Below are 115,343 nucleotides of genomic sequence, written 5' to 3' on the forward strand. Positions count from 1 at the left end.
CTCCCTATCGAGACTTTGTCGGACCGCTTAGGCCCAGGTGTTGCCACACTGAACCCGATCCCTCACTACGGGGCTGACAAGCAGTTACCCCGACCGGCTCCTCTCAGCCGGCTAGAACAGCGCGCCCTTTGCTGGGCACTCGCCGCAGCAGCACCATCTTGCGCGTGGCCACGAAGTCGCCGGCTCTTATGATCGTTCCCCTTGCTCCACAACGGGGGCAAGGGTCAGCGCCGGAGTTTACTCCATTAGCCGACCGAGAAGATCATCGAGCATCTTAGAATACTTGCCAGCGAGATCGTTCTCTCTACAGCGCGTGGCGTGGTACTCAATCATTGCAGGATAGCCCGAGACATTGTGCCCGTCATCGCCACTGAAACCCGTTTGGAGTGCCTGAAGCTTTTCCGAACGAAGACCAACAAGATCTATTCTCTTGTAATCCAAGCAGAGAAGTCTGACAAGTTGTGCATTAATATCAGGATTAGCAGGGTCCGATTTATACGCGCTCCTGAGTAGACTTATCGATTCCCGACAGAGAGGTCTCAGTCTACCGTTTAGATCAAGTTTCTCGCCAGCCGTAAGGGAACTCGATTCGGCTAAGCGCTTCACATAGTGGCCGAAAGTCGCTCCTGAAATGATCTGCATCGCCCTATCAAAGGATTCATTTCTCACTTTGTGATCCAACCTCTAGATGATATTGTACCCTGCCGTCGGAAAGAACCATTGCTCAACGCCGACCGCCAGGACTCTGGGACGAAAAGGGGTACCGGCTGCAATTCCAGCAATCTCTATGATCTGAGGCAGCGCAGGCTTGAGATCAAGCTTGACCTTGGTGAAGTGGAGCAATTCCTGGACTGTCGATATCGAAAGCACCTGCGCTTTCCTCTCACCAGTGTCAATATCGATTTCACCCATGGGGAGTATTTGGCGGAATGGGGTTCGAAGTCGAGCCTCGATTTCCAGAATCAGTGTTCGGTAGAGTGGATCTGTTGCGAAGGTCGAGCCAATTGGGACATTGTACAGTTCCTTGATGAGACGATCTCCGTTGACTATGACCTGATGAGCGTTCTGAAGCGATTGGACAAGAGCGCTGATGTCTTTGAAAATCAAAGGGACATCTCCGACGATTTGACCAGTATCTATGTCAAGGGAAATTCCAAACTTGGACGTTGGCGTCTCCAACTGTGATAAGATGTTATCGACGATCTTCTTATCTACCCAAGTCCCGTCATAGTCCAACTGGCGATCGTACAGGGCTGTTAAAAGACTCATGCTTCCATCGGATACCCTTGCTTGCAGAAGCTGTCTGACGAGCGCGCCCGGATCTGCAAACTTCGATGGAGAGCCGCCAATTGCCAAAAGCAGCTGTCTAAACGCTGTTTCGTAGCTGACAAAAAAGTCTGCATACGATTTGTCCGAAATCCAGATTGGTATTGCACAATCGTCAATTCTCCCCGGCAAGAGAAGTCTGCGACCTACCCTCTTCTCAACCGTCTTGGCAGTTTCGACTTCACGTCGAACCCATTCGGACTGAATTGAATCACGAGAAAGAAGCACAAGAACGAAGTTTGAGTCACTAATTGCGTTGACGATCTTGGGCTCGAAGAACTCTCCAATAGGTACTTCCCATTGGTCAATCCAGACTTCTGCACCGTTGCTTATGATATCTGTTGCCAGCTTGAGCGCAAACTGCTGATCAAGTCTGGCGTAACTGATGAAAAGAAATGGTTTCATACCAGCGATTCCTTAATCGTGAACTAAAACGGACCCTGGGATGGTGTGTGCATAATAATTAGCTCTAGTGCGAGAGATCAATGTCGGCACAAAGTATAAGGTTTTGTTTTTGATCATGAATATAGATTAGTCCTTTTTGAAAATCTACGGCAGCCCCCACAATCCGCAGGGTCCGACCTGCTTTGTCGCCGTTGCCACGATCTAATAGAATATTTGCGGGGAAGACAGAAACTTCCTTCCCGCTAATCGCCGACAGTCCAACGACTCTAAATCGATCTTCAGGTCCTTGATCCGGGAAAAACAGGCGCTGCCCGGCAGGATCAACAAGTAAAGGTCCAAGCTGATAGAGATGCCCTAACCTGTAAACCCAGGTCTGCTTCATGACGCCATCTTCCATGATTTGAACCCCAGCTACAGATCGTTCCTTCGAATAGTCATCATCACCTAACTTGAGACAGCCTACCACCACGAATCCCCCAGGAGAAAGTTCGATTTGATCCGGCTGATAAGTCAGGGTGTCTGAATGTTCATCTGTTACCACGATGTCTTGAGATTTCATTCGCTCTGCTTTCTCAGCTTCTGTCAAGGCAAGCTCATCCGGGAAGAGGGCAGCGAAATTCTTCGGTAGATCCCACCTTGGAGGGGCATCGGGATTTCGGAGATCTAGCGAGAAGTACAGGGTGTTCCCCTCTTCATTCTCAAGCGAGAAGATCAAGGTCTTTTGATCGCCCACGAGGAAAAACTTGCCCAACGAATAGATATATTGATGAAGCGGGACGTCTTGCCGGTCCTCAAAGAAATCGGGAAGAAAATACAGAGGTCCGTTCTCAATTATCTCGGATTTTCCTGCTTTTAGTAGCGACCCAAGGGGGCGCAAGTCGGCAGGAGTCAGGCCAACAAATGACCGTACCTCAAGGGTAGTCAAATCGAGCAGGTGAAAGTCATACCTACAGTCTACAACGTAGGGAACACTATATTCATGGTCAGCTGAGTTCCAGGAATGACGCCCAATCTTGATGCTATTGTGATAGAATATGAGCACATTTCCTTTTTGCCTCCAGTGACCGAATGAGACTGAATTACCTGCCCCATAGCTTGTCGAAAGATCAGAATATTTCAATTCTTTCGAAAAGAAGGGTTTTAGTGTTGAGGGGTCAAGCAATGCCACAAACGCGTGGTTGTCCTTCTCTGCTTCAACCAATAATTGGCCGGATGCAAGATGATGAAGTTGTTCCCCCTCACTCAACTTTGTATATATCGTCTTTTCGGGCGCACCCTTTGCATTCAATGCAATTCTAACTACATGAAAGTCTTTGCCAGACTCATAAACCAAGAGCTCGGCAGGCTGAGACAAGTCTATAGTCACATTCTTCCCGCTTCTGTAAGGCAAGCGAACTCCCCAGCGTGTGTGCTTGAGGACTTTCTGTTGCTGTTCGGCCTCGGCAAAAGACTGATATTTTGGACGGGGGAATATTAATAGACACAGCATAACCGCCAAAGCACCTCCGATGAGAATCGGAGGAACCCAATTTTCATCGAAGAACGAAACTACTCGAAGTTTCATAATCGTCGGCCCCTCCCTCCACCAACAATCAATTCAGTGAACGGTTACCGTCAGCTGCATTCGCCTGATGCGGCTCGCATTATATCAGACTTTATGGATCTGGCTGGACTCCTCAACTAACCGTGCGTTAGTGCGCCGCTAATGGAGCAGCACCATCTTCCGCGTGGCCACGAAGCCGCCGGACTTGAGGCGGTTAAGCCGGATCTGGAAGCTCAGTCATCCCAGTCCAGCCAGCACTGGTAGGAGCACACGATGTCTCTGAAGAAACCAACGGTCTTCTCATAAGCACACTCCGGATGGACCCAGTGGTCGCCGTGTCCGGAGAATCCGGATGCCGCGCACTTCACAAGTTCACCGCCCCCCTCATCACAGATACAACAGCAATGATCGTCCTGCTCCGCATTCATTCGATTCATGCTTATCGTCTTCCTAAGATCCTGTCCAAGTTGCCGCTCGCAGACGACGGTTCCACGCTAGGTCTTATGTTCAAAATCGTACCATCCAGAAGAGGCACCGTCGTCAGGTAACGCAGTGCCACGCATATGAGTCACCTTATCTGACTTTATGGATCTGCCTGGACTCCTTCACTAATCATGCGTGAATGCGCCTACCGCAACACCACCTTCCGCGTGGTCACGAAGTTGCCTGCTGCACAACCACGGGCTAAGGTCTCCCTCTATCCACTGACAGAGGGAGACCTCCTCAACGTCAAGCGCCGCTGGCCAGCGTAGTTCCGCAGGTGTATCGTACTAACGTGAGCATCCTCATCTACAAGGAAAACGACAAGGTTGAGCGCCTTCATCGCATCCCGAGGTATCTTGCCGAGGGCGCGCCGCTTCCAAGCAGTGGGGATGGCCAGGCCAGAGAAGTAGTTCTTGTGGCATCGGAACTTCGTGACGACTTGTCCCAAACCACGGATCAATTTCGCCTCCATCTGGCTCTTCGCTCTCGACTCGCCCTTGGCCTCAACGAAATAGAATCTCCCGCCGCGCCGATGCCGAAATATCAAATCGCAACCCGTCTCATGTTTCTCGCGCGAGTCAACCTTCTTGTATCCCCTACTGTCCATGTATTTCTCGATGGCTCGCTTGACTTTCTCCTCAGTCATCATTGGAGTCTCCCGCTGTGCCTAATGCAGAGTGCCTCACTTGCGGATGCCCAAGAGTGCCCCCTGCAACCCGGGTTGGGCGCAGGCTCATAGGATCATGCGTCTGAGTACCACAAACACGGTTCTGACGAGTATTCCTAGATCAAGGCGTAACGACCGCTCTTCAACATACTTCAGATCGAGATCAATCATTTGGCGGGGATCGGGTACTGGCAAGTACGAGACCTGCCATAAGCCCGTCAAGCCAGGTTTGACAGACAGAATTCGTTTCTCTGCATCCAGCGTATCTTTCATATCGGCAGGCTGCCGCGGCCGTGGACCGACTAGGCTCAGTTCACCCTCGAGGACATTGTAAAATATCGGCAATGTGTCAAGGGAAGATTGCCTTAGGAATCTACCGAAATGTGTTAAGGGAAGATTAGACTCGGTAACCGACCTGGTCCGAAACTCGTACATATCAAACAAACGACCATATTGACCAACACGTTTGGAGCGGTTGAAAGCTGGGCCAGGCGATGCCAGCTTCATGCATAATGCGATCAGTATCATTACTGGGCCTAGAAAGAACAGACCTAAGGATGATATTGTGACATCGAAGAATCGTTTAAGTATTTGGCCTAATTTGTAGCTGATAGTCTTGTTAGTGGCCTTAGTGGTAAACGTACTGTACAGCAATAGCCAGATTGCAGGTGGAAGGAGAAAAACCAATTGTTCTGTTCTAGTTGCTTGCTGATTGCCGACAATCACTGCCAGAATCATTAGCAGGGAGATACTCGTGAGAACAATTGCAGAATAGGCCCCCAGACCAACTACAAGTCGGCTCAACACTCTTCTAAACAGCCAGCCCCCAGTCCTGGTTCTTATATCGAGATCAGTCTGATTCATGAACCTCACCTACTTCTATCTCCCGTCGGATGCTTCGTTGCGTGCGTAAGAGCATTATTCGAATGTCGCGGTATATCGTGATTATGACGGGGGCCAAAGTGGAAATGGCAAAGAGAACCTGGAACATGGATAGGACTAGACTGGGAATGCCGGTCGGTCTCAGGGGCGTGATGACTCTGCTGCTCACTAGCCACTGAACTGAGATCCAAAGGGCTAGAAATAAAGAGTTAATGATGCTAACCACGGCCCATATCGCAAAGAGACCGAGGGTATTCTTGAGTCCTACCCAGTCATTTGTTTCGCTCATTAGCCAATGTCCAACAAGCAATACCTGTTGCGTCTAAGTACGGCTCATGCCCTTTCCACATAAGTGCCTTCTTGCAGTATATCACGAGAGTACCCACTGCTGAGGGGAAAAGCGCTTGACGCGCCCCGAAATCCTGTAGTCCGCGCATACCGCTCGAACCTAGCCGCTGGATGGATAGCCACTTTTTCGCACTGCTTTCGGTTTTGCCAGGGCTTCTGCTATTCCAAGCGGGTTAGGCGGCGCTTCCCAGAGGCTAGGCGTCAATGCCCACCTCCCAAGAGATAAGGCCGCACAGCGCCTGTGTTGCGGCCGCGTGGCGAACTGTGGGACAACAGCGCCCTGCAATTGCCCTCATCTCCCAGATTCTTCGCATAATCCCGTTGACTGTCTCAGGGCACAGAGCGTTCATGGTCACAGCTTGAGAATCCACTGGAAGGGAGGTGAGCCCATGAAGCTTTCGACAGCTATCATGCGCTTCGACACTCAGCTTCGGGCAGACGGCAAGAGCGAGCGTACGCGGCAGGCGTACCTCAGGGATCTGGGCAAGCTCCAGGACTGGCTCGGCACCGATGGTGCGGTCACGGCCATCAATCCCAACACGCTCGCACGTTTCCTTGCCGATGGGAACGGCAAGCCAAAGTCCGCGCTCACCGTCAACAGAACCAAGACGGCCTTGCGTGTCTTTTTCCGCTTCCTCAGCGACGCAGGGTATCTGAGCGAAAACCCGGCAAGGCTCATTCGCTCGACCCCAACTGACAGGAGAGTGCCGAGCTACTTGTCTATCGACGAAGCGAGGGGATTGCTCGATGCAATCACCAACTCTGACAGCGCCCTTGCCACACGAGACCACGCGATGTTCTCGCTCCTCCTCGGCACTGGCATTAGGCTTGGCTCGCTTGTTGCCTTGAACGTATGCGATGTGAACCTCGCTGAGGGAACCGTGACAATCAAGGTCAAAGGTGGACGCGAAGAAACCGTCTTTCTCAACAAGCAACTCTGCCGGCTGCTCGGTGGGTACGTCAGACCTCTGAACGCGACTGATGGAACGCCGCTCTTCTCCTCTCGCCACGGCGGTAGACTTGGCCCGCGCCAGGTTCAACTGAGGCTTAAGCACTGGCTCGCGAACGCTGGCATCGCCCGGCCACTCTCGATCCACTCGCTGAGGCACACCTTCGCCACCCGGCTCTACAGCAAGACCGGTGATTTGCGGTTGGTGCAACGAGCCTTGGGCCACAAGCACATCACAACTACCGAGATCTATGCCAGGGTGGAGGACAGCGCACTCAGGAAGGCGCTGGAAAATCTCTCTTTGTGATGGTTCGTCGAATCGGCACTATACGAAGTTGGGCTTGACGGGGCGGCTCCCTCCAGGTGACTGAGAGGTATTTGTCTCTTGAGATGTAGTAGCTATGTGATAGAGGTTTTCGCTTGTGTTAGCGATACTCTGGTGATATAGTACGACCGTGAGTCAATTGAAAGTGACTCAGCACATCGGATCTCTGACTCTGATAATGGCGGATGCACCAATGTTTCGTGGCCCTGCACAATTCGTGCGTCTGCAGAGGAGATTGAGCCCTGCAGGGTTTGCGGTGGGGCTTTTCTGTCTGGTTGGAGGTGGACAGGCTCAGCTCGACTTGCTCCCGAGTGTCTCGGCCGAGGTTTGCTTCGGGTCAGGAGCCTTGGGTTTCCCTTGGTAGTAGGAGGTGCGCCGATGAGACAAAAGTTAGCGGGTCTTCTCATCCTGCTCGTCGGGATTACGATGACAGCGGCTGTTGCCGGAGCCAAGGAGATCGAGAGACGAGTACCCATCGTTGATGATGGAACCAGTATGCTTCCGATGGGTCGCGTGTACGGCGTGAACGCGGCCATGCAGGGCACTGACACGTTCTACTATGGTGGAACGGTCATATCCGGTGGCGACACTCTCGCTGCCACGCCTGCTGCTGCCGGCTGGGCAAACGCGAAGATGTGGACTTGGAGTCCTGCCGGTTACAACGGCACTCCCCATAGCGGCCTCAACATGGATGGCTGGCGCGGCCTGGACCGAACAGATCAAGTGGAAGACTACATGCACGTTGCGAGCAGCACGAGCACCGATCCCTATTACAACATTGGGGATTGCGTGATTGCCGGCTACAAGTCTCTGTTCTGCGGTATGACAAACCAGCAGTGTACAGATCTCTGTGTCAGTGACGTGAATGGCACTGGCTATGGCAACAACATGCGCCAGACCGTTGCCACGCCGACCTATAGGTACTATGGCGGCGACGCAGTCACTCTCGGTTACAAGTATCACGATGAGAGTGAGCCGGGTTTGGACTACGGTCACTGCATACTGCAGATTTATGATGCGGACGCTTGGGAGTGGGTCAACCTTGACACGCTGGCGACGTACACTGACGTGATGGACGGGACGGAGAGCATAGACGTCGGTTCATACCTGGCGATCTATACCGATTCGGTTGATTTCCGCATCGCGTTCAAGTTTGACTCGGACGGTGGGTACTCGGACGAGGACGGCTACTATACAACCGAGTGCGGTGGTCTGGAAATCGACAACTATGTGCTCACCATCAACTCGACGCCCGTGGAAAGCGAGGACTTTGAGTCCGTCGCTGACGGTAGTTTGCCGACCGGGTGGGAGCATTACTATGGCGGCGCTTGCGGCGACTACGCTCACGTGGCGCACGTCAACGATCTGCCCCTGATGTTGAGCCAGGATGTTTGCTGGACCGTTGTTGGTTCGTCGTGGTGCGCGATGGCGGACAGCGTGTTGGTGTTCTACGATGAGAGCAACCTTGCCTATCCGCATCCGTTGTGTCAGGACAACGTTGCGTATTCGCCGGTGATAGATTTCTCGGGGCATCCTGGGTTGCCTGGCAAGCTGTTCAGCTGTGAGAGGTTTGGGTATTCGCCGCTCGTCATGTACATCTTCTTCTACTACGAATGCAGGTATGCGCCTGCGTGCGCGTCAGGTGGATGGAGTGGATGGTTGAGCGACGGTTACGTTTACTACACGGGTGAGACAGCGTCATGTCGTCCGTTGACCTACGACATATCGACGTCGCTACCGCCGACAGCTACTAAGGCACAGATAGCGTACGGCGTTATCAACTATTGCGATGAGGATCCGTGGGGATACCACGACTGTTCTTACACATGTAACGCTACACCGTACTTTGACAACGTGTCGTTTGGTTTGTACGGGTCTGACTTGGCTCCGTACATCAGCATGAGAGAGCTGGATTATTTCCAGGATCAATTTGCTGAAGACGGAACTCTGAGCCCGACATCCACGGCAGACACGAGAATAGCAGGCTATTTGAGTGACCTCGATCCTCCGATCTTTGGAGACACGATGGTGTGCCGTGGTGGTGCGGATGACATGGAAGTGTGGTTGACCTTCCGTATGGCGAAGGTGGGGCCGCAGCAGCCTGTTTCGAACGCGTTCTTCACGACGTGGTTCCCGACAGTTACTACGGGTGCGTGGCAAGAGGCCAGGATGGACACTGGTCGTGCCACCGCTTCTGGTGGAGCTACGACGATCGACGTTCCCGGGACCTGGATGACCTGCTTCCACGAAGCTGATCCTGTCAGGGTAGCGAACGCGTTGCCGGAATTGACCGAGATACTTCCGAACAACTTGTTTGTACCCGGAACTAGGATTGAGTACTTCCTGAAGGCACGTTACACGGGATCGAGCTACTGGTTCTTGCTACCTGACACGACTGGTGGAGTTTCGGAGGAGTTTGAGATTCTGCCGATGATGAGGAGCGACGATTACGGTGGCGTGGAGTGGCCATGCTTGATAGTTGCAGATCATTTTGGTCAAAGAGGTAACTGGGGTCTGAGGAACTCTGATAGGATTGCTCAGCATCTAGCGGCTAACAACTACGCCTACGACATGTTCAACAAGCTGGGACCGACGAGCGCGTTGAAGAACGGTATTGCTCGTTGGGCGGCCAACACCGGCCAGATTGGTGGACCCGGGACCGACAAGTACAATTGGGGTCCTGGCGCGACAGTTGTACAGATGTTGGCCTACAGCTATTGCATGTTAAACGCAGGTACGCAGCTCAACTACAGCATGTATGAGCAGGACGTTGACCTGATCAACAGTTGGTTGGTCAGGTACTCATACTATGATTCTCCCAGATTCTTCTGGTTGAGTGGCAATGGGGCTGCGAGATGGTTGTACAACCAATCTATGGCTAGCAGGGCGTTTCTGAACAACATTCTGGGCACTTCGTACGTGACCAAGGACTACGCGGCGTTCACGGGCGACTACACCTACTGCTTGCCTGTGAGAGGCGTAGCAGGTGGTGCGTTGCCCGACACGACGTTGTTTGTGATTCGCTCGAACGGGTGTTTGAATACGTACAACGTGCTAGGAGTGTCCGGTTCTGCAGCTGGCGCGAAGGCTGAGAGGCAGTATGACTCGAGGCCGACGGCCAGGTACGCGGCAGTCAGCAACAACGTTGCGGTTAATGATGTTACACACTACAAGTCGTTGGTAGAGGGGTACGACAACTGCTTCGTCAGGACTGACGGTTCCCTCGGGTATCCTGCCTGCGGCAACGACAACATCCTGACTCAGTGGTTCGCCTGGGTACTGGGTTGGGCTGGCTACTCCGAGTACTGGGCGCCGTGGTGCCAGTGCCCGGGGGAAGTCTGTTGCTGTCTTCCCCCCGGCGTCGATCCTATCAGTGCGCCGCCTGCAGTGAGTACGTCGTTGACGCAAGCGTATCCGAACCCGATGAATCCGACAGCCGCTATGAAGTACACCGTGGGTGCGCCTGGTAAGGTAAGCCTGAAGGTGTTCGATGTTAGTGGCAGGGTCGTCAGGACGTTGGTAGACGAGACGAAGGCTACGGGTCGGTACACCGTGATTTGGGACGGTAGAACGGATCGTGGTGATAAGGTCGCTAGTGGTGTGTTCTTCTATCAACTTGACGCTCCCGGATACAAGAGTGCGAAGAAATTGGTGATTGCCCAGTAGCCTCGCCTTGAAGCCGGCGACTTCGTGGCCACGCGGAACGTGGTGATAGTCAAGTAATTGCACCTAGGAGCCAAACACAATCGAGGGGCTGGCTCAGCGCTGGCCCCTCTTGCTGTCATCGCGCAAAGACTCTATGTGGCCGGACAACGTGGTCACGAAATTGCATACTGTCCATGGCTCGATACCACTCTATTTATCATCAAGCGGTATCGGCGCAAGCCCACGTTCAAGCCTGTACTTGTTGACGATCTGACGGAAATCGAGCGTTGACTGTTTCTGCTCCGCGTTCACCGTCTGCGTCACCACAAAACCCTTGCGAGAGATGAAGCCAGAAAGCTCGGCCAACCTCTCCAGTATCTCCACGGCCCTCTGCAACAAGATAGCCTGCGCATACGGATCAGGGATCCTCGTCCCTTCCTTCGTTTGTCTCTGCGCATCCTTGTACGCCATCAACGCAAGCGAGAAGAGTCCCTCAAGCTTCGTCACAATCTCACTCTTCCGCTCGACCGAGTTCAGGGCCTTCGCGTTCTCCTGCATGCAAAGCTGGTAGTCTCTCCAGGCACGCTCCCCCGTCATGGGCTCAAACCCATACGCACAGATCCGCTCCCCTATTTGGTCAAACGTGAGGTTACCGATGGTCCGAAGCTCTGCAACTCTCTTGCGCCGTTCCCCATAGTAGACCCGGCCTCTGATGGGGCGATGTCTTCTGACTGCCTTCACGTCTCCATCCCCGGGGGCAACCTGGTCAGGCAACTGCTTCTCTGACGCGCTCATAGCCCCCTCCTATCAGATTGCCGTCCCTGAGCAAGAGAGCCTTCTGCCCTGTGAAGCGCTCCCATCTCACCACTGCCATGTCCACGTAAGTCGGGTCGAGCTCCACCGCATAGCAGACCCTCGTTGTCATCTCGGCAGCTATGATGGCCGTCCCGAAGCCCGCAAACAAATCAAGGCATGGCTCGAGTGATAGAGCGTTGTTCCTCATCGCCCTTGCGAAAAGCTCCACAGGTTTCTGCGTGGGATGTTTGTGATCGGTCTCTCGCGTGACTTCCCACACCGTCGACTGATTCCTCATGCCCACGAACCTGTGCTTCGCTCCCCAACCGTAGAGGCAAGGTTCATGACGCCAGTGGTAGTCTGCTCGGCCAAACTGGAAGTTTTCCTTCACCCACACTATTTCCTGATGGACTTCGACTCCGACTGACCTCAAAGCCTCGATGAATATGTCTCTCGTCACGCTCGCATGCCACACGTACCAGGAGGCATCCGGCGTTGAGACTTGAGCAGCAGCCTTGAATGCCGCAGTCAGGAACTCCAGCAGCTTCTCTCCCTCAAGGTCGTCGTTAGCAATGGGGCGATACACGATGCCGCCTCCGTGCTTCGTCGGGCTTACCTTCCTCCGGTGCTGGTTACCGTCGTAGGCAACGCCGTAGGGCGGGTCAGTGGCAACGAGCACAGCCTTCGCTCCGTCCATGAGCCGCTTCAGCGTCTCCGGCTTTGTTGAGTCGCCGCATAGAAGGCGGTGTCGGCCAAGTTGCCAGAGGTCACCTGGTTTGCTTACGGCCTTCTCAGGCTCCTCCGGAATGGCGTCCGGATCGACCAACCCCGCGTACCCTTCTGGCGGAAAGAGCTTCTGAAAGTCAGTCTCCAGGATATCCAATCTCAGCGCTGCTGTAAGTTCAGGCAGCTCTATCTTGAGTTCCTGAAGAATCACTCCCAAGCCAGCACTCCAGTCGCCCTGGATGTGACGGCTGTTGAGAGCGATGTTCAGCGCCTTCTCACGCTCGGGGTCAAGGTCCACTACCACGACATTCGTGCTCTTGACCCCGGTCTGCTCCAGCACCTTGAGCCGTTGGTGGCCTCCCACAACGTGGCCGGTTCTCTCGTTCCAGACGATTGGTTCCACAAGACCGAACTCGCCGATGCTGTGGGCAAGCCCGTCGAGAGCATCGTGTGAGATCTCGCGCGGGTTGTAAGGCGCAGGCTCAAGCTTCTCGATGTCCACTTCTCGAATGTCCATTTCCATCTTATCTCCCATTCTTCCCCAGCAACGACGGAAGCGCGGGTCGGTTGGTGCTCCTAATGTCGGGCGAGTCTAGCTGCCACGAAATCGCAGAGCGCCCGCGCCTCCGCATCTAAAGCAAAAAGCCCGGTTGGCTGTGAGACCAACCGAGCCCACTCATATACATCAATAGCGCAGAACTCGCGTGCTGTCAATCCCGCGACCAAAAAGCTCCGAACTTATCTCACGAAATTGGATGCGCGTTCTGGCAGCTGCGGTTGAAGGTCAATACCCGTGTCCTCAAAGGGTCAGTTGACGCCAGCTAGGTATTCAGCAAAATGCCTACGTACCTGCCGATTACCAACAAACTGCCAAAGTAGTCGGTAGTTGCTCTGTTCTTTCCGAATGCGTCCAGCCACAATGGCTGGGTCAATTCCCAGTCTCTTGGCGTATTCCCTAAGTGCGCCCGGGGTGTAACTCCGACGTACCGATGTGCCTGCCCAACTTCTTGGCGGAATCAGCGACTTCTCAGCGAACGAGTCTGCTTCTTTTTCCTCTGAGTCCCCCTGGGCGTCAAGGTCATCGAAATACTGTTTCTTCTCCGATTTTTCAATGTGCAGAGCCAGATGGCCCAATTCATGGCACAGACAAAACCAGAAATTATCCAGCCGATCGTACCTCAGTGTTACCGCTACCACCGGCGTCTTATTATCAATCAGCATTGCTGCACCATCAAGGTGGGTCCGGGGCAGGTGTGATAGAACCACAAAATGGATTCCACTTTTCCCCAGAAATTCCTTTGCGAGCAAGGGGCCCTCACTGAAACTGCTCAGTCTCACTAGCTTATGCATAAACTCATCATCTATGGTGCCCGGTTTATATGCTGCAGACAGAGTTTGGCCGCGCGCCAGCTCTACTACGCGAGCCGCCCATCCTGCGAGGGAATAGTCGTCCATTTGCGAGCCGCGTCGGACGTGCTGCCGCAAGAATACTGACCCTACCCCCGCTATTCTTGCTCGTTTGAACAGCCCAGTCACAAGCTCCTCCGCACAGTCAAGGGCATCTGATGGCCTGCCGCGGAATTCAGGAAACATATGGCGTATAGCCATCTCTTTAATCGGGAATCTGTTCCACTCGGTTGACGATTGGGTTTCGGTCGTCGCCGAATCCTGCCGTTGCAGGAGAGCCTCTGCTGGAATGCCAAGTCCCGCGTGAAGAGCCCGGATCATTCTGAGGGTAAGCGGCCGCTTACCACTAAGTACTTCTGAGACTCGGCTACGGCTACCGAAATACGGCACCAGATCACGTTTCGTCAACCCTTGCTGTTCCATCCGAAACTCGATCGCCTCTATTGGAGTCGGCGCTGCGACCGGGAAATGTTCTTCTTCGTATGTTGAAACGAGGAGGGCGAGAAGCTCAAGGCGGTCTCTTTCCTCAGTGCGCGCCGCAGGGTGATGCTGCATAAGCTTCTCCACTTCACGGACAGCCATCTTGTGCTGGCTTTCCGTCTTTATTACCTTAACCATCAGATACCTCCTAGTCTCTCCTTGAATATTCAGCGTGTGTGCCAACCCATCGGATCACTACAATGCTGAGTTCATAATCAATGCGGACCTCTAAGCGATATTTGTTCCCGCCTATGTTGAAGATAACGATGTCGTCGGCAAGGAAGCTACTGGCTTGATACCTTGCCTTGACTTCTTGCGGATTCGCCCATTGGGCGCCCTCGACTTCTTTAAGCCAGGCGCGGAGGCGGCCAGCCGCGTCCGCGTGCTTAAGAATCGCTCTCCTGAGAACGTCCCTGCCAATGACCTTCACTAGAACAGCGTAGTACAAAGTGCGATAGCTGTCAAGGACAAATGTTCCCAAAACGGGAACATTCTTAGTCTCTAATGGAATCTGTTGCGGCCAAGTCAATTAGCAAGAGTATCCGTACGAGAAACTCCCCTGCGTCTTAGAACACCAAGCTCCTTTTCCACACCCTCCTCAGTGTCGGTACGTTGACAATACGGACCTCCGGCAAATTTAAGATCTTGTGACCACATCCCACCGCGAGACACAGCTGGGCTCTCACCGTCTCTTGGTCCGCGAGCGCTCACAAATGCGTACAGCAAAGCAAGAGGGGCCGGCGCTCAGCCAGCCCCTCATCGTGTTTTATTGCTAACCGCAAATCGCGAGACTTGCCCAGTCGACCCTACCTGATCAAGACCATCTTCTTTGTCTCACTGTACCCGGGCGCATCTAGCACGTACACGTAAACCCCCGAAGCAACTCCACGATCGCTGTCGTCCCGACCATTCCATGTCACGTCATACCTGCTCGCCTCTCTCATGCCATCGACCAGAGTCCGAACAGGTCGACCCGCTACATCATACACAATCAGCGTCACCAAGCCGGGTTCGGCAATCGCAAAGCGTATCACGGTCATCGGATTGAATGGATTCGGAGCGTTCTGCTCAAGAAGAGAAACGGCAGGAACCGCAGGCGGACCTGAAGCTCCTGTTATGTCCTCCGGCCTCAACAGCGCATACTCGCTTTCATTCTCATGAATATCCCACGCACTCACCTTGTAGTAACTACGAGTTGGATCAAACGACGTGTCCACGAACGACGTGTCCGAAGGCGTTCCTATCCGATTACTCTCGCTTGGAACAAAACCCTCGCCCTCCCCCTTGTACACGGCATAGTGGGACAGATCGCCCTCCTTGTTCGGCTGCCATGTTATGACGACTTGAGCTGGCTGATAGTTGAGCCCACCGGCCAACCCGCTCGGCGGAACAGGGGAGAGATTGTCTACACTGTAACCGCTATCAGGAGCTGAAACCCAGAACTGAGAAGGGTCGGCACCATGAGCTATCACCTGGAAGTAATGATGTTCATTACATACGGACGTTGAATCAAACAGCGTGGAAACTACCTTGGAGTAGCCATCCAGGTAGTAAGCCTTAACCTCTGACATCAGCTCCCAATAGAAGGTTTCCCCCTGCACTTCCTCGACACGAAGTGCCTCACCTCCAGTCAATGCCAGCGCTTCAGATGCCGACGTCAAGACATGGGCTCCCTGTTCCAGCAAGCCTGCCATTCGCTCAGGAGTTATCGCTCTCCACACCGTGTACTTGGAGATAACCTCCTCAGGCCATGGGTCAAGTCTGCTCGCGTCCCAGGCAACATTCACATTGCCGCCCTGGTCTCCAGGTACATCTCTCACAGCTTTGATACTAGCTGCCGGGTAGCCCCAGTAACCATTTCTCTCCACCCGCTGCGCATAGATGTCATAGTTGAGCGCGTAGTTGCTCGCGCTACGGGAGTCTAACCATGTCACGATCGCCTCGCCTACAGCGCCAGTTGTGATTGCGGGACCGAACTGGTTGCCACTCGCCGTGCACAGTGCCACTCCGTCTGGTGCCCACTGAACAACACCCGAAGCGTTTACCTTCTGCACGTAAACGTCAAAGCTAGCGCTACGGTAATCATCCCACGCCACAATCGCCCCGCCTGCACCATCTGACGTCATTTCGGGATACAACTCGCCAGCTGCAGTGCACAGTGCCACCCCATCCGGTGCCCACTGAACAACACCCGAACCGTTCACCCTCTGCACATAAATGTGAGAGCTAGTGCCACCGCCACGGGCGTCCTGCCACGCCACAATCGCCCCGCCCGCGCCATCTGACACGATTCTGGCACCCTCCTGACGGCCAGCTGCAGTGCACAGTGCCACCCCATCCGGTGCCCACTCAACTCCACCCCAACCATTCACCCTCTGCACATAAATGTCATAGGAACCCCCGCGTGTGTCACTCCACGCCACAATCGCCCCGCCTGCATCATCTGACGTGATTGTCTGACTCCACAGGTCGCCAGTCACCGAGTACAGTGCAACCCCGTCAGGAGTCCACTCAACACCACCCCAAGCGTTCACCCTCTGCACATAAATGTCATGGTTGCTCAAGTTACCGCCGGATCCATGCCACGCCACAATCGCCCCGCCGGCACCATCTGACGTGATTCTGGGATAGCTCTGCTCGTAAGTTGCCGTGCACAGTGCCACTCCGTCTGGTGCCCACTGAACCACACCCGAAGCGTTTACTCTCTGCACATAAATGTGAGAGCTAGAGCCACCGCCACGGTCGTCCTGCCACGCCACAATCGCCCCACCCGCACCATCTGACGTCATTACGGGCCGGAACTGCTTGCCAGCTGCAGTGCACAGTGCCACCCCGTCCGGTGCCCACTGAACAACACCAGAACCGTTCACCCTCTGCACATAAATGTCATAGTCGTTCCCTCGTGTGTCCTCCCACGCCACAATCGCCCCGCCCGCACCATCTGACGTCATTACGGGCCGGAACTGTTTGTCAGTTGCCGTGCACAGTGCCACCCCGTCCGGTGCCCACTGGACAACACCCGAAACGTCTATCCTCTGCACATAGATGTCGTAGTTACCGCTCCGGGTGTCGGTCCACGCCACAATCGCCCCACCCGCGTCATCAGACGTGATTGTGGAACCTTGCAGATCGGCGGTTGCCGTGCACAGTGGATTACCATTCTCGACCCACAAGCCGAAAGAACACGCAGGAAACACCTGAACCAGCGTCAACACTAACAATACCCATAGCAACATTCTCCAGGTCTTTCCCATCTCAACCACTCCTTTCTTCTGGCGCCCGCATATGATGTCGCGGTTGATGCCGGCAGGGTGGCTCCATGCTGCATTGGAGAACAGGGCGGAGAACAAGGCGAGCACAATGAGGAACGGTTTCTTCATGGCGACCTCCTCCTTGAGATGGAACACCCAGCGGTGGCTGGCACCTCTGAGTGAACTCTGGTCAGCCTTGTCCCGGCGGAGCAATGTTAAGACCAAGGAGTTGGACAGCCATCATGGGTAGACTTACCTGCCCAACGGCAATTATGTCACAACGGTACCGCTAATGCAAGAAAGAAATACTTGCCACAATCTCGGGCCGCCAGTACCGCTCCAAGCTCTGAAGCTCGTCTAACTGATCGTGTGCACCCCAAGCCTCGACCGCAGCGTGAGATTTCTCACATACACCCCCTTCGTTTGCCCTAAGTTCGGACCGGACCTCCGGCATGGCAACGTAGGGTACACGAGAGTCCGCGTCCCTCGGAAAAGGTACTTCATAGAAAGCGACTTCGACCTGCCTCTCCTTTGGATTTGCCTTTGCGCCTGCCACGAAGCAGCGGAGAATGGCTTTCTGCTTGGACAGTGGTGCAGCCAGAAAGGCAAGAGGCGTGAGCGACGGGCAAATCACTCGAATCTATCTCGGCAATCAACTGGCGTGTGGGCTCCGTTTCCACAACTGCTCACTGCGGTCACAGCTGCGAAGCGAGTGCTCACCTAGGAGCCTAGCGAGGTCTCAGTCAATCGCCGGCTATTCGACCATCGTCAAAGCGTAACTCTATCTCTTGATAGCGGGAGGCCTCATAGGGGTCAGACCGCAGAAGTAGCTAGCGTTGTCACGCATTCATGCGCTTGAACATCCCAACGGGGTCTGACCTGAGATTGTTAGCCATGCCAATGACAATCTCGACTTCATCGCTTGCTAGACCAGCCAACGTCGCTGTTGCCACTACTTCGGGTTTGATGCCTCGGTCCTGCTGTTCGCGGCCTCCTCTCGCTCCCTTGTCCAGTTTTGTGTCCACAATGGGTGGCGCGACTTCATAAACGCGCACGGAGGTTTCGAAGAGCTGATGGCGTAAGGATAGGCTGAAGGAATGCAGAGCGGCTTTAGTGGCGCAGTAGACAGGCATCAGTGCCAAGGGCGCGAATGCCAAGCCCGAAGTGATGTTAATGATCGCCGCCTCCGACTGCTCAAGCGATGCCTCAAAATAGTCAGCCTCGAGAATTGGCGTGTGGTCGCTTTCACCCATTATCCCTCACTACTGTGAAGTCACCCCAGAAGTCTAACGCAATCGGCATCGGCTGCGACGGAGCAGGGTTGTGTGACTGATGCCCCGCTGCCGGCAATTCGCTGGCAGCTGCATGTCGCGGTTAGGCAGAATCACAAGATCAGAGGCAGACGTTTCTCACGGATCACCTTTCCCAAACGGAAATCTCGTGGACTTATACTCTTTGCCAGTAGTGTCCCGGGCCCACAGGGTCCGAACAACCTTTGACTGATATTTCTTCTCAAGAGCATAGGAACTGTGCTTTTGCCCTTCCTCCAATTTGAGGGGAAACTGGGTGTCGTGGGTACAAAGGGAGACAGTCTGACCATTAGTGAGCTCGAGACCGAAATCTTCCAGGTGAAGCGGTCGTCTCCCAACATTCACGACTTCCACGATACGCGAGGTGGCGGAACCAAACCACATTTGAATGTGGATTGTCTGAGGATTCAGCGCGAACCTGCCTCTGTCGCGGCTCCACTGTACAATAGCGATCAGCGTTGAGAGCACAGCGGCATAAGCGCTGAGGGTTAGAATACCCCAGCTGTGAAGTAGGTCTGGTATGCTCATGGTGAGGGACACCCCTTTGTCAGCAGATCCGGCAAGCCGAGGTAGCTGTTCCCGAGTGCCGGGTCCGAACCCCATGTAACCGCCCATCCGGTGACGAGAAAACCAAACAAGAACCAGCGCAGAGGTGTGAACGGCATTCTCACCGCTGTCCATGCGTGCGCCGCTCTTAAACTCGTGCATTCCGGGCTGGAGACCAGCTTCTGCGATGGCTTTGTTCACGACCGGCGTCAGATCGCTCTGCGAATAAACCCACGCGCCGAGGATAAACCCGGCGCGATCATGTATGCTCTCGTCAAAATAGAAGAATCCTATTCCTCAACCACCGATTACAAGCCTAACGAGATGCGCGCCGCCTGCGGGTATGGTTGGCCTCTCTGTCGTTCTGCAGTTCCGTGAACAGTCATCGGATTTCGTCAGGAATTGGGGCCTTCGCGCGCTCGAATCCTGATTCCTCTCACGGAGAGCTCTTCTGTTGCTTATCCTGCTTCCTTTTTGCCTCTTGATCCTGTTTGCTTACCTTCTGTTTCTGACTCTTGTTCTTGTCCTTTTTCCCGCCTTTGTCTCCCATTGTGTGACTCCTTTCCGTTTGCTACTTACCGTTTCGCCGTGAGGGGTGTAGCCGCACGGCCGATTCTGGCACTGGCTATCTTCATGGTGCTGAACGGCCAACCATGTATTATACAGAACTGTGAAAAATATTACACTGACCGACCCTCGCAGTATATCACAGTTTCATTCCCAAAACGCCTCGTCTCAACTCCCTCATTCGCTTGAGATATACAGCAGTCTTTGCTTGCTGTATATCTATATATGCTACGGGGCTCCGTTAATCAGATAAACGTAGCGGGCGCGAGACTTCGGCTTCCCTCCGGCGTCTCGAGTGTGTACCGCGTTCCCACGACTGCGCACAGAACAAGAAAGAGCAAGGCCGGCTATCATAGACGGCCCTCACTCAGCTTGATGTTACTTCTTCTCTCCTGGCACACCTATTCCCTAACGTTCCACCTTTGTTTCCCACGCGCTCTCGCGGACCGACGTGCTTCTCGGTGTAGGCATAGGCAGGCTTGTTGACCTAGTTTTCCAGCTGAGGGCATTCCAGCAAGCAGCAAGGGGCCGCGCCTTGGTTCACCCATTCTCTGCGGGCCGCAAGAGCCTGATCGGGAACGCGTGGAGGCAGTGAGATGTGATACCGACTGAAGTGTGCCTTGCCGTCATCCGAGTACTCTTGCGGAGAGAGGGTCTTCGGCAATAGAAGCAGTTTGGCGACAAACTAATCGGGGGGGGATCTACATTCTCCCCCCCCAATTAGTTGTCATCTGAAATGGCCAGCTGTCAATACTGACGCGATGTTACTTACCGGAGATCTTAGTATCTCCGATAACCCCCGCTGTCTCTATCTCCTCTGTCTCTCTGCGGCTTCGCCTCGTCAACTTTCAGGTTGCGGCCTTTGAAATCCGTGGAATCCAAACCTTCCTTCGCCTTCTCGGCCTCGGCAACGCTTGACATCTCCACAAATGCAAATCCCTTACCTTCGATTACGTTGACTTGCTTCACCACACCGTAGGTGGAAAATAACTGTTCCAGTTCGCTGCTGGTTACAGAGTAACCAAGATTTCCTACATAAAGCTTGCTAACTTGCATTCTAGTCTCCTGTTCTTGAGTGTCTCTTCAGTTCAATAATGTATGTCTCGGAGGGAGAAGCAAAATAGCAATTTGAACCGACCAAATGGCAACATTACTACTCTCCAGAGAATTGCATTGAGAACTGTGTTCAGAAACGTGTTTCAGATGAATCGATCGATTTTCCTTGCCACCTCCAATAGTTACTAGCCATTTCGTGTGAAAGAATCTCGTGAGATACACTTTGTCTTTAGGTTTTGAATCAGAGGGGGCTGAATGAGTGAACCACGAAGGCGGATGACAGATGGGCACTTGCTGCAGGCTATCGTCCTTCTTATGGAGGCTGACTCAACCTATCTCTTACGTCGCTTTGCCAGCTCGGAAAAGCTCTCAGAGCTGCCAGCAACCCTCGATTAGGGGTTGAAGTCATACTGCCTCAGGCTAACATGATTGTCAACTGCCAATTCCCCTTAGGTTTTTGATCTCAAAATGGTCCGTCTCTTCCCGTGTTCAGACCTTGTGAACGGAGTTTCAACGGAGCTAGCCAACATACTACAGAGAGATGCAGCACAATCAAGGTGAAAGCTTGACGATACCCCACAGCCCTCGTCTCCATGCATGGTTGGTCAGCATCCTTGGCGTTGCGGCTACCATTCTGACTATACATCTAATCCATAGTCGGAGGGTTCGTTATCTGCGCCGCAAAGCCACTCAAGAATGACGCGAATACTGCCAGTGGCGAGGGCAATGCTCGAGTCCGCCGCGCCGTAATACAGGTTGAGGGTGTCGCCATCAGCGGCGATAGTGTAGCCACAAGGAAAGACAACATTGTCCACATCACCGTGTCGCTCGTACGGTTCTTCAGGGCCGAAGACCCACTCGTCGCCGCGCTTCAGGCAACGTTCAGGTGTTTCCAAATCAAACAGAGCGAGCCCAAGTCGGTAAACACCACCAGCACTTGTCTGCCGCACACCATGGTAAATCACCAGCCAACCCTGCTGGGTTTCGATGGGTGGTGCCGAGAGACCGATTTTGTTCGCATCCCACCATCCACCACGCCGGGCTTCCAGCATAATCTTGTGGCTGCCCCAGTGCCGCAGGTCGGGCGAATAGGACATCCACATGTGTGCCCTTGGAGAACTGACCGGACGATGGATCAAGGCCCAGTTGCCACCAATACGATGAGGCAACATGGCTGCGTTTTTGTCTTCCGGTGGCATGATCACCCCATACCGCTCAAAGTGGCGGAAATCTTCCGTGAACGCCAATGCCACACCGGGCCCGTCGCGCGTGTAGACGATATAGACAACGGCATACTTCCCTAATTCGGGGATGTGGGTGATGCGCGGGTCTTCAATGCCCCACAATTCTTCCGGGAAGTGCTCGGGGTCAGGCAACAAAGTGGGTTGTGGGTCAATCTGCCAGCTATCCACACCATTGGCGGAGCGGGCAACGCAGAAGTGGGAATGGCCGCGCCGATCTTCCACGCGGCACAACAGCAGGGTGGTTCCATCCGGTGTCAACGTAGCGCCGGGGTTAAACACGCTAGTGGCCGGATAGGGCCAATCGGCGGCAGTCAAGATAGGATTGGACTTATGCCGACGAAAAAGCTCGGAGCAACGATGGCTCATCTTGAGATCGTGCCTCCATAGATAGAACTGTATTCTCAGCCAGACGCAATTCCAGCAGGGCCTGAAGAAAAGCTAGTGTAGATTCCGCGCCCTGATTCTCGTTCGGACGGTCGGGATGGAGACCGTCACGGCAACCACCCGTTGTCGGATCGTAGACAGGCAGGTTCAGGTCGTTACGCCCAAGGAACCACTCAAAGGCGCATCGGGCTTCCTTGCGCCAACTCCTGTCACCTGTGACCTGGTAGGCTTCGAGACAGGCGGAGACCGTAGCTTGCGCCTCCACCGGCTGTTGATCGAACCGGGCACGCTCACCGCTCCGCCGATAAAAGCCGTTGGATCCGATGGGGACGAAATGCCCCCCTTCCTTGTCAGCGCGCTGTAAGTTGGCCAGCCAACGGAGCGATTCCAGTCCGGCTTCGGTCATGGCGTCATTCGCCATTGATTGGCCGCACATCAGCAATGCATGGGGCAGCGCGGCGTTACAATAGGTCAGCCCTTCTTCGTACCAGCACCATTCATCCGAGCGGTGGCTTTGATACAACCTCAATAGCCGCCCTGCCAATTCCTCCCTCACCTGGCTGGCCCGGCGGTCACCTGCAAACCGCCGGAGATACTCATGGATACCGATGAGCGAGAAAGCCCAGGCCCGCACGCCAGTCGTGTCGAGGATGGCGGGCAAGGCCTGCTCAAACAGTCGGCCTGCCATGCTATGCAAGCTTGTCGTGTTAGAGCGACCCAAAACGGTGCCCAAAGCCCACAACGCGCGGCCGTGACTGTCATCTGAACCGCCATCCTCCAGCCAGTAGCGCTGGTAATCCATAAGATTGCGAAAGCGTCTGGTCTCAGTATGGAAGGCATACCAGATGAAGGCCAGATAACGGGAACCTAGTTCCAAAGCCTCGCTGTTACCCAATTCCTCTAGAAGCGCGCTCACCATCACTGCGCGTGCATTATCGCCAGTAGTGTACCCCTCGCGATAGTTAGGCACCGTGAAAAGGGCACGTTGCAGCACACCGGTCTCGTCCGTCATATGATGTAAGTGATCGAGTTTGAGGGGAGGCAATTCGCCCGGGCGTTTGTCGAGGGGTTTGACCGCGAAGCCCGTGGGAGTGAAATGCCGGCGTTCTGCTTTCGCACGTTCAAAGCTCTCCATGTAGCGGCGCGCCACCTGCGGCCAGATCATGCCTCGTCCAAACAGATAGGCCCGCTTGCGCATGGCATGGCGCTTGGCCTCATTATCCAACAGATAAATCACTTGCTCGGCCAACGACATAGGATCACGAAACGGCACCAGTACTCCCCGTTCTTCGGCCAGCATTTCTTCCGCATACCAATATGGTGTCGAAATCACGGCCCTGCCCGCCCCTATGGTGTAGGCCAGTGTGCCCGAAGTGATCTGCGCCGCGTTGAGATAAGGCGTGATGTAGATGTCCGCTGTGCTGATGAACTCGACAAGTTCCTCCAAACTGACAAATCTGTTGTAGAAGATCACCTGACCTTCCACGCCTTTCTCCTGCGCCAGCCACTGCAGGGACAGCCGGTACGTTTCGCCGTCCTGTCGCATAACTTGCGGATGGGTCGCACCGAGGATGATGTACACTACATTTGGATGCTTGGCCAAAATGGTTGGCAGGGCGGCGATAACATTCTCGATCCCCTTATTCGGTGAGAGCAAACCGAAGCTGAGCAAAACGATCTTGCCCTCGGCTCCAAACAGGTCTTTGTGAAAACTCGGATCCACAAATGGCACATCGGGGATGCCGTGCGGGATCAGATCAGTCTTCTGCGGCAGCACACCATAGACCTCCTGCAGGAATTCTGCGCCGCGCTTACTCATGACGACCAACCGATCGGACAGGGCCGCAACTTCTTCCAGCACGCGGCGTTGATCCGGGTCAGGGTCGCGCAGAATGGTGTGTAAGGTCGTGACGATGGGCATACGCAATTCACGCAAAAGGGCCAGGATGTGACTGCCCGCCCGTCCACCGAAGATGCCATATTCGTGTTGTAGGCATACGAGGGATACGTTGTTGATATTCAGGAAGTCGGCGGCACGACGGTACGAATCGACGTCCTTCTCCGTCAGTTCAAATCTAACGCGGGGCGGGTAGACGTAGCCAGCCTCGAGATCGTTGACGGGCAGGGCAATGCACGTTGTTCCGCCATATTCGCCGGCGATGGCTTCACACAAGTCCGTGGTGAATGTGGCGATGCCGCACTGGCGCGGCAGGTAGTTGCCGATGAACGCAATGCGGTTGATGGTTGAATTGGTTGCGCTTTGTTCCATGCCGAACATCTCCTTCCACGACTCCCCCCTGAATTACCTCTTGCCCATGAACGCAGAGAGGCGGCTACCCTAGTGACCGCCTCCGGCATGTCCGGACGAGAATGGGGCCGGGTGTTCTCGATATGGATGTCAAGTCGCCAGTAATCACATCGTCAATCAATATGCCAGACGGTTAGGATTGGGCCTGGCTGCGTTTCTCGCTTAACTTGCAAGGCGATTGCGAGGTTGGGGGTCGCCATGAATTGTGGCGAGCAGGCTAACTTGAATTATCCTCAACTAGATGATCTGACGCGGTGACTGAATCCAGCAGCATAGGTAAAGCCACCTATCAGCTGCATTCGCCTGATGCACCGCGCATCATATCACCAAAGTATCGCCAACGCAAGCGAAAACGCCCGTGAAGCGCTCTAGGATCAAATGGCAAGGGTCCGACCTATGTCAGACCCCTCAAAGCGAGTAATTGTTAACTGCGCGACACCGTTACAGGCTTAGCACCGTAGTGCGGTCTCGGCCTTCTCAGCTCTACCCGCTTAGCATACACCCCCATCGTTTGCCCCAAGTTCGGACCGGACCTCCGGCAAGCTTGGACTTTTCCACTGCGTGGGTTTAATCTCCCGTGCACAGTGTGCCTCGGCAGACCATCCTCCATACAGAACCCTCGGGCAAAATAGCAAGAGGGACCGGAGTGTGACCGGCCCCTCGCTACAGCAACCTTGGCCCCCCTCGTCTGCAGCCTGCATGGCAAGAGGGGCGTGCGCTTGGCTACGACACTGACGCTGAATCATTCTCCATAGGATTCAATGGCTTCCTCGAGCGCACGGCGAATCGGTGCGTATCGAATTCCCAGTTCCCTCTCGGCCTTACTACCGTCGACTAGGGGAGCTTCTTTCATTGTCCTAATCTGATCGAGGGACATTCCCCAGGCGGGCGGCTTCTTGGTCAACCTAGACAACGTTGTCAGAAGACCCGCCATTGCAACAGCGAGCGCGTCCGGAAGGCTCAGTTTTGGCAGCGGCACGCCGGAGATCTCGCTAATCATCGCGTTGATCTCACCAAAGGTCAGGTTCTCACTGACCAGCAGGTACCTCTCTCCCATGTTATCCCGCTTCTCCGCAGCTCTTGTGATTGCTTCTGCAACATCGGCCACGTGAACAAAGGGGAACGACGCACTACGCAGAACCGTCGCGGGCATTCGGCGATGAATCAAGTCCTGAACGTACTGACCAGAGGGCTTCTGATCTCCAGGCCCTAGAACCGCACCAGGATAGACCACCACGAGCGGAAGTCCTTTCTTTTCGCGAAGATGCCAAGCAACGATGTCGCCATCGAACTTGGTCCGGGCATACTCGCTAGACCGAACAGGCCCAACTGCCGTGTCTTCGGTCACAGGGCTCTTCGCCGGCTTCCCGTAAACAGCAACGGAGCTTACGTGAACCACCTTGGAAACGCCGGCTTCGAGTGCGCTCTCCATGACATTCCGGGTACCGCCAACGTTGACATTTCTGTAGTCTCGAGGGTTGGCCGTCCAGAAAGAGTAAGCGGCCGCTGCATTGATTACGCAATCACAGCCCGTCATGCCTTTGAATAGAGATGCCCTGTCGGTGATGTCCCCGCGGACGATCCGAACGCCAAGTTCCTCTAGAACGCTCGTGTTGCTCGATGGCCGCGCTAGGCAGCGCAACTCGTGTCCCTTCCCTACGCAGTGCCTGACCACGTGGGTTCCCATGAAGCCCGTTCCGCCCGTCACAAATATCTTCGTGTGTCACCTCCTGCGGAATCTCGCAGTATGCAAGCTCTCGACGCAGAGAGAACATAGCTCTCACTTCACCTCACAACACTAATTCCAACGCTTCTGTTTTGGCAGACGTTGCAACTAGGCTGACAGTGCGGCATTATATCACACCGGTGCGGTACCACCAAACCTGAGCTTGGCAATCCTCGACCTTCTCAGCTGCAACCTCCTCACATGAAACCCCATCGTTTGCCCCAAGTTCGGACCGGACCTCCGGCAAACTCGCAATCAGGACTGCCAGATCGGCACGACACGCGTCACTCAAAGTGCTTGACGCGCGTACCCAAAACGGGTACGTTCGTACCCGAAATGGGTACAACAACGGCAATCGACAGTCTCTCTGCAGTCCTCTTCGGAAAAGCCCGACGAGCGCTCTTGTCTTTGCTTTTCACTCATGTTGACCAACTCTACTACATCCGACAGATTGTGCGCATTGCCGGAGTCGGCCAGGGAGCAGTCCAGCGAGAGCTTACGCAGCTCACTCGCGGCGGCATCGTGACGCGAATTGCTCGTGGAAGGCAGGTTTACTACCAAGCGAATCGGCAATGTCCCATTTTTCAGGAATTGCGTTCCATCGTGGTGAAGACGGCGGGCCTAGGGGATTTCCTGAGATGCGCTCTTGAGCCTCTGGTTTCCAAGATCAAGATTGCTTTTGTGTATGGTTCGATGGCGTCAGCGAAGGAGCGCAACAGTAGTGACGTGGACATCCTTATCGTGGGTAATGTGTCGTTCGGCGACATCGTGTCTCTGCTGGGTCCTTTGCAGGAGACCTTGGGGCGAGAGATCAATCCTTCCGTCTACTCTCGCGCCGAATTCCGACGAAAGCTCTCTCAGCACAACCACTTCTTGCGTAGTGTCACCAATGGGGAGAAGCTCTTTATTATAGGAGATGAACGTGACCTTGCGAGAGTGGCTAGATAACGGCTGGCTTGTTGAACACAAGACGAGCCCCGAGGAGATAGCCAATCTACTCGGCCTAGCTGATCGCGACCTGGCAAACTGCCGAGCGCTCGGCCTGAGTCGGACTGGCTGCTGACCATTGCATACAACGCCGCGTTGCAGGTCGCCACTGCCGCACTGGCCGCTGCAGGCTACAGAGCCGCACGAGATTCACATCACTATCGCGTCATTCAGTCATTGGTTTACACGATCGGTGCTGATCCGAGTTTGGTCCTCCAGCTGGATCAGTTCCGGAAGAAGAGAAACGTATCTGCCTACGACCGAGCAGGTGCGGTGTCCGAGCGAGAAGCCAAGGAGATGATTACTCTTGCTAACCGAATGCGGCAAGATGTCCGGGACTGGCTTCAGGCAAAACACCCGGAATTGATGAAAGGCAAGTAAAAGGACGCTGCCGGATCGCTCCTGCCTCCCACGCTCCCGGGGGCCTCAAAAACGCACGCTCCTAACCCACACTCTCCTCAGTGTCGGTACGTTGACGATACGGACCTCCGGCATGGCAACGTAGGGCCCAGACCCACCTCAAAATCGAGGCCTCAACTGGACCAGTTTTCGGGGGGGACGTCACCTAAGGCCTGTGTGGTCTGCTAGCGCCCAACATGTAGTATCCGGAACTGTGTAACATATTGCACCAACTTATCCTTGCAGTACATCACAGTTTCATTCCCAAAACGCCTCGTCCCAACTGCCTCACTTGCTGTCTATCTAGAATTGCAGTGGCGCGAGACTGCGGCCCTCCAGCGTCGTGAGCGTGAACACCGTTCCCACCACTGTGCACCGCGTTCACAGCACACAGAGTCATAGTGCTATAGTCATGCGTCCGGCACTTACTTCTTCTTCAGAAGGGTCAAGCCTTCATCTATTATTGTCTGCAAGGGATATGAAAGATCGTCAACTGTCATCGACATAGTGGTCTGGCTGACATAGCCGCTACGCGCAAACGCTCCTTGGTTCGTTCCGCTATGGTAGAAGCCTATGGTAAAACCGCCCTTAGTGCAGTACATAACTTCTGTGTAAGGATCCCTAGAAGTTCCTTCCCATTCGCTCGCTAAGTTTGTCATATATGTAATGGCAGCGGAGAGCCTTTCAAGCTCATCCAAGTCCAAGAAGGAAACATCTGAGTGTTCATAACTCCCAGCTTCTGTGATTTCAACATGCAGGCCTCTCAAGCTCTGAGCTTCCACACCGGGTTGATCCACAATCAATGCATCGAATGCAATCTTGCCCAATCCGCTGACCTCTCCGAGAGAATAAGAGTCCTTGACAATCAGATTGCCTTTCTTGGCGAGGAAGGCTTCCATCCTCGTTGCAGGCTCTCTTGGGGCGACTTCCCTCTTAGCCTGTCCAAAAACTGCCGTACGTGGAAAGAGGAGCGAACACAGAACCCCTGCTATTAAGAACCATCTGAACATCACAGCCTCCTTTTGATTCTCGTGGATGCCATTCCCACCACTGTGCACCGCATTCACAGCTGCGAAGCCAGCGTTTAACGCAAAAAGCGCCATCTTCCGCGTGGCCACGAAGTCGCCTGCGTCGAGGCGGTAACTGGTGCGAATCTAGCTTACTCGCCCGCTAGTATTCAAACACCGCTTATTGCCGCGAGTTGCTGACGAACAGCCTGTTTGATGAAGATTCTGATACAGCCCTCCCTTGTGCATCCGTAACAACAAAGTTGCTTTCACAAGGGTTGGACAATAGAAACTCGAGGACCATTTTCATCTGCGGTCCACGTTGACCTTCTAAGGGGCCGTGCATCCTCAGTGTGCCGTGTGGACTACTGATCCTCAGTGGCCAAGAACCAAAGCGACAATAGGAAGTAATGTCGATTGCCTGAGTGCAAGGGGCGTTGGCACATTCACCTTGAAACGTCTGTTTGAATTCACGCACGCAAGTGTCGCCAAAATTGAAATTCACTGGACGATCGTACGGGGCAAAACTATATCGTGCATTGACCCTCCACCGTGCTTCACGAACTCGACACTCCGGAATATTCAAAGTGTAGGAGAGGGCGAACTCATTGATAACGATCCTCTTGTAGATATTGCTTCTGGCATCAAACACTACAGAATTTGAGTCCCAGCATCCTTCTTCGTCGCACGGCGGGAAAGTACCACCGCTTCCTCCTTTGATGTCTGCGTACACTGTGGAATAGGATGAGTAGAAAGCATCTATGTCAGCTATTCTCCCGATTGGAGCAAAGGCATAGATTCTCAATGCTCCTGCCAGATTGACGATCGCGCTATCCCCCCTAGCTCCAACCGATGGCCATATCAGACAGGAATCCTGAAGGAGCACATTCTTGTTTTTGTCTCGAGCCCACCCCTGGATCTGTCTCATTGTGTAGTAGCTAATGGCTCCGACTTTTACCGCCACAGCTGCCATCGACTGCCTTGGCCGATAGCCTTCCACAGGATGACTGGCTGAGGAAGCGGTAGGCACTTGAGCAAGTGCCTGACTCTTCGCCTCGGTGGAGCATGAAAGCACTAGCATGATGCCCAGCATGAAGAAGTACACGAATCTCCCGGTCATTGTTGGTCTCCTTCCTTGTTCTACTGAACGACATAACTCTTTCCCGGACCCGAGATCGCCGGCCGCTACGTTCAAAATAAGTCTGTCGGTTCTTCTGTATATGGCAAAACCGCATCGCCGAGAATCAACCACCTCCTTACAGTATGCAACCTTCACTCAGGCAGACAGGATGCGATCCTGCCAACAGAGAACAGTATACCAACCGTCCTCGGTTGAAGAATTGTGACATGGGTTGCAGTGTCCTCAATTGACTTGCGTATCAACGCTCACTTTCAGTTAGCCGCAGCTACGATTTGAATCAGGCTACTAATTGTGAGCAAAGCCACTGACTCTGAAGGTTGCTGCGAAGAATGCTTCACACAAAGGTGAATGGCAACGAGTGGAACACACGGTCAATTACTGTTCTCAAATCATGTACCGCGCACTATATCACCAAAGTATCGCTAAGGTAAGCGAAAACGCCTGCTGGCTTAGAACCTCGGAAACGGCGAGTACCTGTAGGCCCTCACTGTGGCACATCTGGTCGCTCTACCTTACCCCATGCCCTATCGGCGGCCCTCGAACACAAACTACACCCAGCACCACCCGTCGCCAGCAGCAAGATGGCGTGATCGCGCACGACATGGAGCACGCTATTCGCGTAGCTTGGGGCCAATCGAGTCCCCGAGGTCGTAGTACTCCTTCATGACCGTCGTATCTTCACGAAACGTCAAAGCCAGTCTGTACATGACGTCCGCAGACTCTGAGAGATTCCCGTATTTCATCGCCCTCTCGTAGGAGGCCACCGCGGAATCCAGCTCACCGAACGCGAAGTACCGATCCCCCGCCCGTTCGTATCGCAGGCGCGATTGACGGGGTTGATACCAGAACGCGCAGACAGAAACGACGATCAGCAGCAGCACCCCCGCCAAAACGGCTCGACGCCTCCGGTTCGCGAGTATCGTTCGGCATTTCGATAACGTCTTTTCGAGCATACCAAGCACTCCTCTTCCAAATCTTGTGCAAAAACCTAGGTCGTCTGTCGATAGAAACAGCGTCCCCTTTTCCGCCCGGCTGGGACAACGATCGTCTACCGCGACGCTCATCTTGAAGAACCCCCACGGATATCCGCCGGCCGGTTGAGCGGCTTCTCCGTGGCCGGTCTTAAGTGACCGCTGACACAGCCGCCGATTACTTCATCACGTGCCGAAGGTCAAGAGAGTTCGCAGGAATCCCGAGCACTCCAAGCCCATTATCAGTTCGCGGGTTGCAGATCACCGACAGTCCGCAGTCCTCCTCGGCGGCAGTGCCTTACCCGTATAACAGACGAACTCATAGGAAGCGAGTAGTCTGGTTTAGGCTCTCCACGCGGAGCTGTAACACGGCCACACCGTTAGACGCTCACTTCGCTTTCCAAGATGCATCCACCTGCTGCGCATTTTGGACTTCGTTATTGATCAATGCCAATTTGCCAAAGACGCTTCGGCGATATTCCGCGACCATATTATTTTGCAGTTCGCAGCGCCAACGCCGCCAAGATCTATATTGCCTTTCCCTCGCGTGATGAACTCAAGCCTGAAGTATTGCCCTGGGCAGGCTGCCCATTCAAGGCTATGTTGTCCGGCAGCCAAGTCCAATGAAACGCTCCCGCCGGGTTTGCGGAGATATGGATATTCGTAATTAACTCCACGCACCAACACCCTAGAACCTACACAGCCCGGACCATTAATGTATGCGACCCTTGCGTTCTCTACTCTCGTGTTAATAGGTATTTGAAGGATAACGCCTTGCCCTCTCGACGTAAGAATAACAGACTGATATCTGAAATCGCCGGTGTAGTATTCTGCATTTTCATAAAGCGTCTTCGCAAAGGCAAGAGACGGATATGTCCTCCCTGGTTCTGTTGTAGGAAAATCTGGACGAATATCCGATATCAGTTGCAGCACTCGCTCCAGTTTTGTCTCAAGCACATCTTTGTCACCAAGAGTCGCTATTTGCGAGCGGCATACAACAAGGACGTTTCCCGTATCTTCGACAATGGCTTGGTACTCGCGATCCAAAGCAAATCGCAGAGCGTGTGGTGAGCTACGAATTATCGCGTATTGCCTTTCCTGCGCATGATGCTGCAACACCCGAAGATCGATAGTAGCTGCGGTAGTGGCAGAGGACCCAACCATGACACGAGTAGACACAGCCGACTGAAAGGTTATAGTTGTATCGGGTTCTCTTTCGGGTCGCATCCCCTCGTTGATTTGCGCCTGTGGATGAGCACATCCAAGCACCGAAGCGAATGAAACCAGGAGGAGCAAGAAGAAGGCGATCCTTATCGCAGGAAAGCCTGAAGGTCCAAATGAGTTGCTCCAAGTTTTGCCTGACATTCCAAACCCCCTTTATATCTGCACAAGCATGCCTGCATCTCGGAAGGATGACGTAGAGAACAGATTCGAGGGCTCTCCCACGGGGGTGAATGACAGCGCTGAGTCTTTCTATGGCAGGTTGAATGAATCCTGTCCATTGTAATCCCCTGATCTACATTTGGCTGTCCAACGACGGCTTATGCCGTTTCTGGATGACTACCTCAGGACAACATATCACCAAAGTATCGCTAACGCAAGCGAAGACGACGTCGCGCGCTATAGCCACGCAATCGGCGAGTACCGTTCGGTCCTCACTGTCAACCGGACCAAGACAGCCTTGCGAGTCTTCTTCCGCTTCCTCAATGATGCTGGTTATCTCAGCGACAATCCGGCAAGGCTCATCCGTTCGACGCCGACTGACAGGAGAATACCAAGCTACTTGTCTATCGACGAAGCGAAGAGATTGCTCGGCACAATTGCCAACTCTGACAGCGCCATTGCCAAAAGAGACCACGCGACGTTCTCGCTCCTTCTCGGCACCGGCATCAGGCTCGGCTCGCTCGTCGGCCTGAACGCCAGTGACGTCAACATCGCTCAAGGGACCATCACAATCAGAGCAAAAGGCGGACGGGAGGAAACCGTGTTCCTTAACCAGCAACTCTGCCGACTGCTCAGGCAGCACATCGATGCTTCGGCTACAGGCGATGGACGTCCGCTCTTCCGTTCCCGCAACGGCGGCAGGCTTGGGCCACGCCAGGTCCAGCTGAGGCTTCGCCACTGGCTTGAAGTGACTGGCATCACAAAGCCACTCTCAGTTCACTCGCTGCGTCGCACCTTTGCCGCAAGACTGTACTCTAAGACTGGCGACCTGCATTTGGTACAGCGTGCCCTCGGACACAGGCACATCACAACCACCGAAATTTACGTCAAGGTCGAGGACAACGCACTCAGAAAGGCGCTTGCAAACATGTGACACTCAGAGGGGCTGTTTTCTTTGCCAGTTCCAGCATCCCATAATCGGCACTATACGAAGCTGGGCTTAACGGGGCTGGTCGCGCCAGGTGACTGAGAGATATTCGCCTCTTGAGATGGAGTAGATATGTGATAGTGATTTTCGCTTGTGTTAGCGATACTCTGGTGATATAGTACGGCCGTGAGTCAATTGAAAGTGACTCAGCACATCGGATCTCTGACTTTGATAATGGCGGATGCACCAATGTTTCGTGGCCCTGCACGATTCGTGCGTCTGCAGAGGAGGTTGAGCCCTGCCGGGTTTGCGGTGGGGCTTTTCTGTCTGGTTGGAGGTGGACGAGCTCATCTCGACTGATTCCCGAGTGTCTCGGTCGAGGTTTGCTTCGGGTCGGGAGCCATGGATTTCCCTTGGTAGTAGGAGGTGTGCCGATGAGACAAAAGCTAGTGGGTCTTCTCATCCTGCTCGTCGGGATTACGATGACAGCGGCTGTTGCTGGAGCCAAGGAGATCGAGAGACGGGTGCCCATCATCGACGATGGAACCAGTATGCTTCCGGTAGGTCGCGTGTACGGCGTGAACGCGGCCATGCAGGGTACGGACACGTTCTACTATGGTGGAACGGTCATATCCGGTGGTGATACTCTCGCTGCCGCGCCTAGTGCTGCTGGCTGGGCGAACCGGAAGATGTGGTCGTGGAGCCCCAGCGGTTTTAACGGCACTCCGCACAGCGGCCTCAATATGGACGGCTGGCGCGGCGTGGACCGAACGGATCAGGTGGAAGACTACATGCACGTTGCGAGCAGCACGAGCACCGATCCCTATTACAACATTGGGGATTGCGTGATTGCCGGCTACAAGTCTCTGTTCTGCGGTATGACAAACCAACAATGTGTCGATCTCTATTTCAGTGATGTCTCTGGCACTGGCTACGCCAACGACATGTACCAGATCGTTGTCACACCGACTTACGCCTACAATGCTGACGATACGATCACTCTTGCTTATGCATACCATAACGAGACTGAGGCTGGTCATGACTACAGCTATGTAATATTACAGAGTTATGACAGCGACGCCGCTACGTGGACCGACTACTACACCTTGGGCACGTACGACGACGTGGTGAACGGTACGGACAGCATAGACGTTGCTTCGTACATGGCGGGGTTGTCTCCACCGGTCAATTTCCGCATCGCGTTCAAGTTTGACTCGGACGATGGGTACTCGGACGAGGATGGCCACTATCCAACCGAGTGTGGTGGTCTGGAGATCGACAACTATGTGCTCACCATCAACTCGACGCCTGTGGAAAGCGAGGACTTTGAGTCCGTCGCTGACGGTAGTTTGCCGACTGGGTGGGAGCATTACTATGCCGGTTGCGGCGACTATGCTCACGTGACGCACGTCAACGATCTGCCCGTTCTATTGAGCCAGGATGTTTGCTACACCTGGATTGGCCCATCGTGGTGCGAGATGGCGGACAGTGTGTTGGTGTTTTACGATGAGAACAACCTTTCGTACGCGCATCCGCTCCGTCAGGACAACTATGCGTATTCGCCGGTGATTGATTTTTCGGCGCATCCTGGTCTGCCTGGCAAGCTGTTCAGCTGTGAGAGGTTTGGGTATTCGCCGCTCGTCATGTACATCTTCTTCTACTACGAGTGCAGGTATGCGCCTGCGTCCGAGTCAGGTGGATGGAGTGGCTGGTTGAGCGACGGTTACGTTTACTACACGAGTGAGACAGCAGCGTGTCGTCCGTTGACCTACGACGTATCGACGTTGATACCGCCGACAGCGGAGAAGGCACAGATTGCATACGGCGTTATCAACCTTTGCGATGAGGATCCGTGGGGATACGGAGACTGTTCGTACACTTGTAACGCGACGCCGTACTTTGACAATATGTCGTTTGGTTTGTACGGGTCCGACGTTGCTCCGTACATCAGCATGAGAGAGCTGGATTATTTCCAGGATCAATTCTCAGAAGATGGAACGCTTAACCCGGCGAGCACTGCTGACACGAGAATAGCGAGTTATTTGGGTGACCTCAATCCGCCGGTCTTTGGCGACACGATGGTGTGCCGTGGTGGTGCGGATGACATGCAGGTGTGGTTGACCTTCCGTATGGCGAAGGTAAGCCCGCTGCAGCCTACCACCAACGCGTTCTTCACCACGTGGTTCCCGACAGCGACTACTGGTGCATGGCAAGAGGCCAGGATGGATACGGCTGCGATTACCGCTCTCTCCGGCACGGAGACCCGTAGTGTTCCCGGCATCTGGATGACCTGCTTCCACGAGAGCGATCCTATCAGGCTTGCGAACGGTTTGGCGGAAGGTACGGAGATACTTCCGAACAACTTGTTTGTGCCTGGTACGAGGGTTGAATATTTCCTCAAGGCTCGTTACACGGGATCGAGCTACTGGTTCTTGCTACCTGACACGACTGGTGGAGTTTCGGAGGAGTTTGAGATTCTGCCGATGATGAGGGACGTCGGTGAGGGTGGCGTGGAGTGGCCGTGCTTGATAGTTGCAGATCATTTTGGTCAGAGAGGCAACTGGGGTCTGAGGAACTCTGACAGAATTGCTCAGCACCTGGCAGCCAACGATTACGAGTACGACATGTTCAACAAGCTGGGTCCTACGAGTGACTTGAGGAATGGTATTGCTCGTTGGGCGGCTAACACCGGCCAGATTGGTGGGCCTGGGACTTACAAGTACAACTGGGGTCCTGGCGCGACGCCAGAGCAGCTCCGGGGCTACACTCACTGCATGTTGAACGCGGGTTCGCAGTACTACCACAGCATGTATGAGCAGGACGTTGACCTGATCAACAGCTGGTTGGTCAGTTACTCATGCTATGACTTTCCTAGGTTCTTCTGGTTGAGTGGTAATGCGGCTGCGAGATGGTTGCACAACCAATCTACTGCCAGTAGGACGTTCCTGAACAGCGTTCTGGGCACTCAGTACGTGACCAGCAACTATGCGTCGAACACGAATGACTACACTTACTGTCTGCCCATCAGAGGGTTGGCAGGTTCGTTGCCCGACACGACGTTGTTTGTGGCTCGTTCGAACGGGTGTTTGAACACGTTCAACTGCATCACGAGCATCAACACTGGTATTAAGGAGAGAAAGTTCGACTCGTCTGCGACGGCCAGGTACGCGGCAGTCAGCAACAACGTTGCGACTAATGATGGTACACACTACAAGTCGTTGGTAGAGGGTTACGACAACTGCTTCGTCAGGACTGACGGTTCCCTCGGCTATCCTGCTTGCGGAAACGACAACGTGCTGACTGGCTGGTTTGCCAGCGTGTTGGGTTGGGGCAACTACGCCCCCAATCTGCTTTGCAATGAATGTGACCCGTACATTCCGTATCCCCCCTATTGCACCGTGCAATGGGAGAATCTTGTGAACGACGATAAGGCGTTTGTCTGCCCAACGGCTTCTTCGGAAACAAGCTCCATTCATGTGGTCGTCCGAAATCGGTTTGGCCGGCCTTTGTCTTTACCCGTCACCGCGACCTTCAACTCCAGTTGTGACATGAAGCTCTGTCGAGAGGTCTATGCTTGGTCCGACCATTCGGGTGAGGCAACCCTAGTTATCCCTGCCGGTTTGGACAGAAGTGATCAAACTGAGTGCTGTTCCATCAGGACGAGGGTAACATGTTTCCAAATGCCACTCTTCGACGACACGAGACTGTGGTTGTCGCCGGACCTAAACGCCGATGGCACTGTAGACGCTCTTGACGCGGCTATTCTCTCTTCTGACATATCGACAAGCGCTTGCAGATCTGACTTCAACTGTGATGGTCTGGTTGATAGTCTGGATTCGGCCATCTTTGGGTGCCACGTGGGACACACGTGTACGGGAGTGGTCGGCATAGACAAGGGGCTCACGGGCGTACCGCTTGTAACCGCGATGGCGCAGAACTACCCCAATCCGTTCAATCCTGTGACCGAGATCAAGTTCTCGCTCGCGAAGCCGGGGAGAGTGGTCGTGCGGATATACGATATCGTGGGTCGCCCGGTTCGCACCCTCATCGATTCTTGGCGAGAGTCCGGCGTGTACAGCGTGCTCTGGGATGGGCGGGCGGATGACGGCGTGGCACTGCCTTCCGGCGTCTATTTCTGCTCGATCAAAGCAGGCGACTTCGCGGCCAGCCGGAAGATGGTGATGCTGAGGTAACTGGACCTACGAACCAGACACAATCGAGGGGCTGGTCGAGTGCCGGTCCCTCTTGCATCATCAAGCAAAGACTGTATCTGGTCGAAGAGAATGGTCACAACATTGTGGATTGCCAGAGACCCGGCCCCTTACGCGGCGCAGTCTTCCGGCTGGCTTGGCGCCGCCGCCTTCCCGTTGCTCTTCTTCGCCTTCTTTGCAATGTCTCTCACCTCCCCTCTAACAGCTTTTTGTGCAAGCAGTTACAATGACTGCCCAAGTCCATGAACGCTCTGGGGACGAGAAATGGCAAGCTAATTGTGAGGCTCAGGCAAAGATTCTTTCAGCGGGAAAGCTGGGCAGAAAGCGCAGGGGAAGGGGCGCTTTGCGGCTTGAACGCAGGCGACCCTGCTCAGATGTACGTCGGGCTGGAGTTCTTCAAAGAAACCACGCAAGAGCCGAGGATTCGAGGTGACGGAATCGATTGGAGAGGATGTACAGGTATGAACAGAGTTATCGCTGGTGGAAGCCACGTTTCAGTTGGCACGCACCGGTTACACAAGGTGAGTACTCATCCTTTTGGAAAGCAAGACTGGCCTGGTAGTGGCTACCCGGTGATCGACATCAGAGGTCGGTGGATGGGTGACGAGCACCGCGCGTCCGATAACCCCAGCCAACGTCCAGCCGCTGCATGCCGCTGTTAACTGGGGTCAACTGAGTTTCTTGCCTCCAACATCCCAGGCTTGATTAATAATGATGGTATGAATGGCTTCCCTAGGTATCTCTAATGTCCTACCGTCCTCAAGCTTGAATATCACACGGTCCTGCTTGATCTTTCCACTAAGGCGATCATCATTCGTGAGCCATATCTCATCTTGCCTGAATTGTGGTAGATTCATAACATGAACCCACGTTATGTCTTTCGTTCTCACCGGGATGTTGCCAAAAACGGTGGCAATATCAAAAGCCTTGTCGAGGACTGTTCCGGTAATAGAGTCTCCCGTGCGTCCAACGATCATGTCATTCGTGCGCATGTAAATCTCCTCCTCTCCAATTTGACGTTCGGCCCAACCGGCTTGACACTGCACGCCAGCGGCGTATCAAGTCCGCGTTGAGGTTGCGGTTAGTTTCTTGTTGAATGCCTCGGATACTGCACTTGCTAATTCAATAGCATTAACCGTAAGCTAATCTCTACGTTTGTGTGATGGCGAAAACCGCAGCCAATCGCGCTGTTGTACCATCTTCATTTTCTACGTTGATGTCCCATTTGCCTCCTGGCTCTTTATCGATCAGCACTTTGCACTGAATCTTTGTAGCGTTGGATAAAACCTCTGTGCCCACCATCGCTTCACCACCTCGTAGCAAACGAACCGCTCTTGGTGACTTGAACCCTGTCCCCTCTATCTCGAGGCCAAGCTCTTTGCCCTGTGCGCCTTCTCTAGGCGTAATGTCCTGGATCATCGGGGCTGCAGAAACCTCCTCGCGTTCCTTCTTTGCGGCGCTGCTCGGCAGAGTACTGCCAAAATAGAAACTAGCGATGGCTACAACCAACGTCCCTACGGTGGTTATGAGCTGCTGGGCCAATCGTTTGCCCTCATCACTTATCTGCTCTGGAACGTAGACATAGTACCCAGTCCTAGTGGACTCGCCCTTATCATTGTTCTCGTAGCGCGCCGTGAATAATACAGGTTCGTCCTCGGGTATCCTGACATCAGCAGTGTCTGTCACGAATCCCAAATAGTTCATGTTGGATACCGAAACCTTACGGAACAAAAAAATACCGAAAATAATGAACACCATTATCAGGACAAGGGCAATCATTGAACGAATACTCCCCTCGGGAAGACCCAGCGCTTGCTTTGGATCAGCGAGCCTCATCGAACTGAAACCAGCAGCTAGAATGAATAGCACGGTCATCAGAGTAGCAATAGCTACAACAACCATTATCCCCATCATGACTTCGGGGTCAGCGCCTGTCTTTGTGTTGAACCAATATATCAGCACGCCGCCTGCTGCTATAATCAGCAATAACATCGTCACGAATAACAGTGCCATCTTTTTAGATCCGTTCATCTCCGTCCTCCTCCGGCTAACTAGACGTCAAATAGGTAGTTCGTATGATATAAAGCCCGACTACGTCTTATGCCGTTTCCAGATAAGTGCCTTCATAACGTCTTGCTTTCCCAATAACACTCGTTGAACTAAACCGTCAGCTGAGTTCGCCTGATGCAACCACGGACGATATCACCAAAACACCACTGAGGCAAGCGGAAACAACCGTCATATTGTGACAACTTCGTAACAAATGAGCGGCGTTCGGCGCTGATCGTGGCATAGTTTGTTGTGCCTTCGACCATCATCTTCAAGGCCGACAATGCAAGAAGGAGCCTGACGTCTATCAGATCCCTCAACCATCCTAACCTGCAAGGTACTATCTGCCTGAAGCTTCAGCACTCTCGCATATACTCACTCATTTTGCCCCAACTCAGACGCAGCTGAACAGCCTCGGCCTTCTCAGCTGCAACCTCCTCACATAAACCCCCATCGTTTGCCCCAAGTTCGGACCGGACCTCCGGCATGGCGTGAGATCACCTGCTCGGCCCCTACCCGAGCAGGTATGTGCTTCACACAAAGCAACGAGGCCGGACAGTTCATCCGGCCTCTCCAGATTCCGCACAAAACAACAGCACCACAGGTTCGTGAGCCACCACCCACCCGAGCTGCTATCGCATCAGCACCATTTTCCGCGTGGCCACGAAGTCGCCGGCTTTGAGTCGGTAGAAGTAGACGCCTGATGGCGATGCGCTGCCGTCGTCGGCTCTGCCGTTCCACGCTTCACTGTATTCTCCGGGCTCGCGCCAGCCGTTGACAAGAATACGCACAAGTGAGCCGGTCACATCGAATACCTGAAGGCTCACTTTTCCCGCTCTTGGTACGTCATAGCCAATCGTGCACAGCGGATTGAACGGATTGGGATAGCTCTGGTGGGCGCGGTACGCAGTCGGTACTGCGCCGACACGCACTTCAACCGGTCCGTAGCTTTCTTCCCAGGATGAACCCACTAACACAATCCTGTACCAATAGGTCTTGCCCGGTTGGACCGAGCAATCGGTGCAAGAGAACTTAAATCCCGAGCTCATCGATATCGGCAGGTCCAGCGTCAAGAATTCTCCCTCGAGCGACTCGGAACGCTCTATGCGGAAGCTCGAGGTCACAGCCTCCACCGCCATCTGCCACGAGAGTGTGACATGACCCTGTTCCGCTGTTGCCGAGGCTGAGGCGAAGGCTATGTCTACCGGCCCATTCCAAGCGTTACCCCAGATACGGTAAGAACCATAAGTTGGAGCCGGCGTAAATGACTGGTAGGAGATCATCATGCCGGAGGAAGTCCCGCTAGCCAGAGCGGGACGGAGCTGGTCATAGGCCCCTGCGGAAATGGCGAAGCCTGCCGGGTCGAGGACAGTCCCCGCAGGAAGCACGCGCGCGCCGTAGATCTCATAGCCGGAGCCACTGCCGCTGTAGTAGTCTTCCCACACCACAAGATAGTTTGTCTCATCAAAAGCTATCGCAGGTCGGCGTTGGTCGTTCGTTCCAGTAGCGATCCCTATACCGGCGGTATCAAGTACACTACCGCCCGCACTCACCCGCGCACCGTAGATGTCATGGAATGGATAGGACTCAGTCACGTTGCGCCGATCGTCCCACACCACAAGATAGTCTGTCCCATCAGAAGCTACCGCAGGCAAGTACTGAATGTGCGCTGCAGTTGAGATGGCTATGCCATCCGGATCGAGCACACTACCATCCATACCCACTCGTGCACCGTAGATGTCAGAGTACCCGCTACTGCGATTGTCCTCCCACACCACAAGATAGTTTGTCCCATCAAAAGCTATCGCGGGGCACCACTTCTCGTACGCTCCAGTCGAGATCGCGATGCCGCCGGGATCAAGCACACTACCGTCCACGCTCACTCGCGCACCGTAGATGTCCGGGTAAACAGGATCGTCCCAGCCGCTGTAGTAGTTGCGCCAGTCCTCCCACACCACGAGACAGTTTGTCCCATCAAAAGCTACTGCAGGATTGAACTGATAGTTCGTTGCAGTCGAAATGGCTATGCCACCCGGGTCAAGCACACTACCATCCGTGCCTACTCGTGCACCGTAGATGTCAGAGTACGTGCCACTGCGATAGTCATGCCACACCACAAGGTAGCTTGTCCCATCAAAAGCTACTGCAGGCCCGCGCTCAGTCCTCGCTCCAGTTGAGATGGCTATGCCACCCGGATCAAGCACACTTCCACCCCCACTCACCCGTGCACCATAGATGTCATACGAGCGACCACGATTGTCCTCCCACACCACAAGAAAGTCTGTCCCATCAGAAGCTATCGCAGGGTAGAACTGATTGTTCGCTGCAGTCGAGATCGCTATACCGGCCGCGTCAAGCACACTACCACCCGCACTCATGCGCGTGCCGTAGATGTCTCTCGAGCCACTGCGATAGTCATGCCACACCACAAGAAAATTTGTCCCATCAAAGGCTATCGCAGGGCTGAACTGATCGCCCGGTGATGTTGCGACGGCTATCCCTCCGGGATCAAGCACACTACCATCCGTACTCACTCGCGCACCGTAGCTGTCCCAGGACGTGCGACTGCGGTCGTCCATCCACACCACAAGATAGTTTGTCCCGTCAAAAGCTATTGCAGGGTACAACTGATCCATCGCAGCAGTTGAGATCGCTATATCGGCCGTGTCAAGCACACTACCACCTGCACTCACGCGCACACCGTAGACGTCATAGTACGGGCCATTACGAGAGTCATGCCACACCACAAGAAAGTTTGTCCCATCAAATGCTATCCTAGGGCGGAACTGATTCAACGCTGCAGTTGAGATCGCGACGCCACCCGGATCAAGCACGCTGCCGCCCGCACTCACGCGCGCCCCGTAGATGTCAGAATACGTGCCGCTGCGACCATCCTCCCACACCACAAGAAAGTCTGTCCCATCAAAAGCTATCGCTGGGAACTCCTGACTGTTCGCTGCAGTAGAGATCGCTATGCTACCCGGATCAAGCACACTACCATTCGTACTCACCCGCGCACCGTAGATGTCATAACCGGAGCCGCTGCCGTAGTCCATCCACACTACAAGACAGTTTGTCCCATCAAAACCTATCGCAGGGTTGTATTGATTGGTCGTTCCTGTTGCGACGGCTATCCCTCCGGGATCAAGCACACTACCACCTACACTCACACGCGCACCGTAGATGTCCCAGGACGAGCGACTGCGGTTGTCCATCCACACCACAAGATAGTTTGTCCCATCAAAAGCTACTGCAGGGTTCAACTGATCGATCGGTGCGGTCGAGATCGCTATACCGGTCGTGTCAAGCACGCTACCACCTGCACTCACTCGTGCCCCGTAGATGTCGGAATACGTGCCGCTGCGATCGTCCTCCCACACCACAAGATAGTTTGTCCCATCAAAAGCTACTGCAGGGTAGCACTGATCATTCGCTGCAGGCCCATACATGGGCTCTCCACGGCCGATGAGAAAGGGCGACCCAACCTCATCAGCACTCGCAAGACGACCCGCGGCCTGGGACTTCCCGTCAACAGACAAAGGCAGAGCACCGCGGACAGGTGCACCCGCAAAGCTCTCGCCACCGTAATCAAAGTAGTCGCGCTCGTAGTGAACATCACCATGTAGGACCGCTGATGAGTCGCGATCCAATTCACTCACACTGTGCCTCCCCCCCACGCGCACCCTATTCCTCTCCACCATCCGCACTACATCCATCGGATCCATACTACCGGGAAGCTGCACTGTACCCCCATCGCGCTTTTCGGATAAGGTCGGGGCCGGTTCAGTTGCCGACGCTGCCCCTTCGGCAGTCACCCACAGAACTGAGACAACCAAGAACAACATCCCAGCTACAACTGCGCTGAGGAAGAGTGAACACAAGCTAGTCTTTGCTCTAACCATTGCCATACGCTACCTCTTCAGACCTTAATACGGAAGCCGGCGTGCGAATTACCCCTCGAGTTGCTTTCGCCTGATGCAGCAGTGACTATATCACGAAAGTACCGTCAACTCAAGCGAAAACCTTCTGCTTGCTAGAGCCGTTGATGTATACCAGAGTGTGGGCTCTTGGCTGACTGCCGCGTCGTCGCATGGGCGCCGAACCCTCTATTTCCTCGCTTGATCAAGCGCGATCCCGATCGCGACGCCCATGGCTATGCCTATGGCTATACCGGCTCCCATGTTGTCCATGGCGGCGCCGAGCGCAACTCCGATGGCTACACCTGCGCCAATGAAAGCCCCGCCACGCACCTTCCTCGAACGCTTCGCAACTGGCTTCTCCCTGTCATCTGCACTCATCAGGGTTTCCTTCTGACTCTCCGCGATGCCCAACTCCTTTAAACAGGGCGAGCGCGAGGCTTCGGCCAGTCTGTCAGTGCCACGAGTGTAAACAGCGTTCCCACCACCGTGCACCACGTTCACAGCCGACGAGCGCGCTTAATGCAACAGCACCATCTTCCGCGTGGCCACGAAGTCGCCCGCCTGGAAGCGGTAGAGATAGACGCCGGAGGGCAGTGCGCTGCCGTCGTCTCCTCTGCCATCCCAGATCTCGCTGCACCCGCCGGGCTCACGCCAGCCGTCAACGAGAGTGCGCACAATAGAGCCGTTCACATCAAACACCTTCAAGTTCACTCTACCTGCCCGAGGCAACTCGTACCGGATCGTACACACAGGATTGAACGGATTGGGATAGTTCTGATAAGCGCGATACGTGGCTGGAACTGCCTCGACGCGCACCTCATTCGTAAGATTCTCTATCGAAAAAGAGACCCCTCCTCTATTGTGATCAAAACAATCTTGGTGGTCTGGAGTAAGTAGCACAACATAGTCATTCACACTCAAAGGAATATCAACAAAAAGACCTATTCCTATTGCTTCTGCCGTCGCATATGTACTTTGATAGATTGGGTCTCCAACTCCATAATCGGAGCCAACCGGTCTCCATTTTCCGGGATTTGCCGAGTCCGCTTCATATGTAACAGGGCGATTCTTGTAAACTTGAACAAACGTTCTCCAGCCTTGATCGTCAGGACTTCCTTCAGGCCAGGGTGACCATGCACCTGCCGTGATTGTAAACCGATAATTGCCCGAAGAAGAAGCAGAGTAACTTACTCCGTATCCTGCAGTTGACGGCACATATAACTCGCCGGCAGAAGCAATTAGTGCCGCAGCACACAATAGAAGAAAACAAGAAACTATCAGGCCCGCCGACACGATCGTTGCTTCACAATTGCGAACTCTTATCATAATCTCGTCCCGCCTTTCCGGGGTCTTAGTGTCCTTACCGAAAAATCGCCACTATCTGCTCCGGCGCAAACAGATAGTATATCATGGAAACACCGCCAACGCAATGGAAAAGCGTCAGTTACGCCTCTCCCTTACAGACAATAATGGGCCTGACGTCTGTCAGGCCACTCAAAGCGGGCAATCCCCAAGTGCTCAAGTCCCTGGATCTTCAGCATTCTTCATGGCCTCGCCCGGCCTCATCTTGCATTAGCGCTCTTCACACATTAGAATGCCCGTGACAGTCTAACGCTGTTGAGGTCCAAGGCCAGGACGCTTCACACCTTGAAGCGACACGTGACTTCCATATGATCGGTAGGACAATCTCTCACTACAGAATCCTCGAAAGGCTCGGCGAAGGCGGGATGGGCGTCGTCTACAAAGCCGAAGACATCAAGCTAAGACGGATTGTTGCGCTCAAGTTTCTCCCTCCTGAACTTACTCGCAACCTCGAAGCCAAAGAGCGCTTTGTTCGAGAGGCACAGGCCGCCTCGGCACTCGATCATATCAACATCTGCACAATCTATGAAATCGACGAGACCGAGAACGGCGAGATGTTCATATCAATGGCCTGCTACAAAGGCGAGACTCTCAAACAGAAGATCGAGAAAGGATGGCTCGAACCAGGGGAGGCCATCCGGATTGCAATGCAGATCGGGCAAGGTCTGGCTAAGGCCCACGAGCAAGGCATCGTGCATCGAGACATAAAACCTGCCAACCTATTCATTACGGACGATGGATACGTGAAGATAGTAGACTTCGGGTTGGCAAAGCTGGCTGGCCAGACGGGTTTGACCAGAACCGACAAGCGCGCCGGCACCGCGGCGTACATGTCTCCCGAGCAGGTGAGGGGACAGGCGACAGATCATCGAACGGATATCTGGTCCCTGGGAGTTACGCTTTATGAGATGCTGGCCGGGCAGTTGCCCTTCAGGGGCGAGTACGAGATGTCGGTCATGTATTCAATTCTCAATGAAAGCCCGCAGCCCGTATCGGTATTGCGTTCCGGAATCCCGGCCGGATTGGAGCAGATCGTCAGCAGGGCCATGCTCAAGAATCCGGCTGAACGTTATCAGAGCGCGGGAGACCTCATCGCCGACCTCGCGAGTCCCGAAAAGGACATGGGAACCGCAACCTCTATTGAAACGGCCGCACTATCAAAGCCTCGGTCCTCAGTAGCCGTACTGCCCTTTGCGAATCTGAGCGCAGACCCCGAGCAAGAGTACTTCTGTGACGGCATGGCGGAAAACATGATCAACGCTCTCACGCAGGTGCGGGATCTGCGTGTGGTAGCCAGAACGTCGGCTTTTTCATTCAGAGGAAAAGAGACAGACGTGCGAGAGATCGGGAGGAAACTCAACGTGGAGTCTCTTCTCGAGGGCAGCGTGCAGAAAGCGGGTAACCGGTTGCGCATCACGGTGCAACTTGTGAACGTGGCGGACGGCTATCATCTGTGGTCTGAGAAATACGACCGCAATCTGGAAGATGTTTTTGCTATCCAGGATGAGATCTCACAGGCGATAGTGGACAAGCTGAAGGTCCGAGTCCCAGGAGTCGACAAGGCGAAACTCAGGAAGCGCTATACGGAGGACCCGGAGGCGTACAATCTGTATTTGAAGGGCCGTTGGTTCAGCGAGAAATACACGGAAGAAGGATTCAACAAGGCCGTCGAGTATTTTCGGTTGGCAATAGAGAAAGACCCTCACTTTGCCCTCGCCGTTGCGGGTTTGTCCGACGCTTACGTTGGGTTTGGGCTTATTGGCTGCTTGCCCAAGGAAGTCGCGTATGGCAAGGCAAAAGTAGAAGCAGAGAAGGCGATAGAAATGGATGATGCGCTCGCCGAGGCTCATCTGGCGTTGGCGAACATCAGACTATGGTTCGATTGGGATCTGACGGCTGCCGAGCGTGAGTTCAAGCGAGCCTGGGCTCTCAACCCTTCCAACGCGGAGGTTATCCATCAGAACGCACATATGCTGGTGTACCTGGGACATTCCGAAGAAGCAGTAATGCATATGAAACAGGCAGTGAAGCTTGAACCTCTCTCGATTCTCATGAACGCCTGTCTGGGACAGATTCTATACTTGGCGCGCAGGTACGACGAGGCGATAGAGCAGCTCGAGAAGACAATCGAGATGGACCCCAACTTTTACAGTCCCTACATCTGGCTCGCGTTCACCTACGCGCTGAAAGGGATGTACGAACAAGCCACGGAAACAGTTCGAGGACTCACTACCTCCCGACCGGGTGGCAAGGCCGCGAGGGCAACTCTCGGATATATCTGTTCAGTCTCGGGCAGGACTGGCGAGGCGAAGGATATATGTGATGAGTTGAAGGAGCTCTCCAAAAAGGAAACCGTGACTCCGTACTACCTAGCCCGGATCTACGCAGGTCTGGGAGAGAGCGAGCATTCTATTGAGTGCTTGAACAAGTGCTACGAAGAGCGTGATGCTTCGCTCGCCTTTCTTAAGACGGATCCTGTTTGGGACAACCTGCGTCATGATACAGGCTTTGTGGATCTGATAAAGAAGATGGGCTTTGAGGCATGATTGCGAGCGGGAGGCCTCATACGTGCCAGGCGACACCACGCCAAGGAAACACCGCCGGAACCCGGGCGCGGTACACCCTGTATTCCTCGCCAAACACCTCCAACAGCAACTTCTCCTCAACCCGCACGCGAATGATGGTACCGGCACCGTAGAAGGCAATCGCAATAGCCAGCGCCCACCACGAACTGAGCACGAGCCCCGAGGCGATCAACATGCCACCCATCCCAGCGTAGATCGGATGACGCACCCAGGCATAGGGCCCGGTCGTCACAAGCTTGTGGGCCTCTATGACCCGCGCGCCCACGGCCCATTGCCGGCCGAGCGTTCGGACTGCCCCGGCCGCGAACCCGATCGAGAGGCACATCAGGGCTACAACCAGAACGGTGAGCACGAGATCCAGCGCGGACGCACTTTCGGCGAGCATGCCGCGATTCGGGCGCTGGATCGCGAAGGCGAGCGCGAAGGCGACGCCTTGGAGGAGAAACGCGAGGCGTTTCCCTCGGGCTTTGCCGACGGCCACGCTTCGCCCTCGTGCGCGGGGACGGTACCGCACGAAGAGCACGGCGAAGCCCAACCAACCCGCCACTATGGCGAACTGGCTTATTGTGCTACTGCTCAGTGACGGCATCGCGCCCTCCTCGGACCGCATTTGGTACGGCGTTCACCTAACATGTAGTATACAGAAATATGTGACATATTACCCTGACCGACCCCTGCAGTACATTACGGTTTCATTCCCAAAATGTTTCGTCTTGATTGCCTCATGTGATCGGGGCTAGAGCAGTCTTCACTTGCTTTATGGCTGGATGCGCTGCGGCGCGTTGCTGTCTTCTTCGCCATCTTTGCCTTTCTCAATATGTTCAAGAATTTTCAAGATGAGTTCATTTTGGTGGTCAAGATGCATGAGTATGACCTCAATTTCCTTTTCCGCTCTAACGTTCACTTCAAAATCAGACTCTGCTCTCTTTTCCGCATGACGGCCTTGAAGATTTTGACCAACCATGATTAAGGGCATCAGAAACAGCTGAATCATGTTGGAGATAAAGAGCCATAGAACGAATGCAGGAAAAGGATCGATCCGCAAATCTTTTGGCGCAAGAGTATTCCAAGCAAGCCATGATAGTGTCCAGATAAATATGATTAAGAAAAACCCCATTGAGCCGACATGGTCTGTAACACTGACAGCGGCCTTTTCCAATCCACTAAGACTTTCTTTGTGCACAATATTTGCATTATGTATTGGCTTGCGTAACTTTCTCAATTCTTCACGAGCTATCAGACGCTCTCTTTCGTCCATCTCCCCTCCATCTTGCGAGGTTGTTCAGGCAATAGAGTGTTCGCGGTTTGAATCAGAAATCCATTTCTCAGTTTTGAAACATGAACGACACCAGTCTGGGTAGCTTGTCTTGATCTTCTTCGTGCCACCACTCCTTCAGACTCTGGAGCGTCAACCCACTGGCCTCGGCGACGTTTAGGAAATCGGAGATGTGATGTATGAACGCCTGAATCTCAGTCGTTCCTCCGTCGCGCCGAAAACTGGCCTTGGTCCCTTGATATTGCCTGAAGGGATGTAGCTCACAAACGAAGAAGCATCCTCCGGCAACCAAAGACCGAAATGCTTCAGAATAGATGAAAGATAGATTCTCTATGTGCTCGAGCACGAGACTGCAGACAACCAGATCGGCAGACGCGTCTTCACACGGCCAGCGCGTTGTGATGTCTGCCATTGCAAAAGTCACATTCTCTGCCTGCACCTTCCTTTTGGCCCGGTCGATCATGCCTTCTGAAAAGTCGAGGGCACGAACTTTCTCGGCGATTTGCGCAAGAAAGATAGTGTTATTCCCTGTTCCGCAGCCAATCTCAAGGATTGATTTGCAGTGGAGATTTGCCAGACTGTTCCTGGTGACAACCTGACTAAGATCGCGCGTAAGGTTGCGATCAGAGTCATACGTTACCGACCAATTGGTGTAAGCATCTTGGATGTTCATATCGGCTCCAGAAAATCAGATACGAGCGCTCATTTGATAGCAGCCTTTATCTCCGCGTTCAAAGGTGTTCATCGAAGAACTTGGTCACAGTCTTATAGAAATGTGTCTGCACGCTTTTCCCGCTGAGACTGTGCTTGCTGCCGGGATAAGTCATCGTTTCAAAGAGAATGCCTCTGTCCTGCAACACCTTGAAGAGCCTGCAGCTATTCAAGAAAAGCACGTTGTCATCGGCCATGCCATGAATGATCATCAGCTCTCCATCGAGACCCTCGATATATTTCAGCGCGCTGCTCTTCTCGTAGCCTTCCGCGTTTTCTTGCGGCCTTGCGAGATAGCGCTCCGTATAGTGCGTATCGTAAAGCAGCCAGTCAGTGACCGGAGACGCAGAAACTCCCGCTTTGAAGACGCGAGGGGCTTTCATCATCGAAAGCAACGCCATGTATCCGCCATAGCTGTGGCCGAAAATGCCGATTCTGTTCGGATCCACATAGGCCAGGCTCTTGAGAAAGTTGGTGCCCTCGATCTGATCTTCCACTTCCACGTTCCCGAGGCCGCGATAGATCGCGTCTTCGAAAGCCTTGCCTCGGTTTCCCGAGCCTCGGTTGTCCAACGCAAACACGACGTATCCGTGCTGTGCCATATACTGCACCCAGAGTCCTTTGCGTTCTCCCCAGGACTTCATCACAATCTGGAACAGTGGTCCTCCATAAACGTCAACAATCGCCGGATATTTCTTGCCGGGATCAAACGGAACGGGCTTCGTAATGCTGTAATAGAGAAGAGAGCCGTCCACCGCTGTCAGAGTTCCAAATTCCGGTGAAGAATGAGAGCCGACATAAGGATAATACGGGTGAGAGCCATCCAGCTTGTTGGCCTCAAGGAACGCGATGACCGTTCCATCCATTCGCCGCAGGCTAACCTGAGGTGGTGTATCGGGATTGGAAAATCGATCGACGAAGAATTCGCACTTGTCGCCACCCTCAACGTCGTGCCAACCCTCAGCGCTCGTGATTTGCCTTGTCTGCCCGACGGCGTTTGTGGACAAGGAAGTGCAATAGAGGTGCTTCTCGAGGGGGCCCTTGACAAAACCTTCAAAGTACACCCTGCGATTTTTCTCGTCAACGCGCGCCAGCTTACGTACGACCCAATTGCCGGCGGTCAGCGGGCGCACCAGCTTTCCATCAAGATCGTAAAGATAGAGGTGTTTGTAACCGGTACGCTCTGACGACCAGATGAACATGGACTTCTTCTTGAAAAAGGTCAGGTCGTCGTGCAGATTTATCCACGTCTTACTGGATTCCGTCAGTACCACGCGCGTTTGTCCTGTGGAGATGTCGCCAAACATCAAGTCCAAGACCTTCTGATCTCGGCTTTGTCGTTGGATCGCCACGTGTTTGTTGTCCGGCAGCCAATCGACCCGTGCGACATAGATATCTGTGTTGTTTCCCAGGTCCATCCACGTTAGGTCCCCGTTCGCGACGCTCATCACACCCAGCTTGATAATGACGTTCGGTGTGCCGGTCCTTGGATAACGTTCATCGACAACTTTGAACGTGTCCGCATAGATCTCGTAGCGCTGCATCACGTCAACAAGATTCTCGTTGGTCTGGGTAAAGGCAATGTTCTTTTCGTCGTCAGACCACCAGTAACCCGTGTAACGGTCCATTTCCTCCTGTGCGATGAATTCTGCCACTCCGTTCTTGATCAACCCCGTGCCGTCGAAGGTAAGCTGCCTCTCTTTCCCGCTGGTGAGATCAATGATGAAGATGTTCTGCTCGCGAATGAAGGACACGTAGCGTCCTTTTGGAGAGAAACGAGCGTCTGCTTCGAATTCCGGCGTCTGGGTGAGTCGTCTTATCGCGCGACCACGCGGTTGTGTCAAATCGTAGCGGTAAATGTCGCCGTCGAGGCCAAAGAGCAGGGCCTGACCATCGACTGACCAGGAGTACTCGACAATGCCTGTCGCAAAGACACGTTTGCGCTCTCGCCTCGCCTTTTCGTCGTCCGATAAGGTCTCGGCGCCTCCAGTAATCGAGTCGCAGTCTACGATCAAGCTGGTTCTGTTGCCCGCGAGGCTATAGACCCAGAGATCAAATCGTTCAGAATCCCCGTCTCTATTCCTTAGAAACGCAACTCGGCTACAATCAGGTGAAATCTTGATCTCGCGAAGGCGTGGCCCGTTTAGATCAGGGTCACTGCAGACGCGCTCGAGGGTCAGCTCGCTCGCATGACCCATCGAATTCACCAGAACACACAACAGACAAGATAGAGTGAAGACTAGCGACGACGTTGTTCTCATCCCTGACCCCCAAGATTTCCTTACGACGAAGGAGTAACCACGCTCGTGCTGGTGCATACGGACAGAATCTATCACAAAGAGATACGGAACGCACGGCCCGCATAATCCTGTCTTCATCCTTTGCCTCCTGAGTAACCTCACGACCTCCACAGTGCTATAATGACAGACGATCTGGGAAACGACAGACGGTCTCGGAGCTGAGGACTGGTTTCCAAGAATGGGAGAACGGCGATGGCAAGAATAGCAGAGGACGTCACACAACTCATCGGAAAGACCCCGCTGGTTAGACTCGGTAGAATCGGGGACGGACTGCGCGCCGACATAGTCGCAAAGCTCGAGGCGTTCAACCCGGGCTCCAGTGTGAAGGACAGAATCGGCCTGAACATGATCGAGGCGGCGGAACGCAAGGGACTCATTCGCGAGGACACCATCATTCTCGAACCCACGAGCGGCAACACCGGAATCGCTCTAGCGTTGGTGTGCGCTGCAAGGGGCTACAAGGCGATCTTGATCATGCCCGATACGATGAGCGTGGAGAGACGAAAGCTGCTAAAGATCTTTGGCGCGGAGCTGATACTCACGCCGGGGGCCGAGGGGATGCCCGGCGCAGTCAGGAAGGCCGAGGAACTTGCCGCCTCAAATCCGAGATACTTCATGCCGCAGCAGTTCCGCAACCCGTCAAATCCCGAAATCCATCGCAAGACCACGGCCGTGGAAATATGGGACGACACCGGTGGCAAGGTGGACATTCTCGTGTCCGGCGTTGGGACAGGCGGTACGATCACAGGTGTGGCAGAGGTAATCAAGTCTCGCAAGCCCGCGTTCAAGGCGATAGCAGTCGAACCGATCGATTCTCCGGTGCTCTCGGGCGGCAAACCCGGGCCGCACAAGATTCAAGGTATAGGAGCCGGGTTCGTCCCGGAGGTGCTTCGCATGGACCTGGTGGACGAGGTGATCAAGGTGAGTCACCAGGACGCCGGTGTCGCGGCGAGAAGGCTCGCTCGAGAAGAGGGAATACTGGCGGGCATCTCCTCCGGCGCGGCCCTGTGGGCAGCCCTCGACGTGGCGAAGAGACCTGAGAGCGAGGGCAAGATGATCGTTGTGATGCTCCCCGACACGGGAGAGCGTTACTTGAGCACATGGCTATTCGAGGAATAGGCGACCGCTACTTTATCAGTCTTCTCTTCATTAGCTTGATGCCGGAGTAGAAGGCAACGACTTCCAGCAGAACGAGGTACAGGAAGTCGCCTGCCAGACCCGAAGAGAGCTCACCCGAAAAGGCAGTGCGGGAAATGTTGACCGCATGCGTGAGGGGAAGAAACTTGGCCAGCACCTTCACCCACTCGGGGAATCTGTCGAGCGGGAAGAAGACTCCGGAGAAGAACAGCATCGGAGTGATGATCAATTCCGTGTAGTAGTTGAAGAAGTCGAAGTTCGGTGCGAACGCCGTCACGATCATTGCGAGCGACCCGAACAGGACACCGATGAATACCATGAAAAGAAGGAGAAGCAGCGCGTTGAGTATCGACGCAGGAAATACCCGCATCAACATCGCTATGACCAGCATCAGAGAACCACTGATCAATCCTCTGAAGGCTCCCCAGGCTATTTCTCCGGCCACCGCATCCTCGGCGGACACGGGCGTCGCTATCATGGAGACGTACAGCTTCTGATGGACCATCTTGACGAAGGTGTAGTACAGGCACTCGAAGGTCGACGAGAGCATCACGGAAGACACCAGAATGCCCGGGACGAGAAAATTCAGATAAGGCTTTCCGCCGAGATGTCCCAAGTACGCACCCAGACCAACGCCGAAGGTCACGAGATAGAAGAGCGGCTGCCCGAGACTGACCACGAAGGTGGGCAGAATGAACCTCTTGTACGAAATGAGGTTTCGGAAGAAAACGTAGTATATTCTATACGAGAGATTCATCGTGCACTCGCGCATTACGTGACGGGCTCGCTATTCCATGAGGCTCCGTCCGGTTAGCTTGAGAAATACGTCCTCCAAAGTGGCCGGGCGGTTAAGGACGTTCGGAAGATTGAGATCCACAGCCTTCTTCATCACTTCGCGGCCGTCACGGCAATAGAAATAGAGAGTGTCTCCCGCCCGCTCATGCCCGCAAGCGACTCCCGCCATCCGGGCGACGAGCTTCTCGTCCTCTTCCTCTCCTATTCTTATTTCGACGACTTCCGTGCCAATCTCGTCCAGAATAAGCTTCTTGGGAGATCCTTCCTTGAGGATGCGTCCCTCGTACATGATCACCAGGCGATCACAAAGTTGCTCTGCTTCTTCCATGTATTGCGTCGTCAGTATCAGTGTCGTGCCCAGGTTCTTCAGCGATCTCAACCTTTGCCAGATGAGGTGTCTCGCCTGTGGGTCGAGTCCGGTCGTCGGTTCGTCCGCGATGATGAGCCGCGGTTTGTTCAGAAGCGCTCGCGCGACAAGAAGCCTTCGTTTCATCCCCGTGGAGATCTCGTCTATCTTGCTCTTGCTCTTGGCATCAAGCTCGACGAAATGGAGCAGCTCGGCGATCCTTTTCTTAGTCACGGCCCCGGGGATGCCAAAGAACTTCGCGAAAACCATGAGATTCTCGTAGACGGTAAGATCCCCGTCCAGAGTAATCTCCTGAGGTATCACTCCGGTCTCCAGTTTGATGTCTCTATTATCGATGTGCGATCTCTTTCCGAAGACGGTGACCGAACCGGCGGTGATAGGAGACACGCAGTGAATCATCTTTATGGTCGTCGTTTTCCCGGCTCCGTTGGGCCCCAGGAAACCAAAGCACTCGCCCTCTTTGATTTCGAACGATATGCCGTCGACCGCCGTGAGGTCGCCGTATTTCTTGGTAAGGCCTTTTGCCACGATCGCGGTGTTCATTCAGTCCCTTCCTCGGCGCTCCCTCCCTTTGCCCGGAGAGAGGTGCCGCTCGTCCATTACGATATCATTACCGCCCAAAACGTGCCAGTCGTTACTGCGGCCGGCAAAGCCAGAGGGGCCGGCACGAGTCGGAATTGTAGTACGTGCCAGCCTATACACAACAATTACATCAGGAGGGTTCCATCAGTCACGTTGCCCTTGACCTTCAACTCTGGCTAGTGTATAGTTCTATCATACATTCTACGGCACCCACCCCGAGAGGTGGCGGCGCTCGGCAAACCGAGGCTCGAGAGCTGGCGGCACCGAAAGGCGCGACACATGACCGAATCTCGACAACAAGACCCTCATACCGCACACCGCATTCTTATCATCGACGAGGATCGGCGGGGCTTCGAAGGTATCATCGGCGAGAGCCCTGTCATGGAATGCGTCTTCAAGTTGATCCAGCGTGTCGCACCCACGCAAGGGACGGTTCTCATCACGGGCGAAAGCGGGACCGGAAAGGAAATGGTGGCAAGGGCGATCCACAATCTGAGCCCTCGCAAGGACAAGCCATTCTTGGCGTTCGATTGCAGCTCGCTGGCGCCCTCTTTGATCGAGAGCGAGCTCTTCGGTCACGTGAAAGGCTCGTTCTCGGGCGCAATCGCGACGAAGCAAGGCCTATTCGAGGTTGCCGATGAAGGCTCTCTCTTCCTCGATGAAGTCGCCAATATCAGCCTGGAGACTCAGGGAAAACTCTTGCGAGTCCTCGAGACCATGCAGGTCAAGAAAGTGGGGGACACCGTCGAGCACCAAGTGAACATACGCCTGATCGCTGCGACCAACAAGAATCTGCTCGAAATGGTGAAAGACGCTGCGTTCCGGGAGGATCTCTATTATCGTCTCAACGTCGTGCCCATCCACGTGCCCCCGCTCAGAGAGCGCAGAGGAGACATTGCGCGACTCGCGATGACGTTCCTCGAACGCTACCGCAAGAATTATCAATTCAAGGCCCGACTTTTCTCACCGGCAGCCATGCGCCTCATGGAGAGCCATTCCTGGCCCGGCAACGTGCGCGAGCTCAAGAACATCGTGGAGCGCATAGCCATCATGTGCGACTCGGAAGAGATTGAGCCTCATCATTTGCCCCCGGAAATGCAGCAGGCTTCGCTCCCGCCTTCGTCAGTCAACATACCGCGCACATGGGAAGAGTTCAGAGCTCTGAAGCGACAGATGTGCGAATCCATTGTTGAGGAGCTCGAATGTCGTTTCATCATGCAGGCGCTCGAACGCTCGAACGGCAACGTGAGCAAGGCGGCGCAGGAAGTCGGCATGCAGCGCACAAACTTCCACGCACTCATGCGCAAGTACGGCCTGACGTCGAAGGATCTGGCGTAGTCACAAGTAGCCTCGGGATTCGTTGCGCCCTCAAGGAAAATCCTCCTCCTTTTCGATCCATACAGTGTATGTTAGTATCATACGCGAGCGTTGTTGTGCCTCCGTCTTCATAATCTCTTTATTGTCCTACGATTACACGATGAATGCGCGGCTTTTCACTCTCACGACAGCCAGGGACTCTCTGCGAGCCGGTCTCGCCCGCAACGCCGATAACTCTCTGCATCACAACCGATTACGGCCATTCTGCCCAATGCCGTCGGATTTGGCACACTGGTTGCCTTGTTGTAGTGGCGCGAAGAGAGAGACAGAAGCTCTGACTGGGCTTCGATCCAACGCCGGATAACCCTGACAAGAGGCAACAACCTACAGCCGAAAATGGAGGCAGCCATGAAAGCCGAAACGAAGAATCTCCCCGTGGAGCACTCGAAGGAATATTACTTCCTGGACGAGACATGGATGCAGCGTGCGCCCTACAATTCAGTGAGAGTCGGGGCCTTCCTGCCGAGCGAGGATGCTAAGGCCATTTCGTCGATACGGCTCCCGCAGGTCGGCGACGCCGTACACCGAGGTTTACCGCTTGCAGCCATCAGCATTACGGGCAGGCCCCAGCGCGTCATCCCTTCACCCGCGACGGGCGAGGTAGTCGAAGTCAACAGTGCCCTCGCCGGCGCGAAAGCGGAGACGTGGGCGAAACCCTGCCAGGCCGCATGGATAGCCAACATTCGTCCCACGAACCTCGAAGAGGATTTGCTCGGCTGCACCACTCGCAGCGTCGTGCTGGCAACCACGGACGAGAAGAAGGGAAAGCAGCAGGCCGAGCTTCTCACGGATCTTGGTTGCGCGGTTGAAGTTGCGAAGACTTCTGAAGCCGCCTCCGAAGCCCTCAAAAGGAACAAGTCCAGGCTCTTCATAATTGATGCAACTTCTTATGGGAATAAGGGCCCCGATATGGTACAATATTTCAATTCTACTTTCCCCGATGTGAAAGTAGTCGTTATAGGGGCTCAGGGCTCCAAGTCCGAGGCCGACTATCGCGCGCACAAGATTCTATACTATGCGCTGGAGCCGCTTGCCGAGACGGAGATGATCGATGTCCTCAATTCGGTGTTCGGTCCGGCCCTCGGGCCCGCACCGGAGGTGGCGCCGTCGAGGAAGCTGCCCAACTGGATCTGTAAGATCAGTATCACGAACCGGCATGGGAAGAAGGTCAATCTTCTGAGCTCCGGCGAGGTCCTGTTCAGCCACAAAGGTCTGGGCCTCCAGTTGCGTGACCTGATCTTCGGGAAGAGTTATCCGATAACGTTCACGCTTGGAGCAAAGAACTACAACGTGATAGACATAATAAGTGAAGTCGAGAATTGCGACCGGCTTCTATTCCTGGAAGCCAGGGACGCGGGGAAGATCCCCGGCAATATCGTGGTGACGTCCGGAAGTGAGTTGCTGAAAGGGATGGGCAGCGGAGAAGACAAGATCAGGACGCTGACTGTCCAGCCGAACAGCGCGGAGAGCACTGCTCTTGTTTTTGACGCGCGCACGTCGAGAGCGCAGGCGGAGTTCATTCTGAAGGAGATGACGTCGAACTAAGGCACAAGAGGCGTACCAAATGAAACAAAACATGCTCTTTGAAGGTCAACAGGACACGGGGTTTCTTGAAGAGATAGCCGCGCTTCCCGAGGGAGAGCGCGTGCTCTCTTGTTTGCAGTGTGGAACGTGCAGCGCTACTTGCCCGGTCGCGCCCTTGCTCGAACAGCCGCCGCGGCGTATTTTCGCCATGATTCGGGCCGGCATGAGAAAAGAAGTGCTGGGAAGCCTTACCCCATGGATGTGTTCCTCGTGCTACGAGTGCACCGTAAGGTGTCCGGCGCAGATCAGGATAACCGAGATCATGTATGCGCTGAAGAGAAAATCCGTCCGCGAAAAAATGGTGACTAAGGATTCCGACGTGCACAGATTCTACAAGCTGTTCACCGAAATAGTCTGCAAGTATGGGCGGATGCACGAGATGACGCTCCTCCTGAGATACATGATGTTCAATCATACCGTGGACCTGGCATTGCAAATGCCGGTTGGGATGAGGATGTTCAGCACGGGAACCATGCAGATCCAACCTCACAAGGTGAAGAATCAAGATTCTTTCAAGAAGATTGTGCAGAAGGCCCTGTCACTGGAGGAATAGGTTCTACCATGAAATATCTCTACTTCCCTGGTTGTTCTATGAAAGGAACTTCTCGAGGATACGAGGAGTCCGTCGTTACGGTTTTTTCGAAGCTCGGCATCGCGCTGGAAGAATTGCCGGACTGGAATTGCTGCGGCTCGACCTCAGTGATCGCGGTAAACAAGATTCTCGCACTGGCCCTGGCGGCAAGAAACCTGGCCCTGGCAGAGCCGAGCGGCCTGCAGTTGCTCACCCCCTGCCCGAGTTGCTGGCTCGAGCTGACGAAGGTCAACAATGTGATCAAGGAGGGAGGCAAGGAGGCCGAGAAAGTGAAAGAAGCTCTCGCGGCTGGCGGCCTCTCGTACAAAGGGACGACCGTGGTACGTCATTTGGTAGAGTTCCTGGTGAATGAGGTGGGCGTCGAGAAAATCAAGCAATACGTGAGCAACCAGAAATACGTGGGTAATCCTCTCACCGGACTCAAGATCGCTCCGTACTACGGTTGCCAGATGGTGCGCCCGTACGCCGAGAAGGACGACGCGTACAATCCGCAGAACATGGAGAAGATAATCGAAGCGCTCGGGGCGGAGGTTGCACCCTTTGAACTCAAGACCGCCTGCTGCGGCGGAGCGCTGATGGCCACGCGCAAGAACGTTGCCCTAGACATGGGCAGGCAGATACTCAGAAGCACAAGAGAAACAAAGGCAGACATTGTCGTCTCTGCGTGTCCGCTTTGCCAGCTCAATCTTGAGCTGGTTCAGTTCAGAAACGACAAATTCGCAGGGAAAGACGAGCTGCCCATACTAAGCATCACTCAGTTGGTGGGCTTGGCGATGGGGATATCGCCCGAAGAACTCGGGCTTTCCCGCTCGGTTCTTCCGGGCGTGGCAAAAGCGATTACCAATATGCAAAAGGAAAAGGCTCCGGCAGCGATAGGGGGATGAACGATGGCGCCTCGAATTGGAGTGTATGTCTGTCACTGCGGTTCAAACATCGCAGGTAAGGTGGACGTAAAAGCGGTCGGAGAAATGGCGAAGAACCTGCCGAACGTGGTTACGGCCAGGGACTATCAATTCATGTGTTCTGAACCAGGTCAGGAGCTCATCCGGCAGGACATTCGGGAGAAGGACCTCGACGCGGTGGTGGTCGCGGCGTGCTCGCCTCTGATGCACGAGAAGACGTTCCGCGGCACGTGCGCCTCTGCCGGGCTCAACCATTACAGAATGCAGATGGCAAACATTAGGGAGCACTGCTCCTGGGTGACCGAGGATCCTGCTGCGGCGACCGAGAAGGCAAAAGCAATCGTGGCGGGAACGGTCGGCAAAGTCCGTCACCTGCGACCTCTCGCCGAACGGGAGGTGCCGGTCGTCCAGTCCGTTCTGGTTGTCGGCGGCGGAATCGCCGGTATCCAGGCCGCTCTCCAGTGTGCGGACGCCGGCTACAAGGTGTATCTCGTTGAACGCAAGCAGTCCATCGGCGGTCACATGGCCATGCTGGACAAGACGTTCCCCACTCTCGATTGCTCCGCTTGTATCCTTACTCCCAAGATGGTCGCCGTCGGCCAGCATTCCAACATAAAGCTCTTCGCTTACAGCGAGGTAGAAGGCATCAGCGGATATGCGGGCAACATGAAGGCGAAGATCCGGCACAAGGCGGCATACGTGGACTTCGAGAAATGTAACGGTTGCGGGATATGCCAGGAGAAATGCCCGGCAAAAGTGCCCAACGAGTTTGAACAAGGCAGAGGCCAGCGCAAAGCAGTGTACACGCTCTTTGCGCAAGCAGTGCCCAACAAGCCCGTGATTGACAAGGCTGCCTGCATCTATTTCAAGACCGGAAAATGCCGCGCGTGCGAGAAGTTCTGTAAGAGGAATGCAATCGATTTCGAGCAACAGGACAGAGTCGAGGAAGTGGACGTCGGGGCCATCATTCTCGCCACGGGCCATGAGGTATTCGACGCCACGAGGATGCCGCAATATGGATATGGCAAGTATCCCGACGTGTACACCTCTCTCGAATTCGAGCGGATGGTTAACGCGAGTGGCTTTAGCCAGGGAAAGGTCCTAACGTCGGAAGGAAAAGAACCTGATTCCATCGCGATCATCCACTGCACAGGCAGCAGAGATCAGAGATACAACACGTATTGTTCCGAAGTCTGTTGCATGTACTCGCTCAAGTTTGCTCACCTTCTTCACGAGCACACACACGCAAGGATTTACAACTTCTACATAGACATGCGATGTGTCGGCAAGGGCTACGAGGAATTCTATGACAGGTTGCTTAACGAGGGCGTGCGCTTTGTGCGCGGGAAGGTGGCCGGCGTCACCCGCGACGCTCGCGACGTGTCGGAACACGGCAAGCTCGTCGTTCAGGCCGAGGACACCCTCACCGGCGTGATACGTCGTGTACCCGTGGACATGGTGATTCTCGCGAACGCCCTGGAGGCTCAAAAAGACGCCGGGGAAGTCGGAAGGCTCTTCGGTATTTCGCGGAACAAGGCCGGATTCTTTATTGAGCAGCATCCCAAGCTCAATCCGTTCGGCACTTCAAACAACTGCATTTTCATAGCCGGTACGTGTGCGGGTCCGAAGGATATTCCGTACACCGTTTCCCAGGCGTCGGCGGCGGCCAGCGGCGCCATCACGTTACTGAGTCGTGGAAACGCGCTGCTCGAAGCCGTGGGCGCTCACATAGACTCGGATCTGTGCAGCAGGTGCCTGACGTGCGTCAGTATTTGTCCTTACCAGGCAATATCCGTTGACGGCGAGCCTCAGCTAGTGGCCGTCGATGAAACGCTGTGCCACGGCTGCGGTACGTGCGCGGCTGCATGCCCGGCCGGAGCCATAGAGGCTGACAATTTCAACGACAATCAGATACTGCACGAGATAGAGGGACTTCTCTCGTGGAGAAAAGAGCGCGGGAAGGAGACGGAAGCAGAATTGGCGGGGACCGGCTCGCCGACAAAATAAACCGAGTGCGCACAGAGCGCGAGGCGGGGTGAGCCGAGTTTAGTCCCCCACGCACCCGATGGGCGCAGGGTCACAGAATACAGAAGGGGTGAGAAGCCAATTGAGCTTCCCACCCCTTTTTCTGTTGTCTCGTCCTGTGCGAAGAACGACTAACGATATAGAGCCTTAACGTGTCCCCACGTCGAATTGTCGACCGGCGTTTGCTCCGGATAGATTGGAGCAACGACCAACCCCGGCCCCCCACACAAGTCATTAAACGGTGAAGGGACGTTGCACGGTTCGGTCGGATGGTTCCAAGAACCATCTATCGGCTGATCGAAGGGACTGGACGAGCCCGTTCCTGTCACAAACCATGAATGACAGCACGGAGCGCAATAGTGCGTGTAGCCGAACGCAGACGCAACTCCGACGGGCAGCGGGTTGGTGGTTGTCCACCAAGTAAGCGCAACCGCCGATGGAAGCTGGGTAACGGTGAAGTTCCATCCAGCGGGCATGACCAGGTTAAGATAGTGCCCTATGTTGCCTTCAGCTACGCCCGCATAGACATGGAAGTCCATGATGACCTCCCCTGGAGCCGGGGTCACGGTGTAGGAATACACAAAGTTGTTGAACGAACTCCAGACCGTTGCCGCGCTCACGGGCAGAGCCAGGAACAGGACGCCCAAGCAAAGAGCCATGAGAACAACTGTGACAAATCGCACGTCACACCTCCTAGTTGCAATGTCGCCACGGTGCTGCAAAGAACGGCACCAAAAACGAGAAACCCAAGTCGGTGGAACGGATAAAAGCGTAGAATCCGGAACGGGGGCATTATACCATTTGAAGTCGCTTCCGTCAAGCGGCGACTTGACACCAAGCCACTCCGCCGCCTATTCAGATCGTTTCGGGGGTTGATATTGAACGTCGGGCCTGACCGTGTACGTGTACTCGCCGTCCCAGTCCTTGTAGAAAATCTGACGGAGCATCTCCGCTATTGCCAGGCTCTTCACGACGAGCCCGACATTTCTGGACCCGTAAAAATAGCTCCTTTCCCAATTGCTTGAACCGATCCACGACATGTTCCCGTCCACGACCATGTACTTGCAGTGTTCAACGCGGGCGTACGGGACGAAGCCGCCGGACCACTCCGGTATTGTGCTGAGTTTGACTCCTATGTTCGGCATGAGGCCGAGACTCTTCAAACAGTCGATTTGAGGATGACTCTTCGCCCAATCGGACACGATGAGTTTCACGAGCACGCCGCGTGCGGCAGCATTTCGTAGAGCGTTGTCCAGAATCGGATAGTAAGCTCCATCGGAGATGGTAGAGTAGGTCAACACCTGAATGTCTATTTCCCTTCTGGCACTGTCAATCAGCTTGACTATGTTCTGCTCGTCCCACAACTTCTCGTCGGGGATGAAACCTCTGGGGCCGTAGACCGGCCAGACCACGACGGTGTCTTTGCTCCCGTACTTGGAAGGAATCGTCCCGTGCGGGTAAGGCACGTTGACCAGCCCTGCCAGTGGGAGCCGGTAGGTCTTGTGCGCCACGTACTGTTCCCGCGCGCCGCCGACGCCGGAGTCTCTCGCCTTGTTCCCAAGACCTTCGGCCGATTTCCAGTCCAGCTCAAACAGATCAGAGAAAACCCCCGCAAATTCTTTGCTCTTCACTCTGCAACCTATCTCGTGAATATGTTTGAGAGCGCGCCAATCGAAATTCTGGCTTCCAAGGAAGACTTCCTTGCCGTCCACGATGAAGTACTTTGCATGCATCACGCCGCCGCTGATGCGTCCCATGTCTATCGTCCTTACCAGCACGTTCTTCTGCCTTGATAGCCAGTCGAGGCGCTCCGGATAGGTCCGGTACATCTTGGAGTCGACCACAAAACGCACGCGGACCCCTCTTTGAGCCGCGTCCACTATGGCATTCAGAACGTCCTCCAGCGGCTCGCCCGGGGCGTCAGAAACGTAGAATTCTGCAACCTCAAGCGTATTGGCGGCTCCCCCGATCATTTCGAGCCAGACTTCATGTGTATTTCTTATCTCTTGATTGTCCATGTCGGTCTCGACTGGAACACTCTCGACCAGTTCGAATTCCTCAATCCCGGCAGGCAACCCGGCACCGACGCTCGGGGGTCGGAAAACGCCAGACGCGGAGCACGAGTCGGCGTCAAGGCAAAAGAAAACGGCTGCCAGAAGCAGCAGCAACGGGATGAAAACAAAGACGTTAGCCGCGGCGAACCCAGTTTCTCGTCTCATTGCTCAATTGTCCTCATTTGCTCGAGTTACTCGAGCTGGTAGATCCCATCTGTTAGTGACACGAACACCGCGCGGGTAAGCGCACGTAGACCCACACCCGGTGCCTGCGCATCGTATCGCGGCGTAGGTCGCCCTCGCCGGCCCGAAGGCGCCGGACGTAGGCTCACGCGTTACCCGCACTCCACATCCACAATTACAGTCCCGGCAACGCTCCAATGCAACAACAATCGCCAACCATGGGTAGAGCTCCGGATTGTTGCCGTTTATGATGCGAGTGAAGGCGACGCGACTCTCGCAGAAGCCCCTTGCAAAACCTCCCTTTACGCGGTACCATACTTGGTCTTGGAGTCTGACATTGGAACTCTGTATCGGGCTTCGTACCCGAGCCTCGCGTTCGAGTTTCGTGTCATTCAATCCACTCGCTTCGCCGAGTTCGCTTTCATCATCCGGCCGGCATCGTTGCCTGGCGTAGGCCGCGAGCGTTCTTGCCGCTACCCAAGGATGTGAGGAGAGAGAATGAAAGTCGTAAAGATAGCCAAAGAGAGGTTGCCGCAGTTCGTTGACGCCATCAAGAAGAAGGGCGAAATCTGGGGGCCGGTAAAGAACGACGAGAAGAACATCGAGATGTTCGGCCCCGCAACGAACATGGAGAGTTACAACTACAGAAAGGTAGACGAGTTCTCCGAACTGGTACTGGATGCGACGCGGACAATTATCCCGCCAAAGATTTTCTTCCACCCGACCAATTTCAACATGTTCAAGTTCGACGAACATGGGTACCGTGAGGACTCTTCCGAAATCTCCCCCAAGATCGTCTTTGGCTTGCATCCTTGTGACATTCACGGCATCCTTATTCTGGACAAACTTTTTACTCGTGCGTTTCCAGATCCTTACTGGCTTAAGAGAAGGGAAAACACGATAATCATCGGGCATTCCTGCGTGCCCGACGACAAGTGCTTCTGTCTCTCGACCCGCACCCACGTGATCGAAGAAGGGTTTGACTTGTACTTCTCTGACTTGGGCGATTTCTACCTGATGTGGATCGGCTCGAGCAAGGGAGACGACCTGTTCAGACTCAAACCGGAACTCTTCGAAGAAAAGCTCGACGTGAAGCACATACAGAAGTTCATCGACTGGAAAAACTGGCGCGACGGTCAATTCAAACTCGACATTCCGTTCACGGCGCTGGCGGATCTCATGGAGCTCAAGTACAACGACAATCTGTGGGAAGAGCTCGCGTTGAGCTGCCTGTCGTGCGGTTCCTGCTCCATGGTCTGTCCGACCTGCAATTGCTACAACGTATCGGATCACTTCTACGTTCATAACGACGAGGGTGAAAGAAGAAGGTTCTGGGATTCCTGTATGCTCAGAGAGTATTCACTTGTGGCCGGCGGTCACAACTTCCGCTCCAAGAGATCGGACCGACTGAAGCTGTGGTACACGCACAAACTGCAGGCGTTCATATCGGCCTTCGGAAAGTACGCCTGTGTCGGCTGCGGCAGATGCATCCTGACGTGCCCGGTGAGCATAAACGTTGAGACCGTGGCCCAGGCATTGCGAGGTGAAACCGTTGACGCCTTCTGGAAAAGACTCGCCGTGAAGAAGGAGGGGTAATGAAAAGCATCGAATATGCCAGGCAGACTGAGTGTAACCCATTTTACCCTGAGATGATGCGAATCGTCCGAAGATACAATCTGACGGACGACGTTCGCCTTTTCCAGGTGAGGCCTCTCGATGCGGAGAGGGCTTTCTCCATAGACTATCGCCCGGGGCAGTTCATGATGGTTTCCGTGGTCGGAGCCGGAGAGGCTCCCTTCTCGATTTCTTCCTCGCCGTCCCGGCCGGGATTGATTGAATTCTGCATAAGAAAAGTGGGGTCGGTCACGGATGCCCTGTTCAGGCTGAAAGAGAATTCAACCATCGGCGTCAGGGGACCTTACGGGAACGGATTCCCGATGGAGAAAATGGTCGGCCACGATTTGATATTCATCGTCGGTGGACTTGGTGCTGCGCCCCTGCGCTCTCTTCTTCTTTACGCGCTCGACAACAGGGAACTCTTCGGAAAGATTCACTTCCTCCACGGAGCCAAGAAACCCGCGGAGATGCTCTTCCGCGAAGAGTTCTTCAGCATGTGCGAAAGAGACGACCTTTCGTGTCTCCTCGCCGTCGACGCGGACGACACGGGCAAATGGCCCGCCCGCGTCGGTCTCGTCACTTGCCTCTTTGATCAGGTGAAGGACGTCAACCCGGAGAACACGTACGCAGTCGTGTGCGGCCCTCCGGTGATGTATAAATTCGTGATTGCGGAGCTTCTCAAGCTCAATATCCCCAAGCATCAGATTCTGATGACGCTGGAACGTAGAATGAAATGCGGGACTGGAAAATGTGGGCACTGTGCGATCGATTACATGTACGCCTGTCTCGACGGCCCCGTTTTCTCTTACTGGGACGTTCTCCGCATGAGAGAGCTAATCTAGGGAGGGCGGTTGACTGTGCCGCACGGCCGACGACGAAGGATGGAGCCAATCTGTAGTAGACCTAGCCAATTCAGGGAGACCCTATGAGACGAACCGATCTGAAAGTTGGAATCTACGAGTTCACTGGTTGCGCCGGTGACGCCCTGGCAATCATTCATTCCGAGGACGAACTAGTTGATTTCTTCACGGTGGTGAACGTCTCGTCTTTCCTCATGGCAAAGCGGGACAACGTGGAGGAGAAACTGGACGTCGCCTTGATAGAAGGCTCTATTACGACCGAGGAACAGAAAGAGAAACTGATGGAGATAGCCTCGAGAAGCAAGAAAGTCTTCGCCATCGGTATCTGTGCTTGCTTCGGAGGCATTCAGGCAATGAATATGGGGCTCGGCGGATGGGAAGAGAGGTTCAAGAAAGTGTATGGCAAGGACAAGATTCCCGTCGGCAAGGCTTTCGAATCTCGACCGATTGATGACTTCGTCAAAGTCGACGGCTACATCCCGGGGTGTCCGATCGATGCAAAACAGTTCTTCCACGCCTTCACTCGCATCATAAACGGCAACAATCCGGAGCTCTACGGGTTCCCGGTCTGCATTGAATGCAAGTGGAAGGAAAACCAGTGCCTCTTGGTCAAGAACGTGCTCTGCCTCGGCCCCCTGACCGCCGCCGGATGCGGCGGAGCGTGTCCCAGCTACAACATCCCTTGCGTCGGATGCTGGGGACCCTACGAGGAGGCCAACCTTCTTGCCCAGTATCACCTCCTCCTGGAGAAGGGATTCAAGGCCGAGGACATAGAGCGAAGAGTGAGAAACTTCGGCGGCAAGAGAATCGTCGAATATCTGAAGCAACTTGGAAACGTAAAGTAAACCGGCGCGCGAAGACGCGCCCTAGAGGATAGATCACTCGAAGAAGAAATGCACAACTGGGAGAACGACAATGAAGATTGAAATTGAATCGTTGGCCAGGGTAGAAGGACACGGCGGAATCTTGGTCGAGATGGAAGGCAACAAAATCAAGGACGTTTTGTTCAACGTTTTCGAGGGACCGCGACTGATAGAGAGCCTGACCGTCGGAAAGACGCCGGCAGAAGACGTGAGTCTGGTTTGTCGGATTTGCGCGATTTGCACGCTCTCTCACCGCTATTCCGCCCTCAGAGCCATGGAGAGAGCCCTGGGGATAACCGTTCCTCCCAAGACTCATCTCACTCGAACGTTGATGCATTTTGGTGAGATGATAGAGAGCCATTCTCTCCACATTTTTTTTCTCTCGTTGCCGGACCTGGTGAATCGACCCTCGGCGATTGCCCTGCTGGATGATTTCAAGAACGAAGTAGCGCTCGCTCTCAAGATAAAGAAATTCGGCAACCTGATCATGGCCACAACCGCCGACAGAATGATACACGGCGAGAATCCGATCATCGGTGGCTTCGGCCGCTTTCCTTCCAAGCAACAACTGACGGAGATAAAGAATCTGGCCGAAGAGCTGCTGCCACAGGCCGTCAAGGCGGCAGATCTCGTCGGCTCGTTCTCCTTGCCCGACTTCTTCGAGTCAGACACGCTTTACGTTGCCTGTAATCCAGAGGACGGCAAATTTGGATTTGTCGGCGACACGGTTCTTCTCTCGTCGAAGGAAGAATTGAGCATAGAAGACTACAAGAAGCTGACGAACGAGAGAGTGGTACCGCACTCCTTCGCCAAGCGTTCGCTTTACAAAGGAAAGCCCTTCTCCGTCGGCTCGCTGGCCAGAGTGAACCTGCTCGGCGAAAGACTGACCGGCGAGGCAGCGAAATGCTTCAAGAAATACTACGGGCCGAGATGGAAGACGAATCCCCTTTTCAACATAATGGCCCAGGCGATCGAGATGGTGTATTGCATTGAAGAAATTCCTGCTCTGATCGACAAGATAATCCCGCTGGCAGATCCCCCTGTCGTTTCCGCCACTCGCTCAGACGGCGAGGCAACCGGAGCGGTCGAGGCTCCGCGCGGAACCCTCTATCACCATTATCGTATAAAGGACGGCCGGGTAGCCGAGGCCGACATCATAACTCCCACGGCTCAAAACCTGGACGACATCGAGCGGTACTTCAGACTGGCAGTCGAGAACCTGCCGTCCGATTTCAACAACGACCCGACTACGATTCTTGAGACCATCGCCAGGGCCTACGATCCGTGCCTTTCGTGCTCGGCTCATTTGGTAGAAGTGAAGAGGACCGAAAGGCCGAATTGGAAACTCAACTTGTCTTCGGCATTCGGGGGCGCCGAATCTGAGAAGCCGGCGCGTCCGATTTTCGTGGGACTCGGAAACGTCGATAGGGCAGACGACGGGCTGGGTATCGTTATTGCCCGACGACTGAAGTCGCTTGGTTGTCAGAGGGCCGTGGCTGAAGACGAATGGCAGAAGTTCCTTTCGCATCTGGCGGAGATTGGCGAAGGTCCCGTCGTATTCATCGACGCGGCGGACTTCGGCGCCGAGCCCGGACAAGTGGGGCTGTTTCCTCTGAGTTCAGTCAAGTCGAATCACGTCACGACACACAAGGCCCTATTCGATTTCTACAGACAGATTCTGGAATGTGATAGTAGCCGCAGGAGAGGCGATAAAGAGGACGGTGGCGCAGCCAATAGCGGTCATTACCTTCTGGCCATTCAGCCTTCGTCCACGGAATTCTCGTCTGAAATGTCCGCGGTTGTGTCCCGCGCCGTCGAACAGGTGACACAATTCCTGAGCGACTTTGTGTGAGAGGCCGGGGGTGAGAGACCTCCAGCACGGCATCGAGGCTGGACGGACTGAACGAATGACCTCCAAGCAACCCACGTCACAACTGATGCTATTGGCCAGGCTTTGCCTGGTGGTGGGCACGGTCTGCATAGGTTTCTCCGCCATTTTTGTGCGCCTGGCAGCCCTGCCCGGAGTCGTCTCGGCTTTCTACAGAATGCTCATCGCCTCCGTTGCACTGGTTTCCTTATGGTCGCTCCGTTACCGCGCGCTCCCCGACAGACGTACCCTGACATTGTCAACCCTGGCCGGATTTTTCTTCGGGCTCGATCTCTCCCTCTGGAACACATCGTTGTTCTTCACCAGTGCCGCATCAGCTACGGTCCTCGCGTATCTTGCACCGGTGTGGGTCGGCCTCGGCACAATGATCTTCTTGAAGGACAGGTTCAGGAGACTTTACTGGCCGGGAATGATTGTCGCCCTCAGCGGGATGCTCTTTATTCTGGGTCTCGAGAGAATCAAGACAATGCAGTTCGGATTGGGCAACACCTTGGCCATCATTGCAAGCTTCTTCTACGCCGGATATCTGCTGGTCGCCCAAATCGGTAGGGAGAAGTCCGGAACGCTTTCCTTCACGACCATTTCAGCTCTGTCGAGCACTCTAACATTGTTCGTGGTCTGCCTGCTGAGGCACGAGAGGCTGACCGGTTTCTCGTACGAGTCGTGGACGGCTCTGCTGGCCTTGGGTCTGATCACGCATGTGGTGGGATGGCTGTCCATCAATTATGCTCTGGGACACATAAGGGCGTCGATTGCTTCCGTCACCCTCTTGGGGCAGCCGGTAATCACGGCTCTGGCGGCCATCCCAATTCTCGGTGAATCACTGGAGATCAATCAGATTGCCGGGGGCCTATTGATACTGACGGGGATATATCTTGTCAACAAGACATAACGGCTCTTGTCATGAGACCGATCCTATACCGGGAGGACCGCTCCCCTTTTGTGGGGTTTCTCTCGCGGGGATTGATACCGCGCCCTGGCGACTGTTCCCGGGTCGACGCGCGGCACGTTTCTTAGGAGGTGACAATGCCTGAACTCCCGGAGATCATGAGCAGGGCCATTGAGATGAAAGAGGCGCTGGCCGGAAAAACGATTGCCGAGATCGAGGTGCTGCAACCCAAGTGTCTGAACGTTTCGGCGAAGGCGTTCAAGGCCGGGCTCGCCGGCGCAAAGATAGTCGATGTGAGTTACCGCGGCAAGTGGCTGTTTGTCGAGACGACGCGCGGGTGGTTGCTCATCAATTTGGGCATGGGTGGCGAGATATTGCTCACAAAGCGCACGGCCCTGCCGAAGAAGCGCCGACTGATCATTTACTTCAGCGACCGCACCTGTCTCTCACTGAACTTCTGGTGGTTCGGCTACGCCCATTACGTTGCGCCCGACAGGCTCGACAAACACGCCATGACTGCTGATCTGGGGCCGAACGCGCTTAGCGTGACGACCGAGGAACTGCGCGGAATACTCAAGGGACGGCGGGGCGCCGTCAAGTCGATGTTGTTGGATCAATCACGAATTGCGGGCATAGGGAATGCATACATACACGACATTCTGTTCATGGCACGATTGCATCCGTTACGAACGATAGACACGCTCGGTGAGAGCGAGCTCGATGCGCTCGCGAAGGCGATCGATAGGGGTCTCCGCCCTAGCGCGAGGAAAGGCGGCGCCTTCTACGAACTCAATCTGTACGGGAAACCCGGAGGATTCAAGGCCAGAGACATTATCATCGGCTACAAGGAAGGCAAACCCTGCCCTACCTGCGGGACAAAAATAGAGAAGATCAAGACCGGTAGTAACAGCACTTTCATTTGTTCGACCTGCCAGCCGCTAAAACCGATCAAGAAGAAACGAAGCAAACAGGCGTGACGTCGTGAGAGGCAGCTCACAAAATCCTGCCGAGCCCGGTCCTCAGAACGTAGCAATTGTAAAGAAACGGCTCTCCTCCCCAGCGGCTCTTGTAACGAGCCAACCCTACTGCGCCCCCGGGAGTCGCACCCAGATTCAGCCGCTTGATTCCGAGTTTGGCCACCTTTCGACACAACATGAATCGCATGTATTGATTCGGTTTGAGGAACGAAAACTCCCTGTCGAAGTACGTCTGCCACGCCTGGAGAGCCCCGTTCTCGACAACGTAGATCTGCGACGAGGCCGGCTTCCCGTCGTATTCGCACCACATCCAGTGAATCCTGCTGTCTCGCCGGGCCAGTCGGGCAAGAGCCTCGAAAAATGACGCGGGGTATTTGAGCGCACGGCCGTGTCGCCTGTCAGTCGAGCGTACCAGCTTCATGAATCTATTATTGTGTTGATCCCAGTCAAACGGTTCGACTCGGATTCCCTCGCGGTCTGCTTTGCGGATCTGCGACAGTAGCTTCCTGTCAGGCGGCACCCATTCCGGATCGGAGATGTCCACCAGCGTTGTGGCGCACAGGACGGTCTCGAACCTCGGGTGCAAGGGGACCGAACCGTAGAAATCGAACAGGTACGTCTTCGAGTAGCGACGACGAACAATCTCGTCAATCAATCGCTGAGCGATCGGTTCCCTCTCTCGGGTGAGTCCCTTTGCAAAGAAGACTCCGCCATAACAACCGTCCGGCATGCTCATGAATCTGCAGAGCCGGCCGTGACCAAACTCGACGCCGGGCAGAATTGCAGAGATTTCGCCGTCGTTTTCCGCTACCCAGGCAACCGACCTGCCTCCTTTGGTGCGCCAGATTTCGGCAAACCCAGGCGTGGAGAAAAAGCAGTTTCCTACCAGTAGTTCCACCACGGAAGGCGCGAGTTGTGACATCGGACGCACGAAAATCTTCATTTCACGACCGTACGCGAGATTTGCTACCCTAGCGCAGCGGCGAGATCGTCGATCAAGTCTTCTACGTTCTCTATTCCGACCGACAGGCGGATGAGAGAATCTGTTATGCCTCGTTTCAATCGCATTTCGGCCGGGACGTACGCGTGAGTCATTATTGCCGGATGCTCGATGAGAGATTCAACGCCACCGAGGCTTTCGGCCAAGGCAAAGAGTTTCACTCGCTCGAGAAAGCGCCTCGCGTCGTCGAGCCCTCCCTTGATCTCGAATGAAATCATCCCGCTCATCCCCGACATCTGCTTCTTGGCAAGCTCGCACTGCGGATGGCTGTCGAGCCACGGATAGATGACTCTACTCACGCGGGGATGAGCTTCGAGGAACTTCGCCACTTCGAGCGCGTTGGTGAAATGCTCTCTCATCCTCACCGCAAGAGTCTTGATTCCCCTCAGCACCAGCCAGGCGTCCATCGGCCCCGGAACGGCGCCAACGGCGTTCTGGCAGAACCTGAGCCGCCGGAAGTGTTCCTCGTTGTTTGTGATGACGAGTCCTCCCACCACGTCGCTGTGACCGCCCAGATACTTGGTCGTGCTGTGAACAACCACGTCAATGCCCACGTCCAGCGGCAACTGGAAATAGGGGGTAGCAAAAGTGTTGTCAACGACCGTGATTATTCCCCGGTCTTTCCCTATCCGAGCGATCTCCCGCAAGTCGGCGATGCGAAGCAGCGGATTGCTCGGGGTTTCGATCCAGAGCATTCTTGTGTTCTTCCGAATTTGAGACTCTACGTTTGAGGAATTGGTACTGTCGGCAAGGGAAAACTCGATCCCGTAGTCGCTGTACACCTTGTCCAGTATGCGGTAGGTCCCTCCGTACATGTCGTCCGTGCAGACAACGTGGTCGCCGTTCTTGAGGAGGTTCAACACGTTGTTGATGGCCGCCATCCCCGATGCGAACGCGAGACCGTACTTCCCGTTCTCCAGGGCCGCTGCACACTGTTCGAGGGCTTTCCTCGTCGGATTCTGCGTCCTCGAGTACTCGTAGCCCTTGTGTTTTCCCGGGCTCTCCTGCGCGTACGTGGAAGTGAAATACACGGGGACGATTACCGCGCCCGTGAGCGGATCAGGTTCCTGGCCGACGTGTATGGCTTTTGTAGAGAATTTCATGGTTTCCCTTCTCCTCATTAGGCGACGGGATGGACGACCGGGCTTAGGCCAACTGAACCGGCTTCCTTACCCATCGTCAGATCCGACTAACCCCTGCTAACGCCTAGGGCTCAAGCTGGCACAGAAGCACGGCCGCAACGTAGAGCGTCGTTCGATCGTGGGTTTCAGCTTCTCAGGTTTGATCCCGCTTATTATACACAATTCCACACGATCGAGTAGGACCAGATGCACCAGCATTTCTTGCCTTTGCTCCATCGTGAGCCCTGATGTATAATGCGTAGGTTTGGATATGGGGGTCGCACTTGGCCGCTCTGGAAGGGTTCTTGGGTGAACCCGAACCAAACCGATTCGGAGCAATTTATCGATAAGTAATGATGGATACTGAAAAGGGGGTGGTAAAGCGTCGCGAACAGCCGCGCGTGGCCGCGAGGTCCGACCGGTAGACGCCTCTTGCTGGTTTCCGGAAGCACTTCTACTTGAATCGTGGAGGAGAGCATAAATGAGTATCAAGCTATCTAACGGCAAAGTAATCCCAATAGAGATGCACAAGGTAAGAATTGTGCAGAAAACCACCCTACCGCCGGCTGCACACCGGCTCAAGGCCATGGGAGAAGCCGGTTACAACACATTCTTGCTTCGAACGAGAGATATCTTCCTCGACATGCTCACAGATAGCGGAACCAACGCAATGAGTGATAACCAGCTCGCCGCGATGATGGTCGCAGACGATGCCTACGCGGGATGCGAGAGCTTCTACAAGCTGGCCAGTTCCGTGAAGGACATTCTCGGCTTCGACTATACGATACCCGTGCACCAGGGTAGAGCGGCCGAGCATCTTATCGCCAAAGTTTTTGTGAAGCCCGGCGACTACGTGATAATGAACTATCACTTCACCACGACGAAGGCGCATTTCGTGTTGGCCGGCGCCACTGTTCTCGAGCTCTGCACGGATGAGACTTTCAACACTCAGAGCAAGAGCCCGTTCAAGGGCAACCTGGACATCAAGAAATTCGAAGACGCGATAAAGAAGTACGGCGCGAAGAAGATTCCTTTCGTCAGGATGGAGGCGACTACCAACCTCGTTGGGGGACAGCCGTTCTCACTGAGCAACCTGCGTGAAGTGAAGAAAGTGGCTTCGGCAAACGGAATCCCACTGGTGTTTGACGCCAGCCTCATATCCGAGAACGCGTACTTCATCAAGACGCGCGAGAAGGAATACGCCAACAAGTCCATCGCCGAAATCATCCGGGAAATGATGAGCCTCGTGGACCTCTTGTATCTGTCCGGTCGCAAGAGCGCTTCAGTGCGAGGCGGCATGATGGCCACAAACAATAAAGAGTACTATCAGAGGATACTCGATTGGCTGCCCGTCTATGAAGGATTCGCAACATACGGCGGTATGTCCACGAAAGAGATCGAAGCCATGGCAGTAGGTCTCAGAGAAATGACCGAGTTCAACGTGGCAGGCGCCTCTCCGGAGTTCATCGAGTACTTCGTCGGAAGGTTACTCGAGACCGGCGTACCGGTGGTTACACCTGCAGGCGGATTGGCATGCCACGTGGACGCGATGCGTTTCGTGCCCCACATACCCCAGGCGCAGTATCCCGCCGGCGCCCTCGCGGCGGCCATCTACATCGCCTCCGGCATCAGAAGCATGGAACGAGGCACTATTTCTAACGACAGAGATCTGGACGGCAACGAAGTGTACGCAGATCTGGAATTGGCGCGACTCGCCGTTCCGCGTCGCGTGTACACCATGTCACACATCGAGTATGCCGTCGATCGACTGACCTGGCTGTACAAGCACCGAGACTTGATCAAGGGGTTGAAGTTCGTGGAGGAACCGAAAGTCTTGAGGTTCTTCTTCGGCAGGTTGGAAGCCCTGGACAATTGGAGTGAGAAACTAGCGAAGGCGTTCGAGACCGATTTTGGAACGAATTGCTAGCGCTGTTACCGAGTAGCGGTGACGAGATACGCCGGCACCTCTTGCGAGGAACCGCGACTGGCGACGAGCAGGACACTATATTACGTAGAGGCCTCCCCAAGGGGGAGGCCTCTATTAGAATCAGACGCCGAGCAACCCGGGCCACAAAAGAGGTTGCAGCCGTTATGCCGCGCTAGCTCCTTCTCGTCCCGCCTTGCCTGGGCGGGCGGGACCTCAACGACGACGGAGTGATCCACTGCGACGTGGGAATCGAGGAGCCAAGTTCGGAGAGTGTCGGCAAGGGGCGCTCCTTTGTCTTCTCCGCCTCTTCCGCGCGCGCGGCCACTGACCCGCGAATTGCTTTGGCCGCCCCCCTGACTGTTCCCTTACGCGCTTCCCCACTCATCACGTCGAAGGATTCCTCGGCCAGCTTCACGATCTCAGGCTTGAGCCCCTGCTTTCCTATTTCCTCGGTAAACTTCCTCCTGCCTTCCAAGAGTTCCGCCGCGTAGCGCTCGATTTCTTCCGCGGGATAGAATCTGGCAGGGTCGTACGCGCGGAGGTCGCCCTCTTCGCAGGAAACAATCTCTCCGGTACCGAACTTTCCTACCTCGTACCTGTTGGTCCCACGCAAGTCTCCCCTCTGAATCGCAGACATAAGAGGTATCGGCACGCGAGTCGCTTTTCGAACAAGACGCTTCTTGCTCTGCCCACCTACGGTCTCCGTTTCGATGATTTCTCCGACGCCTCCGGTGTTGTATTGGAAGAAGCGAATCTTGCCGGGGTAGCGGTTTACAAGTGTCATTATCATTTCATGGAAGCGATTCACTTTCCGTCCTTGCGACCCCACGATGAAATCGTCGGTCCCCACAATTCGCGCGCTTTCCCCCGCCTTGGCCGGCACGGTTGCAAAACTGTGCGTTGACTCTCCCCAAAGATACGCAAGTACCGCCTGTTCCGGGGTAAGCTCCTGCGCCGTGGGGAGGATAGTATTGCGGCGAGTAATAAACGCGAAGACGAGACCATCAAGCTCCTCGAGCGGCGGAAGGTCGATGCTCTTGTAACTGATGCCGACCATCTTTCGGCCCATCTTCACCTTCAGTCTGTCTCGCCTTATGACGCCGCGGCCGTTCTCCCCGAGGCGCTCGTCGAGGAAATTGACCGTGCCGTCGGCGTTGACCATCACGTTCTCGAGAAGCGCGGTCTTGTCGCTGAGCGCGTTGTACATCGCTTCTTGCTCGACCTTGTCGACATCAGTCTTGACGTAGAAGCCGACCTCGGTTCCGAATGCGCTACCGTCCGAACGCAGGAACACTATGTCGTCTTGAACGACCCTGGTCCCCTCTCCACGCTTCTGGTTGAGGCCGAGCTGGTGGCATGACCACGTAGATTTTCCTGTTGCGGTGAGACCGAACATGAAAACGCCGTACGTCTTGAGCTTCTTGTCAATGGCGTCGTGGACGGTGACAAGCTTCGTGCCGGCGTGAAGTCCCAGCATTCCCCGCTGGTCTGCGCGGAACATCCCCTGCCGCAGGAAGCCCTTCTTGTCTTCGCCGGTGTAGTCGGTCCCGAGAGCAATGTTGAGATCGTATTCCGGAAGAGAAAGAATCTGCATCCTCAAGGAGTGCTCATCGGGAATGTGAATCATTGTAAAATTAGGGCCGGGCTTCTTCTTGTCTGGTTCTGCGAGCGTGTTTCCCCACATGTACGCCGTGCGGTGATTCTTTGGGTCGGCCACTGACATGTAGAGAGTGCAACTTGGATTGAACTCGTTGTTGTCGCACAGCCTGCGTTTTAGCCGCACAAACGGAAGCGTGCGCATCAGGTGAAGCACTTTGTGCAATTCCTCTGGCGCGGCTTCAACGATTTGCCGCTGAACGTCGGTCATCTTCGGCACCCACACGTCCGGACTTCCCAGAAAAACCGTCTTCGCCGCCATCCTGCTAGAAACGGCGGAGCGCCAGCAATAAGAGCCGTTCCTTGTACGGAAGCCCGTTTGCATGGCGAGCGGCGCGAGGTCACTCAGCGTCACGTCGCGTATGTTCGGAGTCGATGCGGGCGGCGCGGAAAGAATGGCTCTCAGATTCTCGACGAATCTTGCATAAAGCGGAGGATCATACGGGACTGACATTGTTGGTAAACCCTTCCGTGGCTATCGGTAGAATATCTTCTGTGGCTCTATCGGGATCCCTATGTCTCGGTGTTTCGGCGTCTCTGTGTTTCTGTCAGGACAAAATCGTCCTCCAGACCATAACTTCATAGAATAATAGCCCCGAAGGGCGAAAGTGACAAGAGGTTTGAGGGGGAAAGGGAGCCGAGAGGACCCAGGGCGTGAGGGGGCGCGGAGGGCGCGAAAATGGGCATGCCTCAAGAGGGGCGCGTGCAAGAGACAGAGATACCTAACCGGCCACGGGATCGTCCCCAATTTGACCAAGTGCACACAAAGGAAGGCCCCCCAGCGTCACACAATGTTCTTGACTTCCTCCGTGTCACAGTCGTAGAGTTTTGATACTCGGAACCAGTAACGGGCCGCGGGAAAAACAGGATTATGACGCTACAATCGAGAGAAACGGCTAGGAGAGGAAGTTTGGGCCGAGCGGCCGCGTTGTTCGGAGTGGATATGCTGCGAGATGGCGCAGTGTTGTTGGATAACGTAGTTCCGCATAATTCATGTTAGACGACGATCCAAACATGACAGAAGACCAGAACGCAACAATCAAGGCGCGAGTTCGCGATGCCTACCACTCCCCGCTGCCACTGAGCTGCCCCGTTGGACAGATGTGGCAATGAGAGACGAACATTACATTATTGATTTGTGTGACCAAATACTCGGGCAGGAAGCCGAGCGACAGCGAAGGTTCGATTTTCTCCGAGGCGATGGGAATCCTGGAAGGAAGCTTCCTGTTGATGCGTATTATCCGATTCTGAATCTCGTGATCGAATACCGGGAAAAACAACACGGCGAACCGGCGGGATTCTGGGATAAAAGGCCGACGATCAGTGGGATTTCTCGAGGTCGACAACGTTTGAAATACGATAGACGACGACGCCGGGTTCTGCCACGGCATGGCACAGCTCTTATTGAGTTATCATACGCGGATTTTGAGCACGGCACGGGCAAGCGGCTCCGTCGCAATTCAGATCGAGATAAGAAAGTCCTTCGTGATAGACTATCTAAGTGGATTGCGATGAAGAAGCACCGTCCAACTCCACGTGCAGCTGGCGGCCGCCGCTCGCGTGTCGATTGACACTTGGAGCGGCAGAATCGCGGCGGACCGCAGCTGACGCTGGCGTTGGGCAACCGGGCCACTTCACGATCGGAACATGAGCTTCTAATGGACAAGTACAGAGATCTTTACAACCTCGCGAAAGAAATCCACGCGGAGGAGATTCGGCGTTTCGACCTAGTATCGCAAAAGGCCACCTGGTTCCTAAGCGTGCTGAGCTTCCTTCTTGGTTTAGCTGCACTCTTCGGCAAGTGGCTGCTCACAACACTCGTGCCGCCGAGGGATGGAATCTCCAGCCTGCTCCTGCTCCTGGGAGGAGTGCTCCTTGCCCTTCTCATTCTTGCCTGGATCGCTTCCTTTCAGGTGCTTCGTGGTGTCAAGCTAAGCAAAATGCCGCTGAATCAAGAAATGCTGACGTTCTTCGTGAACAACCAGGACATCGATATTCATTATGCGTTGGCAAGGAACTACGAACAGGGCCACCGGCACAATAGGCGGGAAACCGACGCACAAACGAAACTCCTAGGCAAGGCGCATACTTTCATCGTACTGGCTTTCGTCGCCTTTCTTGTTTTCTCGGCCGCCGGCGGCCTCTACGTCTGGTGGCATCCTTCTAATCCAATAAAGTGAGGCTAGAAATGGCAGAGAATTCCGGATCCTCCAAGAGCGATAGTGAAGGTAAGGGCGCAGGCGATACGCCGGCGCAGACTCCCTCAACGGCCCCGAATCCTGCGGTGCCCGTACCGATGCAACCGGCGCCTGGACCGAATCCAAACGTGGTCGCACCCAATATGGAGCTCGTCACGCACGGCGCGGATGATTCCAAGGTCACTAGAGTCATCATAGGGCCACGGGAGCGATCTGATGGCAGGACGAGCACAGGGGACAAGGGCGAGGCAAAAGAGTAGACCGAGGCATGCCCAACAACGCCATGAACCCGCTGGTCGCCGCTTCGCGTCGCCCACGGGTTATGGCAGGCGTTAGCCATCAGGGCCGAGAATGAGATTGAGGAAGTCACAAGCCTATTATGCAAAAGTGAAGAGGGATAAGTTTGATCTTTGCAATATTTGCAGGAAGCAGGCTTCTCTCTCTTGGGACCATGTGCCACCCCGCGGTGGCATAGAAGTTACTCCCGTCGAGCAAGAAACGATCTTGCAGCGTCTTACTGGCAAAGAAAACGAGAAGATTGTACGGATATCTCAAAATGGAGTGAAGTTTCGAACGATATGCGATGGTTGTAATAACACTCTCCTTGGTCGCAAGTATGATCCAGTGCTCAACGACTTTGCTCTCGGAGTTGGCAGGTTTCTTAACGCTACACTTGAGATCACGCCAATCATTAAGTACGAAACAAGACCCAATCTTTTGATTAGGGCCATCGTTGGGCATCTCCTAGCAGCAAAAGGCTATTTTGAAAACACAACGATAGATGAGAAGTTGCGCAACTTTATCCTTGATGAGTCTGCTGATTTTCCCGATAATTTAAGAATATTCTACTGGGTTTATCCATATCCTTATGTTGTTGTCATTCGAGACGTTGTTATGCCCGCTGTACGCGGCAATTTCGGGACAAAGAGCTGTTTCAGTATTCTAAAATATTTTCCAATTGCGTATTTGGTCTGTGATCTTGCTCATTATGAGGGATTGGACGATCTCACTTTCTATTATGATGAGAACTCCTCTAAACTAGTAAATATTCCAATAAAGCTGAGACAAGTCAAACATCCTGAGTGGCCAGAACTTGTTGACGATACAAATTTTATGGTCGGTGGGCAGAGCTTCAAGAGCTCACTATTTGCCACACCAAGATCAATACTGGCTAACAAGACAAATGCAGCCGACCGCTAACCGCGGCGGCTGATTTGCGGCGTTGGGCGGCAGCATCTGACGACTCCTGAAGGGCTTGCACAGTGGGTAACGAAAATGATGTTTTTGAGTGGCGGCGATTTGGACATTGGCGGTCCAGCGCAGCGAAGGCCCGTTTCTCAGCCTATGTGCTTTGGCATATGCGAAGCGATTCGCGGCTTGTCGAGATGGCACGCGAATGCGGTCATTTGGGCGGTGATTTCGAGCTTGGAATACTGGAAGCGTTTCGCCGCGAGAGCGCTGTCGCGCTTGAACTCGTCGTCAAAGCCGTAATTGCAAATACGCTCCAAGCAAGAGCAGTCGATTCCGCAACCGAAGACGTTCCTGCAACACATGACCTACCGAAACTCTGGAAACAAGCCAACCTTCCCGACCTACCACGCGAAGATCGCTATCGCCTTCAACTTGTGAAGTCAGTGCTAATGTGGTCTGGTAGATACGCTACACCTCGTACCGTCAAAGCTTGGAAAGAAGAAAACAAAGCCTTCGACGCACTGGAGGAGCCACCAGCGAATGCGGGCAAATTCATATTCCGAACACCTGTCACTATCGGCTGGGTCGAATTTGATCGGCTATACCAAATTGCTCACGGCTTTCTCTGATGACATGCGAAAAACATTGCGCCTTGCAATATGCCGCCCAACCCATCAATCCACCGGACCTGCGCGAAAAGCCGCGCAGGCCGGTGATTTCAAACGTTATCTCGGTGAGATTTCGCTTGACACGTATGTATTGTTGATGCATATTAATCTGCATGAGAACTACACTCAACATAGATGGTGGGCTTCTCCGCGAGGCCGCCAAACTTACTGGTGTTAGCGAGAAAACGTCTCTTGTCCGCATGGGATTGGAGGCGCTGATAGCGATGGCCAGTGCTCGCCGGCTTGCGAAACTTGGGGGGACAGAGAGGGATTTGAGGTCGGCCCGTAGGCGACGGGCGCGAGTTGTCGCATGATACTGGTGGATACGTCAGTATGGGTAGAACACCTTCGTGCGGGAAACGAGCATTTAGGGGTCCTCCTGCTGAAGGGTCAGGTTGTCACCCATCCCTTTGTGATAGGCGAGTTGGCGTGCGGTAATCTGCGTAATCGTGGGGAGATACTAAGGCTCTTGGCGGCATTACCTCGAGTCCCGGTTGCTGAGCACGAGGAGGTTGTGCGTTTTGTGGCTTCCAGGCGGCTTTACTCCCGTGATCTGGGGTGGGTGGATATTCATTTGCTTGCTTCAGCTCTGCTTGCCGGCTGCGGTTTGTGGACTCTCGATGAGGCACTGAAACGGGCAGTCTTGCATCTGAAGTTACCGGCATACCATTGAGACAAGATAACAGGCCGTTGGAGCCGACGTCGTGCTTCGCGTGCCGCGGCTCATCGGCAGCGTTCGACGAACAAGAAGCATAAAGGTGGACTGAACCATGTCAACTCGTCAGGCAGACCTACCGCCTAGCGTTCTTTTTGTGTCTAAGCTTAACACGCGAACCGATCTCAACGCAGGTCAAGAAGACTCTGGAATCGACGAACTGGCTGCCAGTATTGGAGAAAATGGGTTACTGCAACCTATCACCGTTCGACCAGTTTCCGGAGGGCGTTATGAAGTCGTTATCGGTCAGCGTCGCTTCCTGGCCTGTAAGAGGGCGGGGCTTGGCAGCATTCCCTGTCTAGTACGTGATGACCTCGCCGACGCCGACGCGGTGACTATCTCGCTCGTGGAGAACGTCCACCGAGCTGACATGAGTCCCCTTGACAAAGCGCGCGCTCTTAAGTCGCTATACGATCGTCACGACTCATACGAGAAAGTGGCCAAGGAGACCTCGTGGTCCACCAAGACAATCCGAAAGTACATGAGCCTTCTGGACCTGCCTCGGGACTTGCAGCAGAGAATTGGTACTTCTGACGGTCCCTCTGGCGTCGGCGCACTTGCACGTCTCGCCAGAACTTTCTCGGGTCAGCAAGCGAGTGACGTGTACGAGAGGATAGCTGGCTTCAGGCAGCCTATACAGGAGGAAATCCTGAAGCGGAGCGGCGGCGACATCCTCAAGGTAGACGAGCTAGTCGAAGAGGCCATGGAAGGCGCCTTTGATACACGCATATGCGGAGGCCGTTTCAAATGCGAGGTAATCCGCGACCTTCTTGAGGGGCAAATCACCCGCGGAGATTTCGAGGACCTAGTAAAGGAAGTTGCCCAAAACGTCGGTTCTGATGTCAAGAGGGGCGCTCTTCGAGAGGCTGCGCGCAGCTTCTGGAAAGCCCTCGCCTCTGGAAAATCCAAACCTTGAGTTCGCCGAACCAGCGGCTGGAGCGGACGGAGAAACCCCCGCCGCTCACCCGCAGCGTTCGAGCCAACAAGGAGACCGAGCATGAAGAGGTCACAGCATCACACCGCATGGGCTGGTGCACTCGCCGTCGCGGCTGAGCTCTCGCGGCGCGGTTATGACGCCTCAATCACGCTCGGCAATACGCCGGCCCTTGATCTCCTGTGCTCATCACCTGCTGGCGAGCCGTTCAAGGTTCAGGTCAAGAGTTTGACTGCGCCAAACTGGGTGCTGATCCGAAAGGACATGCTTGAGCCACCGGTGCAGAAGAAGCTCTTCTTCGCCGTAGTGTTGGTCCCTGCCGAAGACGACAGGCCATTCGAGTACCACCTGCTGACGCACGCCGAGGTCTGCGCGCTACGGAAGGAGCAGCGTACGGTCAGGAAGGACGGTCGGCCGTACAAGCCGGGTATGGATGGCCTTTCGTGGGGCCAGGTGAAGCCGCACGCTGGCGGGTGGCACAAGCTACCCGAGTAGCACTTGTGGCTCGAACAACGGGATGCAGCTGACGGCACAGAGGTCGTAGGCGAAACTGAAAGCCAGTGCGCCGCAGCTGATCCCGCACACGTTATGTGTCCTGGCGCACCCTAAATCGCTTCGTGGTGCTAGATGGAAACGATTTCAGACCTAGAGCAGCACATTCGAGACTTTATTAACAGCCCCCGCAAGCAGTATGCACTTCTGCAAAGTCAAGCTGCGTGGAACATGCTTTGTAGCTGTCTTGACCTGATTGGTGATACGGGACTGGCTCTTGATGCATACGTGAAGCATGAGGAAGCAGAAAATTACGGTGGGAAGTATCTGCTCATATACGGCGTCCTTCAAGCGTTGTTCCTTCAGCAGGATGCAGTGGAGAATCTCTGCGAGGCCCTGAAGCTTGATTACACACCGGACCCACTACTTAACGAGATTCGAGAAATTAGGAACGACAGCACAGGCCATCCTACAAAAAGAGGTGGCGGACAAGGCCGAACCTTCAACTTCATATCGAGGATCAGCTTGAGTAAAGTAGGTTTCGACCTTATGAAAACTTACCCAGAAGACCGAACGCCTTTCTTTCAGCATGTCAGTATCCCGTCGCTCGTTGCGAGACAGCGAGAAATTCTCCAGAGAACCCTTTCCGCAGTGGTGGACAAATTGCAGAACGAAGACACAGAGCACAGAGAACAATTTAGAGCTGAAAAGCTCCAAAACCTCTTTCTCTCCACGGGCTACTACTTCCAGAAAATGCTAGAGGCTATACGCGGTGGCCCTGCCGTGTTTGGCACTGCCCATATAAAACTCATCGCAGAAATAATCGACGCGTTCAAGAGCGCTCTCACGAAACGAGGGGAACTAGAGGCGTGCGACACCGTCACATACTTCCTAAATCTGCTTGAGTACCCTATGGGGGAACTGACTACATACTTCAATTCACCAGATCAACCACGCCTGAACGAGAAGAGTGCATGCATCTTCGTTTTTTTTGTCGAGAAGCATGTCGATGAACTAAGGAGAATAGCGCGGGAAATGGACGAAATCTACGAATCCAAGCCTTGACACGACCACATAACAAAGCAGTAGAGCCGATCGCCTCCAGCGTCCGCTCGTTCCTCGCTCCCGCTTCCGGCGGCGGCTCACCGTTGGCGTTAGGTGCACAGGGGCTGCGCGCTAATACATATAATAATATTGCTTTGTTGCCATATTCTGCTATACTGGATGTATGAAGGCTGCGCGCTTCGAGTTGGACGAGGATAAGGACAGAGAGAACCAGGCCAAACACGGCGTCCCCTTCCGTCTGGCACAGCAGGCCTTTCTGGACGCACGTCGTGTTGTTCTGGAGGATGTCAGCCACAGTGTTGGAGAAGCTCGTCACTACTGCATCGGGCAAGTCAGGGGTGCAATCCTGACGGTTAGATTCACTTATCGCCGCGATGTAATTCGCATCTTTGGAACCGGATATTGGAGGAGAGGAAAGAGGATCTATGAGGAACAAAATAAGATACACAGATGAGCGACTGGGTGAAGTTCAGCTTGTGAAGGATTTTCTTCCTCCGCCAGAGCAATTGGTGTTGAGGGAAGATACCGTTAAGGTGACGATTTCGCTGAGTCGGTCGAGCGTCGAGTTTTTCAAGAGTGTTGCGAAGCAGCGGCGTACGCAGTATCAGAAGATGATTCGCCACCTGCTCGACCTGTATGTGACCCAGTTCAGACAAAGGCCCCTAACAGGGCGCTCCACCAGACGTGCTAACGCGCGCAGGTAAGCGCCATCGGCAGGGAGCATGGAGGAGTGAGTGCCGAAGAAGCGTAACCAGATTCCAGCGACAGTTCGGAAGGCTGTCTTGAAGGAGTTCAACCACCGGTGTGCCGTTTGTGGCGCGGACAGGCCACACCTCCACCACATCGATCAGGATCGCTCTAATAACGACCCGAGGAATCTCGTTCCCCTCTGCCCGAACTGTCATCTCAGCGACCAGCATGATGCCTCCAATGCCATTCCGCGCGCGAAACTTCGCCTTTTCAGGCATTACAAGCATCGCCACATTCTCAAGCCGCAGTTCAACCCGGTGTTTCGCCGCTTGGCCTTCTTGTCGTCAATTGACGATGCCGCCGATGTGCGTACGCTCCAGGAGAATGTGAGGGAGCTGGTTGCCTTGGCCCGGAGCCTAGCCATGGGCGAGTTCTACGCTGATTCACTCGGAAAGTTGCTTGATCGGCCGAAGCACCCGTGGATTGCTGTCATTGGCGACCCTGAGTCTGAGGCCCGATGGGCCGCTCAATCTCGCGAGGACGACCGTCAGTACCGCGAGCAGCTGCGCCGTGCGGGACCTGCCGCCGAGGCGCTCGTGATAGAGATGCTTGAGTATCAAGTGTGGTCTTAACTGGACAGATATGCTCCCTAACAAGTGGCTTGAGACGGACGGATGCTGCGGCGTCGATCTGGAGTAGCACAGACCATGTCCAGCAACTCAGAAGATCTTCTGAAGCCAGAGTGGATCGGCACATACAACACTGAGCTTGATGCACTTTGGTCTCAGGCTGTTCAGCTCAATTCCTGCCTCTACCTCCTTGAGAAGATCGCACGTTTTCCCTTCAATGTATTCATGTTCCGGGGCCACCTCTGTTGGACTCTAATAGCGGGCACCCTCTATGAGACTTGTCTCATGGCTATCTGGAGAATCGCTGTCGACACCGGGGCAGATGTCCTCACGTTGCGATCGTTCAAGAACGAGCTCATGCAGAATGCCCAAGACGGCGCCAAGCTGCTGATTGCTGATCGTATCAAGTCAGTCGATTTCGACAACCGTGTCGTGACCGTTGAACGAAGCGTCCGACAACTGAGGAGGGACTGGCTGGCTCACCTGATTAGAGAGGTTGCGTCTGTGGCACAGGCTGAAGGAAAAGGAATGCCCATCATACCGGTCGACCGGCTCAAGCTCGTACGCGACGCGATCAACGATCTTATTACCGCACTCAGCTTCGACGCCGGCAGAGCTTTCACCTACTTGCCATACAGCGAAAATGTGATCCATCCTATTGGAACGGACCCACGTTCGGATATCGAGAAGATTCTTGACCATCTTGTAGAAAGCAGTCCTGTCTTTTCCATGCCAGAAGAACAGCCTGACTATTGGCGGCACGCACGGAAGTCGTTTACTGAGCAGGAACTCACGCGGTACAATGAGTATCGTACCAGGCTAGGTCGATCTCCGGCTTAGCAGCTACGTCTAACTCTCGCTGCAGCGGACAGCGGAGAGGGGAAGCCCCCGCGCATTCCATGAGCGCCACTTACTGGAACGACGATGAGTGAACCCTTCAGCCTTTTCCCCGCTGCCGCTGAGCTTATCGTTAGGTGATCAGATACACGGAGGAAGAGATGCACGAAGTATCTTCATTCTTTCGAGATTTTGCCCCGTTTCTTGCGGCCCTTGGCACGTTCCTGATCGGGCTAGGCGCTGTCATCCGCGCACTTCGAGACCGGAGAAAGAGGAGGCGTGAGCCAATGTCAAAGCCGAAATTCATCGAAAAGACCATGTGGATTCTTGGAATCATATTCATTTGCGTCTCGGTTGCTCTTTTTGCTGTCTGGGCAGCAGAACTGAAATCGCAACCCAAGAATGTTGCGCTCACCACTGCCGCCTGGAACGCATTCAATGCCGGAAACTATCCTTTGGCCATATCAAAAGCACGGGAATGTATTGACGAATTCCGAGGAGCTGCCGATCGCCAACAGGCCAAACTTGAAAAACAGAAAGTCTCTTCTCCATCTGAAGGTAGGGTTGGGCAGACCGAAAGGCAGAAGATCTTAGCCCGTGGCCCACTCAACGATGCCGCCACCTGCTACTATGTCATTGGCAGGTCTGCAGAATATCTGAATAAGCTTGATCTCGCCAAGGAAGCCTATGAGAACGCAACCCGCTATACATACGCTCGCACATGGGATCCGGCAGGACAATTGTTTTGGTCTCCGGCAGAAGCGGCAAGTGATCGTTTGGCGGGTCTAAAGTGATTCTCGAGCGCTTCTATGTGCTCTCAGCTAACCCGCCCATGGACCTGACGAGCGGCCCGGCTGCCCGCAGGTGATGGACATTCGTTAGACAGACAAGCTCTGTAATCGGTTCTGAAGTTGGCTATTTCGGAGATGCCATGACCCGCCGCCTAACAATCTTTCTCGCGGCCTCCTTTCTGGTCACATGGACCTGTTGGGGGATCTTGGTGCCACTGGCTCGCGCACGGACAATGGTCTACGGCCAGCCGCCTTTCATGTGTCTTTACATGCTCGGCGGCCTGGGACCGACCATTGCCGCCTACATAGCGGTGCTGGCTACACGGGCGCAATCGCCCCTCGGGGAGTTTCACTCGCGACTTTTCCGCTGGAGAGTTGCGGGGTGGTGGTACGTCATTGCAGCTGCGCTTCCCGCGGCTCTTGCTCTGGCGTCGGTGGGCGTTGCCGTCTTAGTTGATCCTGATTTCCTGAGGGGATTGTCCGTGCGGCCTTGGTACATGCTCGTCCCCCTCTTTTTCGTAATGGTCGGTGGCGGCGGCCTAGAGGAACTCGGCTGGCGGGGGATCGCTCAGCCCGAGATGGAGCGGTGCCTTCGCCGTCCGACCGCCGCGGTGCTGGTCGGCCTGATCTGGTCCCTATGGCATCTTCCGCTGTTCGTCCTTCCCGGCGTCGGGCAGTATGGGACCAACTTCCCTGTGTTTGCCATCGGGCTTGTCGGTGAAGCCCTGATCTTGGCTTGGCTTTATGGTCGTACCGAGAGCATTCTCCTCTGCATTCTCTTCCACGCCGGCTGGAATGCCGTTGCGACCCTTGGCTTGGCAATTCCGTCCGACCAGCGTCTGCTGGCCGTGCTGGATGCGTGCCTCAGGGTGGTCGTTGGCGCACTTCTTCTGGCCGTCGGTTCGGCGCTGTCTGACAAGCGCATGGAGCCCACGGCGCCCAGCGCGATCATGGAGCGCCGCGGCTGAAGCACTGGCGTTAGAAGCGGTGTGGGATCTTTTCCCTTTTGAAGATGAAAGGAGAGCGATATGCCAACAATCAGAGTGACGGTTCTTCGCGATGGTGAGCCAGTCAGCGGACATCGTGTCGCTCTTAGTTTCAGTGAAGGGACGTCAGATCCGGAATACACAGATGCCGATGGCGTTGCCGAATTCGATGTGGAATACGGGCAAGAAGGCGACGTATTCGTGGACGGTCGCAACGTTGACAGTTGGGGCTCGTACAGTGCGACCGACATAACGGTAGAGCTTTGATATCTTGTAGTTCCTATGTTAGCTTCTAACCTGCCGCTGCAGCCGGCCGCACTACCGGCTCAGCGTAGGAGACGTGCGAGTGTTCTATGACGTAACGGAGGGGACGGTAGAGATTCTTGCGGTTATCCTTAAGTCACAGGCCAGTAGATGGCTGGAAGAGAAAGGTAAGCATTCATGAGGAAGGTAGCTCTTTCAACCATGAAGGATGATCTGTCGCGTTTTCTTCGTCTCGCGGAGAAGGAGCGGATTATCATTACTCGTCATGGGAAGCCCGCTGGGGTACTTATTGGTTTCAAGACTGAGGACGAGTGGTTTGAATACAGGATGGAGAACGATCCTCGTTTCTTAAAGCGGATTGCCGCTGCACGTCGCAGTCTCCGCGCAGGCCACGGTGTGCAACTTGAAGCAGCCGATGTGTGAGCTCATGGATGCCCAACCTGCGGCATGGAGCGGACGGTCTAACGCCCGCCGCTCATACGTAACGTTATGCCTCTTAACGCAAAAGGAGGTGACCACAAATGGAACGAAGAAATTGTTGGGAAGCGATGAAGTGCGGAAGGCCGCCGGGGGGTGAAAATGCAGAGAAACTTGGCGTATGCCCAGCGGCATTGCCCAATGAATATTTTGATGGTGTCAATAACGGCAAGCATTGCGGTAGGCTTTGCTGGGCGGTTGTGGGAACTCTCTGTGGAGGAAAAGTGCAGGGTACATATGTAGAGAAGCTTGGGGATTGTCTTCGCTGTGAGTTTCTAAAGCAGGTGAATGAAGATGAAGGTCGAAATTTCATTCTAACTTCCAAACAAGCTAAGGGTAAATCATAGAGCGAGGCATTACAAGGTGATGGGCATCGTCAGCCGCCAAAGCCCTCCTACGGAGATCGAAAAATGAGACTTTCCACAACTGATTTGGAGATTGAAGTGCGCGCAGGAACGGTTGAAGACATCCCATTGCTAATGTCATTCATACGGTCAATGGCGGAATACGAGAAACTTCAGGTTACTGCAACAGAGCACATCCTTCAGGAGTCACTCTTTGGCGAGCACCCTGCCGCATATACTTTGCTTGCCTTTGTCGATGGCAGACCCGTTGCCTATGCTGTTTATTTCTTCACTTTTGCCACTATGGCTGGAAAGCGCAGCCTCTGGCTGGATGACTTGTTCGTGACCCCGGACTTTCGCGGGAAAGGTATAGCCACGGCTTTGATGGCCTATTTGGCGGATGTCGCGATTCAAAACAAGTGCGGCCGCTTTGAGTGGATGGTGCTTGAGTGGAACGAATCGGCCATTGGTTTCTACGAGAGGCTGGGCGCAAAGGTTCTCACAGAGTGGCGCATTCATCGCTTGGAGGAGGCTCAACTGCCGCGCGTTGCCAGCAAGTTGGCAATTGCCAAGGGCGGCGGCTAACACGCGCTTTCACCCGACGTTGCTCCGCTGCGCCCCGCAAGGCGGGTGAAGCGCTGACGCTGGGTGACACGAAGACAACATGAAGATCAGGTCCATGACAGCATCAGATGAGCCGGCTGTCCGTGAAGTAGTCGCCGGACTCTCCGATTGGTTCGATGATGATGCCCGAACCAGATCAATTCCCGTCGACCTGAAGCATCACACGACCTTTGTTGCGGACAAAGGCGATGATGTAGTTGGGTTCATCGCGCTCCACGTCTACAACGGCAGACTGGATATCAGCTGGATGGGTGTACGAAACGATTACCGCGGCAAAGGAATCGGAACCCTGTTACTTCACCGAGCCGAGGAGCTTGGAAGAGCATGGGGATTGCGTGAGCTGACAACCTTCACCCTCGGCGATACCGTTGAGTATGAACCCTATGAATCGACGAGGCGCTTTTATCTGAAGAACGGGTTCGAGGTTTACCAGAGGAATCAAACCGACAACCCGGGATGCCCTGAGGAGTGGAGACTGAAGAAACAGATCGTCCAGCCATGAGGTGGAGTTTACGTTTTGCCCGTGGCGGGCAGAACGAAACTCACCTCTGACGTTAGGATGCTGTAGCTCTGTGTGGCAATGAGATGATCTTTGCTATCTCGCGGCTCGAAACTCCAAGAGCAAGGAGGGCCCGAATGAGCAAGTCCAATGTCACGGACGGGTCGCCGGCTTCCATCTTGGCTACCCGGGACTGGCTGGACTTGACTAGGCGCGCCAATCCATGCTGGGTCAGACGTCTCCGCTGTCTTCGCGCCTTCAAATTGTTTGCAAGCCTTACCTTGAGCTCGACGTATGCAGCCTCCTTCGGGGAAAGCCCTAGGAACTCCGCAGCCGTGCCGAAGCGCCAGCCCTTTGACTCCAGGCGTTTTCTCTTTGACTCACGCATTGTCATAACTCCTAAGCCGACGTTTACACGTCTCTATAGCCTCCGTTGCGGTCCGAGATGTCTTCTTGTTGAAAACCTCCACGATAACGATCGCATCTGGGTCGATTCGGTACATAACTCGCCAGGTCATACCTGCATCGTTGATCCGCAGCTCGTAACAACGCGGACCGATCAGGGGGCATGGGCCTCGCGTGCGGCAGGTGCAACATGTCTCCCTGCTGGAGCCTTCGCAGGAGATACCCCGCCTCAAGCCGCCCCTGTTTAGAAAAAGGGGGAGACTTGACTTCTCCGTGTACCCAGACTAGTGGTTTGACGTTCGCATTCATGCGATTACAACATATATCGAATCTGACATATTGTCAAGCTGTTTTAGTCGGTCGTATCCTAACCCGCCGCTGCAGCTGGCCGCAGCCCGTCCTGGAGATGCAGTCCGTGCTGGCGGCATGTGCGACGGCTGAGCCATCATCGTCGGGCGGCCCACTCTGGAGGTATTCACAGTGACATCACCTTTCTCTGAGTGGATGAGACGACATCCAGTAATTTCCTTCTACGTGTTGGCTTTCGTCATCTCGTGGTTGGGTTGGGTCCCGCAGGCCGCGTATTCGCGCGGTCTCTTTCCAATCCAAAGCCCGCTCTTCATTTTGCTTGGCGGTGGCGGACCGACCTTCGCAGCACTCATTGTTACACTAGTCTTGGCCGGGAAACGTGGCGTTCGAGAGTTGTTCGCGCCATTACTCCGGTGGCGAGTTAGCGTTGTTTGGTATTGCGTCGCGCTATTCTGGCAGCCTGTGATTCTGCTTGCCGTAGTCGGCCTGGATATGTTCCTAGGCAAGCCAACGCCTGACTTCGGATTGGTCGGCCCGTGGTTTATCGTCTTATCCATGTTTCTGACCTACTTGCTGTTCAACTTATGGGAGGAAGTGGGCTGGCGCGGGTTTGCATTACCGAGGTTACAAGCTCGCCACAGCGCGCTCCTCTCCAGTCTGATCATTGGTGTCTTGTGGGGCTTGTGGCATTTGCCGCTTTTCCTGGATAGGAGCAATCCGATGTCCACTTTCCCCTTCCCTGCGTGGTTTATCGGAACCGTTGCCTCCGCAGTCTTATACACATGGCTCTACAACAATGCGAAAGGCAGTTTGCTCATCGTCAGTCTGTTCCACGCCGCGGGGAATACAGCCACCGCCGCGATTTTTGTAGCTTTCGGTCGCGTTATTTCTGTCCAGGATTTTCTCTTAGTGACTGGAATGACCTGCCTCGCGGCCATCATAATCGTCGCCGTGTTCGGACCAGCACGCCTTTCGCGACAAACGGTTCCTTGACATGGACTCGTCCTGGAACAGCAAGATGCTTTGTGCGCTCAAGTGGTGGGGTATACTATCCAGCTTTTCTCCCTTTCAAGCTGCTCAAAAACCGTGAACCGGTCAGTTTGACTATTGAAGCAGGAGGAAGGATTTGAAAAAGGTTTTCACGAGTATAAACCCAATGGAATGCAGTTTTCGTAAGACAATCCTAGAATCTCATGGTATCCGGTGTATGATTAAGAACGAGTTACTCTCACCGCTAGGGGGCGCAATACCGGCACCAGAGGTATGGCCCGAACTGTGGATTCTTGCTGACGAGAGAATTGAAGAAGCAATTCAGCTTCTTGATGTCGAAGAACAAGACAAAGGCTCTTCTACCGAATGTAAATAGAAGCCGTCTAGCGATGCGCTCGACCAGCCCGACTGCTCCGCATTGAGAGAAGGCGTTGTGGTCATCGGCTGTATTGCTCCGCAGTCGACAGGTGAGCGCCACACCGTTGGGCTGTCTAACACGTTTGGAGATGAAACCATGAGACCGCTTGCTCTGATGTGCTTTGTGTGCAGGATATGGGTGCTTGTGATAGTGCTGGTTCCGATGTTGGCTGGCTGTGGAGACGACGACACCGTGAAGCCCTCGGGGGGAACCAACGGTTCACTTGTCTTCACGCGGGAGAATGGATCCGTGGTGGAATTCTCAGCCGCCGCGGAAACGTTCGTATGGTGCGGCCCCTGGGAGACCGATCTCGTTCCGGTCCCCTCGTTGCATGTGTGGTTCGGGAGTCTAGAGCAGCCGGAAGGCTGGGTGCTCCGGGCAGTCGTACGTGACATAGAGATCGGGGACACTCTGCGCTTTCCGAACTACTTCGTCTGGGACCAACCGGACAGCGTGCACCTATTCCTCCTGGATCTCCCGAATGAGCTAGCCACGGACACGGAGGAATCCGGCGGCTTTATTGTGTTTCACCACCTGCCCTGCTCAGGCGGGATGATCGTTGATTTCTCGATCGACGCCGTCATGGGCAGTGAGTACTGGGACATGCCGCCGGTCACAGTGCGTGGCCGGTTCACCGCACGGGTCACCGGCCCTCTCCCGGCCGGCGCCCAACCCCCCGGGCTGGGAGGTCTACATCGAACGAAGCATGGCCCGATTGTTTCCAGACGATGAAGGACCAGAGGACGACCATGTACGACCAGAATGTTCACTCTCAGCTGCCCCCCTTTGACCTTCTCGTTGAGGTTTCGCCGGGTGAGGGCTGTTTCGCACACGTCCCGGCGCTCCCAGGCCTGTGCTTTCGCGCTAATGACCCGGAAGGGGCGGAAGGCATTGCACCGGGGCAGATCGCCAGGTACTCACGATGGCTCCTTGCTGAGGATCTAGTTGACCTCAACTCAGAGGCTGCCGCACTCGTGCGCCGTGCGCGCATCGGTGACTTCACGGGTGTTCGGGTTGTCGAGACGGAACGTCGAGACGGCTCGCCTCTCTGGATTTCCGGGAATCCGGCCGTTCTATTCGACCACGATCGCCATCCGCTGGACGACACTGCTGTTGCCGCACATCTCCGCTTTGCACGTCAGGTTGTGAAGCGCATTCGAGTGATGGTCGCCGCTCTGTCCCCAGACCAACGTGAGCATAAGCCCACGGTCCAGTATCGTTCTGTGAACGAGACATTGACCCACATCGGCAACTGTGTCTGGTGGTATTGTTCACGCGTTGACGATGGGTTGCCGGAGCCTGATGCGCGAGCCGAGGAGACGCCGATGGCTCGCATCGAACGCCTGCTCGAGGCTGCAGGGGAATACCTGCTTGCGGTCCCGCTACAGGCGCGCACGACCGTTCACGTCCCAACCAGGTTTCTGACGAAAGATCCCCGTGAGGCCTGGACCCACACAAAGGTGTGTCGCCGCCAAGCAGAGCACATGTGGGAGCACTTGCAGACGCTCGGACAAGCCATATGTTGACCTATCAACCCGCCAGCCCCGAACAGGCGGAGGAATTCCTGCAATTATTGCGCATCGACGCAGCCGACTATCTCGAGCGCACCGCACAACTCATGCAGATGACCTGGTCACAGTTTGCCGAACTCGTTAAGACAGTGGGACGAGTCTGCGGCGTCTATCAGGATGGTGCATTGGTCGGGTTTTACTGGATCGAAGAGCGCGGCAAAGTGGTACACTAAAGCGGCCGGCCGGTGAGGCGTAACCGGCCATAACTTCGGGAGAGATCACGTTATGAGCGAGAACATGATCTACAAGCTGTACCTCATTATCTCCGGGGCTATTTTCTTTTTCGTTGGGACGTTCCACCTCCTCAGGCTCATCTATCACTGGCCTATCGCGGTTGGAACGCGAACAATCCCATACGAACTGTCCTACGTTGGGTTCCCAGTCGCAATCGGGTACGCGATCTGTGCCTATTGGCTCTTTCGGAAGTAAGGTAGTGTTGTCATGGTGTGGACACGATGCGAGCAAGTAGCGTTGGAGGTCCTTCATGTTTTGTCCAGAATGTAGAGCAGAATATCGCGAAGGATTCCTCAGGTGTACGGACTGCGATGTCGATCTGGTCGCCGAGCTACCGCCTGAACCCGAACCCGAGTTTGTGGATTACGAAGAGATCCTGGCCACTTATAGTCATGGCGACATCGCCCTGATAAAGAGTATTCTAGATGGTGAGGACATAGACTATTTCTTCAAGGGAGAGTATTTTGCTTACGTGAACCCGCTTGCCGATCCTGTCAGATTGATGGTAAGGAAGGACCAAGTGGAGGATGTTAGGAATATTCTGAAGGACCTGAAACTGTCGTATTTTGGGTGTCAACCCGGATAGGCGTTCCTAGGAAGGCGCGCAACAAGATCTTTCAAGGATCAACGGATTGGAGGAATCCATGAACACCAACGCTTCGACGGTCGAAATCCCTCGAAACGCAAGACAATGGGCCATGATATGCCACTTGAGTGCGCTGTCTGGTCTGCTGGGAAACGGCATCGGCTTTCTCCTGGGCCCCCTGATTGTATGGCTGATCAAGAGAGAGGACCATCCCTTCATCAATAAGCAAGGCAAGGAAGCGGTGAACTTTCAGATCACCATGTTCATTGTTCTCTTCATATCTGCGATATTATGCCTTCTCTTGATAGGCTTCGCGTTTCTGATTGTCGTTGCTTTCCTGATGACCATATTCCCGATTATTGCGGCGGTTCGTTCTAACAACGGGGAGGACTACAAATACCCAGTTTCGTTGCGTTTCATAAAATAGCCCGCATCCGGTGGATCCGAGTCGTCCTGACCGGTATCGCGGCTGAGAGCTGCGGCATGCCGACTTGGCTTCGACGCGTGGCGTGTCGGGGGGAAACAGAGAATGAGACATCCGAGACTCGTTGTGCCCCTTCTAGTACTGTCGTTGATCCTCGTTGTGCTGGCGGCGTGGCCGCGCCTCATCAATTCCATGCTCCCGCCCGACAGTCGCCCAGGCAAGATTGATTTCGTCGTGGAAAGAGTGACCGCGGAAGAATTTGGCGCCCTCGCCGAGCAGTTGACGCAGCAGTATTCCACGCCGTTCAATCACATAGAGCGATTCAAGAAAGCGCGAATCCTTTCTTACGAAGGGCCCAAGACTTGCTTGAAGTGTCACTGGGTCATCACCGTGAAGGACGCCGTGACCGGCCAAGAGAAGAAGGTCAGCCTGATGAAGAACTTGCTGACCTCGGCCCACTACCGCTTTTTCACCAAGCGACACCCCAACGTCTACGGGTTCAACGGTGTGCTTGCCGATAATTTCCCGATGGGAAAGATCGATCGTCCGTGTCCCAAACCCGGTTCCTTTGCGATGACTGCGTGGGTCGAACTTGTCAACACCAAAGACGGCAGGACGTATTCTGAGGGGTGCGGTCAATGTCACATCGGCGGCCAATACCAGGCGCCGCTCGGAGAGATCATGCCGGGTTATCGCACGCTTCGCGCAGAGAAGGACGCGATCGACTGCCTCGTATGCCACGCAGTGGCATACGACATGAACAAGAAGCAGGTGGTTACCGACAAGAACGGCCGCTTGAGGTGGGGACAAGATCGTTCCATGAGAGCCGCCATGTCGGTCACCACGCCCACTGCGCAGAACTGCCTGCGCTGCCACCAACACAACTTCGGGGGCGACGTCTATGTTGACTCGCTGGGTGCCCCATACATGCAGAGCTCGCTAAACCTCGGGGCAGAGCGCCCGAGGATTCGGCATCCGGGCTCGAAGAGAGGAACCCCCTATTCCCCTTCGTGGGACGTCCATGCGGCAGGAGGCATCTCTTGTGTTGACTGCCACGCGACGGAAGGGCATTTGATCGCCAAGGGGACTCATACCACGACTATGATGGCAAACGATCTTCCGAACGTGGAGGTGACGTGCGAGAAGTGTCACTCCGATGAGCCTCACCGGGGCGGTGTCGATGTGGATGCGAACACGGCCGAGTTCTTGAACGCGCATACGGAAAAGGTTGCTTGCCAGACTTGTCATATTCCGTCACTAAATTCTGACAACGTCACAATGAGAGATTTCTCTACGCCCCTCTTCGAGAAAGAGCCTGGAATCTACATCTACGACGACGTCGTCAAGGAAACCGGGCCTGGAAGGGGCATCGTCTACGCGTGGTGGAACGGAGACGGTTCATTCCTGGGTAATCCCATAGGCGACAATCCCAACGGAAGGAACCTCTACAGATTCTACAAACCCACCAATGTCTGGCCTGAGTACAAGAAATTCGACTACCGTGCATGGTACGAACGAGTGATGCGACCGATCGCTCAGAAGGGCAGAAAATCCAAGCTCTATGCAATGAAGCTATACAACGGTAAGCAGCACATCGACCTTCAGAACATCACACCCTTCGGTGGAATGTTCGTTCCATACAATTTCCCCACCTATTACGCAACCGGCGACGCCAATCTTGCCGCACAGAAAGAGATGCAGAAAAGCACGATGAAAATGATGTACGGCTGGATGTTCGACTTCTATCTGATGAACAAGTTCATGACCTTCATGGGCGCCAAAGGTTGGAACGCGTCGTCGTACAAAGACGTCCTCAGCATGAGAAAAGTGGAGCCCCGCTGGCTCCCCAACAATGCGTCCATGGAAATAGATCACGCAATTAGGCGTGAAGGCGCCCTTTCCTGCTCGAATTGCCACAATCCCAATGGAGTGCTAGACTGGAAGGATCTCGGCTACACTGAGGATGAGATTCAGGCGTTGACCATAAATCCGCTGGAACAATGATGGAGAACGCCTTGTCTCTGCAAAATCGGAGGGTTTGTGTACCATAAGACCGACACTTCCCACTTCCACGGACGCGACTTGGACAAGACGATGTTCGCGGACTTTGAAGCCGCCCTGGCTCACATTCGCGACAACGAGATCAAGATGATAGACCTCAAGTTCACCGATTTGGCGGGACGCTGGCATCACGTGACTTTGCCGACCAGTCAATTCGGGGAGAACTTGATGCGCGACGGTGTCGCGTTCGACGCCTCCGCCATCGGATTGCGTCCGGTAAAGGCCGGAGACATGGTGCTGATACCGGACATCTCGACGGCGTTTCGCGATCCGTTCTGGGACGTGCCTACCCTGAGTTTCATCTGCTCCGCCTACGAGGCCGACACGAAGCTGCCCTTCGGGCGGGATCCCCGCAACATCGCGACACGCGCCGAGGCTTACATGCGTGAACTTGGCGTCGCGGACGAGAGCCGATGGGGCCCGGAGTACGAGTTCTATGTGTTCGACAGCGTCTCTTTCGAGAACGAAGTGAACGCCGCGTCGTATCGCTTGGAAAGTAGTGAGGCCGACTGGCAAAGCTCACGAGGCGGCCACGGCCATCTCATTCCACGCCACGGTGGCTATCACGCAATTCCGCCGAAGGATCAATTGTTCAACCTGCGCAGCGAAATGGTGATGGTTCTGGAATCGATGAACATCGAGGTGAAGTATCATCACCACGAAGTCGGCGGGCCCGGCCAGTGCGAGATAGAAACCCCGATGATGGCGATGGTGCACAGCGGCGACGCCACACAAATCGTCAAATACGTCACCAAAATGACGGCCGGGCGCAACCAGAAGACGGTGACATTCATGCCCAAACCGCTCTTCGGAGAGGCGGGCAACGGCATGCATTTCCACCAGCAATTATTGAAGGACAATCTGAACTTGTTCTACGATTCGCGCGGCTACGGCAAACTGAGCAACATCGCGTTGTTGTACATCGGCGGCCTATTGACACACGGCCCGGCACTGTTGGCGTTCACGAATCCGTCCACCAACTCTTATCGACGCTTGGTGCCCGGCTACGAAGCGCCGGTAAACGCGTTCTTCAGCCTGGGCAATCGCAGCGCCGCAATCCGTGTGCCGAAGTACGCCGATCAGCCGGACAGTGCGCGCTTCGAATTCCGCCCGCCCGACGCGACGTGCAACGTCTACCTGGCGCTGGCGGCCCAACTCATGGCCGGCATCGACGGCATTCGACGCAAGATCGACCCGCGAGAGGCAGGGTTCGGGCCGATAGATCAGAACATCTTCGCCTGGAGCGAAGAGCAGCGGAAATCAATCAAGCCGTTGCCGGGGTCTCTCAGAGAAGCGCTGGACGCGCTTGAGCGAGATCACGATTTCCTCTTGCAGGGCGAAGTGTTCGACCCGGGTCAGATAGCAGAGTGGATCCGGGTGAAACGCGAGGAATACTACGACGTACGCAACCGGCCGCACCCGTTCGAGGTGTCCGCGTATTTCGACGTCTGAGCGCGACCCTGACGGCGCCGCACGCTTGGTTCGCGTCGCTGCAACAGAAGGAAGAAACAGGTGGGTTTCACAGAGACAATCATACAGTGGGTCACACATCTGATTGACGTCTTGGGTTATCCCGGCGTGGCGTTTCTCATGATGCTGGAAAGCATGGTGGCGCCGGTTCCAAGCGAAGCCGTGATGCCTTTTGCCGGGTGCTTGATTACGGTAGGCCGGTTTAGTTTTCTGTGGGTGGCGATATCGAGCACGACGGGAAGCATAGTCGGCTCCTTGATATCGTACGCGGTCGGTTACTACGGCGGCAAACCCTTCGTGATCAGATTCGGCAGGTACGTTCTTCTCAATCTTCACGATCTCGAAGCGACGGAGCGGTTCTTTCATCGACACGGCACGATAACTATTCTTATCGGTAGATTCATCCCCGTGATCCGCCACCTCATTTCCATACCGGCAGGAGCCGGAAGGATGAATCTCCTTCACTTCTCCCTCTACACAATAATCGGCGCGTGCGCGTGGAATACGTTCCTTGCCTGGCTTGGATATCACCTCGGAAGGCACTGGGAAGTGGTTCACAAATACAGCGGGCCGATTGACGCGGTCGTGCTTGTGCTCATCGCCTCCGGATTGATCTACTTCGTCAGGGCCCACTTGAAGAGGGCGAGCGCGTATCCGTCAGGCCGACAGCCGTGAGGCAGGCGGCCGTGATGGATGCGGTATTGCCTGTACCGTACACAATCTACCCCCTCTCTGCCCTTGAAGTGACGCCGTAACTGTGTTATAATCCCGCAAAAGCATTCTTTGTCAGTCAAGGCTGTATTTCCAAGAAGCAGGTGCCCGAAACGAGGAAGCCCTGCGCTGTTTCTTGCCTGCGTAGCCTTGTCGCAGGTTTCTCGCGCGCGTCGCCGCTGGAACCAACGCGTTTGGAGCCCACGCGTAGCGAGTGAGATGCCAGTCGACTGAAACCGGGGTGCCTCTGTAATGCCTGTCACGTTTCACCTCGCGACATCCCACCCGCACACTCGTTCCTCCGGCTTGCCGCCCTACCGAAGAAGCGTGAAGGACCTGCGTCCTGGGAGGATTCCGCCATGATTAGTCGTGCCGGTCTTGCGCTCATACTAGGTTGCTTGGCGCTCCTGATGCTCGTGGGCCAGCCGGAAATCGATCCCGCAATGGCACTCCAGTGCCCACTCGACAGCTGCAACACGGGCTGCACCCTTACATATTGGGCCACCTCCGCGCCCGATCGCTGGTACGAAAGCCAGATGCCCATCAGCTACTACGTCAACGAGAACGGGGCCGCTGATTGCACGGGAGACGAGTTCGCCGCCGTCAAAAGGGCCACGACGAACTGGGAACAAGTGATCGGGAGTTACTGGACGACGTGCTACGGCGGCACGACGAGCAGGCATTCGAACGCGGACCACGCTCAGCCCGCGCGTGACACGGTCAACGTCATCTCCTGGGAAGATTTGGGCGGCGGTTTGCCTCTTTCATTGGGCTATGGATATGTGTGGTACAGCACAACCGGAGACTCGATTATCGAGGGCGATATTTCGCTCAACAACAATACCGCCGTCAAGTGGTCTGCGCTGAAGGCCGATTCGTGCATTCACGGAAGATTCGACGTCGAAAACATCGCCACGCACGAGTTGGGTCACTGGATGTATCTCTACCACTCCTGTGATATCGGAGCCACGATGTACTGCTGGGGCGACTCCAACGAGACTAAAAAGAGGAGCCCGAGCGACTGCGACATCATAGCCATGCAGTCCCAGTACCCGCAGAGCGCCGGTGTGCCCAGGCCTCAGCCCGGCTGTTGGCCGGTGGATATTGATGCGAACGTTGATTCGAATCCGGTGCTCGGTGACATCAACAGAGACGGAACAGACGAAATCGTCGTGGCGGGTGACGACGGCCGCGTGCACGTTCTGACGGGAAGAGGCGAGGAGCTTTACGGCTGGCCAAAGCAGGCAGGCAACTGCATAGACGGCTCGCCGGCCCTCGGAGACATCGATAGCGACGGCTGGCTGGAGATCGTCGTCGGCTCCTACAGTGACAGCGTCTATGCATTCAGGCACGATGGTTCACTCGTGTCCAATTGGCCCCGTGGAACAAATTGGTACGTGAGAAGCACCCCGGCAATCGCCGATTTGGACAAGGATGGCGGCCTCGATGTCATCTGCGCGTCTACGGATTCGTGTGTCTACGCCTGGAGGGCGAACGGGAATCTTATTTCAGGCTGGCCCGTGAAACTTGGCGGAAACATGCAACTTGCGGGACCTGCCGTGGCCGACCTCGATGGAGACGACAGCCTCGAGGTTGTCATTTCCGGCTACGACTACAAGGTGTACGCACTCAAACCTCACGGGGCCAACATGAGCCCATCCATGTGGCCGGTAAGCACGGGCCGCAAGGTGTACGACCGCGTGGCCATAGGGGACATCGACGCTGATAACCATTACGAGGTGGTCGCGACCTCGGCACACGATAGCGTGTACGCATGGAATCACGACGGGAGCAAGTGTTCCGGCTGGCCAGTTTACGTCCCGGTCTGGGTAGACTACTCTGCGCCCAGCCTTGGCGATATCGATGGGGATGGGGCACCAGAAATCGTGTTTGGTTCGGAGGGCGACTCGCTCTATGCCTTCAACGGCAACGGATCGAGGGTGACCGGGTGGCCCGGGTACGTGGATGGATACGTCAGAGGCTCTGCCGTCATCGTTGATATTGACTCTGACAACGCCTACGAAGTCGTCGCGGTAACAGACAAAGGAAAAATATACGCTTTCAACGGCAACGGCACTACGGTCAACGGCTGGCCCAAGACTTATCCGGAGTCGGGGTACTACAGAACTCCTGCCATAGGAGAGACCAACGGAGACAACGAGCTCGACATGGTGGTCGGCAGCACCTATCCGGGCAAGCTCTACGCATTCAGCCTCGGTTCAGTCCCGGCCAACAACACGTACGAGTGGCGTATGTACGGCCACGACTGGAACCGTACTTCGCGCCATGGTTACGCGCCGAGCACGCCGATTCCCATAGTCTTCTCCGACATGTTCGCAGACCTCGACCATTGGGAACTGTTTGGGCACGGAGGTTCTCACGTGGGCCTCTCCTCTATTTACTACAGTCCGCCTTACAGCATGGAGATGGTGGGAAGCCCCGCATCGGGCGACTTCGCGAGCGCCTACTCGGAATTCATCGACGTCGACTTCACGAAGCCGTACTCCATCAAGTTCTACTTCACTTATGACAATTTCAGCACGGCAAACTGGATCGTGTTCGGACATGCCCGGCTGCGCTTGCTGAGCCCGACCGCGCCCGTGTTAATGGACAGGGCCGGAGATTGGTCCGATCTTGCGTCCATCGGCCCGCCATTCTATTCGTATTGTGCCGCAGGGGCCTTTACGGAATTCGAGATCGACGTAGATCCATCGACAAGAATAGTCATGCTCTTGGTCAACGGTGCGCCGCTCGGAACGGGCCAGTATCTGGAGACCCTGGTTCCAAGCAACCGGGCGTGGCTGGAAGACAGAGAGTATCCGGGCGAATACCTCACTGGTTGGTACGACGACTTCGAAGTGCGTGGATACCCACCGGTGGTCGGGGTTGGACCGGCGACTCCGGTCACTCCGCCGCTCGTGAACGCGCTCTATCAAAGTTATCCAAACCCGATGAACCCGATGGCGACAGTCAAGTACTCCGTCAAGGAATCGGGTCGCATCACGCTGCGGATATATGACGTGGCAGGACGGGTCGTAAGGAGACTGCTCGACGAAGAGAAGCCGGCCTCTCCGACGTTGTATTCAGTCGTATGGGATGGCACAGACGATTCGGGGCGGCGGGTGGCGAGTGGCGTATATTTTTGTGAGCTCGAGGCAAAGAACTTTATCTCGGCGAAGAAGATCGTGGTCTTACGGTAGTATCGACCGCCCCCAGGAACCGGAGAATCGGGGCGTGCACAGTCGGACACCAAGGTCTGGGATACCAAGATCCAGGAGGTTGAAGGTCTATGGAAGCAAGGACGTTTCGATCGTATGCGGTCGCCGCTATGTTTATTGCGGCGATCTTTGCTCTCGCCCTCGCGGCGCCCAAATCTGAGGCGCTCATGCAGAAGGCAACGCTGGCACAGCTTGCAGAGGGCTCGACCGGCATTATTCAGGGCCAAGTCACAGACATCACGTCTCAATGGGACGCCGATGGGAAGACTATCTTCACTTACGTGACAGTGACGGTCGATCAGTGGTTCAAGGGCACGGGTTCCCAAACGATAACGATACGTGTCCCGGGAGGAGAAGTGGACGGTGTCGGCCTGATGGTCGAGGACACTCCCGTATTCGCGAAGGGCCAGACGGTCGTCACTTTCGTCGAACCGAGCGAGGAACAGTCTGTGATGAAGGTCAAGGGGCTCTTCCAAGGAAAGTTCACAGTCGAGAACGGAAAGGTACGCGAGGCGGGTCTTCCGCTCGGCGATTTTGTGCAGAGAGTAAAGTCCATCGTAAAGGCGCAGGAAAAGAGAGCGCAGGAGAAATAGGCCGGGGGTGATCACGATGAAGCTTAAGAACAACCTGAACAGGTCCAAGCCTGTGAAGAGATTCGCGCTTGCGAACGGGGCCGCGAGTGTAAACATACCGGTCCCTACGAACAAGTCCGCGCCCGTGTGCGGGTCTACGTCTGAGCGCAGATTCCTAGCTGAGTGCGCGTGCACCTGGCCGGGGCCGGCTTCGTCCCACGCGCCGGTACTCAGTAGATGCTTCGGTGTCTTACTTGCAGTCACCGGTCTCCTCGTTGTCGCTCTGCTCCTGAGCGTCTCCCCGACTGCTACGTTTGCCGCATGCCCCGAGGGCGATTGCGACCAAAGCTGCACGATTTGGAAGAATGCAGGCAGCTATGCCTACTGGTATCCTTACCTCCAAAGGTGGGCCGATAGCGACCTGCCTGTCACATACTACATCAACCAGAATGGGGCGTCCCTCTGCACGGGGAATGAGTTCAATGCCGTGCAGAGGGCGCTCACCAATTGGGAAAACGTCCTGACGGCCTATTGGGCCGGGTGCTACGGTGGCGTCACGGACAAGGACTCCGGGGCCTACCCTGAACCCGTGCAAAAGGACGGATTCAACGTCGTCTCGTGGGAAGACATGGGAAACGCCGCCCCGCTCACGTACGGCCTTGCGCACTGGTGGTGGGACGCGCAGAACTATAATTATGAATGTGACATCACGTTCAACGACAACGCGGCAGTGCCCTGGTCTGCTTTGCGGGCTGATTCCTGCCTGCGTGGCAAATACGACCTCGAGAGCGTGGCTACGCACGAATTCGGCCACTGGATGAGCTTCGGGCATTCGTGCGACACAAAGGCCACCATGTACTGTTTTAGTGATTCCAACGAAACGCACAAACGCACTCTGAACGAATGTGATGTGTCTGCCATGCACTGGCGATATCCCCAGAGCAGTGGCGCACCAAAACCGCAACCCGGTTGCTGGCCCGTGCTTTTTGACGATCATGTGAGCTCCAATCCTGCGCTCGGAGACATTAACAGAGACGGTGTGGAGGAGGTCGTGTTCGCAACGTACGACAGTACGCTGCACGTTCTGGACGGCAGGGGGAAGGAGCTCGACCACTGGCCGCAGAAGGTCGGCGCAGAAATCAGCGGTTCTTCGCCGGCTCTCGGCGACGTGGATGGTGACGGGTGGCTAGAGATTGCTATAGGCGCGGACAATGACAGCCTCTACGTGTTCAAGCATAATGGCGCGCGCGCCGCCAACTGGCCGCGAGCCGCGGGATCCGGAGTCAGTACGACGCCGAGCATCGCCGATTTGAACAAAGACGGGTTCGTGGACATCGTCTGTGTGACGGACTCCGTCTACGCCTGGAGAGGTAGCGACGCCTCGAAGTTGACCGGTTGGCCGGTGTACGCGGGGGGACTTGTCTCGCGGGCCGCGCCCGCTCTGGCGGATCTTAACGGCGACGACAGCCTTGAGGTCGTAGTCCCTGGAGGCAACCATAAGATCTATGCGTTCAAGCCTCATGGCGCAAGCCTCACAGGTTGGCCCGCTTCGCTTAGCCGCACGCCAGACGAAGCCGTTGCCATCGGAGACATCGACGGTGATGGCAGCTACGAAGTAGTATCAACTGCAAAGTACGACAGTGTGTACGCCTGGAATGCGAACGGAAGCCGGTGCGCGGGCTGGCCCGTCTACGTTACGGCGACTGTGGGCTACTCCGCGCCGAGCCTCGGTAATCTTGATGCTGACGCGGCTCTCGAGGTGGTCTTCGGGAGCGACAGCGACACTCTGTTCGCCTTCAACGGAGACGGGACGAAGCTGGCGGCCGGCTGGCCGGTACGCGTCGAGGGCAAGGTGCGCGGCTCCGCGGTCATCGCCGATGTTGACGGGGATAACGCCTACGAGGTCGTCGCCGCGACGGACCAGGGCAACATCTACGCCGTGAATGGCGACGGTACGTGGGTCTCGGGCTGGCCAGTACAGTTTGGCGCACTCGCCGACCGTGCGCCGGCCATAGGTGATATTGACGGTAACAACAAGCTCGACCTGGTGGTCGCCGACGCGGCGTCTCAGGAGATGTTTGCGTTCACCTTGGGCACGGTACCCACGGAAGCCAGGTACGAATGGCGCATGTACGCACATGACTGGAACCGCACTTCGTGTTACGGGTTCACACCCACGGCGCCGACCACGTGGTTGTTCTCGGATGCAATCGTGGACTTCGGTTACTGGGAACGCTTCGGAGCCGGTGGCGCCGGCATAGACCTCTCGACGTATTCGATGAGTTCGCCCTACAGCATGGGCGTGAGCGGCAGTTCGGCTCCTGGCGCATTCGCAAGTGCATATTCTGAGCTCATCAACGCTGATTTCTCCAGGCCGTACAGCGTTAAGTTCTGGTTTGCATATAGCGACTTCTATGAAGCGAACTGGCTCGTATTCGGACACGCCCGCCTGCGGTTGATGAACCAGGACTCACCGGTCATGGTGGACATCGCCGGCGACTGGTCGAACCTCGTCCCACTCGGCCCGCCGTTTGGTGCCCCCACCCCTCCATACGCGTACGCCGATTTCGAGATAAAGGTGGATCCGACAGTGCGGACGATTGAACTGTTGGTATTCGGCGCCTCCATGGGGGTAGTGCAGTATAATACGACGGTAGTTCCCAGTGACCGCATCTGGCTCGAGGACAGAGAGTACCCGGGTGCGTTTCTCACGGGATGGTATGACGACTTCGAGGTGCACGGATTCCTGCCGGTCGTGGCCGTGCAGCCAGAGACGCCTTCCACTCCACCGCTCGCGAATGTGCTTTATCAGAGCTACCCCAACCCGATGAATCCGATGGCGACGATCAAATACTCCGTCAAGGAATCCGGCAAGGTCGTGATCAAGATTTATGATGTTACTGGAAGGGTCGTCAAGGGACTGGTGAACGAAGAAAAGCAGGCTTCGCCGACCGCCTATTCGATCCCGTGGAATGGCACAGACGATTCCGGGCACCGCGTGGCAAGCGGAGTGTACTTCTGCAGAATGGAGGCAAAGAACTTCATCTCGGCAAAGAAAATCGTGTTGTTGCGGTAGATCGTACTATACACTGGCAAACACGATCAGCGCAGGGGGGCAATACGGGCGGAGGTGCTTTTACAACCATACTACTATTGTTAGCGCGGAGGACTAATGCTTGACGTAGACAGGAGAGAGTTTCTGAAGAAGCTGCTTGCCGGAGTGTCGCTTGCAGCTCTCGATTGGAATGCATTCCCGAAGGGCGCGAACGCTCAGGCGGGAAAAGGAGAATCTGAGGCGACGATGACTGCGGCTGGGAGCGGAAGCGCTCGGGCCGGAGAAAGCGCCTTCGACGCTATCATCATCGGTTCCGGTCTCGGCGGACTAAGCTGTGCCGCCGCTTTTGCCCGCCAAGGGTTCAAGCCACTCGTTCTGGAAAAGCACGACAAACCCGGCGGCTACGCTACGACGTTCAAGCGACCCGGGGGCTTCAGCTTCGACGTCTCCTTGCATTCCACGGTGGTGGGAGAAAGAGCGGGCATACACAATCTGATACCGGGATTTCCAGAGATCGCGGACATTGAATTTGTCCCTCACCCAAACCTCTATCGAGCAATCTTCCCTGACTACGATCTCCGCATGCCGCAGAAGGACATTCCCGCGTACGTCGCAATACTGGTCGGCCATTTTCCTGAGGAGAAGGAAGGTATTGAGGGGCTGTTCGGCGACATGAAGGGACTGGTCAGCGACCTTGAGAAGTACTCGGCAGCCCGAGGCAAGGTGGACATGGCCACGTTCCCCGCCGACTTCCCATATCTCTTCAAGAATTACAGCAGGACGTGGGGCCAGATGGTGGACTCCCGAATCAAGAGCCCGAAGCTCAAAGCGATTGTGTCCGTGATGTGGGGATACTACGGGCTTCCGCCCTCGAGACTCTCGACTTTTTACTACGCGCTTCCCACGATGAGCTATCTTGCCGAGGGCGGTTATTATCCGAAGGGGCAATCTCAGAAGATAAGCAATGCCTTCGTGGAGTTCATAGAAAAACGCGGCGGCAAGGTGGTTCTGGGGACGAAGGTCAGCGAGATTCTGGTAAAGGACCACGTGGCTCACGGAGTCAGAACCGCTGACGGGAAAGAATACGGCGCAAAGGTCGTCGTGTCCAACGCCAACGCGTACGACACGTTCCACACCATGATGAATGAGAGCGAGTATCTCAAGGATTACCTCGCCCGGATGGACACGTTCAGCGTGAGTCTTTCGAGCTTCCAGGTGTTCCTTGGGCTGAAGAAGGACCTCGTCGGCGGGCTTGGAATCACCGACACCGAGATCTTCTGCGAGCCGGGCTATGACCCCGAGGCCGCCTACGAGGACATGGTCAACGCAAAGGTTGAAGATGGTGGCTTCGGACTCATGCTCTACGACAACCTCTACAAAGGCTATTCGCCCCAGGGAAAGAACACACTCAACGTCTTGTCGCTCCAGGGGTACGACCACTGGAAACAATACGAGACCGACTATTTCAAGGGCGAGAAGACGGCCTACAGAAAAGAGAAGGAACGAATGGCCGACGTCCTGATCGACAGCGTGGAAAAAAGGCTCCTGCCGGGGCTACGGGCCGCGATTGAGGTCAAGGAGATCGGCACCCCTCTCACGAATCTGCGCTACACCGGCAACTACCGAGGCGCTGCCTACGGTTGGGATCAGACGCTGGACAATTCAGGCCAGAGTCGCCTGGGGCATTCGACTCCCATAAAGAACCTGTATCTTGCCGGGGCCTGGACCAGGCCCGGCCACGGCTACGGCGCCGTCATCCCGAGCGGCCTCGAGTGCTTCGGGGAGATTATGAAGAACTGGTGAGATTCTGCGGTTGGACGCGACAGGTACATCACCTCTTAAAGACACTTATCTGGAAACGTCATGAGCCGTAGTTAGCAGGCAAGAAGGCGAAATGATGGCTCCGATGGAGTTGGTTGATTCATCCCTGGAATGGCTCAGGCAAAACTATCGCCGTTTTCCTTTCGTCGTGGAGCGCGACATCGAATGGACTCTTCAGCAACATATGAACTCCGAGATCAAGAGCAACAATCTGCCCTATGCTATGTTCAGCAACTATCCCATGCTCCCTGGAAAACGCAGAAGCCGTTGCGCTGACCTAGTGATTCTGGATTCCGAGGGCTCTGTCGCAGTCGCTCTTGAGTTCAAGTATGAACCCTCTCATAAGAGACCGGATCTCTTGAGAAGCAAGTTTCCCGTCGTCTTCTGGGGCAAAGATGGAGTAGGGAAAGATCTGAACCGCATTCACGAGTACGTGGAAAACGGTAAGGCCAAGATCGCCCTATCGATATTCATTGATGAGGATGGCTCTTTTGCCCATCGCGAGCCACGTCCGGGCAGTCGCTGGATAGACTGGGGCGATGGCGTCCGGGTCCTGTACGCTCGAGTTGATAGGCAGACGTGAAATACAATTCGCCTGCTGACATGTGGCTGGAGCAGACGGAGAACCCCACCGCTCAGCCGCGCCGTTCGCCAGACATGGCGGGCGTGGCTCAAGGAAAGTCATACGATGTGAGAAACAGGTTTGACCACACTCTACAGTTCAAGGTGACGCTCAAGGAGGTCAAGCCTCCAGTCTGGCGACGGATCCAGGTCCCGTGTACCTATACCTTCTGGGACCTGCACGTCGCCATACAAGATGCCATGGGTTGGCTTGATTACCATCTGCACGCGTTCAAGTTGCGGGCCCCCACCACTGGAATACTCCTGGAGATAGGGATTCCTTCCGAAGATGATTTCGCAGATGAACCCGTTGTTCTTCCCGGCTGGGACATCCCAGTTGCACGCTTCCTAACGCTGGCTGACCGAAAAGCCGACTATCTGTACGACTTTGGAGATGGCTGGGAGCATGCCATCGTTCTTGAGAAGGTCGGTCCGCGCGATTCCTCGTTGCATTATCCCGTTTGTGTTGCCGGCCGACGTGCGTGCCCGCCGGAGGATTGCGGCGGGTCGTGGGGATACAAGGAATTGCTCGAGGCGCTGGCCGATCCCAATCATGAAGAGCATGACAGATTATCGACTTGGGTGGGAGGGTCGTTTGATCCGGAAGAGTTCGAGGCAGCTTCTGTACGCTTCGAGGACCCAGAGGAGCGATGGAAGTGCGCATTCTTGGACGGGCAATAGAGGTGGCGTGTTTTCGTAGGCCGCCGAACACCGGCGTGCTGCTGGCGCAATGCCGCCAGTCGAGTCGCATCTGCCACAGAACTTTGCCCCGCCGCAGCTGATGCCGATTGCGTTAGATGCAAGAGAGCATTCTGGTCGCTTTGAGGTACAGACTCAGATGAAGAGAAGATCAACCACGGCTATCTCAATCTTGTTGTTAGTGTTTGGATTTTTCGGAACAATTGGATCCAGTATGGACCTCGTACTAGATTCCCGCAGTGAAATTGCAATAGCCCTAGGAACAATCTGGCGACTATTCTCCTTTATCTGCCTACTGAACAGCTTGGCTCTTCTTGGTTCTGGTTGGCTAATGTACACGCGGAATAGGCACACATCAGAAGGTGTCGCTATCACCTTATCATTAACAATTGTCCGCACAATGTACCATATGGGAATTGTCATTCCCGCACGTCAGAACTTAATAGATGACACTGCACGTATCTTTGGAAATTACCTGGGTAGCGGAATTGCGTCACTCGTGGTTCTGGTCTGTTACGTAGGTATCATCAGTTATCTCCGAACTGAGCATAGCAGAAAGGAATTTCATTCTGCGTAGAGGAGATGTCAAGGTTCTGGCTGTCTGGGGGGAATAGTATGAGCGCTGATATCTCAAAGAAGATAGTGTTAGGGATTGTAGTGTTTCTCGGAGGGCTTTTGTTATGGGCAATTTTGAAGAGGGCGCTCCTGTCTCTTGGAAACGCATGGGTCGGGTTTATTGCTGGATTGCTATTTTGGGTGGGGTTCGCGTATCTATTTTCTAAAGCAACTGGTTGGCCCTTCTCTCATGAAAGGAAAAAGTGACTTCCACCTAACGAACCACTCAACCAAGCGGTTCGATTCGCTCCACTTGCACACCACCGGTCAACTCAAGCCGTTGGATGCCGAAGCAGGGTAGATCATGACCGACAGGGAATTCGAACAATATAGAAGAGAGCTACTTGAGTACAATCGCGAGACGATCCATCTCTTGTCCAACCACAAGAAGTCCGAACGCGAGCGGTGCGTCTGTGCCGTCTTCCTCCGATGTCTCGGTGTAGATCTCACGGTTGCAGAGCTTGTATCCGTACCTCAGCATCTAACCAGCTGCTTGCCTGGCACGGCATTTTGACGTCTTGACATAATAACGCTATGATGCTATACTCTCTCATGGAGGTGTTTCTCATGAGTGAGCTTGCTAAGCGTTCAACGGTCTACTTCAGACCAGATCTTCACCGCGCCCTGCGCATCAAGGCAATTCACACACAGCGCAGCTTGTCCGATCTCGTAAACGATGCTGTTCAGATGGCACTTCGGGAGGACGAAGAGGACCTCGAGGCCTTCCGTGAGCGCGCGCATGAGCCTACGCTAAGTTACGAAGAACTGCTCAGAGACTTGAAGGCGCATGGGAAGATATAGGCTGGTCTTCAGGAAATCGGTCGCAAAGGATCTTCGGCGGGTTCCCAACAAGGATGTTGCTCGTATTCTCAAGTGTTTCAAGGCACTTGAAAACGATCCGCGGGGGCCGGGATGTGAGAAGCTGTCGGAGCAAGAAAGATATCGAGTCCGTGTTGGTGTTTATCGTATTGTCTACCAGATCAAGGACGACTTGCTTGTGGTTGTCGTGGTGAAGATCGGCCACCGGCGCGACGTTTACAGAAGCAGCTAATCAGCGGCTGGCGCTGATGGAAAAAGCCCCACCGCGCCACTCTGCCTGCCGCAGCGAAGATCTACTTCACAAATGGACGTCCAAATGATTAAGTGTGACTGCACTGAGTTGCCTTGGCGCTTTCACAGGAGTTCTTCAAGTCTATTGTCGTTCGCGGGAGTTTATGGGCAATCCGGGGGGCGTTGCATGGTACGCAGACAGTTTTCCGGCCTTGCCCCGCGCCCCTCTCTTGTGCTATCTTCTTTCCGTTTATACTGTTGATATAACAGCGAGCAATTCATTGATAAGGCAATAAGCAATTCAGGAAGGGGGTTCTCACCATGCCCGTGTTCTGGATAGTAGTCGTCGCTCTTGCCGCCGGCCTTTTTGTGCTTTGGGCCTTGAACTACCGAAAGGTCGGCCCGAACGAGGCCCTCATAATCTCCGGAGGAAGAAGGCACACGATTGTCGAACCTGACGGCACGAAGAGGACCGTCGGCTATAGAGTCCAGATAGGCGGCGGCACGTTCATAATGCCGCTCGTTGAAAGAGCGCAGGTGCTGCCGCTCGATATTTTCCCCATTTCTCTGAAGGTCGAGGACGTTTTAACCGGCCAGGGCGTGCTGATAACTGCCGAAGCACAGGGGCAGGTGAGAGTCGCGGACGACGAACACTCAATAAGGCTTGCTGCCCAGCAGTTTCTTACTGCGGGAGCCGACGGGATTAAGTCGGTTTCATCTGATGTGCTCGAGGGACATTTCCGCGCCATGCTGGGTATGATGTCCGTCGAGGAAATATACCAGCACAGGGAAGAATTCGCCGACCGCGTGGAAAAGGCTGCCTCCGAGGATTTCTCACGCATGGGGCTCTCGCTCGTTTCTTTTTCCATGAAGGACATCAGCGACAAGCAAGGATACATCGAGGCTCTCGGTGCGCCTAAGATCGCTCAGGTGAAAAGAGACGCCTCCGTCGCCCAGGCGGAAACAGAAAAAGATGCCGCCATCAAGGCCGCTATCTCCAAGAAAGAGGGAGACGTCGTGCGGCTCCAGGCCGAGGTTGAGATCGCAGCGGCAACGCGAGATTTTGAGACGAAGCGCGCGGAGTTCCAGGCGACAGTCAACCAGAAGCGTGCCCGGGCAGACCTATCCTATGAGCTCGAGAGATTCAAGATGACTCAGGAGCTCAAGAAGGAAGAGGCAGAGGTTAAGTTAATAGAGAAAGAGAAATCAATCGAGCTCGAAACGAAGGAGATTGCGAGGAGAGAGAAGGAACTAGAGGCGACCGTGAGGAAACCGGCCGAGGCCATGGCGTTCCAGGCGAAGATGGAGGCAGAGGCAGAGGCTTACCAGAAAGAACTCGAAGCCAAGGGAAGAGCCGCGGGCATCAGGCTTCAGGGTGCGGCCGAGGCCGAAGCGATGGCTGCAAAGGGCGAAGCCGAAGCCAGGACCATGCTGAGAAAGGCGGAGTCCTGGTCCAAGTATAACGAGGCCGCCATCTACGAAACTTACATGAAAACTCTGCCCGATCTTGCCAAGGCGGTGTCCGAGCCTCTATCCAAAGTCGAGAAGATCGTACTTGTGGGTTCCGGCGATGCGAGCGCCGCATCGCAGATTACCGGCCAGGTTGCAACCATCATCGCTCAGCTTCCGACGATCATCGAGTCTCTGACCGGGACTGACATAAAGACGTTTCTCTCGAACCTGCCACGCTCTCGCCAACTGAAGGAAGCCGGAAAGGAATCCAAGGAATCCTCCGAAAGCTCCAAGGGCAAGAGCGGAGGAATGATAGACTGAGCAAGCCGCAGAAGTTACTGCTGTAAGCTTTGGACGTACTGCGTCGGCAGTAGTGATTGCACCGACAACCTACTGCGCCGTTAGCACTGACCGCACTCAGCAGGTTATTGGAATATGGCAGATCCTTCAGAACTGTTGGCTGAGCGAGTAAATCGCATCGGGCTTTCCCCGACGCTCCGCATAGGGGCGACCGCCCTCGCCATGAAGGCCGAGGGCATCAATGTGATCGACTTCAGCGTCGGCGAGCCCGACTTCCCCACGCCGAAGAACGTGAAGGAAGCCGGCAAACGTGCAATCGACGCCGACTTCACCAAGTACACGGCCAACGACGGCATCGCGGACTTAAAGCGCGCGATCATCGAAAAGCTGAGACGCGACAACGGGCTGGATTACAAGCTCGACGAAATAATCGTCTCGCCCGGCGCCAAGTGCAGCCTCTACCACATCTCGGTTGCGCTCTTCAACGAAGGCGAAGACGTCATCATTCCAGTCCCCTACTGGGTTTCCTACCCCGACCAGGTGAGGCTCGCGAAGGCGAATCCCATTTTCGTGCGCACGAGAGAGGAGAACGGCTTCCGTCTGACGCCGCAGGACCTGAGAGCCGCGCTCACGTTCAACACGAAAGCGCTCATACTCAACTATCCCTGCAATCCGAGCGGCGCCACGTACACGCGGGACGACCTCGAGGCGATTGCCGAAGTCGCAGTCAAGGAAGGGCTTCTCGTCATTGCAGACGAAATCTACGAGAAGCTGGTCTACGACGGTTTCAGGTTCGTGAGCATCGCTTCTCTCAATGACAGGATAAAGAAGCAGTGCATAGTCGTTAACGGCGTCTCGAAGGCATATTCGATGACCGGCTGGCGAATCGGCTACGCGGCGGGGCCCAAAGAGATAATCGCCGCGATGTCAAAGATCCAGAGTCACAACACGTCGAACGCGACTTCGATCTCGCAGATGGCGACATTGGAAGCCCTTCGGGGCTCGCAGCTCGAAATCCCGCGCATGGTATCGGAGTTCCATCGCCGCAGGAATTACATGGTTCAGCGTCTGCGCGCGATTCCGGGCGTCTCTTGTTTTGAGCCGAAGGGCGCGTTCTATCTCTTCCCGAACGTCTCCTACTACTTTGACCGACAGTTTCATGGGGCACCCGTCAGAAACTCGTACGGCTTGTCTTACTACCTTCTCAAAGAGGCGAAAGTGGCCGTTGTTCCCGGCGAAGCCTTCGGCGCCGAGGGGCACATCAGGCTTTCCTACGCTACGTCGATGAAAAACATCGAAGAAGGAATGCATAGAATCGCCGACGCCCTCGCGGCGCTGGAAGCTCCCAAGAAAGTGAAGCCGCTCGAGCTCAACAACGTAACCACGAAGGTCAGGAAGTACGTCGAGACGGAGCTGGTGAGCGGCCTCGATCTCAGGAACGCGCTCGTTGCGGAATCCGACGCGCATCTCAAGTACGACAACTACTTCGAATGGAATGCCAGCATCTCTGGCGTGATAATACAGCTCCGCACGAATAGCCCTCATTTCTCGGATTTCTGGGCGGAGAACTGGTACCCCGCTCAGCTCGAAGCAGACATTGAACCTCACGCCATCATCTACGGTGTGAAAGACGTGACCGGCAGAGAAGCGCGCACTTTCTACAACTCGGATTCCCACACCGGTTTTGTTTTCAATACCGCGTTCTACGGCCAACTGAGGAGCCTCGCCATCGGCATGCTGGCCGACGTTTCGGAAAAAACGTCCGGCCTTCATTGCGTCCATGCTTCGGCAATCGACGTCGGCGGTTCGGGGATTCTTCTTATGGGACCACCGCGAGTCGGGAAATTCACGCACCTTGCAGGTCTTCTCAAGGCTAACGGGGCCAGACTGGCGGCGATTGACTTCGTTTGCCTCAGGTACCTTGAGAGGGAGGTTCTGGCCGACGTCCCCGAGAGAAAGTTCTACGTCAGAACCAACTCCGTGGAGAAGATGCCGCAGCTCGCAAGGCTTTTTGACAAGAGCAAGCTCGAGAACGTCGTCACGAAGAGAGACGAGTGCACGCACGAGTTTTGCCCCGACGTCGATTCTTGCAGGATCGACAGAGGAGAGGGCTATTGCTACGCGGCTTCGCGCGATTCGAGGGCCATGCTCGACCCGTACTGGATCGGGGGCACTTCAGGACACGTGAAGCGCACTTCAGTCAAGATTCTCGTGATTCTGTGCCGCGACGCGGTTTCCCCCGCGGTTAGAAAGCTCGAAGCGGACGAGGCCCTCAGGCTGCTCGAAGAGGGCAACTTCGCTTCCGGAACGGGGCCCATGCGGGCGCAGCCGTTTCTCAATCCAAACCTTCTCGTCAGAAGCTCCGACAGATTCCAGCTACAGAGATTCCTCTTCAGCAGGCTTCTCAAAGCAGTTCCCTGCTACGTAGTGAATACGGGGGCGGGTTCGCCTGAAAGCATTCAGGAGAAGATAAGGGAACTGGCGGAAAAGGCTCCGAGGTAAGTTATTCGTGCTTTCCAGCTACATACTTCCCATTCTCCGTACGGCCGATCATGACACCGCACTTGAGCATCTTGGAGCCGTAGTAGGGATTCCCTATCGTGTTCGTATCCTGTAGCCAGCTCTCCTTGGCCATGTCGCAGTAGAAGCTGTAGACCGGCGCGCTACACCCGTAGCTCTTGACGTATGCAAGGACGCTACGCGAGAGCCCCTTGAAGCTCTCACGTGCAGACTCGAGGCTGCCGGTCTTCATTGCGGACGCCGCCTTCTCGATGTCCTTTAGCGCGGTGATCTGTCCTGCGAGGGCACCGTTCTTCGAGGAGCTTGCAAGGCCCTTCCGAAACTTCCCGGTCTCGCCGGCGAGAGTCTTTGAAAGCTTGTCCAGCCCCTTCATCTTGTCCTGGGCGAGGAGGCTTCTCATCTCAAAGTAGGATGCCAGGAAGCAGGATGAACCCTGAACTTGCCCAACCGCACTGGCGGCTGAAACTCCCTGTGCTTTGCCCGCGGTTGAAGTCCCCTGCATCGGGCAAGTTGTCGAACCTCCCTGCGTTTTACCTGTCACTGAAGTTCCTTGCATCGGGCAAGCGCTTGACTTGCTGCCACATGACGTTCCGCACGCCTTCGAGCACCCGGCCCAGACCGGAAAGGCAACCGTAGCCAAGAGGACAGCCGTAATAGCGAGAGCGACAATCAAAACCAGCCTGAACCTGTTCACGTTTTTCCTCCTTAGTACCTCAGACCACGAAATCCACAATGAACGAGTCACTTGTTCTCGGACACGCCGCCCGGCGCGAACCCTCAGGGGTTGCACGGGCGTATAAGGACCGGTCGCCGGGGTTGTCGAGCTCTGGTTGCGTCG

101 protein-coding genes and 1 pseudogene are annotated in these 115,343 nt (G+C 55.0%); 62 read left to right on the forward strand and 40 right to left on the reverse strand.

Annotated features, from left to right (window positions below; genetic code table 11):
* Positions 1–237: 237 nt before the first annotated feature.
* The 5 genes from NTX17_07550 to NTX17_07570 all read right to left on the reverse strand — a co-directional run bounded on the left by NTX17_07550 (position 238) and on the right by NTX17_07570 (position 4,406).
* Positions 238–642, reverse strand: a complete 405-nt coding sequence (locus NTX17_07550) for a hypothetical protein (GenBank protein ID MCX5801222.1) — start codon at positions 640–642, stop codon at positions 238–240.
* Positions 643–684: 42 nt separating this feature from the next.
* Entirely contained in the window at positions 685–1,731 is a 1,047-nt protein-coding gene (locus NTX17_07555) for a toll/interleukin-1 receptor domain-containing protein (protein MCX5801223.1), read from the reverse strand.
* A gap of 64 nt (positions 1,732–1,795) precedes the next feature.
* On the reverse strand, positions 1,796–3,295 hold the full coding sequence (locus tag NTX17_07560; protein MCX5801224.1) for a hypothetical protein: 1,500 nt from the start codon (positions 3,293–3,295) through the stop codon (positions 1,796–1,798).
* A gap of 212 nt (positions 3,296–3,507) precedes the next feature.
* The gene (locus NTX17_07565) at positions 3,508–3,711 is read right to left on the reverse strand and encodes a hypothetical protein (protein ID MCX5801225.1); all 204 of its coding nucleotides are present in this window, start codon (positions 3,709–3,711) and stop codon (positions 3,508–3,510) included.
* Positions 3,712–3,971: 260 nt separating this feature from the next.
* Positions 3,972–4,406: a restriction endonuclease gene (locus NTX17_07570; protein ID MCX5801226.1), complete on the reverse strand. Its 435-nt coding sequence runs from the start codon at positions 4,404–4,406 to the stop codon at positions 3,972–3,974.
* Between the two features lie 944 nt (positions 4,407–5,350).
* Here NTX17_07570 and NTX17_07575 point away from each other — a divergent pair.
* From NTX17_07575 to NTX17_07585, 3 genes are all read left to right on the forward strand, one after another.
* Positions 5,351–5,485 carry a hypothetical protein gene (locus NTX17_07575; GenBank protein MCX5801227.1) on the forward strand — a complete coding sequence of 45 codons (135 nt, stop codon included), beginning with the start codon at positions 5,351–5,353 and terminating at the stop codon, positions 5,483–5,485.
* Between the two features lie 558 nt (positions 5,486–6,043).
* Complete coding sequence (locus NTX17_07580) at positions 6,044–6,910, forward strand: tyrosine-type recombinase/integrase (protein MCX5801228.1); 867 nt, start codon at positions 6,044–6,046, stop codon at positions 6,908–6,910.
* Positions 6,911–7,306: 396 nt separating this feature from the next.
* Entirely contained in the window at positions 7,307–10,594 is a 3,288-nt protein-coding gene (locus tag NTX17_07585) for a T9SS type A sorting domain-containing protein (protein ID MCX5801229.1), read from the forward strand.
* Between the two features lie 189 nt (positions 10,595–10,783).
* Here the strand turns inward: NTX17_07585 and NTX17_07590 are convergent, their stop codons facing one another.
* The 11 genes from NTX17_07590 to NTX17_07640 all read right to left on the reverse strand — a co-directional run bounded on the left by NTX17_07590 (position 10,784) and on the right by NTX17_07640 (position 26,355).
* Positions 10,784–11,368 (reverse strand): hypothetical protein, encoded by a 585-nt coding sequence (locus tag NTX17_07590; GenBank protein ID MCX5801230.1) that lies wholly within the window; start codon positions 11,366–11,368, stop codon positions 10,784–10,786.
* Positions 11,340–12,617 carry a DNA methyltransferase gene (locus NTX17_07595; protein ID MCX5801231.1) on the reverse strand — a complete coding sequence of 426 codons (1,278 nt, stop codon included), beginning with the start codon at positions 12,615–12,617 and terminating at the stop codon, positions 11,340–11,342. The genes NTX17_07590 and NTX17_07595 overlap by 29 nt, the downstream gene beginning before the upstream one ends.
* A gap of 284 nt (positions 12,618–12,901) precedes the next feature.
* The gene (locus NTX17_07600) at positions 12,902–14,119 is read right to left on the reverse strand and encodes an ImmA/IrrE family metallo-endopeptidase (GenBank protein ID MCX5801232.1); all 1,218 of its coding nucleotides are present in this window, start codon (positions 14,117–14,119) and stop codon (positions 12,902–12,904) included.
* Between the two features lie 10 nt (positions 14,120–14,129).
* Positions 14,130–14,462: a type II toxin-antitoxin system HigB family toxin gene (locus NTX17_07605; protein MCX5801233.1), complete on the reverse strand. Its 333-nt coding sequence runs from the start codon at positions 14,460–14,462 to the stop codon at positions 14,130–14,132.
* A 325-nt stretch (positions 14,463–14,787) separates the two neighbouring features.
* On the reverse strand, positions 14,788–17,361 hold the full coding sequence (locus NTX17_07610) for a T9SS type A sorting domain-containing protein (GenBank protein ID MCX5801234.1): 2,574 nt from the start codon (positions 17,359–17,361) through the stop codon (positions 14,788–14,790).
* Between the two features lie 710 nt (positions 17,362–18,071).
* Complete coding sequence (locus NTX17_07615) at positions 18,072–18,485, reverse strand: SDR family NAD(P)-dependent oxidoreductase (GenBank protein ID MCX5801235.1); 414 nt, start codon at positions 18,483–18,485, stop codon at positions 18,072–18,074.
* Between the two features lie 156 nt (positions 18,486–18,641).
* Complete coding sequence (locus tag NTX17_07620; GenBank protein MCX5801236.1) at positions 18,642–19,289, reverse strand: hypothetical protein; 648 nt, start codon at positions 19,287–19,289, stop codon at positions 18,642–18,644.
* Positions 19,290–20,435: 1,146 nt separating this feature from the next.
* Positions 20,436–20,711 (reverse strand): RNA-binding protein, encoded by a 276-nt coding sequence (locus NTX17_07625; protein ID MCX5801237.1) that lies wholly within the window; start codon positions 20,709–20,711, stop codon positions 20,436–20,438.
* A gap of 638 nt (positions 20,712–21,349) precedes the next feature.
* Positions 21,350–22,321, reverse strand: coding sequence for a glycosidase (locus NTX17_07630; GenBank protein ID MCX5801238.1), 972 nt, complete (start codon positions 22,319–22,321; stop codon positions 21,350–21,352).
* Complete coding sequence (locus NTX17_07635) at positions 22,284–24,608, reverse strand: glycosyltransferase family 4 protein (GenBank protein ID MCX5801239.1); 2,325 nt, start codon at positions 24,606–24,608, stop codon at positions 22,284–22,286. The genes NTX17_07630 and NTX17_07635 overlap by 38 nt, the downstream gene beginning before the upstream one ends.
* A gap of 781 nt (positions 24,609–25,389) precedes the next feature.
* Positions 25,390–26,355 (reverse strand): NAD-dependent epimerase/dehydratase family protein, encoded by a 966-nt coding sequence (locus tag NTX17_07640; protein MCX5801240.1) that lies wholly within the window; start codon positions 26,353–26,355, stop codon positions 25,390–25,392.
* Between the two features lie 420 nt (positions 26,356–26,775).
* Here NTX17_07640 and NTX17_07645 point away from each other — a divergent pair, with 420 nt between their 5' ends.
* Entirely contained in the window at positions 26,776–27,321 is a 546-nt protein-coding gene (locus NTX17_07645) for an ArsR family transcriptional regulator (GenBank protein ID MCX5801241.1), read from the forward strand.
* Between the two features lie 863 nt (positions 27,322–28,184).
* Here the strand turns inward: NTX17_07645 and NTX17_07650 are convergent.
* From NTX17_07650 to NTX17_07665, 4 genes are all read right to left on the reverse strand, one after another.
* Positions 28,185–28,877 (reverse strand): hypothetical protein, encoded by a 693-nt coding sequence (locus NTX17_07650; GenBank protein MCX5801242.1) that lies wholly within the window; start codon positions 28,875–28,877, stop codon positions 28,185–28,187.
* A 70-nt stretch (positions 28,878–28,947) separates the two neighbouring features.
* The gene (locus NTX17_07655) at positions 28,948–29,886 is read right to left on the reverse strand and encodes a hypothetical protein (GenBank protein ID MCX5801243.1); all 939 of its coding nucleotides are present in this window, start codon (positions 29,884–29,886) and stop codon (positions 28,948–28,950) included.
* A 632-nt stretch (positions 29,887–30,518) separates the two neighbouring features.
* On the reverse strand, positions 30,519–30,860 hold the full coding sequence (locus tag NTX17_07660; GenBank protein MCX5801244.1) for a hypothetical protein: 342 nt from the start codon (positions 30,858–30,860) through the stop codon (positions 30,519–30,521).
* Between the two features lie 462 nt (positions 30,861–31,322).
* Positions 31,323–32,243: a hypothetical protein gene (locus tag NTX17_07665; GenBank protein MCX5801245.1), complete on the reverse strand. Its 921-nt coding sequence runs from the start codon at positions 32,241–32,243 to the stop codon at positions 31,323–31,325.
* Positions 32,244–32,421: 178 nt separating this feature from the next.
* Between NTX17_07665 and NTX17_07670 the strand changes: the two genes are divergently transcribed.
* Positions 32,422–33,195 (forward strand): tyrosine-type recombinase/integrase, encoded by a 774-nt coding sequence (locus NTX17_07670; protein ID MCX5801246.1) that lies wholly within the window; start codon positions 32,422–32,424, stop codon positions 33,193–33,195.
* A 428-nt stretch (positions 33,196–33,623) separates the two neighbouring features.
* Positions 33,624–37,382, forward strand: coding sequence for a T9SS type A sorting domain-containing protein (locus tag NTX17_07675; protein MCX5801247.1), 3,759 nt, complete (start codon positions 33,624–33,626; stop codon positions 37,380–37,382).
* Between the two features lie 686 nt (positions 37,383–38,068).
* Here the strand turns inward: NTX17_07675 and NTX17_07680 are convergent.
* From NTX17_07680 to NTX17_07700, 5 genes are all read right to left on the reverse strand, one after another.
* Positions 38,069–38,392, reverse strand: a complete 324-nt coding sequence (locus NTX17_07680) for a hypothetical protein (GenBank protein MCX5801248.1) — start codon at positions 38,390–38,392, stop codon at positions 38,069–38,071.
* A gap of 157 nt (positions 38,393–38,549) precedes the next feature.
* Positions 38,550–39,431, reverse strand: coding sequence for a hypothetical protein (locus NTX17_07685; GenBank protein ID MCX5801249.1), 882 nt, complete (start codon positions 39,429–39,431; stop codon positions 38,550–38,552).
* Positions 39,432–40,081: 650 nt separating this feature from the next.
* Positions 40,082–43,357 carry a T9SS type A sorting domain-containing protein gene (locus NTX17_07690; protein MCX5801250.1) on the reverse strand — a complete coding sequence of 1,092 codons (3,276 nt, stop codon included), beginning with the start codon at positions 43,355–43,357 and terminating at the stop codon, positions 40,082–40,084.
* 198 nt (positions 43,358–43,555) lie between these two features.
* Positions 43,556–43,747 (reverse strand): hypothetical protein, encoded by a 192-nt coding sequence (locus tag NTX17_07695; GenBank protein ID MCX5801251.1) that lies wholly within the window; start codon positions 43,745–43,747, stop codon positions 43,556–43,558.
* A 138-nt stretch (positions 43,748–43,885) separates the two neighbouring features.
* A complete protein-coding gene (locus NTX17_07700) occupies positions 43,886–44,695 on the reverse strand; it encodes a hypothetical protein (GenBank protein ID MCX5801252.1) in 810 nt (269 codons plus the stop codon).
* A gap of 344 nt (positions 44,696–45,039) precedes the next feature.
* On the opposite strand from NTX17_07700, the gene NTX17_07705 reads away from it, so the two are divergent.
* Positions 45,040–47,277, forward strand: coding sequence for a protein kinase (locus NTX17_07705; protein MCX5801253.1), 2,238 nt, complete (start codon positions 45,040–45,042; stop codon positions 47,275–47,277).
* 16 nt (positions 47,278–47,293) lie between these two features.
* Here the strand turns inward: NTX17_07705 and NTX17_07710 are convergent, their stop codons facing one another.
* The 4 genes from NTX17_07710 to NTX17_07725 form a co-directional block, all read right to left on the reverse strand.
* A complete protein-coding gene (locus NTX17_07710; GenBank protein ID MCX5801254.1) occupies positions 47,294–47,797 on the reverse strand; it encodes an isoprenylcysteine carboxylmethyltransferase family protein in 504 nt (167 codons plus the stop codon).
* 276 nt (positions 47,798–48,073) lie between these two features.
* Positions 48,074–48,574 (reverse strand): DUF1003 domain-containing protein, encoded by a 501-nt coding sequence (locus NTX17_07715; protein MCX5801255.1) that lies wholly within the window; start codon positions 48,572–48,574, stop codon positions 48,074–48,076.
* A 67-nt stretch (positions 48,575–48,641) separates the two neighbouring features.
* Positions 48,642–49,265 carry a class I SAM-dependent methyltransferase gene (locus NTX17_07720; protein ID MCX5801256.1) on the reverse strand — a complete coding sequence of 208 codons (624 nt, stop codon included), beginning with the start codon at positions 49,263–49,265 and terminating at the stop codon, positions 48,642–48,644.
* 58 nt (positions 49,266–49,323) lie between these two features.
* A complete protein-coding gene (locus tag NTX17_07725; GenBank protein MCX5801257.1) occupies positions 49,324–51,681 on the reverse strand; it encodes a S9 family peptidase in 2,358 nt (785 codons plus the stop codon).
* A gap of 114 nt (positions 51,682–51,795) precedes the next feature.
* Between NTX17_07725 and cysK the strand changes: the two genes are divergently transcribed.
* Positions 51,796–52,722, forward strand: a complete 927-nt coding sequence (gene cysK, locus NTX17_07730; GenBank protein MCX5801258.1) for a cysteine synthase A — start codon at positions 51,796–51,798, stop codon at positions 52,720–52,722.
* A 7-nt stretch (positions 52,723–52,729) separates the two neighbouring features.
* Here cysK and NTX17_07735 read toward each other — a convergent pair whose 3' ends face one another.
* Both NTX17_07735 and NTX17_07740 read right to left on the reverse strand, forming a co-directional pair.
* A complete protein-coding gene (locus NTX17_07735) occupies positions 52,730–53,497 on the reverse strand; it encodes an ABC transporter permease (protein MCX5801259.1) in 768 nt (255 codons plus the stop codon).
* A gap of 30 nt (positions 53,498–53,527) precedes the next feature.
* Positions 53,528–54,445 carry an ATP-binding cassette domain-containing protein gene (locus NTX17_07740; GenBank protein MCX5801260.1) on the reverse strand — a complete coding sequence of 306 codons (918 nt, stop codon included), beginning with the start codon at positions 54,443–54,445 and terminating at the stop codon, positions 53,528–53,530.
* A gap of 318 nt (positions 54,446–54,763) precedes the next feature.
* Here NTX17_07740 and NTX17_07745 point away from each other — a divergent pair, with 318 nt between their 5' ends.
* The 5 genes from NTX17_07745 (at position 54,764) to NTX17_07765 (ending at position 60,946) form a co-directional block, all read left to right on the forward strand.
* Positions 54,764–55,822 carry a sigma-54 dependent transcriptional regulator gene (locus NTX17_07745; protein ID MCX5801261.1) on the forward strand — a complete coding sequence of 353 codons (1,059 nt, stop codon included), beginning with the start codon at positions 54,764–54,766 and terminating at the stop codon, positions 55,820–55,822.
* A gap of 387 nt (positions 55,823–56,209) precedes the next feature.
* On the forward strand, positions 56,210–57,406 hold the full coding sequence (locus NTX17_07750; protein ID MCX5801262.1) for a hypothetical protein: 1,197 nt from the start codon (positions 56,210–56,212) through the stop codon (positions 57,404–57,406).
* Between the two features lie 19 nt (positions 57,407–57,425).
* Positions 57,426–57,998: a 4Fe-4S dicluster domain-containing protein gene (locus NTX17_07755; GenBank protein MCX5801263.1), complete on the forward strand. Its 573-nt coding sequence runs from the start codon at positions 57,426–57,428 to the stop codon at positions 57,996–57,998.
* Positions 57,999–58,006: 8 nt separating this feature from the next.
* A complete protein-coding gene (locus NTX17_07760) occupies positions 58,007–58,921 on the forward strand; it encodes a CoB--CoM heterodisulfide reductase iron-sulfur subunit B family protein (GenBank protein MCX5801264.1) in 915 nt (304 codons plus the stop codon).
* 3 nt (positions 58,922–58,924) lie between these two features.
* Positions 58,925–60,946, forward strand: coding sequence for a CoB--CoM heterodisulfide reductase iron-sulfur subunit A family protein (locus NTX17_07765; protein ID MCX5801265.1), 2,022 nt, complete (start codon positions 58,925–58,927; stop codon positions 60,944–60,946).
* A 149-nt stretch (positions 60,947–61,095) separates the two neighbouring features.
* Here the strand turns inward: NTX17_07765 and NTX17_07770 are convergent, their stop codons facing one another.
* Together NTX17_07770 and NTX17_07775 are read right to left on the reverse strand one after the other, a co-directional pair.
* Positions 61,096–61,647 carry a hypothetical protein gene (locus tag NTX17_07770; GenBank protein MCX5801266.1) on the reverse strand — a complete coding sequence of 184 codons (552 nt, stop codon included), beginning with the start codon at positions 61,645–61,647 and terminating at the stop codon, positions 61,096–61,098.
* 168 nt (positions 61,648–61,815) lie between these two features.
* Positions 61,816–63,183, reverse strand: coding sequence for a phospholipase D-like domain-containing protein (locus tag NTX17_07775; protein MCX5801267.1), 1,368 nt, complete (start codon positions 63,181–63,183; stop codon positions 61,816–61,818).
* Between the two features lie 516 nt (positions 63,184–63,699).
* Between NTX17_07775 and NTX17_07780 the strand changes: the two genes are divergently transcribed.
* The 6 genes from NTX17_07780 to NTX17_07805 all read left to right on the forward strand — a co-directional run bounded on the left by NTX17_07780 (position 63,700) and on the right by NTX17_07805 (position 70,295).
* The gene (locus NTX17_07780) at positions 63,700–64,797 is read left to right on the forward strand and encodes a 4Fe-4S dicluster domain-containing protein (GenBank protein MCX5801268.1); all 1,098 of its coding nucleotides are present in this window, start codon (positions 63,700–63,702) and stop codon (positions 64,795–64,797) included.
* Positions 64,797–65,660, forward strand: a complete 864-nt coding sequence (locus NTX17_07785) for an FAD/NAD(P)-binding protein (protein MCX5801269.1) — start codon at positions 64,797–64,799, stop codon at positions 65,658–65,660. Before NTX17_07780 ends, NTX17_07785 begins: the two co-directional genes overlap by 1 nt.
* A gap of 83 nt (positions 65,661–65,743) precedes the next feature.
* On the forward strand, positions 65,744–66,523 hold the full coding sequence (locus NTX17_07790) for a hypothetical protein (protein ID MCX5801270.1): 780 nt from the start codon (positions 65,744–65,746) through the stop codon (positions 66,521–66,523).
* 70 nt (positions 66,524–66,593) lie between these two features.
* A complete protein-coding gene (locus tag NTX17_07795; GenBank protein MCX5801271.1) occupies positions 66,594–68,393 on the forward strand; it encodes a hydrogenase maturation protease in 1,800 nt (599 codons plus the stop codon).
* Positions 68,394–68,403: 10 nt separating this feature from the next.
* Positions 68,404–69,321 carry a DMT family transporter gene (locus NTX17_07800; GenBank protein ID MCX5801272.1) on the forward strand — a complete coding sequence of 306 codons (918 nt, stop codon included), beginning with the start codon at positions 68,404–68,406 and terminating at the stop codon, positions 69,319–69,321.
* 134 nt (positions 69,322–69,455) lie between these two features.
* The gene (locus tag NTX17_07805) at positions 69,456–70,295 is read left to right on the forward strand and encodes an Fpg/Nei family DNA glycosylase (GenBank protein ID MCX5801273.1); all 840 of its coding nucleotides are present in this window, start codon (positions 69,456–69,458) and stop codon (positions 70,293–70,295) included.
* A gap of 16 nt (positions 70,296–70,311) precedes the next feature.
* Here the strand turns inward: NTX17_07805 and NTX17_07810 are convergent, their stop codons facing one another.
* Both NTX17_07810 and NTX17_07815 read right to left on the reverse strand, forming a co-directional pair.
* The gene (locus NTX17_07810) at positions 70,312–71,238 is read right to left on the reverse strand and encodes a GNAT family N-acetyltransferase (protein ID MCX5801274.1); all 927 of its coding nucleotides are present in this window, start codon (positions 71,236–71,238) and stop codon (positions 70,312–70,314) included.
* Positions 71,239–71,261: 23 nt separating this feature from the next.
* Positions 71,262–72,416 carry a cystathionine gamma-synthase gene (locus tag NTX17_07815; protein MCX5801275.1) on the reverse strand — a complete coding sequence of 385 codons (1,155 nt, stop codon included), beginning with the start codon at positions 72,414–72,416 and terminating at the stop codon, positions 71,262–71,264.
* 481 nt (positions 72,417–72,897) lie between these two features.
* Between NTX17_07815 and NTX17_07820 the strand changes: the two genes are divergently transcribed.
* Complete coding sequence (locus NTX17_07820) at positions 72,898–74,343, forward strand: tryptophanase (protein MCX5801276.1); 1,446 nt, start codon at positions 72,898–72,900, stop codon at positions 74,341–74,343.
* Positions 74,344–74,515: 172 nt separating this feature from the next.
* On the opposite strand, the gene NTX17_07825 is transcribed toward NTX17_07820, so the two are convergent.
* Positions 74,516–76,453, reverse strand: a complete 1,938-nt coding sequence (locus NTX17_07825) for a phosphoenolpyruvate carboxykinase (ATP) (GenBank protein ID MCX5801277.1) — start codon at positions 76,451–76,453, stop codon at positions 74,516–74,518.
* Positions 76,454–77,657: 1,204 nt separating this feature from the next.
* Here NTX17_07825 and NTX17_07830 point away from each other — a divergent pair.
* From NTX17_07830 to NTX17_07925, 20 genes are all read left to right on the forward strand, one after another.
* Positions 77,658–78,179 (forward strand): hypothetical protein, encoded by a 522-nt coding sequence (locus NTX17_07830; protein MCX5801278.1) that lies wholly within the window; start codon positions 77,658–77,660, stop codon positions 78,177–78,179.
* 8 nt (positions 78,180–78,187) lie between these two features.
* Complete coding sequence (locus NTX17_07835) at positions 78,188–78,457, forward strand: hypothetical protein (GenBank protein MCX5801279.1); 270 nt, start codon at positions 78,188–78,190, stop codon at positions 78,455–78,457.
* A gap of 97 nt (positions 78,458–78,554) precedes the next feature.
* Positions 78,555–79,397, forward strand: coding sequence for a hypothetical protein (locus NTX17_07840; protein MCX5801280.1), 843 nt, complete (start codon positions 78,555–78,557; stop codon positions 79,395–79,397).
* Positions 79,398–79,459: 62 nt separating this feature from the next.
* Positions 79,460–80,017 carry a hypothetical protein gene (locus tag NTX17_07845; GenBank protein ID MCX5801281.1) on the forward strand — a complete coding sequence of 186 codons (558 nt, stop codon included), beginning with the start codon at positions 79,460–79,462 and terminating at the stop codon, positions 80,015–80,017.
* A gap of 152 nt (positions 80,018–80,169) precedes the next feature.
* Complete coding sequence (locus NTX17_07850; GenBank protein MCX5801282.1) at positions 80,170–80,370, forward strand: type II toxin-antitoxin system VapB family antitoxin; 201 nt, start codon at positions 80,170–80,172, stop codon at positions 80,368–80,370.
* Positions 80,367–80,729: a PIN domain-containing protein gene (locus NTX17_07855; GenBank protein ID MCX5801283.1), complete on the forward strand. Its 363-nt coding sequence runs from the start codon at positions 80,367–80,369 to the stop codon at positions 80,727–80,729. Before NTX17_07850 ends, NTX17_07855 begins: the two co-directional genes overlap by 4 nt.
* A gap of 97 nt (positions 80,730–80,826) precedes the next feature.
* A complete protein-coding gene (locus NTX17_07860) occupies positions 80,827–81,687 on the forward strand; it encodes a ParB/RepB/Spo0J family partition protein (protein MCX5801284.1) in 861 nt (286 codons plus the stop codon).
* Positions 81,688–81,768: 81 nt separating this feature from the next.
* On the forward strand, positions 81,769–82,200 hold the full coding sequence (locus tag NTX17_07865; GenBank protein ID MCX5801285.1) for a hypothetical protein: 432 nt from the start codon (positions 81,769–81,771) through the stop codon (positions 82,198–82,200).
* Between the two features lie 132 nt (positions 82,201–82,332).
* Positions 82,333–83,262 (forward strand): hypothetical protein, encoded by a 930-nt coding sequence (locus NTX17_07870; protein ID MCX5801286.1) that lies wholly within the window; start codon positions 82,333–82,335, stop codon positions 83,260–83,262.
* 163 nt (positions 83,263–83,425) lie between these two features.
* Entirely contained in the window at positions 83,426–83,716 is a 291-nt protein-coding gene (locus NTX17_07875; protein MCX5801287.1) for a BrnT family toxin, read from the forward strand.
* A complete protein-coding gene (locus NTX17_07880; GenBank protein MCX5801288.1) occupies positions 83,688–83,966 on the forward strand; it encodes a CopG family transcriptional regulator in 279 nt (92 codons plus the stop codon). The genes NTX17_07875 and NTX17_07880 overlap by 29 nt, the downstream gene beginning before the upstream one ends.
* 30 nt (positions 83,967–83,996) lie before the next feature.
* Complete coding sequence (locus tag NTX17_07885) at positions 83,997–84,584, forward strand: HNH endonuclease signature motif containing protein (GenBank protein MCX5801289.1); 588 nt, start codon at positions 83,997–83,999, stop codon at positions 84,582–84,584.
* Between the two features lie 75 nt (positions 84,585–84,659).
* A complete protein-coding gene (locus NTX17_07890; GenBank protein MCX5801290.1) occupies positions 84,660–85,421 on the forward strand; it encodes a hypothetical protein in 762 nt (253 codons plus the stop codon).
* Positions 85,422–85,705: 284 nt separating this feature from the next.
* Complete coding sequence (locus NTX17_07895; GenBank protein MCX5801291.1) at positions 85,706–86,212, forward strand: hypothetical protein; 507 nt, start codon at positions 85,706–85,708, stop codon at positions 86,210–86,212.
* A 137-nt stretch (positions 86,213–86,349) separates the two neighbouring features.
* Positions 86,350–87,177 carry a type II CAAX endopeptidase family protein gene (locus NTX17_07900; GenBank protein MCX5801292.1) on the forward strand — a complete coding sequence of 276 codons (828 nt, stop codon included), beginning with the start codon at positions 86,350–86,352 and terminating at the stop codon, positions 87,175–87,177.
* Positions 87,178–87,237: 60 nt separating this feature from the next.
* Positions 87,238–87,462: a hypothetical protein gene (locus tag NTX17_07905; GenBank protein ID MCX5801293.1), complete on the forward strand. Its 225-nt coding sequence runs from the start codon at positions 87,238–87,240 to the stop codon at positions 87,460–87,462.
* A 174-nt stretch (positions 87,463–87,636) separates the two neighbouring features.
* The gene (locus NTX17_07910; protein MCX5801294.1) at positions 87,637–87,882 is read left to right on the forward strand and encodes a type II toxin-antitoxin system Phd/YefM family antitoxin; all 246 of its coding nucleotides are present in this window, start codon (positions 87,637–87,639) and stop codon (positions 87,880–87,882) included.
* A gap of 98 nt (positions 87,883–87,980) precedes the next feature.
* A complete protein-coding gene (locus NTX17_07915; GenBank protein ID MCX5801295.1) occupies positions 87,981–88,283 on the forward strand; it encodes a hypothetical protein in 303 nt (100 codons plus the stop codon).
* Positions 88,284–88,346: 63 nt separating this feature from the next.
* Positions 88,347–88,865 (forward strand): GNAT family N-acetyltransferase, encoded by a 519-nt coding sequence (locus NTX17_07920; GenBank protein MCX5801296.1) that lies wholly within the window; start codon positions 88,347–88,349, stop codon positions 88,863–88,865.
* 79 nt (positions 88,866–88,944) lie between these two features.
* Positions 88,945–89,406 carry a GNAT family N-acetyltransferase gene (locus tag NTX17_07925; protein MCX5801297.1) on the forward strand — a complete coding sequence of 154 codons (462 nt, stop codon included), beginning with the start codon at positions 88,945–88,947 and terminating at the stop codon, positions 89,404–89,406.
* Positions 89,407–89,458: 52 nt separating this feature from the next.
* Here NTX17_07925 and NTX17_07930 read toward each other — a convergent pair whose 3' ends face one another.
* Entirely contained in the window at positions 89,459–89,791 is a 333-nt protein-coding gene (locus NTX17_07930) for a helix-turn-helix domain-containing protein (GenBank protein ID MCX5801298.1), read from the reverse strand.
* Positions 89,784–90,117: pseudogene (locus tag NTX17_07935) on the reverse strand (type II toxin-antitoxin system RelE/ParE family toxin). The gene NTX17_07930 and the pseudogene NTX17_07935 overlap by 8 nt, the downstream one beginning before the upstream one ends.
* Positions 90,118–90,288: 171 nt before the next feature.
* On the opposite strand from NTX17_07935, the gene NTX17_07940 reads away from it, so the two are divergent.
* The 18 genes from NTX17_07940 to NTX17_08025 all read left to right on the forward strand — a co-directional run bounded on the left by NTX17_07940 (position 90,289) and on the right by NTX17_08025 (position 109,390).
* Positions 90,289–91,110 carry a type II CAAX endopeptidase family protein gene (locus tag NTX17_07940; protein MCX5801299.1) on the forward strand — a complete coding sequence of 274 codons (822 nt, stop codon included), beginning with the start codon at positions 90,289–90,291 and terminating at the stop codon, positions 91,108–91,110.
* Positions 91,111–91,243: 133 nt separating this feature from the next.
* Positions 91,244–91,483: a DUF2007 domain-containing protein gene (locus NTX17_07945; protein ID MCX5801300.1), complete on the forward strand. Its 240-nt coding sequence runs from the start codon at positions 91,244–91,246 to the stop codon at positions 91,481–91,483.
* Between the two features lie 138 nt (positions 91,484–91,621).
* On the forward strand, positions 91,622–92,257 hold the full coding sequence (locus NTX17_07950; protein MCX5801301.1) for a hypothetical protein: 636 nt from the start codon (positions 91,622–91,624) through the stop codon (positions 92,255–92,257).
* A gap of 17 nt (positions 92,258–92,274) precedes the next feature.
* Positions 92,275–93,051, forward strand: a complete 777-nt coding sequence (locus tag NTX17_07955) for a hypothetical protein (protein MCX5801302.1) — start codon at positions 92,275–92,277, stop codon at positions 93,049–93,051.
* A complete protein-coding gene (locus NTX17_07960; protein MCX5801303.1) occupies positions 93,045–93,269 on the forward strand; it encodes a hypothetical protein in 225 nt (74 codons plus the stop codon). The genes NTX17_07955 and NTX17_07960 overlap by 7 nt, the downstream gene beginning before the upstream one ends.
* Before the next feature lie 52 nt (positions 93,270–93,321).
* Positions 93,322–93,525, forward strand: coding sequence for a hypothetical protein (locus NTX17_07965; protein MCX5801304.1), 204 nt, complete (start codon positions 93,322–93,324; stop codon positions 93,523–93,525).
* Positions 93,526–93,580: 55 nt separating this feature from the next.
* The gene (locus NTX17_07970; GenBank protein MCX5801305.1) at positions 93,581–93,916 is read left to right on the forward strand and encodes a DUF2007 domain-containing protein; all 336 of its coding nucleotides are present in this window, start codon (positions 93,581–93,583) and stop codon (positions 93,914–93,916) included.
* A 58-nt stretch (positions 93,917–93,974) separates the two neighbouring features.
* Positions 93,975–94,343: a DUF4870 domain-containing protein gene (locus NTX17_07975; GenBank protein MCX5801306.1), complete on the forward strand. Its 369-nt coding sequence runs from the start codon at positions 93,975–93,977 to the stop codon at positions 94,341–94,343.
* A gap of 102 nt (positions 94,344–94,445) precedes the next feature.
* Entirely contained in the window at positions 94,446–96,344 is a 1,899-nt protein-coding gene (locus tag NTX17_07980; protein ID MCX5801307.1) for a hypothetical protein, read from the forward strand.
* 78 nt (positions 96,345–96,422) lie between these two features.
* Positions 96,423–97,853: a type I glutamate--ammonia ligase gene (gene glnA / locus NTX17_07985; protein ID MCX5801308.1), complete on the forward strand. Its 1,431-nt coding sequence runs from the start codon at positions 96,423–96,425 to the stop codon at positions 97,851–97,853.
* Between the two features lie 60 nt (positions 97,854–97,913).
* Positions 97,914–98,546, forward strand: coding sequence for a DedA family protein (locus NTX17_07990; GenBank protein ID MCX5801309.1), 633 nt, complete (start codon positions 97,914–97,916; stop codon positions 98,544–98,546).
* A 395-nt stretch (positions 98,547–98,941) separates the two neighbouring features.
* The gene (locus NTX17_07995) at positions 98,942–101,782 is read left to right on the forward strand and encodes an FG-GAP-like repeat-containing protein (GenBank protein ID MCX5801310.1); all 2,841 of its coding nucleotides are present in this window, start codon (positions 98,942–98,944) and stop codon (positions 101,780–101,782) included.
* A gap of 89 nt (positions 101,783–101,871) precedes the next feature.
* A complete protein-coding gene (locus NTX17_08000) occupies positions 101,872–102,393 on the forward strand; it encodes a hypothetical protein (protein MCX5801311.1) in 522 nt (173 codons plus the stop codon).
* Positions 102,394–102,409: 16 nt separating this feature from the next.
* Positions 102,410–105,448, forward strand: coding sequence for an FG-GAP-like repeat-containing protein (locus NTX17_08005; GenBank protein MCX5801312.1), 3,039 nt, complete (start codon positions 102,410–102,412; stop codon positions 105,446–105,448).
* 96 nt (positions 105,449–105,544) lie between these two features.
* Positions 105,545–107,230 (forward strand): NAD(P)-binding protein, encoded by a 1,686-nt coding sequence (locus tag NTX17_08010; GenBank protein MCX5801313.1) that lies wholly within the window; start codon positions 105,545–105,547, stop codon positions 107,228–107,230.
* A gap of 91 nt (positions 107,231–107,321) precedes the next feature.
* Positions 107,322–107,831 (forward strand): hypothetical protein, encoded by a 510-nt coding sequence (locus NTX17_08015; protein MCX5801314.1) that lies wholly within the window; start codon positions 107,322–107,324, stop codon positions 107,829–107,831.
* Entirely contained in the window at positions 107,828–108,550 is a 723-nt protein-coding gene (locus tag NTX17_08020) for a plasmid pRiA4b ORF-3 family protein (protein MCX5801315.1), read from the forward strand. The genes NTX17_08015 and NTX17_08020 overlap by 4 nt, the downstream gene beginning before the upstream one ends.
* A 633-nt stretch (positions 108,551–109,183) precedes the next feature.
* On the forward strand, positions 109,184–109,390 hold the full coding sequence (locus NTX17_08025) for a hypothetical protein (GenBank protein ID MCX5801316.1): 207 nt from the start codon (positions 109,184–109,186) through the stop codon (positions 109,388–109,390).
* 133 nt (positions 109,391–109,523) lie between these two features.
* On the opposite strand, the gene NTX17_08030 is transcribed toward NTX17_08025, so the two are convergent.
* Complete coding sequence (locus NTX17_08030; protein ID MCX5801317.1) at positions 109,524–109,664, reverse strand: hypothetical protein; 141 nt, start codon at positions 109,662–109,664, stop codon at positions 109,524–109,526.
* Between the two features lie 86 nt (positions 109,665–109,750).
* Between NTX17_08030 and NTX17_08035 the strand changes: the two genes are divergently transcribed.
* From NTX17_08035 to NTX17_08050, 4 genes are all read left to right on the forward strand, one after another.
* Positions 109,751–109,984, forward strand: a complete 234-nt coding sequence (locus NTX17_08035) for a CopG family transcriptional regulator (GenBank protein MCX5801318.1) — start codon at positions 109,751–109,753, stop codon at positions 109,982–109,984.
* Positions 109,971–110,234, forward strand: coding sequence for a type II toxin-antitoxin system RelE/ParE family toxin (locus NTX17_08040; GenBank protein MCX5801319.1), 264 nt, complete (start codon positions 109,971–109,973; stop codon positions 110,232–110,234). Before NTX17_08035 ends, NTX17_08040 begins: the two co-directional genes overlap by 14 nt.
* A gap of 320 nt (positions 110,235–110,554) precedes the next feature.
* A complete protein-coding gene (locus NTX17_08045) occupies positions 110,555–112,006 on the forward strand; it encodes an SPFH domain-containing protein (GenBank protein ID MCX5801320.1) in 1,452 nt (483 codons plus the stop codon).
* 114 nt (positions 112,007–112,120) lie between these two features.
* Positions 112,121–114,487, forward strand: coding sequence for an aminotransferase class I/II-fold pyridoxal phosphate-dependent enzyme (locus NTX17_08050; protein ID MCX5801321.1), 2,367 nt, complete (start codon positions 112,121–112,123; stop codon positions 114,485–114,487).
* Between the two features lies 1 nt (position 114,488).
* On the opposite strand, the gene NTX17_08055 is transcribed toward NTX17_08050, so the two are convergent.
* Positions 114,489–115,199: a hypothetical protein gene (locus NTX17_08055; protein ID MCX5801322.1), complete on the reverse strand. Its 711-nt coding sequence runs from the start codon at positions 115,197–115,199 to the stop codon at positions 114,489–114,491.
* Positions 115,200–115,343 lie beyond the last annotated feature (144 nt).

Source organism: Candidatus Eisenbacteria bacterium, assembly GCA_026388185.1.
Lineage (GTDB): Bacteria > Eisenbacteria > RBG-16-71-46 > JAFGJU01 > JAFGJU01 > JAPLKG01.

Excerpts from the sequence above, each read along its gene's own strand:
- NTX17_07550 (MCX5801222.1), bottom strand. The coding sequence starts at position 642 with ATGCAGATCATTTCAGGAGCGACTTTCGGCCACTATGTGAAGCGCTTA.
- NTX17_07555 (MCX5801223.1), bottom strand. The coding sequence starts at position 1,731 with ATGAAACCATTTCTTTTCATCAGTTACGCCAGACTTGATCAGCAGTTT.
- NTX17_07560 (MCX5801224.1), bottom strand. The coding sequence starts at position 3,295 with ATGAAACTTCGAGTAGTTTCGTTCTTCGATGAAAATTGGGTTCCTCCG.
- NTX17_07565 (MCX5801225.1), bottom strand. The coding sequence starts at position 3,711 with ATGAATCGAATGAATGCGGAGCAGGACGATCATTGCTGTTGTATCTGT.
- NTX17_07570 (MCX5801226.1), bottom strand. The coding sequence starts at position 4,406 with ATGATGACTGAGGAGAAAGTCAAGCGAGCCATCGAGAAATACATGGAC.
- NTX17_07575 (MCX5801227.1), top strand. The coding sequence starts at position 5,351 with ATGTCGCGGTATATCGTGATTATGACGGGGGCCAAAGTGGAAATGGCA.
- NTX17_07580 (MCX5801228.1), top strand. The coding sequence starts at position 6,044 with ATGAAGCTTTCGACAGCTATCATGCGCTTCGACACTCAGCTTCGGGCA.
- NTX17_07585 (MCX5801229.1), top strand. The coding sequence starts at position 7,307 with ATGAGACAAAAGTTAGCGGGTCTTCTCATCCTGCTCGTCGGGATTACG.
- NTX17_07590 (MCX5801230.1), bottom strand. The coding sequence starts at position 11,368 with ATGAGCGCGTCAGAGAAGCAGTTGCCTGACCAGGTTGCCCCCGGGGAT.
- NTX17_07595 (MCX5801231.1), bottom strand. The coding sequence starts at position 12,617 with ATGGAAATGGACATTCGAGAAGTGGACATCGAGAAGCTTGAGCCTGCG.
- NTX17_07600 (MCX5801232.1), bottom strand. The coding sequence starts at position 14,119 with ATGGTTAAGGTAATAAAGACGGAAAGCCAGCACAAGATGGCTGTCCGT.
- NTX17_07610 (MCX5801234.1), bottom strand. The coding sequence starts at position 17,361 with ATGAAGAAACCGTTCCTCATTGTGCTCGCCTTGTTCTCCGCCCTGTTC.
- NTX17_07615 (MCX5801235.1), bottom strand. The coding sequence starts at position 18,485 with ATGGGTGAAAGCGACCACACGCCAATTCTCGAGGCTGACTATTTTGAG.
- NTX17_07625 (MCX5801237.1), bottom strand. The coding sequence starts at position 20,711 with ATGCAAGTTAGCAAGCTTTATGTAGGAAATCTTGGTTACTCTGTAACC.
- NTX17_07630 (MCX5801238.1), bottom strand. The coding sequence starts at position 22,321 with ATGAGCCATCGTTGCTCCGAGCTTTTTCGTCGGCATAAGTCCAATCCT.
- NTX17_07635 (MCX5801239.1), bottom strand. The coding sequence starts at position 24,608 with ATGGAACAAAGCGCAACCAATTCAACCATCAACCGCATTGCGTTCATC.
- NTX17_07655 (MCX5801243.1), bottom strand. The coding sequence starts at position 29,886 with ATGACCGGGAGATTCGTGTACTTCTTCATGCTGGGCATCATGCTAGTG.
- NTX17_07660 (MCX5801244.1), bottom strand. The coding sequence starts at position 30,860 with ATGCTCGAAAAGACGTTATCGAAATGCCGAACGATACTCGCGAACCGG.
- NTX17_07665 (MCX5801245.1), bottom strand. The coding sequence starts at position 32,243 with ATGTCAGGCAAAACTTGGAGCAACTCATTTGGACCTTCAGGCTTTCCT.
- NTX17_07670 (MCX5801246.1), top strand. The coding sequence starts at position 32,422 with ATGCCGTTTCTGGATGACTACCTCAGGACAACATATCACCAAAGTATC.
- NTX17_07675 (MCX5801247.1), top strand. The coding sequence starts at position 33,624 with ATGAGACAAAAGCTAGTGGGTCTTCTCATCCTGCTCGTCGGGATTACG.
- NTX17_07680 (MCX5801248.1), bottom strand. The coding sequence starts at position 38,392 with ATGCGCACGAATGACATGATCGTTGGACGCACGGGAGACTCTATTACC.
- NTX17_07685 (MCX5801249.1), bottom strand. The coding sequence starts at position 39,431 with ATGAACGGATCTAAAAAGATGGCACTGTTATTCGTGACGATGTTATTG.
- NTX17_07690 (MCX5801250.1), bottom strand. The coding sequence starts at position 43,357 with ATGGCAATGGTTAGAGCAAAGACTAGCTTGTGTTCACTCTTCCTCAGC.
- NTX17_07695 (MCX5801251.1), bottom strand. The coding sequence starts at position 43,747 with ATGAGTGCAGATGACAGGGAGAAGCCAGTTGCGAAGCGTTCGAGGAAG.
- NTX17_07700 (MCX5801252.1), bottom strand. The coding sequence starts at position 44,695 with ATGATAAGAGTTCGCAATTGTGAAGCAACGATCGTGTCGGCGGGCCTG.
- NTX17_07705 (MCX5801253.1), top strand. The coding sequence starts at position 45,040 with ATGATCGGTAGGACAATCTCTCACTACAGAATCCTCGAAAGGCTCGGC.
- NTX17_07715 (MCX5801255.1), bottom strand. The coding sequence starts at position 48,574 with ATGGACGAAAGAGAGCGTCTGATAGCTCGTGAAGAATTGAGAAAGTTA.
- NTX17_07720 (MCX5801256.1), bottom strand. The coding sequence starts at position 49,265 with ATGAACATCCAAGATGCTTACACCAATTGGTCGGTAACGTATGACTCT.
- NTX17_07725 (MCX5801257.1), bottom strand. The coding sequence starts at position 51,681 with ATGAAGACAGGATTATGCGGGCCGTGCGTTCCGTATCTCTTTGTGATA.
- cysK (MCX5801258.1), top strand. The coding sequence starts at position 51,796 with ATGGCAAGAATAGCAGAGGACGTCACACAACTCATCGGAAAGACCCCG.
- NTX17_07735 (MCX5801259.1), bottom strand. The coding sequence starts at position 53,497 with ATGAATCTCTCGTATAGAATATACTACGTTTTCTTCCGAAACCTCATT.
- NTX17_07740 (MCX5801260.1), bottom strand. The coding sequence starts at position 54,445 with ATGAACACCGCGATCGTGGCAAAAGGCCTTACCAAGAAATACGGCGAC.
- NTX17_07745 (MCX5801261.1), top strand. The coding sequence starts at position 54,764 with ATGACCGAATCTCGACAACAAGACCCTCATACCGCACACCGCATTCTT.
- NTX17_07750 (MCX5801262.1), top strand. The coding sequence starts at position 56,210 with ATGAAAGCCGAAACGAAGAATCTCCCCGTGGAGCACTCGAAGGAATAT.
- NTX17_07755 (MCX5801263.1), top strand. The coding sequence starts at position 57,426 with ATGAAACAAAACATGCTCTTTGAAGGTCAACAGGACACGGGGTTTCTT.
- NTX17_07760 (MCX5801264.1), top strand. The coding sequence starts at position 58,007 with ATGAAATATCTCTACTTCCCTGGTTGTTCTATGAAAGGAACTTCTCGA.
- NTX17_07765 (MCX5801265.1), top strand. The coding sequence starts at position 58,925 with ATGGCGCCTCGAATTGGAGTGTATGTCTGTCACTGCGGTTCAAACATC.
- NTX17_07775 (MCX5801267.1), bottom strand. The coding sequence starts at position 63,183 with ATGAGACGAGAAACTGGGTTCGCCGCGGCTAACGTCTTTGTTTTCATC.
- NTX17_07780 (MCX5801268.1), top strand. The coding sequence starts at position 63,700 with ATGAAAGTCGTAAAGATAGCCAAAGAGAGGTTGCCGCAGTTCGTTGAC.
- NTX17_07785 (MCX5801269.1), top strand. The coding sequence starts at position 64,797 with ATGAAAAGCATCGAATATGCCAGGCAGACTGAGTGTAACCCATTTTAC.
- NTX17_07790 (MCX5801270.1), top strand. The coding sequence starts at position 65,744 with ATGAGACGAACCGATCTGAAAGTTGGAATCTACGAGTTCACTGGTTGC.
- NTX17_07795 (MCX5801271.1), top strand. The coding sequence starts at position 66,594 with ATGAAGATTGAAATTGAATCGTTGGCCAGGGTAGAAGGACACGGCGGA.
- NTX17_07805 (MCX5801273.1), top strand. The coding sequence starts at position 69,456 with ATGCCTGAACTCCCGGAGATCATGAGCAGGGCCATTGAGATGAAAGAG.
- NTX17_07810 (MCX5801274.1), bottom strand. The coding sequence starts at position 71,238 with ATGAAGATTTTCGTGCGTCCGATGTCACAACTCGCGCCTTCCGTGGTG.
- NTX17_07815 (MCX5801275.1), bottom strand. The coding sequence starts at position 72,416 with ATGAGGAGAAGGGAAACCATGAAATTCTCTACAAAAGCCATACACGTC.
- NTX17_07820 (MCX5801276.1), top strand. The coding sequence starts at position 72,898 with ATGAGTATCAAGCTATCTAACGGCAAAGTAATCCCAATAGAGATGCAC.
- NTX17_07825 (MCX5801277.1), bottom strand. The coding sequence starts at position 76,453 with ATGTCAGTCCCGTATGATCCTCCGCTTTATGCAAGATTCGTCGAGAAT.
- NTX17_07830 (MCX5801278.1), top strand. The coding sequence starts at position 77,658 with ATGGACAAGTACAGAGATCTTTACAACCTCGCGAAAGAAATCCACGCG.
- NTX17_07835 (MCX5801279.1), top strand. The coding sequence starts at position 78,188 with ATGGCAGAGAATTCCGGATCCTCCAAGAGCGATAGTGAAGGTAAGGGC.
- NTX17_07850 (MCX5801282.1), top strand. The coding sequence starts at position 80,170 with ATGAGAACTACACTCAACATAGATGGTGGGCTTCTCCGCGAGGCCGCC.
- NTX17_07855 (MCX5801283.1), top strand. The coding sequence starts at position 80,367 with ATGATACTGGTGGATACGTCAGTATGGGTAGAACACCTTCGTGCGGGA.
- NTX17_07860 (MCX5801284.1), top strand. The coding sequence starts at position 80,827 with ATGTCAACTCGTCAGGCAGACCTACCGCCTAGCGTTCTTTTTGTGTCT.
- NTX17_07865 (MCX5801285.1), top strand. The coding sequence starts at position 81,769 with ATGAAGAGGTCACAGCATCACACCGCATGGGCTGGTGCACTCGCCGTC.
- NTX17_07870 (MCX5801286.1), top strand. The coding sequence starts at position 82,333 with ATGGAAACGATTTCAGACCTAGAGCAGCACATTCGAGACTTTATTAAC.
- NTX17_07875 (MCX5801287.1), top strand. The coding sequence starts at position 83,426 with ATGAAGGCTGCGCGCTTCGAGTTGGACGAGGATAAGGACAGAGAGAAC.
- NTX17_07880 (MCX5801288.1), top strand. The coding sequence starts at position 83,688 with ATGAGGAACAAAATAAGATACACAGATGAGCGACTGGGTGAAGTTCAG.
- NTX17_07890 (MCX5801290.1), top strand. The coding sequence starts at position 84,660 with ATGTCCAGCAACTCAGAAGATCTTCTGAAGCCAGAGTGGATCGGCACA.
- NTX17_07895 (MCX5801291.1), top strand. The coding sequence starts at position 85,706 with ATGTCAAAGCCGAAATTCATCGAAAAGACCATGTGGATTCTTGGAATC.
- NTX17_07900 (MCX5801292.1), top strand. The coding sequence starts at position 86,350 with ATGACCCGCCGCCTAACAATCTTTCTCGCGGCCTCCTTTCTGGTCACA.
- NTX17_07905 (MCX5801293.1), top strand. The coding sequence starts at position 87,238 with ATGCCAACAATCAGAGTGACGGTTCTTCGCGATGGTGAGCCAGTCAGC.
- NTX17_07910 (MCX5801294.1), top strand. The coding sequence starts at position 87,637 with ATGAGGAAGGTAGCTCTTTCAACCATGAAGGATGATCTGTCGCGTTTT.
- NTX17_07915 (MCX5801295.1), top strand. The coding sequence starts at position 87,981 with ATGGAACGAAGAAATTGTTGGGAAGCGATGAAGTGCGGAAGGCCGCCG.
- NTX17_07920 (MCX5801296.1), top strand. The coding sequence starts at position 88,347 with ATGAGACTTTCCACAACTGATTTGGAGATTGAAGTGCGCGCAGGAACG.
- NTX17_07925 (MCX5801297.1), top strand. The coding sequence starts at position 88,945 with ATGAAGATCAGGTCCATGACAGCATCAGATGAGCCGGCTGTCCGTGAA.
- NTX17_07930 (MCX5801298.1), bottom strand. The coding sequence starts at position 89,791 with ATGCGTGAGTCAAAGAGAAAACGCCTGGAGTCAAAGGGCTGGCGCTTC.
- NTX17_07950 (MCX5801301.1), top strand. The coding sequence starts at position 91,622 with ATGAGACCGCTTGCTCTGATGTGCTTTGTGTGCAGGATATGGGTGCTT.
- NTX17_07955 (MCX5801302.1), top strand. The coding sequence starts at position 92,275 with ATGTACGACCAGAATGTTCACTCTCAGCTGCCCCCCTTTGACCTTCTC.
- NTX17_07960 (MCX5801303.1), top strand. The coding sequence starts at position 93,045 with ATGTTGACCTATCAACCCGCCAGCCCCGAACAGGCGGAGGAATTCCTG.
- NTX17_07965 (MCX5801304.1), top strand. The coding sequence starts at position 93,322 with ATGAGCGAGAACATGATCTACAAGCTGTACCTCATTATCTCCGGGGCT.
- NTX17_07970 (MCX5801305.1), top strand. The coding sequence starts at position 93,581 with ATGTTTTGTCCAGAATGTAGAGCAGAATATCGCGAAGGATTCCTCAGG.
- NTX17_07975 (MCX5801306.1), top strand. The coding sequence starts at position 93,975 with ATGAACACCAACGCTTCGACGGTCGAAATCCCTCGAAACGCAAGACAA.
- NTX17_07980 (MCX5801307.1), top strand. The coding sequence starts at position 94,446 with ATGAGACATCCGAGACTCGTTGTGCCCCTTCTAGTACTGTCGTTGATC.
- NTX17_07995 (MCX5801310.1), top strand. The coding sequence starts at position 98,942 with ATGATTAGTCGTGCCGGTCTTGCGCTCATACTAGGTTGCTTGGCGCTC.
- NTX17_08000 (MCX5801311.1), top strand. The coding sequence starts at position 101,872 with ATGGAAGCAAGGACGTTTCGATCGTATGCGGTCGCCGCTATGTTTATT.
- NTX17_08005 (MCX5801312.1), top strand. The coding sequence starts at position 102,410 with ATGAAGCTTAAGAACAACCTGAACAGGTCCAAGCCTGTGAAGAGATTC.
- NTX17_08010 (MCX5801313.1), top strand. The coding sequence starts at position 105,545 with ATGCTTGACGTAGACAGGAGAGAGTTTCTGAAGAAGCTGCTTGCCGGA.
- NTX17_08015 (MCX5801314.1), top strand. The coding sequence starts at position 107,322 with ATGATGGCTCCGATGGAGTTGGTTGATTCATCCCTGGAATGGCTCAGG.
- NTX17_08025 (MCX5801316.1), top strand. The coding sequence starts at position 109,184 with ATGAGCGCTGATATCTCAAAGAAGATAGTGTTAGGGATTGTAGTGTTT.
- NTX17_08030 (MCX5801317.1), bottom strand. The coding sequence starts at position 109,664 with ATGCTGAGGTACGGATACAAGCTCTGCAACCGTGAGATCTACACCGAG.
- NTX17_08035 (MCX5801318.1), top strand. The coding sequence starts at position 109,751 with ATGAGTGAGCTTGCTAAGCGTTCAACGGTCTACTTCAGACCAGATCTT.
- NTX17_08040 (MCX5801319.1), top strand. The coding sequence starts at position 109,971 with ATGGGAAGATATAGGCTGGTCTTCAGGAAATCGGTCGCAAAGGATCTT.
- NTX17_08045 (MCX5801320.1), top strand. The coding sequence starts at position 110,555 with ATGCCCGTGTTCTGGATAGTAGTCGTCGCTCTTGCCGCCGGCCTTTTT.
- NTX17_08050 (MCX5801321.1), top strand. The coding sequence starts at position 112,121 with ATGGCAGATCCTTCAGAACTGTTGGCTGAGCGAGTAAATCGCATCGGG.